Genomic DNA, 113,435 nt, shown 5'->3' with positions numbered 1-113,435 from the left:
CGCCAGCGGGCGCTGGCCGTGCAGCTTCAGCGAGTCGCTGATTTCCTGCGCGGTCTCGTGCGTGTGCAGGTGCACCGGGATGTCGAGCTGGTCGGACAACATGCGCACCCGCTCGAAATTGGCGTCGTTGACCGTGTACGGCGCGTGCGGCGCGAACGCGGTACCGATCAGCGCGTCGCCGCGCCACTGGTCGTGCAGTTCGGTGGCGCGCGCGAAGTACTCGTCGTCGCTCTTCGCCCACGCGCTGGGGAAGTCGATGATCACCGAGCCGACCAGCGCGCGGAAGCCGTGCTTTTTATACACCGCGGCCTGCACGTCGGCGAAGAAGTAGTTCTCGTTGGCGCAGGTGGTGCCGCCGCGCAGCATCTCGGCGATGGCCAGGGTGGTGCCGTCGGCGACGAACTCCGGGCCGATCACCGCCGCTTCCACCGGCCAGATGTGCTCGCGCAGCCAGGTCATCAGCGGCAGGTCGTCGGCGATGCCGCGCAGCAGGGTCATCGGGTTGTGGGTATGGGCGTTGACCAGGCCCGGGATCAGCGCCGACTGCGGACGCGACACCACTTCCCTGGCCTGGAAGCGCGCGCGCGCCTCGGCGCGCGGCAGCACCGCCACGATCTCGCCGCCGCGGATCGCCACCGCATGGTCTTCCAGCACCACCGCGTGCGGCTCGACCGGCACCACGTAGCCGGCTTCGATCAGGAGGTCGCAGGCGGATGCCGCGGTTTGATGGATCGTCATTGCAAAGCTTCCTAGCAGGGCCGGGCTTCCGCCATGCGCTCAACCGCCGCGGGCGAGGATGCGCCGCCTGGCGATGAGGGACAGCGGGAAAATCAGCGCGAATACCAATACCGCCCATTTCCCGGGGACGAACAGGCCCAGCGGGACGGCGGAGGAGAAGACCAGCAGCGGGACCAGCCCGCGCGCCAGCAGCAGCCGGGCCTGGGCCGGGCCGAGCTTCGCCCGCAGGTCCTCCTGCGCCACCACCGCGCGCCGGACCAGCCAGGAGAACAGCGAGATGCCGGTGAGCACCAGCGCGTAGAACACGAAATGTTCCGACACCTGGCGCGTGGCGAACGGCATCAGCACGACGAAGAACAGCTGCAGCAGCGCCAGCCATACCAGCTTGCCGTTGACCCGCCTCACGTGCTTCCAGGTGAGCATGTGGCCCACCCAGAACAGCCCGGTCACGAAAAAGCTGATGAGGTAGGACAGCAGCAGGCCGAGCGTCTCGCCCCAGGCCTGGTCGGCGCCCACCCGTTCGATCAGTTCGCTGCCCGGCAGGCGCAGTTCGATCGCCAGCAGGGTGATGACGATGGCGAACACCGCGTCGCAGAAGTTCACCACCCGCTCATGCGGAAACCGGTCCTCGCGGACCGGTTCCTCGACAGCCTGCTCGACGCGGGCGGGTTCGCGCATGGACTTACTTGACGCGCGCGGAGTATTCGCCGGAGCGGGTATCGACGCGGATCACTTCGTCCTGGCCGACGAACAGCGGCACGCGCACCACCGCGCCGGTTTCCAGGGTGGCCGGCTTGCCGCCGCCGCCGGAGGTATCGCCGCGCACGCCCGGGTCGGTTTCGGTGATCTTCAGCTCGACGAAGTTCGGCGGCTGCACGGCGATCGGCTCGCCGTTCCACAGGGTCACCACGCAGGATTCCTCGCCCTTGAGCCACTTCTCTGCGCCGCCCATGCCGGCCTTGGTCGCCTGCACCTGCTCGAAGGTTTCCGGGTCCATGAAGTGCCAGAACTCGCCGTCGCTGTACATGTAGTTCATGTCGGTATCGACGACGTCGGCCGCATCCAGCGAGTCGGTCGACTTCATGGTGATTTCCTGCGTGCGGCCGTCCTTGATCAGGCGGTACTTCACGCGGGTGAACGCCTGGCCCTTGCCCGGCTTGACGTACTCGGTGTCGATGATGACCGCCGGTTGGTTGTTGACCAGGATCTTCATCCCGTTCTTCACGTCGTTCATGCCGTAGCTGGCCATGCTGGAACTCCTGATAAGTGGCAAAACCGGCGCGCGCGCGGCGGCCGGATTAGAATGGAACGCCCGCCATCGAAGGCGGGCATCTGTTTTTCTGGTCGCCCATGATAACCGCAGCCCTCGCCCCCGCTCCACAGGAAGCTCCCGTCCCCCTGCCCGCCGGCCGCTGGCAGGCGCACTGGCGGCAGGCGATCCGCGACCCGGCCGAGCTGCTGGCCGGGCTGGGGCTGGAGGCCGCCGACCTGGGGATCTCGGCGCAGGCGCTGGCGCAGTTCCCGCTGCGGGTGCCGCGCGGCTTTGCCGCGCGCATGCGCCCGGGCGACCCGGCCGACCCGCTGCTGCGGCAGGTCCTGCCGGTCGACGCCGAGATGCGGGTCGTGGCGGGCTTCAGTTTCGACGCGGTCGGCGACGGCCCGGCGAAGAAGGCCACCGGCGTGATCCAGAAGTACCGCGGCCGCGCCCTGCTGGTGGCCACCGGCAGCTGCGCGATCAACTGCCGCTACTGCTTCCGCCGCCATTTCGACTATGCCGGCGAGAACGCCGCCAAGGGCGGCTGGCAGGACGCGGTGGCGGCCATCGCCGCCGATCCGTCGATCGACGAGGTGATCCTGTCCGGCGGCGATCCGCTGTCGCTGGCGACGCCCAAGCTCGCCGAACTGACCGACGCGCTGGCCGCGATTCCCCACCTCAGGCGCCTGCGCATCCACAGCCGCCTGCCGGTGGTGCTGCCCGAGCGCGTGGACGACGAACTCGTGCGCTGGCTGGCCGGCCTGCCGTGGCCGCTGGCCTTCGTGATCCACGCCAACCACGCCAACGAATTCGACGCCGATATCGATGCCGCCCTCGCCCGCCTGCGCGGCACCGGCGCGCAGCTGCTCAACCAGGCGGTACTGCTGCGCGGCGTCAACGACGACGTCGATGCCCTGGCCGCGCTGAGCGAGCGCAGCTTCGCCGCCGGCGTGCTGCCCTATTACCTGCACCAGCTGGACCGGGTGCAGGGCGTGGCCCACTTCGAGGTCGACGACGCGCGCGCGCTGGAACTGCACGCGGCGCTGGGCGCGCGCCTGTCCGGCTACCTGGTGCCGAAGCTGGTGCGCGAGATCGCCGGCGATACCGGCAAACGGCCGCTGCACGCTTCGTAACGGCGAGGCTCACCCCCGCCCGGGCTTTACCGGTACGTCCCCGTGTGGGGCAAGCCCCACACCTACGTGGGTAAATCGCCGGCAATACGCGCGAAGCCGCCATATACGTCGTAGGGGCGGGGTGTGCCCCGCCCGGAGCTTTATCGGTACCTCCCCGTGTGGCGCGACGGCCGATGTATCAGGCCGCCGGGCTTGGCGCCGCGTCCAGCAGGCGCACCAGGTCGTCCGAATCCAGCGGACGGGCCAGCCAGTAGCCCTGCACCAGGTCGCAGCCGCGCTCGTTGAGCAGGTCGAACTGGGCCTGGTGCTCGATGCCCTCGGCGACCACGGTGATGCCCAGCGCATGCGCCATCGCGATGATCGCGGTGGTCAGGGCCAGGTCGTCCGGGTCGCGCTGCAGGTCGGCGACGAAGCTCCTGTCGATCTTGACCCCGTCCACCGGCACCTGCCGCAGGTGGCTCAGCCCCGAGAAGCCGGTGCCGAAGTCGTCCAGCCACACCTTCACCCCGGTGCGATGCAGTTTTTCCAGCAGCGAGGCGGCCAGCATCTCGTCGCCGATCACCGCGGTTTCGGTCAGTTCCAGGTGCAGGCGCGAGGCGGCCAGCCCGGACGCGTGCAGGCACTGCTCCACGGCGGCGATCAGGTCGCCGCCGCGCAGCTGCCGCGGCGACACGTTGACCGAGACGAACAGCTCCTCGCCGGCGGCGTTGCACGGCCATTGCCGGGCCTGCTGGCAGGCGGTGTGCAGCACCTTGGGCCCCAGCGCCTGGATCAGGCCGCTCTGTTCGGCGATGTCGATGAACATCGAGGGCGGGATGGCGCCCAGCACCGGATGCTGCCAGCGCAGCAGCGCTTCCACGCCGATCAGCATGCGGTCCAGAGTGCGGAAGATCGGCTGGTAGACCAAGTGCAGCTCGCCGCGCTCCCAGGCCCCGCGCAGCTCCTGCTCCAGGTGCAGGCGCCGCTCGACGGCGTGGTCCAGCGCGCGGCTGTAGTAGCGGAAGCAGCTCTTGCCGGCCAGCTTGGCCTGGTACATGGCGATGTCGCCGTTCTTGAGCAGCCCGGTGGCGTCGGTGGCGTCCTCCGGGAACAGGGTGATGCCGATCGAACTGCCGAGGAAGATCTCGCGCCCCTGCACCTGCAGCGGATGGCCCAGGTCGGCCACCAGCCGCTTGGCCAGGGCGGTGGCCATGTTCTCCACCCTGCCCGCGTCGCTGCCGATCAGGATCACGAATTCGTCGCCGCCGAAGCGCGCCAGCAGCGCGTCGTCGCCGCCGTCCTGTTCCACCGCCGCGGCGATGCGCTGGGCGAACTGCAGCAGCGCGTCGTCGCCGGCCTCGTGGCCGAGGGTGTCGTTGACCCGCTTGAACTCGTCGATGTCGATGAACAGCAGCGCCAGCCCCTGGCCCGAGGCACGCGCGCCGAGCAGGCGATGATCCAGCGCTTCGCGGAACGCCAGGCGGTTGGTCAGGCCAGTCAGCGAATCGGTATAGGCCATCTGCCGCACTTCGCGGTCGTGGCGGGCGATGCTCTGCCCCATGCGGCCGAAGCTGCGCAGCAGCTCGCCGATCTCGTCGCCGCGGCGCGTGTCCTGCTGCTCGACCTGGTAGTCGCCGGCCTCGATGCGACGCGCGGCCGCGCCGAGCCAGCGGACCGGCTGAACCAGGGTGCGCTGCACGTACAGCGCCACCAGGCAGGCCAGGCCGACCAGGGCCACCATCATCAGTACCACCCAGGCCAGCTGGCGGCGGTTGGCCAGCCCCATGCGCTGCTCCAGCGCGGCCCGGGCCTCGGCCTCCTGTGCGCGGACCGGCGCCAGGTCCATGCCCAGCCGCAGCCCGCCGATGCGCTGCTCGCCGATGCGCAGCGGCAGATCCACCTCCAGCACCATCGGCGACTCCTGCATCCGCAGCTTGTCCGCGCCGATCGCGCCCTGCGCCAGCGGGTCCTGCATCTGCCTGCCGTAGCCGGCGACCTCGATGGAGCCGTCGTGGATCAGCCGGCCGTCGGCGTCGTGCACGAGCACGTAGCTGACCGATTTCTGGCTGGTGGTGCTGCGCACCAGGGCGCCGATGGCGTCCAGGTCGGAGAAATAAAGCGGATTGACCAGCGCCTCGGCCAGCGAATTGGCCAGCGAGGCGCCCTGCTCGCGCACGCTGCGGTCGAACACCTGGCTGACCACGCCGCTGCTGGCCTGCAGCAGCTCGCGCTGGGCCGCGGCCTGCCGCGCCAGCAGGATCGCGACGATGGCGATCACGACCAGCACCGCGCCGCCGGCCACACACAGGAACCGGGCCTGCAACCCGAACCGCGGCCGTTTCATTCCACCTCCATGCGCACGCGGGCCAGGCCGGCGCGCAGCCGGTCGAGCGCGCGCTGGCTGGACGGATCCAGGCGGTGGAAGGCCGAGGTGCCGAAGAACTTGCGCAGCGCCGGGCCGGCCGCCGGGTCGCTGCTGGCTTCCAGCAGCACCTCCTGCAGGCGCGTCCGCACCGCCGGGTCCAGCCCCGGCCGCACCATCTCCACCGCGCGCGGCACGTCCTCGCTCTCGTACAGCACCCGCATGTCGCGCCGGAACACCGCCGGCACCCGCCGTTCGTCGAGCCAGTCGACGCTGCTGACCACCCCGGCATCGACCACGCGCTTGTGCACGAAGGTGGAGATGTTCAGCTCCGAGCGCGCGAACACGTACCCCACCGTGTCGGCGGTGGGCGTGTCCTGCGGCGTGAGCAGGATTTCCGGGCGCACCCCGTGCGCCAGCAGCTCCATCACCGGCACCAGGTAGGAACTGGTGGACCACGCGCTCTGCATCGCCAGCGTGCGTCCCTTCAGTTCCTCCAGCGTGGTGATCGGGCTGTCGCGGCGGACGAAGAACACACTATGGTAGGCCGCCACGCCGCCCCGTTCGGTCAGCAGCAGCGGTTCGGCGCCGCTGCGCTGGCGCAGCGCCATGGCGGTGCCGGACGTTTCCGTCACCCAGTCCACGCGGCCGCGGCGCAGGTAGCTGGCCATCTGCTGCATGTCCTTGGCCATCAGGATGCGGCCTTCGACGATCCCCACGTCGCGCATCCTTGGAATCACGTAGTCCAGCAGCGGTTTGAGCTGTTCGTAGTGGGACTTCGGATCGTCGCTCAGGCGCCCCAGCACCAGGACCGAACGCTCGGCTGCCGCTCCCACCATCGGCGCCAATCCGGACAACACCAACAAGGCTCCCCAAAGCCATCGTGAAACACGCAAACCGGCGCTCCCCCAAGAGTGTGCGCACAGACTATCCGAAAAAACCCCGGTTGACGGATGTCTCAGTTTTGCCGCTCGCCCGCCAGCCGCGCCATGCGCTGGGCGTCGGACAGTATCCCGCGCAGCAGGCGGACTTCCTGCTCGGACAGGTCGGCCTTCATGAACAGCCGGCGCAGCTTGCGCATCGCCGATTCCGGGGCGCGGCCCTTGTGGAAGTCGATCTGGTCCAGGGTATCGCCGAGCTGCCCGAACAGGCCTTCCAGCTGCGCGTGGCTGGCCGGCGCCTCGCCGTACCCCGGCTCGACCGCCGGCGCGGCCTGGCCCTCCAACTGGGCCATGCGCACTTCGTAGGCCAGCACCTGCACCGCCGCGGCCAGATTCAAGGAGCTGAACTCCGGATCGGACGGGATATGCACGGCGACGTGGCACAGCTGCAGTTCGTCGTTGGTCAGGCCGGTGCGCTCGCGGCCGAACACGAAGGCCACCTCCGCCGGCTCGGCCGCCCTGGCCACGGCGCGCTGGCCGGCGGCTTCCGGCAGCAGTTCCTCCAACTGCACGCGGCGCGAACGCGCCGTGCAGCCCAACACCAGCCGGCAATCGGCCACCGCCTCGGCCAGCGTGGCGAACACCGGGGCGTCGCCCAGCACGTCCTCGGCACCGGCCGAGCGCCGGAAAGCAACGTCGTCCAGCGGCTGCTCGGGCGCCACCAGCACCAGCCTCGACAGCCCCATGGTCTTCATCGCCCGCGCCGCCGCGCCGATGTTGCCGGGGTGCTGGGTACCGACGAGGACGAAACGGATGCGGGCGGAAGCGGACATGGCGAAAAAAGTCAGGAGCGGGACAGCCGCAGATGGTAAACTGCGCGGCCGGCCCGTGCGCCGGGACCGCTCTTTTCCTCCGCCAGTTCGACCCATTCGCCTTCACGGGAGCCCTTCGCCATGCAGAAACCCGCCGTCACCGTCATGGTCAAGGCCGCACGCCTCGCCGGCAACGTCCTGTTGCGCAACATCAACAAGCTCGAAGCGCTGAACGTGGTGCAGAAGGGCCGGATGGACTACGCCAGCGAAGTCGACGGCGACGCCGAGAAGGTCATCGTCAAGGAACTCAAGCGCGCCTACCCGGACTACGGCATCTACGGCGAGGAAGGCGGCCTGCAGGGCAACGGCCGGCAGATGTGGGTGATCGACCCGCTGGACGGCACCAGCAACTACCTGCGCGGCTTCCCGCACTACTGCGTGTCCATCGCCCTGGTCGAGAACGGCGAACCCACCGACGCGGTGATCTTCGACCCGCTGCGCAACGAACTGTTCACCGCCTCCAAGGGCGCCGGCGCCGTGCTCAACGACCGCCGCATCCGCGTGGCCGAGCGCAAGGACCTGGACGGCACCATGATCCACACCGGCTTCGCCCCGCGCGAGCGCGCCCGCGCCGGCAGCCAGCTCAAGACCGTGGACACCCTGCTGGTGCAGGCCGAGGACATCCGCCGCACCGGCTCGGCTGCGCTGGACCTGGCCTACGTGGCCTGCGGCCGCGCCGACGCCTATTTCGAGGCCGGCGTGAAGGCATGGGACATCGCCGCCGGCGTGCTGCTGGTGCGCGAGGCCGGCGGCAAGGTCTGCAACTACCGCGGCGCCACGCTGGCGCGCATGGACGACAAGGGCCCGGAAACCCAGCAGGTGGTGGCCGGCAACCTGAAGGTGTGCGAGTCGCTGCAGAAGGTGATCGTCAACACCGGCCACGCCGCGGAGTTCGACCCGAAGTTCTGATCTGGTCTTTCCCGCGATCCTGGACGGCGCCTGCGAGGGCGCCGTTTCCGGCATGACGTCCGTCGCGGCAGCCGTGAGCCGGCGGCTCGCGCTGCTGCAGCCATGCAATCTCCCCGAATGAGGGCTTCGGCTTCGGCTTTGGCTTTGGCTTTGCTGTTGCTTTTGATGTTCCGGGGCCCCCTTCCGCAGCGACGGAGCCGGCGGGAAAAACCCGAAGGGCGACGCGCATGGACGCGCGTCGTTTTTCGACGAGACATGGATGTCTCGTCGAAAAATCCCGCTGGCGGAGTGGACCCACGGCACGCAGTGCCGTGGGCGCGGAGGCAGGGGCGTGTTTCTCTTGGTTACTTCTCTTTGCACGAGCAAAGAGAAGTAACTCGCTCCTGCGAAGCAGGGGCGAAAGCTCTGCTTTCAAGCTTCCGCTTTCATGCTTGGCCTCTGCCTTTGTCCCTGCGTTGGTCCCTGCCTTAGCCTATGCCGTGGCCCTACCTTGATCTCTGGGCTGGCCCTTTGACTATCCGCTTTGGCACAGGCCTCCAAGGGAAGCCAGAGCAAGGGCGGAAGCAGGATCAAAGGCTTTCGCTCCCCTTCGGGGCGCGAGCTACTTTTCTTTGCTCGTGCAAAGAAAAGATAGCCAAAAGAAACACGCCCCTGCCTACGCGCCCAGCCCGCTGCGCGTGCTGGGTCCACTCCGCCGCCGGGATTTTTCGACACGACATCCATGTCGTGTCGAAAAACGACGTGCGTCCCTGCACGTCGCCCCTTCGGGGTCTTGTCCGTCGGCTCCGTCGCTGCGGAAGGGGATACGAAGTCAAAAGCTCAGGAGCCAAGACACAAGCAAGAACGAAAGCGTTGCTCCAATGAAAAACGCCCGGCATCTGCCGGGCGTCCTTGGGATACTGCGGGTTGTCGAACCGATCACACCACCGTCGAAGACCGCAGGGCCGCGATGCGCTCCTCCAGCGGCGGATGGCTCAGGAACAGCTTCTTCGCCGTCGCCCCGGCGATGCCGAACGCCGCGATCTGCGTCGGCAGCGTGCTCTGGCCGTGGTTGAGCTTAAGCCGCTCCAGCGCGGCGATCATCTTCTGGCGGCCGGCCAGGTTGGCGCCGCCGGCGTCGGCGCGGAACTCGCGGCGACGCGAGAACCACATCGCGATCATCGTCGCGAACAGGCCGAACACCATCTCCAGCACGAACACGATGATGTAGTAGGCGAAGCCGCGGCCGCTGTCGCGGTTGCCCGACAGCGCGCTGTCGATGATGCCGCCGACCACGCGCGCCAGCACGATCACGAAGGTGTTCAGCACGCCCTGCAGCAGCGCCATGGTGATCATGTCGCCGTTGGCCACGTGCGAGATCTCATGGCCCAGCACCGCCTCGGCCTCGTCCTCGCTCATGTTGTGCAGCAGGCCGGTGGACACGGCCACCAGCGCGTTGTTGCGGTTGGCGCCGGTGGCGAAGGCGTTGATCTCCGGGCCGTCGTACACCGCCACCTCCGGCATGCCGATACCGGCGGCCTTGGCCTGGCGCGCCACGGTGTCCAGCAGCCAGCGCTCGGTCTGGTTGCGCGGTTCGGTGATGACCACCGCGCCGGTACCGCGCTTGGCCATGAACTTGGACAGCAGCAGCGAGATGATGGAACCGCCGAAGCCGAAGATCGCGGCCATGACCAGCAGGCCGCTCATCTGCGCCGGATTGACGCCCAGCACGGACATCACGATGCCGGCCAGGATCAGCACGGCAAAGTTGGTCAACAGGAACAGGCCGATACGGGTAAACATGCGGAAGGGTCCGATAGAGGTTGGATGAACGCGCTAAATCTGCGGTGCGGACAGGTTGAATTCAAGCGCGATTCTGACCGACGATTCAGCTTCGCTGCCTTCCACGTCGATGCCTTCCTCCCCCTACCGCGGCCGCTTCGCCCCCTCGCCCACCGGCCCCCTGCACCTGGGGTCGATGCTGGCCGCTTTCGGCAGCTGGCTGCTGGCGCGGCATGCCGGCGGGCAGTGGCTGGTGCGCATCGAGGACGTGGACCCGCCGCGTGAGGTGGCCGGCGCCGCCGCGTCGCAGCTGGCGACGCTGGCCGCGTTCGGCCTGCAGCCGGACGAAGCGGTGCAGTACCAGAGCCGGCGCCATGCGCTCTACCAGGCGGCCATCGAGCGCCTGCTGGCCGGCGGCACGGCCTTCCCCTGCCACTGCAGCCGCACCGACCTGGCCGGCCAGCACGGCGTCCACCGCCACTGCGTTGCCGGCCGCGAGCGGCCGCATCCGGCGATCCGCCTGCGCGTGCCCGACGACAGCCACGTCGCCTTCGACGACGGCCTGCAGGGCCGCTTCGAACAGTGGGTGGACCGCGAGGTCGGCGATGTCGTGCTGCTGCGCGCCGACGGCTGCTGGGCCTACCAGCTGGCGGTGGTGGTGGATGATGCCGACCAGGGCATCACCGATGTCGTGCGCGGCGCCGACCTGATCGATTCCACGCCGCGGCAGATCCTGCTGCAGCGCGCGCTGGGCCTGCCGCAGCCGCGCTACCTGCACCTGCCGCTGCTGCTCGACGCGCAGGGCGCCAAGCTGTCCAAGTCGCTAGCCGCGCGGCCGGTCGATCCCGGCGATCCGTTGCCGACGCTGCGCTGGCTGTGGACCGCGCTCGGCCAGGACGCGGCGGAACTGGAGGGCATCGGCACGCTGCCGGCGCTGCTGGAACGCGCGGCAAGCGCCTTCCGGCCGGACCGCCTGCGCCGCGGTTCGATCGCCGCCGCTCCGCCGTTGCCGTGACGGCGCCCAGTTCACATAGAATCGGACGTTCCCCAGCGCCTGCGCCTGGAGCGCATCCCATGACGACATCCCGTATTGCACTGGTCACCGGCGGCACCGGCGGTATCGGTACCGCGATCTGCCAGCGTCTGGCCGACCAGGGCCATCGTGTCGCCACCAATTTCCGCAACGCCGACAAGGCCGGCCTCTGGCAGCAGCAGATGCGCGCCAAGGGCTACGACATCGCCCTGTTCCCCGGCGACGTATCCACGCCCGATGGCGGCCGCGAGCTGGTGCAGGCGGTGGAAGCCGGCATGGGGCCGGTGGATATCCTGGTCAACAACGCCGGCATCACCCGCGACACCACCTTCCACCGCATGAGCCCGGAGCAGTGGCACGAGGTGATCAACACCAACCTCAACTCCGTGTTCAACGTCACCCGTCCGGTCATCGAGGGCATGCGCCGGCGCGGCTGGGGCCGGGTGATCCAGATCAGCTCGATCAACGGCCTCAAGGGCCAGTACGGCCAGGCCAACTACGCCGCGGCCAAGGCCGGCATGCACGGTTTCACCATCTCCCTGGCACGCGAGAACGCCGGCTTCGGCATCACCGTCAACACCATCTCGCCCGGCTACGTGGCCACCGACATGGTGATGGCGGTGCCGGAGGAAGTGCGCGCCAAGATCATCGCCGACATTCCTACCGGCCGCCTCGGCAAGCCGGAGGAAATCGCCTACGCGGTGGCGTTCCTGGTGGCCGAGGAAGCGGCCTGGATCACCGGCTCCAACCTGGACATCAACGGCGGCCACCACATGGGCTGGTGACGCCCGTCCCGGCCGCGCCCGCGCCACGCGGGCGGCGGCCACGGCCGGATCATGCTGCGCACCATGCATTCATGCTGCACGGCACCGCGGACACCGCCCGCAGCGGCCCGCACCCCGTACTTATGGCGGTTGCAAGGCCTGCTGCACTGCGCCATGCTGCGCGTCTACCGTGAAGGAAGAGTGACTGCTTAATGGCTGCGACCCGCATCATCAAGAAGTATCCCAACCGGCGGCTCTACGACACCGAGATCTCCAGCTACATCACCATCGAGGACGTCCGCCAGCTGATCTTGGACGGCGAGGACTTCGAGGTCCGCGACGCCAAGAGCGGCGAGGACCTGACCCGTTCGGTGCTGCTGCAGATCATCGCCGACAAGGAGCAGGACGGCGAGCCGATGCTGTCCACGCAGCTGCTGAGCCAGTTGATCCGTTTCTATGGCGATTCGCTGCAGGGCTTCATGGGCAATTACCTGGAGCGCAGCATGCAGGTGTTCCTCGACCAGCAGCAGCAGTTCCGCCAGCAGATGGGCAACCTGCTCGGACAGACGCCGTGGGCGATGATGAACCAGCTCACCGAGCGCAACCTGGAGCTGTGGCAGGAATTCCAGCGCAGCATGGGCGCCGGTTTCGGCCGGCCGCCGGCCGCCGGCGGCAAGGCGCCCGAGCCGCCGCCACCGCCGCCACCGCCGCCGGGCGGCAAGACCCGCGGCAACCGCTGAAGACAAGAAGGCCGACGCAAGCGTCGGCCTTCGCATTTGTGCGCCCGGATGGGCGCGCCGTGCGTTCTCAGCTCCGCGCGCGTGCCGCGGGCGCCTTGATCGGGGACGCACGCCGCGCGGCGGCGGGCGCCGGCGCGCAGGCCGAACAGATCCGCTCGACCTTGTAGCCCTTCGCGCGCAGCTTCTCGACCACGCCATCGCTGCCGAGCAGGTGCAGCGCGCCGACCACCACCAGCGTCGTGCCCTGTCCCGCCTGCAGGCGCTGCTGCAGCGGTTCCAGCCAGGCATCGTTGCGCTCGGTGTTGATGCGCCGGTACAGCGCCGGATAGTCGCGTTTCATCTGCGCGGCCATGTCGCGCCACAGGGTCACGTCGTCGCCGCGGCGCCAGGCATCGTGCAGGCGCCGGCTCTGTTCGTCGCCCTTGTCCACCTGCTCCAGCGCCTCGCGCAGCAGCTGGCGCTGTTCGTCGGCGTTCATGCCGTCGAGCATGGCGATCTGCGCGGCGGCGCTCTCCAGCCCCTGCGCCGGCTTGCCGGCGGTGGCGGCGCGCGCCATCAGGTGCCGGTCCAGCCCGGCTTGCGCGTCCAGCCCCTGTCGCGCCATCTGCCCCAGGCTGATGGTCAGCCCGACGAACCAAGGCTTGAGCCCGGCCAGCCGGTCGAGCGGCAGGCCGTTGGCGGCCGCATAGGCCTGCAGCCGGCGCCAGGTGTCCGTATCCAGTTCGTCCTTGAGCAGGCGACCATCGCGGCGCAGCGCGGCCTGCGCCATCTGCGTGGCCAGCACGGGCGAGTTCATTTCCTCCGGCGCCAGTTCGAACAGCAGTCTGTCCGACGCGTCGAAGGCCTTGTCCACGTCCGTCGACAGCGGATAGTCGTCCGCACGCAGCAGGTGGAACGAGCCCAGCAGGTAGAGCTCGGCGCCCTTGGGCCCGCTGGCCTTCCACAGCAGCGGCACTGGCGGCGCATGGGCCGGCCGGGGGGCCGGTTCGGCCTGTCGCGCCGTCACCGTCGCCGGCGCGCCCAACAGCATTGCCGAACCCAGCAGCAGGGCCGCGGCCCGGGTCATCCATTTCATGCCGACTCTCCCTTGTCCGGTTTCACATAGGTTTTTTCGCCCGCCTCGACCGGCAGGTCCAGGCGGTTTTCCGGCGGCGGCAACGGGCAGGTGGCGAACGGGGTGAATGCGCACGGCGGGTTGTAGGCGCGGTTGAAGTCGATCACCACCTGGCTCTTCCCGTCCGGCACCTCCAGGTCGATGTAGCGGCCGGCGGCATAGCTGCCGCGGCCGCTGGTGCGGTCGGCGAAGATCACGAACAGCGGCCGGCCCGGTTCGCCCAGCGCTTCCAGCCGCCAGGTGCGGCCATCGCGCTCGAACTCGATGGCTCCGGCGTTGGCCTGCTCGGTGGTCAGGCCGGTGATGTCCACCACCGGCATCGTCTTGCCGGCGTCGTGCGGCACGAAGCGCGCGGTGATGCGCCAGGACGTATCCGCCGGCCAGTAGTCCAGACGGCCGAAATGGAGGCGCGCCGGCGCGTCGGCATGCTTCACCCGCAGCGCGTGGCGTTGTCCGCGGTGGATCAGGCTCATCGCGCCCTTGCCGTCGTCGAACGTGATGACCGTGGGTGCGGGCGCATCGTCGGCGTGGAACGGGATGCGTCCCTTCACCGGCTGTCCATCGACCTGCACCGCGACGCCGGCTTCGGGCGTGAACCAATACCCGCCGCCGTCGCGCGTCACCAGCCCCAGGCGCGGCGGGCCCATCGCCAGGCGGATGCCGCTGGTGCTGCCGCTGCCGACGTAGTGCGCCTTCAGTTCCAGCCAGTGCAGGCCGACCAGGCTGGTCCAGCCGTCGGGCGCGAGCAGCTCGGCCTGGCGCTGCTCGCGCCAGATGTCGTTGTTCATCAGGAACGTGGGATCGAAGCGCGGCGCGTCCGCATCGGCCGCCGGGCGCTCCCCGCTGTCGCAACCAGCCATCGCCATCGCCATCGCCAGCAGCACCGCCGCGCATCGCCATCGTGTCATCGTCAACGTCCCCGCAGGAACCAGCGGTCGATCTCCGCCAGCGAAAAGCGCGCCCAGGTCGGGCGGCCGTGGTTGCATTGCCCGGAACGCTCGGTGGCTTCCATGTCGCGCAGCAGGGCGTTCATTTCCGGAACCGTCAGGCGCCGGTTGGCGCGCACCGCGCCGTGGCAGGCCATGGTCGAGAGCAGCTCGTCGCGGGCGCTGGCCACGCGCCGGCTCTGGCCGTGTTCGCGCAGGTCGGTGAGCACGTCGCGCAGCAGGCCTTCCGGCTCGGCGCTGGCCAGCAGCGCGGGAATGCTGCGCACATGCAGCGAGCCGGGACCGGAACGGGTCACCTCGAAACCGAGTTCGGACAGCGTCGCCGCTTCGCGCTCGGCGGTGTCTGCGTCGCGCTCGCCCACCGCCAGGGTGATCGGCACCAGCAGCGGCTGCGCGTGCAGGCCGATGCCGTCGTGCGCGGTTTTCAGGCGCTCGTAGCCGATGCGTTCGTGCGCGGCGTGCATGTCCACCACGATCAGGCCGTCGGCGTTCTCGGCCAGGATGTAGATGCCGTGCAACTGGGCGATGGCATAGCCCAGCGGCGGCACGCCACTGTCGGCCGCGGTGGGCGGCAGGCCGGGGCCGCTGTCGGCATGCGATGCGGACATTCCGGCATCGGCAGGCGCCGCGTACAGGGCGGCGTAAGCCGAGGGCGCCTCGGCCACCTGCAGTCCGAGCGGCGACTGCCGCGGCTGCCAGCCACCGCCGGCGCTGCCCGAAGGCCGCGACAGCAGGTAACCGCCGCCCTGCCCGCCGCCGGGCAACGACGATGGCATCGCATCGACCGCCGGTGCCGGCATGCCGCCGGTCGGCTCCATGCCCGCGCGGGTTTCGGCCAGCGCGTCCTTGAGCGTGCGGTAGACGAAATCGTGTATCAGCCGCGCGTCGCGGAAGCGCACCTCGTGCTTGGCCGGGTGCACGTTGACGTCCACGCGCGCCGGGTCCAGCTCCAGGAACAGCACGTAGGCCGGCTGGCGGCCGTGGAAGAGCACGTCGGCGTAGGCCATCTTCACCGCGTGGGCGACGCTGCGGTCGCGCACCGAACGGCCGTTGACGTACAGGTACTGCTGGTCGGCGCTGGCGCGCGAGTACTGCGGCTGCGCGATCCAGCCGTGCAGGCGCAGGCCGGCCGCGCTGTGGTCCACGCGCAGCGACTGCCGCGCGAAATCCTCGCCCAGCGTCTCGCCCAGGCGCGCGTCCGAATACAGGTCGCCGGGCTTGTAGCGGCGCGACGGCTTGCCGTTGTGCGAGACGCGCAGCTCCACGTCCGGGCGCGCCAGCGCCAGCGAGCGCAGCCATTCCTCGATGTGGCCCAGTTCGGTGCGCTCGGCGCGCAGGAACTTGCGCCGCGCCGGCACGTTGTAGAACAGCTCGCGCACTTCCACGGTGGTGCCCGGCGCATGCGCGCGCGGCGCCACCTCGCCGATCTTGCCGCCCTCGATCTGCAGCGCGGCGCCGTGCTCGTCCTGCGGCTGGCGCGAGGCCAGGGTGAAACGGCTGACCGAAGCGATCGACGGCAGCGCCTCGCCGCGGAAACCGAGCGTGGCGACCGACTCCAGGTCGTCGAGCGAGGCGATCTTGCTGGTGGCGTGGCGCGATACCGCCAGCGGCAGCTGCTCGGCGGCGATACCGCCACCGTTGTCGCGGATGCGGATCAGGCGCACGCCGCCTTCCTCCAGATCGATGTCGACGCGGGTGGCGCCGGCGTCGAGCGCGTTCTCGACCAGTTCCTTGACCACCGACGCGGGGCGTTCGACCACCTCGCCGGCGGCGATCTGGTTGATCAGGATCTCGGGCAGCGGACGGATCGCGCTCATGCCGCACCGCCTGCGGCGCGAGGCGGGAAACAGGCGGGGGAACGCAGGGAAATCAGGTGGAAATCTGGCATCGGCAGATGATAGCCGCTGGACGCGCCCTCGCTACGCGCCGTCGCGCCACGGCCGTCGATGCGGAGCGGGCATTGTGCCCCTCGCAACCATCGCTGCGGCTGCGGGCGCCGCGGGCCCGGCCGGCTTTCGCACGCACGTCCAAGGCAGCGCCGGCCACTGGCCGGCTTCCGGAGACGTGAACAACGCGGGGTTCCGGCCAACCGCCGGCGCCGCGCGGCTTTCTTACTTGCTGCCGCCGGCCACGGTACCCGCGGCCGCTTCCATCTCGGCCTGCGCGCGGGCGGCGAACAGCGTGCCCGGCGGCGGCTGCCGGCTGAAATAGGTGTGCACGCCATCGAGCACGGCCCCGGCGATGCGGCGCTGGTAGGCCGGATCGGTCAGGCGGCGCTCTTCGTCCGGATTGGAGATGAAGGCCGTTTCCACCAGCATCGCCGGCATGTCCGAGGTGCGCAGCACCGCGAAGTTGGCGCGTTCCAGGTTCGGCTTGTGGTTGTTGCCGATCCGCTTCAGGCCGCCCAGCACGTGGCTGGCCGCGTCCTCGGAGGCCTTCATGTTGCCGCTCTGGGCCAGGTCCAGCAGCACGTTGGCCAGGGTGCCCTCGGTCTTGCCCAGGCTGACGCCGCCGATCAGGTCGGCCGCGTTTTCCTTGTCCGCCAGCCAGCGCGCGCGCTGCGAGGAGGCGCCCTTGGTGGAGAGCACGTACACCGACGAACCGGTGGCCGCGCGGTTCTCGGCCGCGTCGGCATGGATCGAGATGAAGATGTCGGCCTTGGCCGCGCGTGCGCGCTGGGCGCGCATCGGCAGCGGGATGAACACGTCGGTATCGCGGGTCAGGTAGGCGCGCAGGCCGGGCGTGGCGTTGACCTGCCGCGCCAGTTCGCGCGCCACCGCCAGGGTGACGTCCTTCTCGCGCTTGCCGGTCGGGCCGATGGCGCCGGGATCCTGGCCGCCATGGCCGGCGTCGATCGCCACCACCAGCGGGCGCATGCCCGCCTGCATGCGGATGCGCGCCGCGTCGCTGGGCATCACCGGACGCGGCGTCGGCTGCTCGACGGCCGGAGCCTGCGCGGCCGGCGACGGCGTCGCCGCCACGGCGCTGGCCGGCGGGTTGGCGGGCGCGCCGGCGGAGACCGCCGGGGTCACGCCCTGGCCATTGAGGATGGCGGCGGGCGACGGCGCAGTGCCATTCGCGGCGACGGGAGCCGGCGCCGGGGAAACCGTGGGAGGCGGCGTGGCCGTCGCCTGCTGGACCACGGCCGCGGTCAGCGCCGCCGTGGCGCGGGCCGCCTCCTGCCGCGCCTCGGCGCCGGTGGCCTGGGGCTGCGGAGAAGGCGCGGCCGCCGGGGCAGCCGGCGACGTACCCGCCACCTGCGCCTCGCCCGGCCACTCGATCAGCAGCCGCGATTCGGCGCCCTGCCCCTGCAGTTGCGGCCGGAACGCCGCCACCGACTCGGCCAGGTCGAACACGACGCGGAAGGTACCCGGCGTCGGCGTGCCGGTGCGCACCGCGGTGACGACGCCAGCGGCGGCGGGCAGCTTGAGTCCGCGCACGGCGGTCGAATCGGGGAAATCGACGACCAGGCGGTTCGGCCCGGCCAGCGAGAGGGTCTTGTAGCTGCCACCGCCGGCCAGCTGGATCTCGGCGCGGGTACCGGTGGCGCCGGTCTGCAGGGCGACGCTGCGGATTTCGCCCGCCCACGCCGAAGCGCTGGCCAGACAGAGTCCGGCGACGAGGGCAGACAGGGCGGTCAGGCGGCTTCCCGTGGGCATGGGGCGGATTCAATCACCGGAATTGCGTAATTGCAACACCTTTTCCCTTAATAATCCGCAACCTGCCACACTTTCCTTCCGTCAGGCGGCAGGAAGCCCCTGCAAGTGGCCCGATTGCGCCAGGTGCGCCAGCCACGCCTGGCCGGCCGGAGAGCCCGCCTGCAGGCGCGCGCGGCGCCCCTGCCCCTGCATGTCCAGCGCCACCTGAAGGTCCACCGGCGGCAGCGCACCGCTGCCGCGTTCGGGCCATTCGACCAGCCACAGGTCGGCCGTGGCCTCGTCCAGTCCCAGGAAATCCAGCTCGCCGGCATCGCCGATCCGGTACAGGTCCAGGTGCCAGGCCTCGCCGGCCGGCAACGGATAACGCTCGACCAGGGTGTAGGTGGGGCTGCGGATCGCGCCCTGCACGCCCAGTGCGCGCAGCAGCGCCCGCGCCAGGGTGGATTTGCCGGCGCCCAGGTCGCCCTGCAGGTGGATCATCGCCGGCGTCGGCCGGGTCGCGGCCAGCGCCTGCCCCAGCTGGTCGGTGGCCGCGGCATCGGGAAGGAACAGTTCGATCATGGCGGCCATTATGGATTGGCCCGCGCGCGCAGGTGCGGCAGCAGGTCGCGCGGGAGCAGGCCACGCTGCGCCGCGCCGGCGGCGGCGTCGCCGGCCAGCCCGTGCAGCAGCGCGCCAGTGGCGGCCGCGTCGAACGGCGCCAGCCCCTGCGCCAGAAGCGCGGCGATCACGCCGGTCAGCAGGTCGCCCATGCCGCCCACCGCCATGCCCGGGTTGCCCGCGGCGATCACCCGTGGCGGTTGCGCCGGCGCGGCCACCACCGTACCCGCGCCCTTGAGCACGACCACGGCGGAAAAACGTTCCGCCATCGCCTGCGCCGCGGCGAAACGATCGCGCTGGATCGTGGCGGTATCGACATCGAGCAGGCGCGCCGCTTCGCCCGGATGCGGGGTGAGCACCGCCTGCGCCAGCGGACGCGGCTGCTGCGCCAGCAGGTTCAGCGCATCGGCATCGACCACCAGCGGCCTGCCGCCGTCCAGCGCCGCCGCCCACAAGCGTTCCGCCCAGTCATCCTGGCCCAGCCCCGGTCCCAGTGCGACGACACCGGCGCGTGCCAGCAGCGGCGCCAGGTCGAAGGCGTCTTCGACCCCGTGCGCCATCGCCTCGGGGCAGCGCGCCAGCAGCGGCGCCACATGCGCCGCGCGCGTGGCGACGCTGGCCAGTCCCGCACCGCTGCGCAGCGCCGCCTCGGCGCACAGCATCACCGCGCCGCCGCTGCCGTGGTTGCCGCCCACGCACAGCACATGCCCGGACTCGCCCTTGTGCGTATCGATCCGCCGCGGCGGCAGCTGGGATGGCAGCACCGCCTCGCTCCAGCGCGACGCGGCGGGTCCGATGCCGTCGAAAGCCGCGGCCGGAACATCCAGCCCGGCCAGCAGGCGCTGCCCGGCCCGTTCCAGCGCGGCGCCGGTATGCAGCCCGCGATGCGGCACGATGAACTGCAGCACGCGCGCGGCGTGGATCGCCGCGCCCGGCACCGCACCGCTTGCAGCGTCGACGCCGCTGGGCACGTCCAGCGCCAGCACCGGCGCGCCGGCGGCGTTGACCGCGGCGATCAGTTCCGCGGCGGCGTCGTCCGGCGCGCGGTCCAGGCCGATGCCGAACAGGGCATCGACGACCAAGTCGGCTTCGCGCAGGCAATCGCTGGAGAGTTTCACCTGCCCGCCGATGGCCAGATAGTCGGTGCAGGCGCGCTGCGCCAGCGGCGTGCGCGGCGCATGCTCCGGCAGGTGCAGCACCCATACCTGGCGGCCCGACTGGCGCGCCAGCCGCGCCAGCACATACCCGTCGCCGCCGTTGTTGCCCGGCCCGCAGACCACGACGATGCGCCGCGCCTGCGGCCAGTACTGCAGCGCGCACTGCCAAGCGGCCTGCCCGGCGCGCTGCATCAGCACGTAACCGTCGCCGCCCAGCGCGGCGGTGGCCTGCGCGTCGATGCGGCGCGCGGCGGCGGTATCGAACAATCCGGCAGGCTGGTTCATGGCCGCGATTCTATACTTGCGCCATGCCCGAGGCCGTTTCCACCGCCGACATGGCGCAGCTGTCGCTGCGCATCCGCCAGCTCGCGCGCGAGGCCGGCTTCCAGCGCTGCGGCATCAGCGGCATCGAACTGCGCGACGACGAGGCGCACCTGGCCGACTGGCTGGGCAAGGGCCTGTACGGGACGATGGAGTGGATGGCGCGGCACGGCGCGATGCGCGCGCGGCCACAGGAACTGCTGCCGGGCACGGTACGGGTGATCTCGGTCGGGCTGGACTATGGCCACAAGGACGATGCCGAGGCCTGGGCCACGTTGAACGATGCCGGGCGTGCCTACGTCGCGCGCTACGCGCTGGGCCGCGATTACCACAAACTGATGCGCAACCGCCTGCAGAAACTGGCCGAGCGTGTCGCCGCCGAAGTCGGCCCGTTCGGGCACCGCGTATTCGTCGATTCGGCGCCGGTGCTCGAACGCGCGCTGGCGCGCAACGCCGGCCTGGGCTGGATCGGCAAGCACACCTGCCTGATCGACAAGGAAGGCGGTTCGTGGTTCTTCCTCGGCGAAATCTACGTCGACCTGCCGCTGCCGGTGGACGCGCCGGCCAGCGCGCATTGCGGCACCTGCACGCGCTGCATCGACGTCTGCCCGACCGCGGCGATCATCGCCCCGCACCGGCTGGACGCGCGCCGCTGCATTTCCTACCTGACCATCGAACACGACGGCGCCATCCCGCTGGAGATGCGCCCGCTGATGGGCAACCGCATCTACGGCTGCGACGACTGCCAGCTGGTGTGCCCGTGGAACAAGTTCGCGCGCCGCACCGACGAGCCCGATTTCCGCGCGCGCAACGATCTGGACACGGCCACGCTGCCGGAACTGTTCGCCTGGGAGGAAGACGAGTTCCTGCGCCGCACCGAGGGCAGCCCGATCCGCCGCAGCGGCCACGAGCGCTGGTTGCGCAACATCGCCGTGGCGCTGGGCAACGCGGCGCCCTCGTCCGCCGCGCGGCAGGCGCTGGAAAGCCGTCTCGACCATCCATCCGAACTGGTGCGCGAGCATGTGGCGTGGGCGCTGCGTTGCCACGACGAAAACCACGACCCCGCGTAGGAGCGGCTTCAGCCGCGATGGGGCTTTGTGCACTGGATTTTCCGCGCCAGGCGGCAAAGGAGTACCTGGGAAAGCCCCCTTCGCGGCTGAAACCGCTCCTACGGCGGTCTGTCGCGACCATGGCATTGCCGCCCGCACGCAGGAACAATAGCCTTCCGTTTTCGCTGCGCCGCACATGGACCCCATCCTCACCCCCAGCCAGCTCAATACGCTCGCCCGCGACCTGATCGAGGGCGCGTTCCCGCTGGTGTGGGTGGAAGGCGAACTCGGCAATGTCAGCCGCCCGTCGTCGGGACACCTGTACTTCACCCTGAAGGACGCGCGCGCGCAGGTGCGCGCGGCGATGTTCCGGCCCAAGAGCCAGTGGCTGAAATTCGTTCCGCGCGAGGGCCTGCGCGTGCTGGCGCGCGGCCGCCTCACCCTGTACGAGGCGCGCGGCGAGTACCAGCTGGTGCTGGACCACATGGAGGAAGCCGGCGAAGGCGCGCTGCGCCGCGCCTTCGAGGAACTCAAGGCGCGGCTGCAGGCCGAGGGCCTGTTCGACCCGGAACGCAAGCGGCCGCTGCCGGCCCACGTGCGCCGGCTGGCGGTGATCACCTCGCCCAGCGGCGCGGCGGTGCGCGACGTGCTCAGCGTGCTGGCGCGACGCTTTCCGCTGCTGGAGGTGGAGCTGCTGCCGAGCCTGATGCAGGGCGAAACCGCGGCCGCGCAGATCACCGCGCTGCTGCGCCGCGCCGACGCCAGCGGTCGCTACGACGCCATCCTGCTCACCCGCGGCGGCGGTTCGCTGGAAGACCTGTGGGCGTTCAATGACGAGCAGCTGGCGCGCGCCATCGCCGCCAGCACGACGCCGGTCGTCTCCGCGGTCGGTCACGAGACCGATTTCAGCCTGTCCGATTTCGCCGCCGACCTGCGCGCGCCCACGCCGTCGGTCGCGGCCGAACTGCTGGTGCCGGACCGGCGCGACCTCGAAGCGCGCGTGCGCCGCCTGCAGCAGCGGCTGGCGCAGTTGCAGGCGCACGCATTGGGACAGGCCATGCAGCGCGCCGACCGCGCCGCGCTGCGCCTGCAGGCGCAGGGTCCGCAGGCGCGGCTGGCGCTGCTGCGGCACCGCCAGGAAGCGCTGTCCGCGCGCCTGCATGCGTTCTGGCGACGGCAGCTGGAGCAGCGCCGCGCGCGCTTGGCGCATGGCCACTCGGTGCTGCGCGCGGTGCAGCCGGCACGCCGGCTGGAACTGCTGCGCCGGCGCCTGGAAACGCTGGCACCGCGCGCGCAGGCGGCCATGGCGCGGCAGCTGCAGCGCGATGCCCTGCACCTGCGCGGCATCGCCCGCTCGCTGGAAGCGGTGAGCCCGCTGGCCACCGTCGCGCGTGGTTATACGATCCTCACCCGCGCCGACGACGGCGCGCTGGTGCGCTCCACCACTCAGGTCCAGCCCGGCGATGCGCTGCAGGCGCGGGTGGGCGACGGCGTGGTGGACGTACAGGTCGTTGCCGGAGAGCAGACTCCGTAGCTGCCGGGCCTGCCCCGCATGGGCTTTGCCGATGAAGCCCCGTGCCGGGCAAGCCCGGCACCTACGAGACACGCAGCCGACGCAACCATGGAGATGCCCGCATGAGCGTCGGCGACGGCGCTGTGGACATGCAGGTCGTCGCCGGAGAGCAGACCTCGTAGATGCGGGACTTGCCCCGCATGGGCTTTACCGGTGAAGCCCTGTGCCGGGCAAGCCCGGCACCTACGAGCAGGCAGCCGACGCAACCATGGAGATGCCCGCATGAGCGTCGGCGACGGCGCGGTGGACGTACAGGTCGTCGCCGGAGAGCAGACCTCGTAGCAACTGTGTTCGTCATGCTCCTGCTTGGCGAGGTATCCCTGCATCGCGTGCCCGGGCATTGAGGATCACCAGCATCTTTCGCATGACGGCCACGATGGCCACCTTGGCGGCCTTGCCGCGAGCGCGCAGGCACTGATAGAAGTCGCGCAGGCGCGGTTCGTGCCGCAAGGCCGACAGCGCCGACATATACAGGGCCTGACGGATGTCGGCCCTTCCGCCCCAGATGCGGCGGGTACCGCGCATCGTGCCACTGTCGTGCGCCAGCGGCGCCACACCGACCAGTTTGGCGACCGCCTTGCCATCCAGCTTCCCCAGTTCCGGAAGCTGGCTGGCCAGCACTGCCAGCAAGACCGGTCCGACCCCCTTGAGGGTCTGCAGGGCGTGCAGCTGCGGCTGCTCGCTGACCTGTTGGGCGATCTGCTGGTCCAGGAAGTCTTTGCTCTTGCGCAGTTGAGTGAGGTTGCCCTGCAGCATCCGGCGCAGCGCTCGATCCTTCACCGCCCGCAGCTGTTGTTCCGCCCGGACCAGCAACTGCACCACCTGCCGTCGGCTTTGCACATGCTCGGCCAGGCGCCGCTGCCACGGGGCCGGTGGTTGGTACGCCGGCAGATCCAGGACCTGGGCGATATGGGCCAAGACTGCCGCATCCAGACGGTCGGTCTTGGCCAGTTGCCCCGTGGCCCGGGCAAAGTCCCGGACCTGGCGGGCATTGGCCCGCACTACCGGCAGTCCCGCCGCATGCAGGGTATCGAGCACATCCTGTTCATAGCCTCCGGTAGGCTCCAGCACCACCTGCCGAACCGGCAGGGTCTTCAGCCAGAGAATCAGCTTGCGGTGGCCGGTGGCAGTGTTGGCAAAGGACCGGTGGCCGCCTTGGTGGACCGCCACATCCAGCGTGGCCTTGCTCACATCGATCCCGATCCCGTTCATGGCAGAACTCCGTTAGGCTGGAAGGGTCGAGAGCTCCCCCGCTTGCCCAGTCTTATCACTACGAGCGCCTACTCGAGCAACTGTTCGGGCGGATCAGGGAGATTCCGGCGTGGGCACCTTGCTACGGAACGATCGCTGCGGATCCAGAGCGGGGACGGTGGCCCACGTCGGCTCTCGACACCTAAATTGCCTGATCACGAACAGATAAGATGCGGGGCTTGCCCCGCATGGGCTTTGCCGATGAAGCCCCGTGCCGGGCAAGCCCGGCACCTACGAGCAGGCAGCCGACGCAACCATGGAGATGCCCGCATGAGCGTCGGCGACAGCGCGGTGGACGTGCAGGTCGTCGGCACATAAGCCACACCATGGCAGCAACGTAGGAGCGGCTTCAGCCGCGATGGGGCTTTCCCTGCAATGCCCCGTCGCGGCTGAAGCCGCTCCTGCGAGCGTGCCGGCAATTCCTCAGTTCGCCTTCGCGCTCTCGCAGAACCGCTGCCGGTACTCCATCGCCTTGGGCATCAGCGCCTGCAGGTTCTGGATGCGGGTGCCGGGATTGGGGTGGGTCGAGGCGAACTCCGGCGGCGCCTGCCCACCGCTGGCCGCGCCCATGCGCTCCCACAGCGGCACCGCCTCTTCCGGGTTGAAGCAGGCCGCGGCGGCCAGCATCAGCCCCACTTCGTCGGCCTGGGTCTCGTGGCTGCGCGCATACGGCAGCAGGTAGCCGTAACCGAAGGCCGACATCAGCATCTGTTGCTGCTGCGCGTCCATGCCGCCGGCGGCACCGGCCATCTGCCCGATCTCGGTCAGCTTCTGCTGGGCCATGCGCTGCGCGCCGTGGCGCAGCAGCGCGTGGGCGATCTCGTGGCCCATCACCACCGCCATCGCATCGGCGTTGCGCGCCACCGGCACCAGCCCGGTGTAGACCGCCATCTTGCCGCCCGGCAGGCAGAACGCATTGGCCTGGTCGGACTGCAGCACGTTCACTTCCCAGTCGAAGCCCTGCGAGAAACGGTTGGGCGCCTGCCCGTGCTCGGCCGCCAATGCCGCCTCCACCGGTTCGACCTTGGCGATCAGGCGCTGGGCGATCTCGCGGATCTGCCGCGCAACCGGCGTGTTGGGGTCGACCGGCCGCTCCTGCGCCATGATCTGCTGGTAGGCCTGCAGGCCCAGCGCCTTCTCGCCCTCGGCGTCGAGCGTCTTGTCGATCAGCACCTTCTCGCCGGTATACGGGTCCACCGTGCGGTTGCCGAAGTAGTAGCAACCGCCGTAGATCGCAAAGCCGATCAGGATCAGCCAGCGCAGGCCGCCGCCCACGCCGCGGCGGCGTGGATTGCCTTGGTTGCCGAGAGGGTCCTGTCGCATCGGAAGTCTCCGTTGATGGGGTCTTGCTGCAGCGCGCGGCAGCATCGGCCGGAATGAAGCGGGCCCCTGCGGCCCCGACCCGCCATGCCGCCTGCCGTGCAGCGTTTCATTCGTGATAGAGGCAGACGAACAACTGGGGCGGATACCAGAAACTGGTGACGGCGTCGTGCTTGATGGCGACCACCTTGGCATCCGGGTTGCGCGCCAGCCAGTCCGCCACCGTCAACTCGACTTCATTCGGATCGATTTTCCATGTAAGCGAAAAATACGGCATCGAGAAAGCGAACACTTTGACTTTCATGACCTTCCCTGTGAGGCGCGGCGCACCAAGCCTGCCGACCGCGATGGTAGCGCCGCCTCAGATGCCGCGCACCAGCCGGAAGCCGATGCGTGCGCTGGTCACGTCCGAGTCCTGCGACAGCCGCCAGGCGGCGCGGGTCTGCTCGGGGGCGTTGGCCCAGTTGCCGCCGCGCACCACGCGCTGCCGGCAGCCCGGGTTGTACCAGGCCGCGCCATCGGCGGGCGCGCGCCGGTAGCTGGCATGCCAGCAGTCGGCCACCCATTCGCTGAGGTTGCCGGCCATGTCGTGCAGGCCCCAGCCATTGGCGCGGAAGCTGGCCACCGGCGCGGCGCCCCAGTAGCCGTCGCCGTAGCCGATGAATGCGTTCTTCCAGTGGCGGCCGCTGGGCGAGACGTCCTTGCTGCCGGTGAAATTGCCGCTGCCCTCCGGCGGTACGCCCGCGTTGCCCCAGGGGTAGCGGCCGCTCGTACCGGCGCGCAGCGCGTACTCGAACTCCGCCTCGCTGGGCAGCCGGTAGTAGCGGCCGGTCTGCGCCGACAACCACGCCGCGTAGGCCTCGGCGTCGCGCACGCTCACGTGCATGACCGGATTGTCCGGCGGCGCCTTGGCGCCGTTGTAGCCGGCCCGCCAGTCGGCGCCGTTGCGGCGCACGAAATTGCCGCTGCGCTCGTCGTAGACCACGGAATGCCCGCGCCGGGTCGCGCGCGGACGCGCGTTCGTCGCCGCCACGAAACGGCCGAACTCGGCCACGGTGACCTCGGTGATCGACATGGCGAAGCCACGGTCGAAGCGCACGTAGTGCTGCGGGCGCTCGGCGTCGCCGGCACCCGGCTCGTCGTTGCCGGCGCCCATCTGGAAACCGCCGTGCGGGACGACGACCATCTGCGGCCCGCGCCCGCCATCCTGCAGGGCATCGGTGAACACCTGGCCGGGGCGGAAGCTGCCGTAGTGCGCGACCAGATCGATCCGCTGCCGCAGCACCGCCACCGCGGCGTCGCCGGGCACGGCTATGCGCAGCGCCTGCTCCAGCTTCTCGCGCGCGTCCTTGAGCCCCTTGGGCGAAGTGAGGTCGCGCAGCCCGCCATCGCGCAGCGCGGCCAGCTGCGCCGCGCGCATGGCCTCGATGCGCACCCGCGCATCGGCCACCGTCGGCGCGTCCCCGCGCACGCGCGCGGCGCGGCGCAGGCCCTCCAGCGCCGCGTCGAAATCGGCGTGGCCCGCCGCGCTTTCCGCCTGCCGGATCAGCGCGCTTTCCAGCGCCGCCCGGCCCTGCCGGGCGCGGCTGTTGTCCGCATCCAGTTCCAGCACCTGCGCGAAGGCAGCCGCGGCCCCGTCCAGGTCGCCGCCGCGCAGCGCCTCCTCGCCCGCCAGGTTCAGCGCCAGCAGGCGCCGCGCCGCCTCCACGCGCTGCTGCAGCTCCCGTTCGGCGCGCCCCTCCGGCGCCAGGTGGACGAGCACCGCCACCTGCTCGGCGGCTTCGGCCAGCGCCCGGCGCTGTTCGTCCGGCCGCTCCAGCAGCGCGCGCGCCGATGCCAGCAGGCTTGCCCGCGCCTTCTCCAGCCCGCGCCTGGCCTCGCGCTCCTGCGGACGCAGCGACAGCACGGCCAGGTACAGCGGAACGGCATCGTCCGCGGTGCGGTACAGCCGCCCTTCGTCCAGCGCGGTTGCCGCGCGGCGCAGCGCGGCGCGCACATCGTCCGCATGCAGCTCGACCACCGGCGGCGCCCAGGCCGGCAGCGCCACGACGCCGGTTTCCGGCGTCGCCACCGCCTGCGGCTCCAGCGCGGCGATGGCCGGCACCGCCTCGGCCACGACGGGCTGCGGCGCGGACGCCGGCGGCGCGTCCTGCCGGCAGGCGGCGCACGCCAGCGCGGCGGACAGGGCCACGCAGGCCAGGGGGCCGGTTGTACGCAAACTTCCTCCGTTACAGGCTCGGCGCGCTCGGGTGCGCTGCGACGTTAGGCTATTCTCGCCTGCCTGGGCAAACCCTGCAGTTGATGGAATACACGTGGCTCACTGGATCAAACACCCGGCGGAACTGGAAGAACGCTACCGCCAGCGCCCCGACCGCATCGGGCTGGACACCGAGTTCATCCGCGAACGCACCTACTGGCCGCAGCTGGCGCTGGTGCAGATGGCGGTGGACGATGAAATCCTGCTGATCGACCCGCTGGCGCCAGGCATGACCGACGCCCTGCGCCCATGGCTGGAAGACGCGTCCATCCTCAAGGTCATGCACAGCGCCAGCGAGGACCTGGTCGCGTTCAAGTGCGCCTGCGGCGCGCTGCCGCGCCCGCTGTTCGACACCCAGATCGGGGCCGCGCTGGCGGGCATCGGCGGCGGCATGGGCTACCAGAAGCTGGTCGCGCAGGTCACCGGCGTCGCCCTGCCCAAGGGCGAGACCCGCTCGGACTGGATGCGCCGACCGTTGTCGGACGCGCAGCTCGAATACGCCGCCGACGATGTCGAATACCTGTTCGCGCTGCACGACGCGATCGACGCGCGCCTGCACGAACTCGGCCGCCAGGCATGGCTGCAGGACGACGCGCGGCGCCTGCTGGCGTCGGTGGAGAACGACGAGGCCGAACAATGGCCGCACCTGTCCATGCGCGCGGCGCAGTTCCTGGAGCCGGACGCGCAGCGCCGCCTGCTGCGGCTGCTGCGCTGGCGTGACCAGCAGGCCCGGCACAGCGACCGGCCGCGCAGCTGGATCCTGGACAACGAACTGGCCACGGCGCTGGCGCGCACGCCGCCGTCCGACTACGACGCCCTGCTGCGGCTGTTCGAGCGTTTCCCCAAGGCGCCGCGCAAGCTGGCGCAGGCGGTGTGGCAGACCCTGCAGACGCCGCTGCCCGACGAAGACCAGGCGCCGCAGGCGCTGGCCGCCACCGACGGCAACAAGGCCATGCTCAAGCGCCTGCAGGATGCGGTGGCCCGCCGCACGGCCGAACTCGGCCTGCCCGACGGCCTGCTCGCCTCGCGCCGGCACCTGGAAGCGCTGCTCGACGGCGGCGACTGGCCGGCCGCGCTCGGCGGCTGGCGCCGCGACCAGCTGCAGGCGTTGCTGCTTCCCCTCTTGGCGCCGGCGCCGGCATCGCGTTAGAATTCGCGGGCCATGTGAAACAGTCACACGGCTGGCGGGGTCCCACCCTCGTCCAGCGCACTGTAATCACCGTGAATACGGGGCCATAGCTCAGCTGGGAGAGCGCGTCGTTCGCAATGACGAGGTCGGGAGTTCGATCCTCCCTGGCTCCACCAAATTTCCGTCCTAGACGGTGCGACCAAGGCTGGAAAGACCTGATTTTAAGGACTTTCCGGCCTTTTTCGTATCCAGCGCAGTCCAGCCCAGACCGGCCGAATCCGGCGGTAAGAGGCGGTAGATTTGGCGGTAGCCAGGGCACTCCCTTAGCCTGTTACCGTCAAGGAGCTGCCCGATGCCTCTCACCGATACCGCCATCCGCAAGGCGAAGCCTGCCGACAAGCCGCAGAAGCTGCGCGATGGCAACGGCCTGTACCTACTGCTACGACCGGATGGCGCACGCTGGTGGCGCTACGACTACCGCCGCCCCGTCACGGGCAAGCGCAATACGATTTCATTCGGCACCTACCCGGAAGTGAGCCTTGCGGACGCACGCGAGAGGCTTGCAGAAGCACGCCGCCAGATTGCAGCCAAGATCGACCCGGGCGAACAGAGGAAGGCAGTCAAGGCCGCTGGCGAGGCCGCAGCCGCCAACAGCTTCGAGGTCGTCGCCCGCGAATGGTTCGCCAAGCAGCAGAAAGAATGGAGCACCCAATACGCGGACAAGATCATCCGCCGCTTGGAGAGTGACATCTTCCCATGGATCGGCAGCCGCCCAGTCGGGACCATCACTGCGCCAGAGCTACTGAAGCATCTGGAGAGGATCGAGCAGCGCGGAGCCATCGAGACTGCCCATCGCGCCCTACAGACCTGCGGAGCGATCTTCCGTTACGCCGTGAGGACTGGACGAGCCGACGGCGACCCGACCGGAGCCCTAAAGGGCGCGCTGACGCCGTGGCGCCCGATGCCATTCGCCGCCGCGACGACTCCGGCAGCGGCGACCGCCCTACTTAGGAAGATCGACAGCAGCACCAGCAGACCGATTGTTCGGAGCGCGCTGCGCTTAGCCCCATTGCTGTTCGCCCGCCCCGGCGAACTTGTCCGCATGAGGTGGACCGAGTTGGACTTGGATGCAGGCCAATGGCGCTACTTCGTGACCAAGACCAAACGCACCCACATCGGCGCTCTTTCCTCACAAGCAGTGGAAATCCTGCGCGACCTGCATCCCCTTACCGGGCGCGGCGAGTTCGTTTTCCCTGGCGGACGTGACCCGCGCAAGCACATGTCCGGCAATGCCATCCTTGTAGCGGCACGACGCTGCGGCATCGAGAAGGACGAAAGCACCATTCATGGCTTCCGGCACATGGCTAGCACCATGCTCAATGAGATGGGCGGCTGGAATCCTGATGCAATCGAATCGGCGCTGACCCACAAGATGCCGGGAGTGCGCGGAATCTACAACCAAGCTCAGTACCTGGAGGAGCGCCGAAAGATGATGCAGGCTTGGGCGGATTACCTCGACACGCTGAAAGCTAACGCCGCTAGCAAGGTCGCCCCCTTCAAGCAGAGAGTAGCAAGCAGGTAGATCCTAAAATGAGGGCTGGGTGCACCTCGGATGTCCCGGCCCTCATCCATACGTGGGGCTGACAGCAACTGGACACCACACCAGGGGAATACAGTGCTAATGCTAGCTACTAGGTGACTACTGTCGCTGTCGACCCGAAGCTGTCGTTGAGTGTCTTCGAGAATACTGGCTGGTCCACATCGAGAGTGTGGACACGACCGGCCCGGGCCACAGGGCAGACACCATCTGCTACGGGTGCTTGCGGCAGGAACTGGCGGCAGAGGTGAAGCTGGTGCGGCCACTCTGGTAGCCATACCCGTCAAGCCTTGCTCGGTGGCTGAATCTCTCGTAACTTCTGACGAAAAAGTTCCACGAGGAGTATCGAATGCGTCTGTTTAAGGGGCTGGCTTGGCTGCTTCTTCTCGTCTCAGCGGCATGGGCATTTGTCGATCAGAGTTTCGAGGCAGTAGTTGCCGTCATCGTTGCATTGAGCGGTCTTGTGGCTGCATACCTCAAGGACAAGAAGGCATCCAATGTCACTTCGGGTCAGCATCAGCAGATATCTGGTGGGTCTAGCGGGATTCAAGCAGGACGGAACGTCAACATCCGCACAGGACGTGGCGACGATGACTGAAACGCCTCAAGAGCAGACTGCGGCAGATGGCTCGGTAGCGATGCAGGCTGGTCGTGATGTCATCGTCACGAACACCACTGGCTTGACGCTGATGGAAGCGCGTCAAGTGGCAATCGACGTATTTAATGCCAACTTCATTCGACTGGCTGATGAAGCAGCCAGCATTGCTAGCGCGCGCGCTGATGCGCTAAGAGAGAAGTTCTTTGACCGGCTGAGCCGAGAAAACCCTGAAGGGTTGCAGCAAGCAAAAGATCCAGGCTTCCAGCACGCGTTCTACACAGCGCAAAAAGAGCAGGCAAGGACTGGTGACGCAGATCTCGGCGACATGTTGGTTGACCTGCTCGTAGATCGGACTAAGCACAGCGAGAGGGATATTCGTCAGATCGTTCTCGATGAGTCCTTGAATACCGCTCCGAAGCTAACGAATGGACAGACCGCTGCTCTCTCGTTGATCTTTCTCTTGAGATACACAAGAAACAACAGCCTTCTCAGTCATAATGCGCTTGGGGAATACTTTGACAAGTACGTCAAACCTCTCGCCTCTAAGTTGGCAACCAGCACCGCATCCTTTCAGCACCTTGAGTTCACTGGCTGTGGCGCGGTTGGTGCGTTCCAATTTCTTCCTGAGCAGAGTCTTGAAAATAATTACCGAGGCCTATTCTTAAAAGGATTCGACCCTCAAGAAATCAATGATCGCGACATCTCGATTGGGCTTGACCGCAGGGTTTTTATGCCCTGTCTGAATGATGCTGCGAAGCTGCAAGTCAGCGCATTGAATGAGGAATCTCTCGAAAGCCATCTTGCTTCCCTGTCCATTCCTGGGGAGGACGTTACAAAAATCAAAGGGCTATTCAACGCCACCAAGATGAACCACGAGGAAATCCGAGCGAAATGCGTTGAACTGCGCCCATACATGGAGACTGTGTTCGACGCTTGGTCAAGCTCAAATATGAAGAATTTCACGCTGACGAGTGTGGGCATTGCGATTGGGCATGCGAACATTAAGCGCATAATTGGCGAAGAGTTCGCAGATCTCTCAATCTGGATCAACTAGCTCGTGAATCTAGATCAGTGCGAAGCCATCTTCGATCGCGCACTCGCATCGAGAAATGAGGCTGAGTTTTGTCATCACATCACGCCTCTTTTTGACGTTTATAAGATTCTCTCTTTCGGGCTGGGTCGCGGCAACAACACCTTTTGGCGAGCACGACTCGTAGAATCCGATCCGTGGCTGCGCTTAAAGGACCTGGACTACCCACCCGCAGAAAAATCCCGTGTTGGACGGCTGAATGATGCCGGCTCTCCATGCTTTTATCTCGCTGGCAGAGTGGAAACAGCGTTGCTGGAGGTAGAGGCCAAAGAAGGTCAGCTGATACAGGTCGCAGCATTCAAGATCGACCCAAAAGAGATGGTTCGTCTGATTCTGGTAGGCGAGTACACCTACGTGCACAAGGCAGGATATGTACGGCTCACAGGTGTGGACCCTGCCGGGGTAGTCACAAAGATGCTCAACGAGATGCGGCCTGAAGTTGCCGTGGCGACGATCTACATTGATAGGTTCTTTGCCAGCATCCTCAGCGACCCTCAAGCCAGAGACTCGGGATACATGTTTAGCCGCGCATTGGGCGCGGCATTGCATTCAAGGATCAGTGATGCTGACGGAATAGCGTTCCCGAGCGTGCGCGATCCGGGCGGGTTCAATTACGCGATCCTGCCCGACCCATCGGACCGCGTCTTTCAGAATGTAGCGTGCGTGCTGGCCAAGATCGGTCAAAATCGCCGTTATCAGCTAGTCGATCACACGATCGTCGGCTGTGCGGGCGGCTTGGATGACGATGACAATTTCGTCTGGGCGCGTCCATTCCAACCGAACACGATTGTGATGTACCACATGACCAAGGAAGAGCATGACCGTAAGGCGCGCTGAGGAAGGCCCGCCCTCCGCTCTCACGCACGTCCATGCATCCTGCCCTCGCCGTTAGCCCCGACTCCTTCCCGGTGCCACCGCGCGCGGGTGCCGGAGGAAAGTTCCCGAACCGTTTCCGAAGTCCGAAAAGGAAAGGGCCGCTTTTGGCAGCCCCTCGCTGTAACTCATTGAATCGACTTCACTGGTGGGTGCACACGAGATTCGAACTCCGGCCGCTACTGTGAATGGGTAGAATCAGAATGTGCGTCTTGGATTCAGCCAAGACTCTGGCCGAGAGCAGAAGTTAATTAGAATTAGAGGATGCATAGGGGCAACTTGCACTGATGCTCAACCGAACAGGCTCCCGCGATTCAAGTAAGTGGCTTACTGCTCATTGCTCGATGCAATAAAACGAATGACTCGCGGGCACGCACGAGCCCCAGCCTTATCCCCGTAATGGAGTCCACGGACTTGTCCATGTAGAAGGCCACATCGTCAGGCGATCCAATCATGCCCTCCAACACTTCAAGCTGTGTCCCCGCAATTAGTGGGTTTGCGACTTTGCCATAACTGAGAGAGTCCGCGAGGCTCTTCAGGCAGATTGCAATGAAGTAAGTCTTCTCTGCGGCATCATGTCCAGCACTGGTAGCAACGAAATCCGCTTTCGCCTTCACGGCTGAAGCTAGCGCTTCTACGGCATTGATACTTTGGCGGAACCTCCAGAAGTTCCAGAGGTAACGTGCAAGCCAAAGACCGGCTGCGCAGATCACGACCGCCCCTATGAACTCGAGCATTGAGCCTCCTGCATCAACGGCATCTGTATCGTTTCGGCGACTACTGCTGACCGGGCGAGCCGGTGCACTGGAACTCGACTGTCACGCGCCTTGATCCGCAGTTTCCGAAGCCTCGGCGCGATAGGCACTCGGTACTCTGCGATCCGAACGACTCCGCTCCCTTATAACCCCAGTTTTTGCACTTCTGCTCGGCAAGCTGCACGGCCTGCTGCTCGCTCATGTCGGGGCGCTGAAACTCATTGCGCTCGTACGAAAGCGCTACCACGCCATCCGCGCGACTGGCTTTGGTCACAAGCCAATCTGCATGGGCAGCACACGCACTGAGAAGAAGCGCGGCCCCGGCCACGCTGCAAAGCTTCAACTTCATCGTTGGTCCCCTTGCCCTAGATTTGTTGCGCTGAGCGGGCGCTCCGCGCTCAGATCGAATGATAGCGCCATACCGCCATCAATGTCACTCATAGAGGGTGAACTCATAGGGCGTGGCCCGATAGAGGGGGTATCGGCATCGTTCTCCAATGCTGGAGAAAGCGATGCCCACCGATCCGCGTGTCCTGTTCGGACTGCGACTAGCCGAGGTCAGACGAGCCCGAGGACTCTCCCAGGAGCGCCTCGCACTGGAGAGTGGGATTGCGCGCAGCTATCTGGGCGGGGTTGAACGCGGGCAGCGCAACATTGCGCTACTGAACATTTGCCGCCTCGCCGATGCGCTGGGGGTGCCTCCTGCCTCTCTGCTGGAGCCCCCCTCCGAAGACAAGCCGGCCTGAGAGCTTCCGCCTGACTTCGCTAACCGGCTGATTTATATAGGCGGTGCGTTTCAGTACACATACGAGGGGAGAAACGCTCCTCTTGGCGCGCTTGCCCTAGGCACACTAAGCAAACTCAGCGGCGCGACGCCGTCGAGCCCAAGCCATGCGCGTCTCCCATGACTCAAATTGGAGACCAGCCATGAATTATGACGCCGCGCTTGAGCAATTCAGGCGCAACCCTCAACAGCTTCTACCCACCAACGACGTTCGGCTCGCTGATGCTTTGCAGCCCAGAGTGGCCCGCATCGTTCCGATTCGGGACAAGGGCCGGATCGAGCAAAGCCGGGATCAGCACATTGCCACTCTTCGACTAGCGCTGGAAGCATCGGAACAGACACAACTTGATCCGGTATGGATAGCGAGCATCGAGCATGCCGAGCCAGTAGCCGCTGGCTTGTATCTTGTTGACGGACACCATCGTCTGACTGCCTACAGACTGGCCGGTCGAGACGTGATTCCCGCGAGCATCTTGCCGATGGACTGGCATGCGGCCGTCGCCGTCTCGAAGCTGGTGAACTGTACTGGCAGATCACTCGCCCTCCACAAAGAGCAGTGCCTCGACGCAGCTTGGCAATACCTTGCGATCCTGACACACCGAGGCGCCAACGAGCTTCCAAAAGGTGAGTCCTTACGCTCGGTCGCAGGCCGATTTGGCATCAGCAAGAACACGGTCAGCAGCATGCTGACTTATCTGCCCCGCGTGGTCCCTACGGAGTTCCATTCACTGGCGATTGATCCTGGCAATGGCTGGCCAAGGTGGCGATACGTGAGGGAGGCCAACAGGCCATGGCAGACCAGCTTGCCCACCTCTGACCAGCAGCTAGACCGGGACGCGGAGAGGGTCGCGCGCAATATCGTCAAACTGGTGGATGGCTCATCCCCAGCCGTACGTGCCAGGGCACTTGAGATGCTGGCAAACGACGAGGTGGATGCCACCGACCAACTTGCGTCGGTGGAGCTGCTCGCTCGCTTCAGCCCTGCACCATACCTGCCCTGTCCCAATTGACCCACACGCTGTCCCAGCGCAACTAGCTCATCTGGACACCTGACAGCCCGGACCCGCGCTCGGCCGCTTTGCCGGCGGAAGAGCGAACCAGATTTTGCTGCGCAATTGCGCGGCACCCACTCCAACCACTGAAGGTCCCATCGCCCCCGTGCCCCTCCATCAGAATGAGGCCGCCCGGCGATAGGCGTCACCTACCCAAAGGCTCGCTGCGCACCTGTGCAGCGGGCCTTTCTCATTTCAAGGAAGCCATGACGACTCAAACACAGACGACACTGCCGTATCACTTCATGCGCTTGCCCGAGGTCATCGCTACCGTCGGCGTGAGCAAGTCCACACTCTATGCCTGGGCGGCTGCGGGCAAATTCCCGAAGCCAGTACAATTCCCCGGCGGCAACATCGCTGCCTGGGTGTCCACTGAAGTGGCGGCATGGATGGGCGCAGCGGTCACCGCGCGCGATGCTGGACATAGCCTAGCCGCCTGATGCTGGCGGTAACTATGGCGGTAACAGCCAAAGCGAGAACTCCACAACCCCTTGCATTACAGTGGGTTGCGGGTATTATTTCGGAGACCCTGGCTCCACCAAACAGAAAAAACCCCGGGTATCCCCCGGGGTTTTTTCTTGTGCCGGCCAGGCCCGTCCAGCGCCATCGGCCAACGGCTCAGGCCGCCGGCACGTGGAACTCGACCCGGTTGCGGCCGCCGCGCTTGGCCGCGTAAAGCCGCTCGTCGGCGTTCTTGAAGACGGCGGCGACGTCCTGGCCGCTCTCCGGCCAGCCAGCCACGCCCAGCGAGACGGTCACCTGCCCGACCGGCGGCATGCTGGCCTGCTCGACCTGGCGGCGGAGCCGTTCGGCCACCTGCGCGGCGCTGGCCACCGACGCGCCGGGCAGCAGCAGCAGGAATTCCTCGCCGCCGACGCGGCACGGCACGTCGTCCGCGCGCGAGACGTCCTGCATGTGCATGGCCAGCTGCTTGAGCACCAGGTCGCCGACGTCGTGCCCCCACGTGTCGTTGACCTGCTTGAAGTGGTCGATGTCCAGCGAGACGACCGCGAACGGAGTTGCCTGTTCCTGCAGTTCCTGCAGCCTGGCCTGCAGGTGGCGGCGGTTGCCCAGACCGGTCAGCGGGTCGGTGTTCACGTCCTCGCGCAGTTTGCTGATGCTCTTCTGGAACAGGCCGATGCCGAGCAGCATCGCCTTCTTCAGCTCGCGCGATTCGAAATACCAGGAGTGCACAGAACGCAGGTGCTGCGGGGTGCCGGGCTGGTCCATGGCGCGCGCACCGTCGGCAAGCATGTGCAGCGGGCGGGCGATGACGCGCGCGCACCACCACAGCAGCAGCACCGTGGCCGCGGCCAGCGGCAGCGTCTTGAAGAACACCGTGCGCATCAGCGAGGTCAGCGGCGCCAGGGTGACGTCGCGCGGGCGCTGGGCGATGACGCCCCAGCCGGTCGCGGCGACCGGCGCGTAGCCGGCCAGCATCGGGATGCCCTTGCTGTTGACGACCGCGGCCGTGCCGCTGCCACCGCGCACCACGTCGTCGATCGCGCGGTTGCCGCGTATCACCTTGCCGACGCGCCCGCTGTCGGGGTGGTAGATGACCTGCCCGTCGCGGTCGACCACGAACAGGTAGGAACCGTCGTGGTAGAAGTGCTGGCCGAGCAGCCGGTCGAGGATGTTTTCCTTCTGCAGGTGGATGGCGCCGCCGATCGCGCCGAGGAAACCGCCCTGCGGATCGCGGATCGGGCTGACCATCAGCACGATGAAATTGCCGGTCGCCGAGAGGTAGGGCTTGCTGATCAGCGGCGCACGCGAACGGATGGATTCCTTCACCGCGGCGCTGGCCAGGATCCTGCCCTGCAGCTGCAGGGTTTCCGGCGAGGTCGCCAGCACCTTGCCGGTATCGTCGAAGATGACGATGGAATTGAAGCTCTTGCTCATCAGGCGCAGCCGCGCCGCTTCGGTGCCGAGCCTGTCGGCGTCGTGCATCTGCCCGGACAGGAGCTGCGCGGTGTACTCCAGCTGCAGCTGGGCCGACTGGATGAAATCGTCGGTGCTCTTGGCGAGCTTGGTCGCGTAGGCCAGGTTGCCGTCCAGGGTGCTGTCCATCAGCTGCTGGCGCTGCACCTGGTAGCTGGCGTAGAGCGTGTTGGCGAACGGCAGGAAGGCGCCGAGCAGGGCCAGTGCCAGTATCAGCTTGCGCAGGTCTATCGCCATCGTCGCCCTCCCCGTGCCCGGCCTGCGGACTGGCTGGCGCCGTGGCCACTGTAGCCCAACGGCCCGTCGCCAGATACCGGAGCCATCACACAACCGGCAGCGCCCGTGCAAATGAAAAGGGCCTGCATTTCTGCAGGCCCTTCGGATTCGTGGTGGCCGGGGAGGGAATCGAACCCCCGACACGGGGATTTTCAATCCCCTGCTCTACCAACTGAGCTACCCGGCCACTTTGTTTTCGCGACGTTCCCGCCGGCGAGGACGCGCATGATACGGGTGTCTTCCGGTTTCGGCAAGCGTCATGCGGAAGTTTTTTCGCGGCGACGGCGACGATGCTTCCGGGGCATGCGGCCGCCGCGTTGCCGACGCGCCACGGCGGCGTGCGCGCGCCTGCAACGGCAGGACGCACGAGGCCTGTCGACAGCCGTTGGTCCACGACGCGCTGCGATGGAGGGCGGCGCCTTTGGGACCTCGCGTCGGTGGCCCAGAGGGCCGCCGCGGGACGGCGGCAACAAAACCTTTACTTCGCCTTGCGCCGCTTTGCATAGCCTGCGTCCGACCCCCGGAGGCCAGACCATGCACCCTCGCCTGCTCCTGTCGTTGCCGCTGTCGCTGCTGCTCGCCACCGCCGCGTTGGCGGCATCGCCGGTCGAATCGGTCGAACGCTTCGACCTGGACCGCTACGCCGGCCAGTGGCACGAGATCGCGCACCTGCCGGTGTCGTTCCAGAAGAAGTGCGTGGCGGACATCACCGCCAGCTACCGGCTGCGCGCCGATGGCCGCATCAGCGTGCTCAACCGCTGCCGCACCGCCGGCGGCACGATCCAGGCCGAGGGCATCGCGCGCCCGGTCGCCGGGCATCCGGGGCGCCTGCAGGTCCGCTTCGCGCCGGACTGGCTGTCGTGGCTGCCATGGGTGTGGGCGGACTACTGGGTGATCGCGCTGGACCCGGACTACCAGTGGGCGATGGTCGGCGAGCCGGGGCGCGACTACCTGTGGATCCTGTCGCGCACGCCGTCGATGGACGGCGCGCTGCTCGAACGGCTCAAGCGCCAGGCCACCGATATGGGCTACGACCTGGCGCCGCTGAAGGTGATGGCGCCCCTGCAGTGATGCCGGTCAATGGCCGGCACTACCGGGATGCATGGGAAGGCCCACTGAGCCAGGGGGCGCGCCACTGCGCGAAGCGCGAACGGCGAAGCCGGCCCGAAGGGCGAGCCGCTTGCGGCGGGTCAAGGCGCGGGTCGTAGCGAGCGAAAGAAGGGCCCACGGTCTGCAACGCAAACCGTAAGGCGGCAGCGCGCAGCGATGGCGTGTCTAGTGGCGCCGGTAGTCCAGCGGCGGCGCGTCGCGCTGCAGCAGCGGCACGTAGCGGAATTCCGCGCCGCGCCGCCGCTCGAATTCCTCCTTTGCCCCGCGCACGCTGTCCGGCGACTGGAACAACCGCACCGCGGCCAGCGCCAGCGCCCGGGAAGCGTTCAGCGCGCCCTTGGCGCCGATCGGCGCACCCGAAGCCGCCACCGCCTGCCAGCTGTGCGCCGGCGTGCCCGGCACCCAGGTGGCAGTGCCCAGGCCTACGGTCGGCACGTTCCAGCTGACGTCGCCGACGTCGGTCGATGCGCTGCTGGCGGCATCGGCACGGTACGGCTGCACCTGCATCGCCGTCTCCAGCGGCGGACGCCGCTCCAGGCTCTGCTGCAGCGTCCCGGCGAACGTCCGGTCCTTCGCGTCGTAGCGCACGCCACCCACCTGCTCCAGCGCCGCCTGCATCACCTGCCCCAGCGTGTCGTTGGGCAGCAGCGAGAACACGCCGCCGGTCTGTTCGAACTCGACCGTGGTGCCGGTGCCCATCGCCGCGCCGTCGGCGGCCCTGCGCAGGCGCTCGAACACGTCGCGCACCACCGCCGGATCGACGTGGCGCACGTAGTAGTAGGCCTCGGCGAAATCCGGCACCACGTTGGGCGCGCTGCCGCCATTGCTGATCACATAGTGGATGCGGGTGCCGTCAGGCACGTGTTCGCGCATCAGGTTGGCCATGTGGTTGAACGCTTCCACCGCGTCCAGCGCGGAGCGGCCGCGGTCCGGCGCGATGGCCGCGTGCGCGGCGACGCCGTGGAAACGGAACTTGCCGCTGATGTTGGCCAGGCTGGTGCCCTGCGCGGCCGAGTTCTCCGACGCCGGGTGCCAGTGCAGCACCACGTCCACGTCGTCGAACAGGCCGGCGCGGGTCAGGTAGACCTTGCCCGAACCGCCCTCCTCGGCCGGCGTACCGTACAGCCGCACCTCGCCCGGCGTCCCGCTGGCCTTGAGCCACTGCGCGATGGCGCGCGCGGCCCCCACCGACGCCGCGCCGAACAGGTTGTGGCCGCAGGCCTGGCCCGCGTCCTGCCCGGCGATGGGCATGCGCACCGGTTCGGCCGCCTGCGCCATGCCGGGCAGCGCGTCCATCTCGGCCAGCAGCGCGATCACAGGGCCGCTGCCGCGCGTGCCGTAGGAGGCGACGAACGCGGTCGGCATGCCGGCCACGCCGGCCTCGATGCGGAAGCCGGCCTGGCGCAGTTCCTGCTGCAGCAGGCGCGAGGAACGCTCCTCCAGGTAGCCCAGTTCGGGCTGCTGCCACAGCAGCCGGCCGACCTCGGCCTGGCGGGTGGCGTAGGCATCGAGGTGGGCGAGCACGTCGCCCTCGCCAGCGCGCGCGCCGCCCAGCATCGCCAGCAGCACCGCACCGGCAAGCAGTCCGTGTTTCATCGCCTGTCTCCGCTCCACCTGTTCCATCTCCCGCGATGCCGGGACGGCAACCGCCGTCAATAGAAGCCGACGTTGTCGATCTCGAACCACACCTTGCCGCCGGCCTCGCCGCCGGCGGAAAACACCAGCTGCTGCACGTCGTCGCCCTTCCATTCGGCCACCGGCCCCTTGGCGCGGTACGGCGGCTGTCCCTGCAGCGCGGAGAACGGGATCTCCACCGTGCGCCACTGCGGCGCGGCCTCGACCGGCGCGGTGAAACGCCGGTCGCCCAGCGCCCGCGCCTCCAGCCGCAGCGCCGGCGTGCCGCCGCGCACGTCGAAGCGGATGCCGCGGTAGGCGCGCAGGTCCACCGGCGCGACCGAGCCACGGCTCAACGGCAGGATCGCCGCGGCATAGGCGGTCGGCTTGGTGGACAGGCGGGCCTGCACCGACAGCGCGTTGCCGCCGCTCTCGCGGGCCACGACCTCGCTCACCTGCACGGTGCGGTCGTTGCCGCCGTCGGCCTCGTCGATGCGCAGCGTGTCCAGCGCGGTGCGCCCGTCGGCGCGCTCGAAATCGTCGACCAGCGCCGCCACCGGCTGCGCCGGCAGCGACAGCGCGCGGTTGCCGGCCGGCAGCCGCGTGCCCTTGCCATGCACCTGGCGGCCGGCGACATAGACCCGCTCGGTATTGCGGATGTCGCCGATGCGCTCCCACGGCCGGCCCTTCACCAGCAGCAGGTCGGCACGCTTGCCGACCTCCAGGGTGCCGCGGTCGTCCACGCCCAGCGCGCGGGCGCTGTTGGCGGTGCCGGCAAGCAGCGCCTCGGCCGGGGTCAGCCCGGCATCGACCAGCAGTTCCAGCTCGCGCAGGGTCGATGCGCCGTGCGGCGTGCCGGTCATGCCGGCGTCGGTGCCGACCACCACCGGGATGCCGGCATCGTGCAGCGCCTTGACGTTGTGCAGGGCATTGGCGAAGTTGCGCTCGCGCTGCCGCAGCACCTCCGGGCGCGCGCCGGACCTGCCGCTGCCGTCCACGCGCTCGGGCAGGTAGACCGCCAGCGAAGGCGCGTAGGCGGTGCCGTGCTCGCGCATCAGCCGCACCAGTTCCTCGTCCACCGGCGTGTCCTGCACGCTGTGCGCGATCACGTCCACGCCGGCGCGCGCGGCGACCTTGCCGCGCTTGACCATCACCGTGTGGGTGAACACCTTCAGGCCGTGTTTGTGCGCCTCGTCCACCAGCGCGGCCAGGGTTCCCTCGTCCATGCTGCTGTTGTCGGCGGCATTGGAATAGCGCCAGCCATCGGTGAAGGCCTTGATGAAATCGGGCCGGTAGGCGGCGACGGCACGCACGCCGGCGCGCGCGGCCTCGGGCGAATTCACCCAGCGCGTGGTGTTCTCGTCGCCCCAGTCGGCGCCATGGCCCAGCGGCGTGCTCATGCGCGCGGCGAACTTCACGTCCGGCGCGGCGATGTCGGCCAGCCACGCGCGACGCGGCGCGTAGGCCTCCGGCGGCTCGTGGAAATCGCTGACCGTGGTGACGCCAGCGGCCATGTACAGGTTGGCGATCTGCGGCAGCTCGGCCGGGCGCGCGTTGGGCGTCCAGTGCGTGTGCAGGTCGAACAGGCCGGGCAGCAGCGCCTGCCCGCGGGCGTCCACCACGCGCGCGCCCCTGGGCGCGGCCAGCGTTTCGCCGGCGCCGGCGATGGCGGCGATCCTGCCGTCCTCCACCAGCACGCTGGCCGGATAGGCCGGGCGGCCGGTGCCGTCGAACACCATCGCCCCGCGGATCAGCAGCGCCTTGTCGGCGGACGTGGCGGCCACGCAGGCCTGTCCGCTGGACAGCAGCAGCGCGGTGAGCAGTGCGAGCGCGCGGGCGCGCCGGGAGTTTCTGTTCATGTCTTCAATCCAGAGTCATTGCATGGAATGCGCCGCGTGCGGCGCGCTCACCGGCGTGCGCAGGCGCACCACCTTGCCCTGCTGCTCGACCACCAGCCCCAGGCTCAGGGCGACGCTGCGGGCGAAGCCCAGCGGGTCGCTGGCCGAGTACAGGCCGACGATGCGGCGGCTGCCGACCACCGGATCGTCGATGACGATGCGGGTGTCGCTGTAGCGCAGGAACTGCGCGGCCGCCACCGAGAGCGTGTCGCCGTTGAAGGACAGCATGCCCTCGCGCCAGGCCAGCTGCTGTTCCAGGTCCTCGCTGGGAACGGGCTCGATGCGGATGCCATGGCTGCGGTTGGCCAGCGCGCGGTAATTGGCCAGCAGCCGCGCCGGCGCCACCGCGCCCTGGGTGTCGGCCACGTCCACCACGCCCTCGCGCACCAGCACCTCGACGCCGCCGCTGCGGCGCTCGTTGAGGCTGACCGCGAAGCTGGTGCCCACCGCGGTCACGTCGGTCTCCTCGGCCCGCACCACGAACGGGCGGCCGGGGTTCTTGGCCACGTCGAACAGCGCCTCGCCCTGCAGCAGGGTGATGTTGCGGCGCGTGCCGGTGTAGCGCACGCGCACCTGCGAATCCGAATCCAGGGTGATCGCCGAGCCGTCCTGCAGCGGCACGCGCAGGATCTCGCCCTTGCGCGTGGCGTAGTACTCGGCGTCGTCGTCCTGGCGATGCACGCCGATCGCCAGCAGGCTGAGCACCGCGGCCGCGCCCGCCGCCCAGCGCAGCAGCCGCCGCGAGCGCCCGAAACGCGGCCGCGACGGCGCGACGGCCGCCGCCGGCGCCACGCCGCTGGACAGCGCGCGGGCGCGGGCGGTGCGCGCCAGCACGGCATGGGCCCGCGCATAGGCGCCGAAGTGGCGCACGTCGGCCTGCAGCCAGGCATCGCGCGCGGCCATCTCCCCGGCGCCCAGCGCGGCGCGGTCCTCGCGCGCGACCCAGGCCGCGGCGATATCGTCGATGCTGCGTTCATCGTGTGCGCGCATGTCGCGTTCCTCCAGCTCCGAGCCTGTCCCTGCCCTCTTCCACGTCCTTCCCGTCGCGCTTCATCGAATCCATCAGTACCCGGATTCCCTTGCAGATGTGTTTCTCCACGGTGTTCTCGCTGATCCGCATGCGCTGGGCGATCTCGCGCTGCGAGTAGCCCTCGACCCGGCGCAGGACGAAGGCCTCGCGGCACTTGTCCGGCAGGCTGTCGATCAGCGCGCCGATCCGCGCCAGTTCCTGCCGCGAGGACGCGGTCCGCTCCGGACACGCCTCCTCGCCGCTGGTGGCCACCCGCTCGATCTCGGCCACCGCCTCGATCGACACCACCTGCGCGCGCCGCAGCTGCTGCAGCACCACCGACTGCGCCACCGAGTACACGTAGGCGCGCGGCTGGCGCACGTGGGACACGTCCGCCATCGCCGCCAGGATGGCGTAGGTCTCCTGGATCACGTCATCCACGTCCTGGTGCACCGGCAGGCGCCGCTGCAGCCAGTCGCGCAGCGCCGGCTCGCAGGGCAGCACGTGTTCGGCCAGCCACAGCGCCCGCCCAGCCGCCATCGCCGCGCTCATGCCGCGCCTCCCGCTGCGCCCGGTCGTGGCCGGGCGCTGTCGCATGCGCCGTACCGTTCCATCAGAACGCCTTGGTCACGTTGATGTACCAGTAGCGCGGCGTGGCCGAGTACAGCGTGGACAGGTAGCCGCGCGAATCGGCCGACACCGGCGGGCGGCGGTTGTCGATGTTGTTCACGCCCAGCTTGATCGACGTATCGGACAGCCAGCCGTCGCCGGCGAGGTTGTATTTCACGTGGCCGTTCCAGAAGGTGCTGGAACCGGGCTCCCAGTAGCGGCCGTCCGGGTACTGCAGCGCGGTGTCGTAGAAGTTGCCGACGTAGCGCGCGCTCAGGCCGGCCTGGAAATTGCCCAGGGTCCAGTTCAGCGTGCCGCTCCATTTCCACTTCGGCTTGCCGTCGACCATGATCAGGTCGCCGCCGCCGCCGATCGAGGTGGCGGCGTTGATGATGCCGGCCTCGCGCGCGTCGAGCAGTTCCTGGATGGCCGGCGAGACTTCGCGGTAGTACTCGATCAGGCGGGTGCCGTTGAGCGCCAGGTTGAAGCGGCCGGCGGCCGTTTCGGGCGAAACCCAGTTCAGGCCGAAATCCACGCCGCGCACGGTCTGCGGCAGCAGGTTGACGTACTGGTCGAGCACGTACAGCACCTGGCCGGCCGGCGCCAGGCCGGTGCCCTCGAAGCGGGCGATGTCGTCGGCGTTGGGATCGGCGCGGATCACGTTGGGATTGCTGCCGCCCTGCACCCGCATCACGTAGTCCAGGATCAGCGCGTTGCCCTCGCCGAAGATGCCGATGATGCCTTCCTGCTTGTACTTGTAGTAGTCCAGCGACAGGCGCAGCCGGCCCATCGCCTCGGGCAGGAACTTCGGCTCGAACACGATGCCGGCGCTGGTGTTGTCCGAGGTTTCCGGCTTCAGGTCCGGGTTGCCCGAACGCCGCGCGGCGGTGCTGTAGCTGTGCGCGCAGTCGCTGTACTTGGCGATGGTGCCATTGCGCAGTTCCGCCTCGCACTGGATGTGGTCGCGCCGCGAGTTGGCGCGGGTGATGACGGTGGCGTTGACCTGCTCCAGGTTCGGCGCGCGGAAGCCCTGCGACCAGGAGGCGCGCAGGCTCAGGCCGTCGAGCACTTCCCAGCCCAGCGCGACCTTCGGCTTGGCGACGCTGCCGAAATCGCTGTAATGCTCGGCGCGGCCGGCGATCTGCATGTCCAGGCTGCGCACCAGCGGGATGTCCCAGTCGCGCGACACCAGCGGCACGTACAGTTCGGCGTAGACGCCGCCCACCGAGCGCGAGCCCTGCGTATCGGGCGTCGGGCTGACGCCGTACTGGTCGGTGGGGTATTCCACGCCGGAACGGCTGTGCCAGGTGATCGTGCCGTCCAGGCGCGGGTCGCGGTCGTCCAGCTGCTTCTCGCGGCGCGCTTCCACGCCCATCGCCACGCCCAGCTCGCCGGCCGGCAGTTTCAGCAGGTCCGGGCGCGAGGCCTTGAAGTCCCAGAGCATCAGCGTGCTCTCGCTCTTGCGCACCGATTCGTACATGACCGAGTCGATCGCCGCCTGGCTGTTGCCGGCGCCGAACGGATTGTAGGCGTCGGGCGTGGAACCGGCCATCGAGGCCTCGAACAGCGTGGCGCTGACCGAATTCTGCGAATCGCGCACCTTGGCCTGCGAATACAGCAGCGCGCTTTCCCAGTCGAAACCGTAGTGGAAGCCGCGCAGGCCGCCCAGCACGCGCACCTGGGAGTTGTCGACGGTGACGCGGGTGGGCTCGTCGAAGCGGTAGTTGCGGATGACCACGTCCACGCCCTCGTCGGGAATGTTCAGGCCCGGCAGCCGGTTCGGATTGAGGGAACCGTCGGGCAGGTACTTCGCGCCGAACGGGTTCCAGTAGCCGCTGGCCGCCACCGTCGCCGGCAGCGAGGCGATCGAGTTGACCGGCTGCTGCAGCGAACGCGAGCGCGAGCGGTAATAGCCCAGCTCGCTGAAGAAGCCCACGCCGTTGTCGAAGTCGTACTTGCCGGTGGCGAACAGGTTGACGCGGTCCAGGTCCGGCTGGAACGTCACCGGGATGCTCTTGTTGGCGTCGTACCGCGTGTTGCGGTCGGCGCCGGAGGTCGCCGCCGAGCCGGACTGCATGCAGACCCCGTCGCTGATCGTGACCGCGCAGCCGTCGTTGCCGTCCGGCTGCACGTGGAAGAAACCGGCCGCCGTGGTCAGGGCCTTGCCGTTGGAGCGGATGACGCCCGGATGCTTTGCGGTGAACTGGCCCCAGCGCCCGGTGGTCGTGCGCAGGTCCAGCGCGTTGGAACCATCGAACTCGGTGCCTTCGAAATCGAACCAGCGCAGGTGGGTGTTGGTCCACGACTGGTCCCAGGAATCCAGCCCGGTGCTGTCCTGGTAGTTGTAGGCGACGGTGACGTTGCCGCGCATGTCGGCGAAGTTCCTGCCCCACAGGCCGTTGAGGCTGCGGTCGCGCAGCCCGGTGCCCTCGCCGAAGCCGTACTGCACGCTGACCGAGCCGCCGTCCACGTCGTCGCGCAGCACGTTGTTGACCACGCCGGCCACCGCGTCGGTGCCGTAGATCGCCGACGCGCCGTTGAGCAGCACGTCCACCCGGCGCAGGTTGGCGACCGGGATGGTGTTGGCGTTGTAGGTCAGCACCGGCACCAGCTGCTCGTCGGCCTGGCTGGTGGGGTGGACCACGGTGCGGCGGCCGTTGATCAGCAGCAGCGTGTTGCCCACGCCCAGGCCGCGCAGGTTCATGGAGGCGATGTCGCCGCGCGCGTAGTTACTGCTGTTGGTACCGAAGCCGTTGCGGAAGGTCACGTCGCCCATCTGCGGGATCGAGCGGAACAGCTCGTCGCCGGAGACCGCGCCGGTGGCCTCGATCTGCTCGGCCTGCAGGCCGATCACCGGCAGCAGGGTTTCCGAGGCCGCCACGCCCTTGATCTGGCTGCCGACCACCGAGACCTGGTCCAGCGTATTGACCTTCTGGCTGGCCGGCTCGGCCTGCTTCGGCGCCGGCACCGGTTCCGGCTCGGCGGCCTGCGCCACCGCCAGGCCGCCCAGGCCGCCGAGCGAGGCCAGCATCGGCGCGGCCGCGCGCAGGGTGATGGTGCGGCCGTCGTCCGAGGCGACGGTGAGCCCGGTGCCGTCGAGCAGGCGGTTCAGCGCCTGGCGGGCATCCATCTGCCCCTTCAACCGCCCGACCTGGATGCGCCCTTCATCGCCCATCGCCGCCGGGGCGATGATCTGCAGGCCCGCCTGGCGCGCGAACTCGGGCAGCACGTTCTCGATGCTGCCGCCTTCGATGTCGAACTGCGGCGGCGCGGCGAACGCCGGCATGGCCACGCACAGCGCCACGGCGGCCAGGCCGCCGCGGATCGCGCTTGCCAGCGGCAACAACTTGAATGAACGCATTGATGAACCCCTCTCCGGATAGATGCGAATGCGGCGACTTTGTCGGTCTCCTGACATGCCTAGATGGGCGGGCGGAAAAGTTCCGCCATCCTTCGCCACCGGCGCCCCGCGGCCACGCCCGCCATACGGCGTAGTATCCTTTGGGCGATCCCCTCCGGACCCGAGGACCGAGCAGTATGCGTTTTCGCCCACAGTACGTCCTGACCGCAGTTCTCACCCTTGCGCTCGCCGCCTGCGGCGGCGGCGTGGTGAAACGGGTTTCCGAGCCCGCCGCCGGCATCCAGCAGCTCACCGTCGGCAACGACGGCAGCTGGGACGTGGAGCTGCGCCTGCGCAACTACAGCTCGATGCCGATGCGTTTTGACGACATCGCGCTGGAGATGAAGGTGGGCGACGAAACGGCCGGCACGCTGAAGGCCGCGCCCGGCCTGTCGATCGGCCCGGAGTCGGCCGACGTGGTCAAGGTCCGCCTGCAGCCCAGTTCGCCCGCCCGCATCGTCATGGCCGACGCCCTGGCCGGCGGCCGCTCGCTGTTCTACGAACTGGAAGGCACGGTCAAGGCCACGCCCGAAGAGAAGAAGCAGCGCAGCTTCGAGGTGGACAGCCGCAACAGCCTGAACCAGGCGCCCGGCCTGCCCGGCGTGCTGCGCTGACCCGCTTCCCCTTTCCGTTTTCTCCGAGACCGCACCGATGAGCAACTACAAGGCCCCTGTCACCGACCTCCGCTTCGCCCTGCACGATGTGCTCAAGGCCGAGTCCCTGTTCGCCGCGATGGGCCTGGAAGACGCCAGCGCCGACGTCATCGACGCCGTACTGGAGGAAGCCGGCCGCTTCAGCGCCAGCGTGCTGGCCCCGCTCAACGCCGTCGGCGACGAAGCCGGCTGCACGCTGGACAAGGCCACCGGCGAGGTCACGACCGCGCCCGGCTTCAAGGAGGCCTACGCGCAGTTCGTCGAAGGCGGCTGGACCGGCCTGACCGCGGCGCCGGAATTCGGCGGCCAGGGCATGCCGGGAACGCTGGGCATGGCGCTGAGCGAGATGGTGTCCTCGGCCAACCTGGCCTGGAGCCTGTTCCCGATGCTGTCGCACGGTGCGGTCGAGGCGCTCAAGCACTACGGGCAGGACTGGCAGAAGGAGGCCTTCCTCAAGCCGCTGGTGGCCGGACACTGGACCGGCACCATGTGCCTGACCGAACCGCACGCCGGCACCGACCTGGGCCTGCTCAAGACCCGCGCCGAGCCCAATGCCGACGGCAGCCATTCGATCACCGGCACCAAGATCTTCATCACCGCCGGCGAGCACGACCTGAGCGAGAACATCGTGCACCTGGTGCTGGCCAAGCTGCCCGACGCGCCTCCCGGCCCGAAGGGCATTTCGCTGTTCGTCACGCCCAAGTACAAGGTCGGCCGCGACGGCGCCATGGGCGAACGCAATGCCCTGCGCTGCGGCGCGCTGGAACACAAGATGGGCATCCACGGCTCGTCCACCTGCGTGATGAACTTCGACGGCGCCCAGGGCTGGCTCGTCGGCCAGCCGCACAAGGGCCTGCAGGCGATGTTCGTGATGATGAACTCCGCGCGCCTGGGCGTCGGCATCCAGGGCCTGGCCCAGTCCGAACGCGCCTGGCAGGGCGCGCTGGCCTATGCCCGCGAGCGCCTCCAGTCGCGCGCGCCCCGCGGCGCGCAGCTGCCGGACAAGCCGGCCGACCCGATCATCGCCCAGCCGGACGTGCGCCGCATGCTGCTGTCGATCAAGTCGCTGACCGAAGGCGGCCGCCTGCTCGCCGCGCACGCCTACACTCAGCTCGACGCCGCGCAGAACGCCGCCGACGCGCAGGCGCGCGCCGACGCCGAGACCCTGGTCAGCTTCCTCACGCCCATCGTCAAGGCCTGCCTGACCGAGTGGAGCATCGAGAACACCTACAACGCGCAGCAGTGCTTCGGCGGCCACGGCTACATCGCCGAGCACGGCATGGAACAGCTGGCACGCGATGCCCGCATCACCACCCTGTACGAAGGCACCACCGGCATCCAGGCGCTGGACCTGATCGGGCGCAAGACCGCCGTGTCGCAGGGCGCCGGGCTGAAGCTGTTCCTGGCCGAGATCGAGGCGTTCATCGCGGCAAACGCCGGCAACCCCGCCGTGGCCGAGTTCCTGCCGGTGCTGGGCGCCAAGGCGCAGGAATGGGGCACGCTGACCATGGCCGTGCTGCAGCGCGCCGCCGCCAACCCGGACGAACTGGGCGCGGCCAGCTGGGACTACCTGTTCTACAGCGGCTACGTGGCGCTGGCCTACTGGTGGGCGCGCGCCGTGGCCGCGACGCAGTCCTCGTCCCATACCGACGACTTCAAGCAGGCCAAGCTGGAAACCGCGCGCTTCTACTACGCGCGCATCCTGCCGCGCACCCTGGCCCACGCCGGCAGCATGGAAAGCGGCGCCGAGCCGCTGATGGCCATGGACGCCGCGCGCTTCGGCGAGTGAAACCGACCCGGCCGCCGTCGCCGATGGCGGCCGGGTTTACACAAACTGTCACGCTTCGTGTATAAGCTGTTTTCCCGATGGAGACAGACACTACACCGCGTGGTCTGATCGATACCGGAGTCGCCGCATCCGCTCCGGAAGCGGAGTTTTCGCTCCCGCCCCCCCTGCACCGCCTCGGTTCCGTGCGCCTGCTGTCGCTGGACGCGCATGGCCGCGTGCTCGACTGGATCAACTGGCAGGAAGCCTCCTGCCTCTACGCGCGCGGCGCGGTGGCGTGGACGCTGGGCGACCCCTGCCTGCACGTGCACGGCGCCACCAACCGCGCCAGCGGACTGCGCAGCGGCCTGGACCTGCACCCGATCATCGCCTCGCGCGGCCATGCCCGTTCGCGCGCGATCGACCCGACCCCCAACCTCACCAACACCGCGCTGTTCGCCCGCGACGCGCAGCTGTGCCTGTACTGCGGCCAGCAGTTCAGCCGCCCGCACCTGACCCGCGACCACGTCATGCCCCTGTCCAAGGGCGGCCGCGACATCTGGGAGAACGTGGTCAGCGCCTGCTTCCAGTGCAATTCGCGCAAGAGCAACCGCACCCCGCAGCAGGCCAACATGCCGCTGCTGGCGGTGCCCTACCGGCCGAGCTGGATCGAGCACCTGATCCTGTCCAACCGCAACATCCTGGCCGACCAGATGGCCTTCCTGCAGGCGCAGCTGCCGAAGAAGGCGTTGCGGCGCAGCGCGTGATCCGGGCAATGCCGGCCTTGCCCGGCCCGCACGCCGCAGGGCCATGACTCCCCTGTAGGAGCGACTTCAGTCGCGTCAGGGCCGTACCGGGAAGCCTCCATCGCGACTGAAGTCGCTCCTGCCCGGCCAAGGCACGGCGAGCGTCCCTCCCTGAACCGCGGCCTCCGTTTCCGTCATCGGCTGCTCACGCTGCCGGCGGTTTGCTTGCCCCACCCCGGAATGGGGGCGAAAATACCGGTTCGGCTGAAATGCGAAGAAAATGATCGACTCCGTCCGCTATCCGCGCCTGTCGCGCATCCAGACCCCGCACGACCTGCGCACCTTCGATGAGACGGAGCTGCCCGCGGTCGCCGGCGAGCTGCGCGACTACCTGATCGAATCCGTGGGCAGGAGCGGCGGCCATTTCGCCGCCGGGCTGGGCGTGATCGAGCTGACCGTCGCCCTGCACTACCTCTACGACACCCCGGTCGACCAGCTGGTGTGGGACGTGGGCCACCAGACCTACCCGCACAAGATCCTCACCGGCCGCCGCGACACCATCCACACGGTCAAGCAGAAGGACGGCGTGGCGCCGTTCCCAAAGCGCGAGGAAAGCGAGTACGACACCTTCGGCGTCGGCCATTCCTCCACGTCGATCTCGGCCGCGCTGGGCATGGCCATCGCCCGCCAGCGCCAGGGCGACGAGCGCCGCATGGTGGCGGTGATCGGCGACGGCGCGATGACCGCCGGCATGGCGTTCGAGGCGCTGGCGCATGCCGGCGGCATGGACGAGGAGCCGAACGTGCTGGTCGTCCTCAACGACAACAACATGTCCATCTCCGAGGCGGTGGGCGGGCTGACCAAGATGCTCGGCCGCGCCACCGCCAGCCGCACCCTCAACGCGCTGCGTGAGGGCGGCAAGAAGATCCTCGGCGACAAGCGCCACAGCCCGCCGGCGCGCTTCGTCAAGCGCTGGGAGGAACAGTGGAAGGGCATGTTCGTGCCGTCCACCGCGTTCGAGCAGATGGGCTTCCACTACACCGGCCCGATCGACGGCCACGACCTGCCGCTGCTGCTGTCCACCCTCAAGACCCTCAAGGGCAAGAAGGGGCCGCACCTGCTGCACATCATGACCACCAAGGGCAAGGGCTACGAGCCGGCCGAAGGCGACCAGATCGGCTACCACGCGGTCGGCCCGTTCGACCCGAGCAAGGGCCTGCCGGCCAAGAGCGCGCCGAAGAAACCCACCTACACCGACGTATTTGGCGACTGGCTGTGCGATGCCGCCGCCGCCGAGCCGCAGCTGATGGGCATCACCCCGGCCATGCGCGAAGGCTCGGGCCTGGTGCGTTTCAGCAAGGAATACCCGCAGCGCTATTTCGACGTGGCCATCGCCGAGCAGCACGCGGTGACGCTGGCCGCGGGCATGGCCACGCAGGGCGCCAAGCCGGTGGTGGCGATCTACTCCACCTTCCTGCAGCGCGCCTACGACCAGCTGGTGCATGACGTCGCCATCCAGGACCTGGACGTGCTGTTCGCCATCGACCGCGCCGGCGTGGTCGGCCCGGACGGCGCCACCCATGCCGGCAACCTGGACCTGAGCTTCCTGCGCTGCGTGCCGAACATGGTGGTGATGGCGCCGGCCGACGAGGCCGAGTGCCGGCAGATGCTCAGCACCGGCCTGCAGCACCGCGGACCGGCGGCCGTGCGTTATCCGCGCGGCACCGGCCCGGGTGTCGCGCCCGGCATCGACCTGTCCACCCTGCCGATCGGCAAGGCCCAACTGCGCGCGCAGGGCCACCGCCTGGCCATCCTTGCCTTCGGCTCGACCGTCGCGGCGGCCGAGCAGGCCGGCCGCGAACTCGGCCTGAGCGTGGTCAACATGCGTTTCGTCAAGCCGCTGGACCGCGCCATGGTGCTCGACCTCGCCCGCACGCACGAAGGCTTCGTCACCGTCGAGGACAACGTGGTCGCTGGCGGCGCCGGCTCGGGCGTATCCGAACTGCTCAACGCCGAAGCCATCGTCATGCCGGTGCTGCACCTGGGCCTGCCGGACAGCTTCCAGCACCATGCCAGCCGCGAGGACCTGCTGGCCGAGGCCGGCATCGATGCGGCCGGCATCCGCGATGCGATCCTCCGCCGCTGGCCGGACGTGCGCAACGCCACAACGCCGCTGAGCGCGGCAGGCTGAGGCGCTACGGAACGGCGCCGATCCGGCGCCGCTTCCTCCCATTGCCACTCTTCCGCATTCGGCGGGGCATTTTTCCTGCCGGTGTTCCGTGTGCACACCAATGTGCAGACCCACCGCATGGCCGCGCGTTCGTCGAGACCCGATGCGGAATGCGATTGTGACCGCCGTCTTCCTGGCTGAAACCCAAGAGCCGCATGCTCCGGCCGAGGCCCGGTCATCTTCAGCTCTCCTGCGGCGCCCGCAGAGTGCTTCCACGGCGCTCCGGGTGGTGTTGTGAAGGGCCGGAAACAAATCCAGTGCTGCCGCCGCGCTCAGGCGCTGGGCCAGCGCTGCATAAGTACATGCCGATGCATCACATTTTGATTTTTCGCCGACATCCTCTGAACGATCCGGAAATGAATCGGCGGCTATCTTCACGTGCCCGGGGGAAGCTCTAGCACGGGAGGGCGGCATGGGATACAGCGCGCAGTACCTGACCAGCGAGGAGTGGATGCAGCTCCACGCCGCCTACGTCGCGCACGGCTCCGGGCCGGAATTCTGGCAGGTCTACCAGGAACTGCAGCAGGCGGCCATCGCGCGGCACGGCGAGGCGCGCATCCGCATCGTCAACGAATTCGCCAGGACGGCAGAACGGATGGGGGCGATCCGCAAGGCGATCCTGGTCTAGCTCCAACCCACCAACCAGGAAAAGCCCAGCCATCGCACGATGACTGGGCCGTCGGACACGCCCGCAGGGGCGGCGACGCTCACTCTTCCTCGTCGTTGCCCTGGCCCGGAGCCTTGCGCGGCTGGCCCTGCTCCTGGTTCTGCTGGCCGGGCTGCTGCTTCTGGTTCTGGTTGCCCTGGTTCTGCTGCCCGAAATTCTGCTGCGGGTTCTGGTTCTGCTCGCGCTGATTGGTCATGACGATCTCCTGGTAACCACGGCCCTTTGCCGTGACCGCAAGCATCCCGTTCGCGTCGTTCGCACGTTGTGCGCAGCCGTCAAAACCCGGATCACGACGCTGACTGTTGAGGCACGCCTGTCGCATGTTGGATGCGAGAAATGCGGAAGGGGAAGCACGCGCCTGTCGCGCTCGCAAATGGCCATTGCGGAAGCCGCGTTCTGGTGCGTTCGACAGGTTTTCCGTGGCGTCCAGCCAGCTGCAAAGCCAGCGTCATCACGTTCCTTGGCAGCCGATCATCCATACACCCGCATTACCGGCTGCACGCCAGGCAATATCCGCAGGCCGGTATCGGGAAAAGAAAAAGCCCTGAATCAATCAGGGCTTCAAATGGAGGCCTGGGTCGGAATCGAACCGGCGTACGCGGATTTGCAATCCGCTGCATAACCACTCTGCTACCAGGCCAGAATCTTTGCGATTGTACAGGAGGAAAAACTTCCTCCCGATATGAAAAAACCCCGCTCGCGGGGCTTTTTCGTAATCTGGAGCGGGAAACGAGACTCGAACTCGCGACCTCAACCTTGGCAAGGTTGCGCTCTACCAACTGAGCTATTCCCGCTTGGGAGCCGTGCATTCTACAGACTTCGTAGGGATTGCGCCAGCTTTTTTAACAACTTTCTTCACGCTCCCGGAGGCTTCCGCCATCCGTTGGATTCGCATCCGGCCGCCATGGCCATCACGCTATCCACGAGGTGACTCCCCCGATGATGCTCCTGGCGAACCCGGAACTTTCAACGATCTGGAGCGGGAAACGAGACTCGAACTCGCGACCTCAACCTTGGCAAGGTTGCGCTCTACCAACTGAGCTATTCCCGCTTGGGAGGCGAAATTCTACATGCAATCGCCTGCCTGTCAACAGCTCTCTTTCATCTTTTTTTCGACTGCGAACGCGCGGCGATTTCGTCCTCGCGCAGGCTCGGCCAGGCGGCGCGCAGGTACTGCACGGCCGACACCAGCGTGAGCAACGCGGCGATCGCCAGCGTCCAGTCGCCGATGTGGAAAATCGGGCCGCCCATCCAGATGCTCGCCATCGGCGTGTTCGGCGAAACCGAATACAGCAGGCACAGCAGCGCGACCATCTGCGCGGTGGTCTTGATCTTGCCGATCATCGCCACGCGCACCTTGGCGCGCTGGCCGATCTCCGCCATCCATTCGCGCAGCGCCGACACCGCGATCTCGCGGCCGACGATCACCGCGGCCCAGAACGCCATCCACGCGGTCGGATGCCCCTGCACGATCAGGAACAGCGCCACCGCCACCATCAGTTTGTCCGCCACCGGATCGAGGAAGGCGCCGAACGCCGAGTGCATCTGGTAGCGGCGCGCGACCCAGCCATCGAGCCAATCGGTGATCGCCGCCAGGCCGAACACCGCGGCCGCGGCGAAGTTGGTCCACGTGTAAGGCAGATAGAACACCAGCACCAGCACCGGGATCATCACGATCCGCAGCAGCGTCAGCCAGGTGGGTACGGTCAAGGTCATTACAGCTCTACTCCGCTGCCGGATCCGGGATCGACAGTCCATGAAGGTTAGCGTAGATGCGCGTTGCAAGGGCGGCATTGATGCCTTCCACGCGCGCGATCTCCGCTTCGCCCGCCGCCTTCAAACCGGCCAGTCCGCCGAAATGCTTCAGCAGGCTGGCGCGCCGGCGCGGGCCGATGCCGGGAATATCCTCCAGCTTGCTGGTCATGCGCGCCTTCTGCCGGCGCCCACGGTGGCCGGTGATCGCGAAACGGTGCGCTTCGTCACGCACCTGCTGGATGAACTGCAGCGCGGGCGACGCCGCGCCCGGGCGGATCTCGCGTCCGTCCGGCAGCACCAGCGCCTCATGGCCGGCACGACGCTCCACGCCCTTGGCCACGCCGACCAGCAGCACGCCCTCCACGCCGAGGTCGGCCAGCGCGGCCTGGGCCTGCGCGAGCTGCCCGGCGCCGCCGTCGATCAGCAGCACGTCGGGCAGTACGCCGCCCTCTTCCACCGCCCGGCGGAACCGGCGGTCGATGGCCTGGCGCATGGCCGCGTAGTCGTCGCCGGGTTCGATGCCGCTGATGTTGTAGCGCCGGTACTGCGCGCGCACCGGACCGGCGGCGTCGAACACCACGCACGAGGCCACGGTCGCCTCGCCCATGGTGTGGCTGATGTCGAAGCACTCCACGCGCTTGACCGGCTCGGCCAGGCCCAGCAGCTCGCGCACCGCCTCGCTGCGCGCGTGCTGCGCGCCACGGCTGTCCAGTTCGCTGGCCAGGGTGATCTGCGCGTTGCGGCTGGCGAGTTCCACGTAGCCGGCGCGCTCGCCGCGCACGTTCCATTTCAGCGCGACCCTGCGCTCGGCCGCCGTGCTCAACGCGGCCTCGATCATCTCCGCGTCGGGGATCTCGCGGTCCAGCAGCACTTCCGGCGGCGGCGCGTGCTCGACGTAGTACTGCGACACGAACGCGGCCAGCACTTCCTCGGCGCTGTCCTCGCCGTTGGTGCGCGGGAAGAAGGCGCGCGTGCCGAGGTTGCGGCCATCGCGGAAGGCCAGCAGCAGCACGCAGGCGCTGGCGCCCTGCGTCGCGCAGGCGAGCACGTCCAGGTCGGCGGCGCGGCCGTCGACGTACTGGCGGTTCTGCATGCTACGCAGGGACGCGACGAGGTCGCGCAGGCGCGCGGCGCGTTCGAACTCCAGCGCGTCGCTGGCCTGCTGCATCGCCTGCATCAGCTCGTCGGCGAGCTGGTCGCTCCTGCCCTCCAGGAACAGCGCCGCGCGGCGCACCGATTCGTCGTAGTCGGCCTGCGCCACCAGTTCTACGCAAGGCGCGCTGCAACGGCCGATCTGGTACTGCAGGCAGGGACGGGAGCGGTTGCGGAACACGCTGTCCTCGCAGCTGCGCAGCTTGAACAGCTTGTGCATCAGGTTGAGCGTCTCGCGCACCGCACCCACGCCCGGATACGGGCCGTAATACCGGCCGGGAATCGAACGCGGGCCACGGTGCAGCGCGATGCGCGGCCATTGCTCGCGGGTGAGCAGCACCTGCGGATAGGTCTTGTCGTCGCGCAGGGAGACGTTGTAGCGCGGCGCCAGCGACTTGATCAGCTGGTTCTCCAGCAGCAGCGCCTCGGCCTCGGTGCGGGTGACGGTCACGTCCATCCGCGCCACCTGCGCGAGCATCATCATGATGCGGCGGCTCTTCGGCGAGCCGTTGAAATAGCTGCCCACGCGCTTGCGCAGCGCGCCGGCCTTGCCGACGTACAGCAGCGTGTCGTCGGCCGCGTACATGCGGTAGACGCCCGGGGCCGTGCTCAGCGCCGCCGCATACGCCTTGCCGTCGAAGCCGCTTGTCGCCTTGCCGCTCATTCCTCGATCGGCACGTGGCCCAGTTCGCCGCTGACCGGATCGAACCGCAGGATCGCATGCGCGTCGGTTTCGGCGATCCACACCGCGCCCGCCGCCACCGCCAGCGCGGCCGGGCCGTGCAGGCGCCGCGGCAGGTTGACCGTGGACAGGTCGCCGCCGCCCAGGCGCAGCATGCGCAGGCAGCCATTGCCGGCGTCGGCGATCCACAGCAGCGGCGATTCGCTGCCCATCGCGATCGCTTGCGGGTACTGCAGGTGCGCGCGCACGCGCGGACCGTCGGTCATGCCGAATTCCCACGGCCCCTGCCCGACCAGCGTCTGCACCACGTCGCCGCGCAGCTGCAGCGAACGGATCGCCGAACCCAGCGCGTCGCAGACGTACAGCACCTGCTGCACCGCCACCACGCCGCAGGGCTGGGCGAACGCGGCCAGGTGGCCGCCGCCGTCGCGCACTTCCACGGCGCCGGCGCCCGCGCGCCAGCGCAGCGCGCGGATGCCCAGGTCGTAGCTCCAGATGTGGTTGTCGCCGGCCATGGCGATGTGCAGCTGGTTGTCGACGATGGCGATGTCCAGCGGATGGTTCAGCGGACTGTCCCAGGGCTGGGCCAGCACGCCGGCCACCGGGTCGCCCGCGCGCCCGGTGCCGCACAGGGTGTCCACCTGCCCGCTCGGCAGGTGGATGCGGCGCACGGCGTGGTTGCCGGTATCGGCGACATAGAGCACCTCGCGCTCCAGCGCCAGGCCATGCGGCCGGTTGAAGGCCGCATCTGCGGCCGGGCCGTTGACCAGGTCGGCGCTGCCCACGCCGAACTGGCGCAGCACGCGGCCGCCATGGGTGCATTCCAGGATGCGGTGGTGGCCGGTATCGGCCACGTAGAGCCGGTCGGCGCTTGCGGCCAGCCCGGCCGGGAAACGCAGCGGCAGGCGCGGCTCCACGTTGGTTTCCTGCACCGCGCGCAGATCCTCGTCCAGCGGCCGCGCCAGCCCTTCGCACAACGCGTTGAGGCTGCGCTCCAGGTCGCCGGCCGCGCCCACCAGGCGCTCGCGCTCCTGGCCCTGGGCATCGATCAGCAACAGGGTCGGCCATGCCTCGATGCCGAACCGGCGCCAGGTTTCCCACTGCGCGTCGAGCAGGATCGGCGCGGTGACGCCGTGCCGGCGCAGCAGCTTCAACGCCGGTTGCGGCTCGCGTTCGAAATCGAAGCGCGGGACCTGCACCACCAGAAGCTGCAGGCGCCCGGGATTGCGCGCCTGCCACTGCAGCACCTCGGACAGCCGCTGCACGCACCAGACCGACGCGGCATTGACGAAGGCCAGCACCAGTGGGCGCCCGGCGTGGTCCTGCAGCGTGGACGGGGCCGCATTGAGCCAGGTGCCGGACTTGGGAAGATCCATGGCGGGCTGAGCGTTCATGGGCCGATTATGCCGGAGTCGGGCCGCGCCGACAGGCGCCTTGTCGCCGCCTCGGCGGCGGCCTCGAGCAGCGACCAGCTGTGCTCGAAATCGGCGTCGTCGCCGTAATAGGGATCCGGCACGACGCTGGCGGTGGCGATGCCCGCCCACGGCAGCAGCAGCGCGGCCTTGTCCTGCGTGCCGGGTGGCGCCAGGGCCAGGGCGTCGTCCAGATTGGCCGGGTCCGCGCACAGGATGTGGTCGAAACGGAGGAAGTCGTCGGCCCGCAGCTGGCGCGCGCGCAGCCCGGAGATATCCACGCCATGGCGACGCGCGCATGCCACGGCGCGCGGGTCCGGCGCCTTGCCGTGGTGCCAGCCGGCGGTACCGGCCGAATCCACCTCGATGCGCCCGGCCAGCGGCGAGCGCGCGATGCGCGCACGCAGGGCGCCCTCGCCCATCGGCGAGCGGCAGATGTTGCCCAGGCACACCACCAGCAGCTTCAACGCGCGTCCTCCAACAGAGCGGCCGCGCGCGCGAGGTCTTCCGGGGTGTCGATGCCGGGCGGGAACGGCTCGGGAGAAAGCGCGACGGCGATGCGGAAGCCCGCCTCCAGCACGCGCAGCTGTTCCAGCGATTCGACCTGCTCCAGCGCGCCCGGCGGCATCGCCGCGAACCGCTGCAGGAAGCCGGCGCGGTAGCCGTAGATGCCGATGTGGCGCAGCCATTGCCCCGTCGGCAGCTGCGCCGTGGACCGCGCGAACGCGTCGCGGTGCCAGGGAATGGGCGCGCGGCTGAAATACAGCGCATCGCCCTGCGCGTTGCGCACCAGCTTGACCACGTTGGGGTCGAACAGGGTCGGCGCGTCCTCCACCGGCGTGGCCAGTGTCGCCATGGGCGCGCCGCTGGCGGCCAGGGTCGCGGCCACGGCGCGGATACCGGCTGCCGGGGCGAAGGGCTCGTCGCCCTGCAGGTTGACCACGATGGTGTCCTCGTCCCAGCCGGCCTGGCGCGCGCATTCGGCCAGGCGGTCGGTGCCGGAGGCGTGGTCGGCGCGCGTCATCGCCACGCGGATGCCGTCCAGGCCATCGAGCGCATCGGCGATGCGCCTGTCGTCGGTGGCCACCCATGCCTCGCTGGCGCCGGCAGCCAGCGCGCGCCGCGCCACGTGCACGACCATCGGCTGCCCGGCGAGCAGGGCCAGCGGCTTGCCCGGCAGGCGGGTGGACGCATACCGCGCCGGAATCGCCACCACGAATTCTGGAACCACGATCATCTGCACTCCTTGCCCGCTCCGGGCAGAACTTGATGGCTCCTCTCCGCGCGAGACGCGCGCACGGCCGCGGGAAAGGACCTCGCGGATGAGGATAAGGGTTGCAGCCGGCGCGGCGCACGGGCGCGTGACAAGGCTTCGACCGGGTTCGCATTTGCCCGCCGGGAGCCAGCCGTCGGGCAGGGTTCCGGCAGCCTGTGCCGCAGCCCGCCCGCCGCGCCGCCAACGCGGGCTCACGCCCGCGCCAGCTTGCCCAGCCGGTCCAGCAGCGCCACCCAGAACGCCGCCGGCAACTCAGCCTGCAACGGCACCGCGTAGTGCCAGTCGGTGGCGAACGCCCTGCACTTCACCGCGTCCTTCTCGGTCATCAGCACCGGCAGCTCGCTGCCGAAGGACAGGTCCGCCGGCTGGTAGCGGTGGTGATCGGCGAACGCATGCGGCACCACGCCGATGCCGCGCGCGCGCAGCATCTGGAAGAAGCGCTGCGGATGCGCGATGCCGGCCACGGCATGCACGCGCTGGCCGGCGAAGCCCTGCAGCGGGCGTTCGCGGCCGCCGCGCAGCGGACGTGCGCTGTCGATGCGCAGGCGCATCGTCCATTCGCCGAAACCGCAGGCCGCCGGTGTTTCGCCGGCGTCGCTGGCCTGGCCCAGGTTGACCACGCGGAAATCGCAGTCGCGGGCGCGCGCGGCCGGTTCGCGCAGCGGACCGGCCGGCATCAGCCGGCCGTTGCCGTAGCGCCGCTGCGCGTCGACCACCTCGATCTCGATGTCGCGCGCCAGCCGGTAGTGCTGCAGCCCGTCGTCGCAGATCACCACGTCGCAGCCGGCCGCCAGCAGCGCCCTGGCCGCGGCGACGCGGTCCCTGTCCACGCGTACCGGCACGCCGGTCTTCCAGGCGGTCAGCACCGGCTCGTCGCCGCCCAGCGCCGGCGCCAGGTCCGGCGTGATCCAGCGGGCGCTGCCGGCGTCGTCGCGGCCATAGCCGCGGCTGGCCACGCCCGGCTTCCAGCCGGCATCGCGCAGGCGCTCCACCAGTTCGATGGTCAATGGCGTCTTGCCGGTGCCGCCGGCGGTGATGTTGCCGACCACGATCACCGGCACCGGCACCTGGCGGCGCCGCAGCCAGCCGCGGCGGTACAGCCCGCGGCGCAGGCCGGCGACGGCGCCATACAGCGGCGCCAGCAGGCGGGCCGTCCACGGCACCGGGGCGCCGTCATACCACCATGCCGGCGTCTGCGTTCCCTTGCCCGCCATCAGCCCTGCCTTTCCCGGAACTGCATGCGGTAGAGGTGTTCGTACAGGCCGCCCAGCGCCAGCAGTTCCTGGTGCGTGCCGCGTTCGACGATCCGCCCCTGGTCCATCACCAGCACCTGGTCGGCGTGTTCGATGGTGGACAGGCGGTGCGCGATCACCAGCGTGGTGCGGTCGGGCATCAGCCGCTGCAGCGCATCCTGCACCAGCCGCTCCGATTCGTTGTCCAGCGCGGCGGTGGCCTCGTCCAGGATCAGGATCGGCGCGTCCTTGAGCATGGCGCGCGCGATCGCCAGGCGCTGGCGCTGTCCGCCGGACAGGCGCCCGCCCTTGGCGCCGACCTGCGCGTCCACGCCCTGCGGCAGCTGGTTGACGAACTCGCGTGCATTGGCGCCGACGATGGCCTGTTCCAGCTGTTCGGCGCTGCTGTCCTGCAGTTCACCGTAGGCGATGTTCTGGGCGATGCTGCCGTCGAACAGCACCACCTGCTGCCCGACCAGCGCGATCTGCCGGCGCAGATCGGCCAGCCGGTAGTCCTGCACCGGGTGGCCATCAAGCAGTATCTGCCCGGACTCGGGCTCGTAGAAGCGCGGGATCAGCTTGATCAGGGTGGACTTGCCGCTGCCGGAGCGGCCGACGATGGCCGTCACCGTACCCGGGCGCGCGACGAAGCTGACGCCTTCCATCGCCGGCCGCGTCTGCCCCGGATAACGCGCGGTGACGTCGCGGAACTCCAGCAGCCCCTCTGCCCGCTGCAGCTCGAGGGTGCCGGCATCGGGCTCGTCCTGGGCGTCGAGCACCACGAACAGGCGCTGCGCCGAGGCGATGCCGCGCTGGGTCATGTTCTGCACGTTGGTCAGCTGCTTGAGCGCGGGGATGATCGCCATCATCGCCAGCATCATCGCCACGAAATCGCCGACGGTCAGGCGCCCGGCGGCCGCCTCGTGGCCGGCGATCAGCAGCAGCACGGCCAGGCCGACCGCGCCGATCAGCTGCACCATGGCCGAGGAGATGCTGCGCGTGGCCTCGACCTTCATCGACAGCTTCAGGTTGGTATCGGCCAGCGCGCCATAGCGCTCCAGTTCGCTGCGCTGCGCGCCGTAGATCTTGACTTCCTGATGGCTGGACAGGGTCTGGTCCGCGGCCTGCAGCAGTTCCGCGCCGCTTTCCTGGATGCGGTGGCTGATGCTGCGGTAACGCTTGGCGACCCTGTCCATCACCCACGCCAGCGGCGGCGCCAGCACGAAGATCGCCAGGGTCACCTGCCAGCTGTACCACAGCATCATCACCAGCGAAGCCAGCGCCTGCAGCGACTGCTGCAGCACCACCTTCATCGCGTCGACCGCGGCCTGCGCGACCTGGTCGCTGTCCGAGCCCAGCCGCACCAGCATCGACGGCACCGGCTCGTTGTCGAACTGCAGCCCGGGCAGGCGCAGGTACTTGCCCAGCACGCGCACGCGCAGGTCGCGGGCGATGCTGCGCGCGGCCTTGCCCATGCCGATGTCGGTCAGGTAACCGGCGATGCCGCGCAGCACGAACAGGCCGACGATGGCCAGCGGCATCCACGGATTGATGTCTTCCGGATTCACCAGGTTGTTGGTGATCGGACTCATCAGCGCCAGGAAGCCGCCGCCGGCAGCCGCCTCGATCAGCATGCCGAGCGCGGCCATCAGCAGCAGCCCGCGGTAGGGCCGGGCGAAATCGAGCAGGCGCCGGTAGGTCTGCCAGGGAGTCTCGTGCCGGCTCATCGCTGCGTCTCCGGTGCGGTGGCGATGGCGATGCGGCGGAAGCCGAGCTGTCCCAGCGCGTCCTGCACGGTCACCACGGCCTGGTAGGGCGTGCGCGCGTCGGCGCGCAGCAGCACGGTCTGTTCGCGGTCGTCGCCGGCGACCTGGACGATGGTCCGCTTCACCGACTCCACGTCGGTGCGCAGCACTTCCTGGTCGTTGATGAAGTAGCGGCCGTCGGCATTGACCAGCACGCTGAGCGAACGCGGCGGCTCGGCGTTGCGCTGGTCGCTGGCGGTGGGCAGCTGCACCTGCAGGGTGGAGCGCGCGTCGAAGGTGGTGGTGACCACGAAGAAGATGATCAGCACCAGGATCACGTCGATCAGGGGCACCAGATCGATATGCGGTTCATCCTGGGCCCGGTCGTTGCGGATGCGCATGCGGAGTCAGGCCTTGGCCGTCGCTGCCTGCGGGGCCTGGCGCGCGGCGGCCATCACCGCCGGGCGGCCATCGAGCGTATCCAGCAGCGCGCCGGCCTCGTGTTCCATCTCGATCACGTAGCCGTCCACGCGCGCGCGGAAATAGCGGTGGAACATCAGCGCGGGGATGGCCACGATCATGCCGGTGGCGGTGCACACCAGGGCCTTGCCGATGCCGCCGGCCAGCTGATTCACGTCGCCCACGCCGTGGTCGAGGATGCCCAGGAACATCTGGATCATGCCGATCACCGTACCCAGCAGCCCGAGCAGCGGGCCCGCCGAGGCGATGGTGCCCAACGCGTTGAGGTAACGCCCCATGCGATGCACCAGATGACGGCCGGTATCCTCGATGCGCTCGCGGATCTGGTCGCGCGGACGGTTGCGGGCTTCCAGCGCGGCGGCCAGCAGCGCACCCAGCGGCGAGTTCGCGCGCAGCGACTCGATATGCGAAGCGTCAAGCTTGCCGCGCGCGGCCCAGTTGCGGACTTCCTGCCCCAGTCCGGGCGGAAGCACCTCGTTGCGCCGCAGGCTCCAGAAACGCTCCAGGACGATCGCCAAAGCCAGCACGCCCAGCAACAGCAGCGGCACCATCGGCCAACCGCCGGCCTTGACCAGTTCCCACACGTTTCAACCCTCCGGCGCGACGGCCGTCTTTTCGTCCTCCGATAGGATAACAGCCGCCCGCGCCCGACCAGCGGCATCCCAGAGGCGGCGACGCCACTGGCGGCGCTCGCGCAGTTGCAGGCCCCGCTCTCCCAGCCACACCCTGACCGCGCCGCTGCCCGGCGTCCCCAGCACCTCGGCACCGGCGCGGCGCCAGCGCTCGACCACCTCCAGGCGCGGGTGCCCGAACCGGTTGCCCTGTCCGGCCGACACCAGCACCAGGCGCGCACCGGTCGCGGCCACGAACGACGGCAGCGACGAGCCCCTGCTGCCGTGGTGCGGCGCCAGCACCACGTCGGCCCGCAACACCGCGCGCTGGCGACGCACCAGGCCTTCCTCGACGACCTCGCCGATATCCCCGGTCAGCAGCGCCGTACCATGGCGGGACTGCACCCGGAGCACGCAGCTGGACTCGTTGCGCAGGTACGGGAAACCGGTGTGCGGGTGCAGGTATTCGAACTGCACGCCCTCCCATTGCCAGCGCAGCCCGGCCGCGCAATCGACGGTTTTCCCCGGCGGCTGCAACGGCATGCCGGGCGGTCCATGCCAGGTGCCGACCGGCATGGCGCGGTGGACAGCGCCGGCACCGCCGGCGTGGTCGCTGTCGCCGTGGCTGAGCACCATCATGTCGAGCCGGTTCACGCCCAGCGCACGCAGGGCCGGCACGACCACCCGCTCGCCGGCGTCGAAGCCATCGCGCGCCGCCGGTCCGGCGTCGTAGAGCAGGCGATGGCCATGGGTACGCACCAGCACCGACAGCCCCTGCCCCACGTCGAGCAGCACCAGTTCGACCTCCCCGTGCCGCGGCTGTTCGCGCGCGGGCCAGAGCAACGGCAGCCACAGCAGCGCCGCCAGCCCCTTGCCCGGCACCCCGCGCGGGAGCAGCAGCCACAGCGCGCCGGCGAGCGCGAGCGGCAATGCCAGGCTTTCCGCTTCCGGCAGCCACCACAACGCGAAACGGGTGCTTCCCAGCCACGACAACGGCGACCAGCTCAGGTCGAAACACGCTGCCGACGCGCGCCACGCCCAGGCGCCAGCGCCGGGCAGCAGGGCTTCCAGCCCGGTGCCGAGCAGCGCCAAGGGCACCACCACCAGGCTCCACCACGGGATCGCGACCAGGTTCGCCAGCGGTCCGGCGAGCGAGGCCTGGTCGAACAGGATCACGGTGAACGGCAGCAGCCCCACGGTCGCCACCCGCTGCGCGGAAAGAAAGCCGCGCAACCAGTGCAGGCGTTCGGGCAGGCACCAGGCCAGCCAGGCCACGCCGGCGAAACTCAGCCAGAACCCGGCCATGAGCAACGACAGCGGGTCCCACGCCAGAACCACCAGCGCGGCAAGTGCCAATGCGCCGGCCACGCTGGCGCGGCGGCGGCCCAGCCGCGCCAGCGCCACCGCCGCCACCATCAGCACCGTGCGCACGGTCGGCAACGCGAAACCGGCCACCGCCGCATAGCCGATGGCACCCGCGACGGCGGCGATGGCAGCGGCGTGGGAACGCGGACACCAGCGTCCGGACCAGGGCAGCATCCACCATGTCCCGGCCGCGAGCAGGGCGACGAAGCCGGCGACCATGCCCACGTGGAAGCCGGAGATGGCGATCAGGTGGGTCAGCCCGGTGGTGCGCAGCATCTGCCAGTCGCCATCGTCCAATGCCCGGGTGTCGCCGACCGCCAGGGCGCGCACGTAGCGCGCCGAAGGCGTACCGATGGCAGCGTCGATCCGCCCGGCCATGCGTTCGCGCCATGCATCGATACCTGCAGGCGCCCCCAGCACCTGGTGGCTTCCGTTCACGACCAGCCCCGTAGCGGCGATCCGCTGCGCGAGCGCATGGCGCCCGGCATCGAAGCCGCCCGGATTGGCAAGACCGCGCGGCGCGCGCAGGCGCACGCGGAACTGCCAGCGCGCACCCGCGCGCAGCGCCGTCCGTGGCCCCGCCTGCGTGCTGCCGAAGTCGTCGTACCACGCCAGCTGCAGCAGACGCCCGCGCAGCGGCTCCGGCTGGGCCGGCGCGTCGTCGACACGGAAGCGGAAACGCGTCCGCCGTGGCTCGGCCTCGGGCAATGAAACGACCGTCCCGGCGAGCACCGCCTCGCCACGCTCCAATGCGGGTGGCAGCTGCCCCTGCAGCACCCACCCTGCCTGCAGGGCGGCCCAGCCGGCGCCCGCCAGCAGCGCGCCGGCCCACGGCCGTCGTCCCAGGCTCCATAGCGCCATACCACCCAGCAGCAGCGCCCAGCGCAGCCAGGACGGCGGCAGGCCTGGCGCCCACAGCGCCGCGCCGATGCCGGCCAGGAAACACGCCGCGGCAGCCTTGCCGAGCCGCGGGCGAGCCACCGCGGCGCTCCATCGCCACCACGGCAGACCATGGTTCCCTGCGGCCCATCCCGACATCCTCCGCCCCTCCCCGCACGACCGTCTCCCTGCATGCTGCGGGAACGGCGTCGTGGAGGCTGTCGGCGGGTCATGCATGCCGGCAGCAGGGAAAGCCCCGGCGGAACCGGCTTCAAGGACGAAGGCGCGCACGGAAAACCGCCGTTGCCGCAGCGCTGGCCACGGGGCCGGAGGAACGCCACCGCCCACGGCGCCGGCAAAAGAAAAAGCGGGCCAGAGGCCCGCTTTTCCCGAACTCAAACGAAGTGACGCCCTGGCTTACTCGGCCGGGGTGCCCTCGCCTTCCTCGACGGCCTTCATCGACAGGCGGATGCGGCCCTGCTTGTCCACTTCCAGCACCTTGACCTTGACCACGTCGCCTTCCTTCAGCTTGTCGCCGACCTTCTCCACGCGCTCGCTGGAAATCTGCGAGACGTGCACCAGGCCGTCCTTGCCCGGCAGGATGGTGACGAACGCGCCGAAGTCCATGATCTTGGCGACCTTGCCTTCGTAGATGCGGCCCGGCTCGACGTCCGAGGTGATCTGCTCGATGCGGCGCTTGGCTTCCTGCGCGGCGGCGTTGTTCACCGAGGCGATGGTGATGGTGCCGTCGTCCTGGATGTCGATCTGGGTGCCGGTTTCCTTGGTGATCGCCTGGATCACCGAGCCGCCCTTGCCGATCACTTCGCGGATCTTGTCCGGGTGGATCTTGATGGTCAGCAGGCGCGGGGCGTAATCGCTCAGCTCCTCGCGCGGCGCGGTCAGCGCCTTGGCCATCTCGCCCAGGATGTGCAGGCGGCCGGCCTTGGCCTGCTGCAGCGCCTGCTTCATGATCTCTTCGGTGATGCCTTCGATCTTGATGTCCATCTGCAGCGCGGACACGCCTTCGGAGGTACCGGCGACCTTGAAGTCCATGTCGCCCAGGTGGTCTTCGTCACCCAGGATGTCGCTCAGCACGACGAAACGGTCGTCTTCCTTCACCAGGCCCATGGCGATGCCCGCCACCGGCGCCTTGACCGGCACGCCGGCATCCATCAGCGCCAGCGAGGAACCGCACACCGAGGCCATCGACGAGGAGCCGTTGGATTCGGTGATTTCCGACACCACGCGGATGGTGTACGGGAATTCCTCGATGGTCGGCATCACCGCCAGCACGCCGCGCTTGGCCAGGCGGCCGTGGCCGATCTCGCGGCGCTTCGGCGCGCCGAAACGGCCGCACTCACCCACCGAGTAGGGCGGGAAGTTGTAATGGAACAGGAAGTTTTCCTTGTACTCGCCGGAGACGGCATCGATGATCTGGCCGTCGCGGGCGGTACCCAGCGTGGTGACCACGATGGCCTGGGTCTCGCCACGGGTGAAGAGCGCCGAGCCGTGGGTGCGCGGCAGCACGCCGGCCTTGACGCTGATCGGGCGCACGGTATCCAGGGCGCGGCCGTCGATGCGAACCTTGGTGTCCAGCACCGAGTCGCGCATGGTGCGGTATTCCAGCTCGCCGAATTCCTTCGACAGCTCGGCCGGGTTCCAGCCCTCGGCGGCGACGCGGCCGGCCAGCTGCTCGGTCACATCCTTCTTGATCGCGGCGATGGCGTCGCGGCGCTGCAGCTTGTCGCGCACCTGGAAGGCCTCGGCCAGCTTGCCGCCGATGGCTTCCTTCAGCGCCGAGATCAGCGCCTCGTTCTTGGCCGGGGCGACCCAGTCGCTCGGCTTGGTGCCGGCTTCGACGGTCAGCTCGTTGATCGCGTTGATGACCTTCTGCATCTCGCGGTGACCGAAGGTCACGGCGCCCAGCATCACTTCTTCGGACAGCAGCGCGGCTTCGGATTCAACCATCAGCACGGCGTTGGCGGTGCCGGCCACGACCAGCTCCAGCTGCGATTCCTTCAGCTCCGACACGGTCGGGTTGAGGATGTACTCGCCGTTCTTGTAGCCGACCTTGGCGGCGCCGATCGGGCCCTTGAACGGGGTGCCGGCCAGCGACAGGGCGGCCGAGGCGCCGATCAGGGCGGCGATGTCGCCGTCCACTTCCGGGTTCAGCGACATCACCGTGGCGATGATCTGCACTTCGTTCTTGTAGTCTTCCGGGAACAGCGGGCGGATCGGACGGTCGATCAGGCGCGAGATCAGCGTTTCCTTCTCCGTCGCGCGGCCTTCGCGCTTGAAGAAGCCACCCGGGATGCGGCCACCGGCGTAGAACTTCTCCTGGTAATCAACGGTCAGCGGGAAGAAGTCCTGGCCTTCGCGCGCGCTCTTGGCGGCGACGGCAGTGACCAGCAGCACGGTGTCGTCCATCTTGACGATGACGGCGCCGCTGGCCTGACGGGCGACTTCGCCGGTCTCAAGCGTGACGGTGTGCTTGCCGTACTGGAAGGTTTTGGTGATTTTTGCCACGGAGGGTGTCCTTGGGGATGCTGTCTGCGAATGGACCGTCGGCGACCCTTGTCGCCAGCGGGTGGCCGGTTGTTCCGGCACCGGAAATACGGTTGAACTGCAAAAACAAAACCGCGGCGCATCGCTGCGCCGCGGAGGGGTTGCTGCTTAGCGACGCAGGCCAAGCTTTTCGATCAGGCCCTTGTAGCGCTCGACGTCCTTCTTCTTCAGGTAGTCGAGCAGGCTGCGGCGGCGGTTGACCAGCTGCAGCAGACCGCGGCGGCTGTGGTGATCCTTCTTGTGCAGCTTGAAGTGCTCGGTCAGCTGCTCGATGCGGGCGGTCAGCAGGGCGACCTGGACTTCCGGCGAACCGGTGTCGTTGGCGCCGCGCTTGTTGTCTTCAATAACTTTCTGGGTGTCGATCGACATGATGTTTTCTCTGGATGCGTGGCCGGCAGGAACGTGCTGATGACGCACCGCGCAGCTCGCCGTTTCAAGGAATACGGCCCGCCGACGGCGGACCGGTGCCCGGCAAAGGGCCGCAGAATTGTAACGATCCGCGCCTGCCGCGACAAGGCGCGCACTGCCCCGCCCCCGGCGGAGCGGCCGTTCAGGAATTGAAGCGGCGCTGCGGCGCCAGCCGTCCGGTGTCGTCCACCTGCCCCAGCCCCAGCGCCCTGCCGTCGTCGCCGAACACCGCCACCAGGCCGCGCGGCCAGGATAGCTCGCGCAGGCGCTGGCCCATGCAGAAGCGCTGCGCGCGGCCGGCGTCCAGCTCGACCCGGCCGAAATGGCTCAGCCCGGCCTCCAGCGGCAGCAGCCATTCCAGCAGCGCCGCATCGTCGCCGCCTTCGGCCAGGGCGCGCAGTTCGTCCAGGCCGATCATGCGCGGGGACAGGAACGGGTCCACCCACAGCCGGCGCAGCGCGGTGATGTGCGCGCCGCAGCCCAGCGCCTCGCCCAGGTCGCGGGCGAGGCTGCGGATGTAGGTGCCCGAGCCGCAGGTCACGCGCAGGCGCAGCCGCTCCGGCTGCTGCTCCAGTACCTCGATGGACTGGACGTGCACGTCCCGCTCCGGCGCCTCGATGGTCTCGCCGCGGCGCGCCTTCACGTACAGCGGCTCGCCGCCCTGCTTGAGCGCCGAATAGATCGGCGCGCGCTGGCGGATGTGCCCGGTCAGCGGCTCCAGCGCCTGCCGCAGCGCCTGCGCATCGATGGCCGGCACCGGGCGCTGCAGCAGCACCGCGCCATCGGCGTCGTCGGTATCGGTGGTCGCGCCCAGCGCGATCTCCGCGTCGTAGGCCTTGGCCGAGCCCAGCAGCAGGCCGGCGATCTTGGTCGCCTCGCCGAAGCACAGCGGCAGCAGGCCGGTGGCCAGCGGATCGAGGCTGCCGGTATGCCCGCCCTTCTCCGCCCGGAACAGGCGCCGCGCCACCTGCAGCGCGGTGTTGGAACTCATGCCGGCGGGCTTGTCGAGCAGGACGATGCCGTCCAGGCGGCGGAATTGGATACGGGGACGCATGGGGAATGCTTTGCTCTGCTTTGTTGCTGCGGTTGCAGTTGCGCTTCGGCCTCCTGGAACTCCCTTCCAGAGAAGCAACTCGCCCGTACGCAGCGGAAGCGAAAGCTGTTGCTTCGCTTCGAAACAGGAACGGATGGCTCAGCCGTCACCGCTCCGTCCGACCCTCATCCGCCCTTCGGGCACCCTCTCCCGCAGGGAGAAGGAACAGGCTCGAAAGCTCAGGCCTTCCTGCCTTCCTCATCGCCAGCATCGGACTGCGCCGCCTGCACATCCGGCAGATCGCGCAGCAGATTGTCGATGCGCTCGCCGCGGTCCACCGAATCGTCGTAATGGAAATGCAGTTCGGGCACGTGGCGCAGCTTCATCGCACGGGCCAGGCCCATGCGCAGCTCGCCGGCCAACTCGCGCAGGCCCTTGACCGCCTCGAGCGAACGCTCCGGCATCAGCGCGGTGACGAACACCTTGGCATGGGCCATGTCGCGGGTGACCTCCACGTCCGAGACGCTGACCGACGGCAGCCCGTGCTCGCGCACGGCGGCATGCACCAGCGTGCCCAGATCGCGGCGGATCTGCGCGGAAACTCGGTCGGTACGGTGGAAGGTCTTGGGCACGGAATCTCGCTCGTCTGGTTGCTGCGGGGGAAAGCGCGGCCGGCCCGCGTGATGCGGGCCGGCCGGTACTGCGTTGTTACAGGGTGCGCGGCACTTCGATGCGCTCGAAGCACTCGATCTGGTCGCCGGCCTTGACGTCGTTGTAGGCCTTCACGCCGATACCGCATTCGGTACCGTTGCGGACCTCTTCCACGTTCTCCTTGAAGCGGCGCAGCGATTCCAGTTCGCCTTCGAACACCACCACGCTGTCGCGCAGCACGCGGATCGGCTTGTTCCGCTTGACCACGCCCTCGATGACCATGCAGCCGGCGATGGCGCCCAGCTTCGAGCTGCGGAACACGTCGCGGACCTCGGCGATGCCGATGATCTCTTCGCGGATCTCCACGCCCAGCAGGCCCGAAGCCACCTGCTTCACCTGGTCGATCACGTCATAGATGATCGAGAAGTAACGCAGGTCGATGCCGTTGGATTCGATGATGCGGCGGGCCGAAGCGTCCGCGCGCACATTGAAGCCGATGACCGTGGCCTTGGAGGCGGCCGCCGAATTGGCGTCCGACTCGGTGATGCCGCCCACGCCGGAGTGGATCACGTTGATCCGGATCTCGTCGTTGGACAGGCCCACCAGCGACTGGCTCAGCGCCTGCACCGAGCCCTGGACGTCGGCCTTGATCAGCAGGTTCAGCACCTGCTGGCCTTCGCCCTTGCCCATCTGCGCCATGATGTCTTCCATGCGGCTGCCCGCCGTGGCGACCAGACGCGACTCGCGGCGCTTGGTCTCGCGCTGCTGCGCCACGTCCTTGGCCAGGCGCTCGTCGTCGACGACCACGAAGTCGTCGCCGGCATCCGGCACGCCGGACAGGCCCAGCACCTGCACCGGGATCGACGGGCCGGCCTCGGCAACCTGCCGGCCGGTCTCGTCGAACAGCGCACGCACACGGCCGTACTGGATGCCGCACACCAGGTAGTCGCCCTTCTTGAGCTGGCCCTGCTGCACCAGCACCGTCGCGACCGGGCCGCGGCCCTTGTCCAGCGACGATTCGATCACCACGCCGGCGGCGCGGCCTTCGGCCACGGCCTTCAGCTCCAGCACTTCGGCCTGCAGCGAGATCGCGTCCAGCAGGTCGTCAATGCCCTGGCCGGTCTTGGCCGAGATCTCCACCATCTGCGTGTCGCCGCCGAAATCCTCGGCCACGACCTGCTCGGCGAGCAGTTCGTTCTTGACCCGCATCGGGTCGGCCGAGGACTTGTCGATCTTGTTGATCGCCACCACGATCGGCGCGTTGGCCGCGCGGGCGTGCTGGATGGCTTCCCTGGTCTGCGGCATGACGCCGTCGTCGGCCGCCACCACCACCACCACCACGTCGGTCAGCTGCGCGCCGCGGGCGCGCATCGAGGTGAACGCGGCGTGGCCCGGGGTGTCGAGGAAGCTGATCACGCCCTTCGGCGTTTCCACGTGATAGGCGCCGATGTGCTGGGTGATGCCGCCGGCCTCGCCATTGGCGACCTTGGTGCGGCGGATGTAGTCCAGCAGCGAGGTCTTGCCGTGGTCGACGTGGCCCATGATGGTGACCACCGGCGGACGCGGCACGGCGTCGCCCTGGTCGACATCGGTGATGGCCAGCAGCGCGTCCTCGGCATCGTTGTTGCCGGCACGCACCACCTTGTGGCCGAGCTCCTCGGTCACCAGCGCGGCGGTGTCGTGGTCGATGGACTGGGTGATGGTGGCCATCACGCCCATCTTGAACAGCGCCTTGACCACCTCGCCGCCCTTCAGCGCCAGCTTCTGCGCCAGATCGGCCACGGTGATGGTGTCGCCGATGGCGACCTCGCGCACCACCGGCGCGGTCGGACGCTCGAAGCCGTGGCTGCCGCCACCGCCGCGCGACTGCTCGTTGCCGCGACGCCCCTGCGGCGCACGCGCGCCCGGGCGACCACGCGAATTGCTGTTGTTGCCGCGGCGGGCGCGGTCGGACGGCGACAGGTGCAGCTGACCGCCGAAACGCTTGCCGCCCTCATCCTCCGACTGACCGCCACGGGACTTGTTGCCCGGCTTGGCATGTGCGCCGCCGCGCTCGTCGCGCGCAGGTGCCGGCGCCGGCGTCGCAGGACGCGGCGTGGCCGAGGCGTTGCGCGCAGGACGCGGCGTCAGCGTCTCGATGATCGGCTGCCTGACGGCCGGTGCCGCAGGCGCGGCCTTGGCTGCTTCGGCGGCCTTGGCAGCCTCCTCCGCGGCCTGGCGCTCGGCTTCCGCGCGCTCGCGCTCGGCATCCTCGGCCGCCTTCTGGCGCGCCACCATTTCCTCGTCGCGCGCGCGGTCCTTCTCGGCCAGCATGCGCTGCTCCTCGAGGTTGCGCTGGCGCGACTCCTCGAGCTTGCGCAGGATCTCGGCGCGCTCGGCATCCGCATCCATCGGCGCGCCGGCAGCCGGCTTGACGTAGGTGCGCTTCTGGCGCACCTCGACATTGACCGTGGTCTTGCTGCGGCCGGCATTGACGGTCACTTCCTGCTGCGTGCGACGGCTCAGGGTGATCTTCTTCGGCGCGGCGTCAGCCTCGTCGGCGACCTGCTCGTCCTTGCCGTGGGAACGGCGAAGGAAACCGAGCAGCTTCACTTTCTCGGCGCTGGTCACGACCTGGTCGGGACCGCTGAACTTCATGCCGGCCTGGGCCAGCTGTTCCAGCAGTTTCTCCACCGGCGTGTTGACCAGTTGGGCGAGCTTGCGGATGGTGGTTTGCTGCGACATTCGGATCCTATGATCTTGTTGGCGCCCCCTCGATACGGACGAAGGCAGCGCGGAGTCTACGCCCTGAGCGGCTCAGGGCACTGTTCATCGCTGGCTCATTCGCCGCGCTCCAGACGGGCGATCTCCTCGGCGCGGGCGGCCAGGACCAGCGCCGCGGCGCGCTCCAGATCCATGCCTTCGATGCCGAACTCCAGGATCTCGTCGGCAGCCAGGTCCGACAGATCCTCACTGGTGCGCACGCCGTTGCCGGCGAGCGCGTAGGCCGTGGCCTCGTCCATGCCCGGCAGCGCCAGCAGGTCCTCGGCCGGCACGCCGCCTTCGGCGCCCTCCTCCACCGCGAGCGCCTCGTTGAGCAGCGCGTCGCGGGCGCGGGCGCGCAGTTCCTCGACGATGTCCTCGTCGAAGCCCTCGACGGCCAGCAGCTCGCCGATCGGCACGTAGGCGATTTCCTCGACGGTGCTGAAGCCCTCGCTGACCAGGATGCCGGCGATCTCCTCGTCCACTTCCAGCTTGTCCATGAACAGCTGGCGGGCGACGGTCTGCTCGGCTTCCGACTTGGCGGTGACCTGGTCCTGGGTCATCACGTTGAGCTGCCAGCCGGTCAGGCGGCTGGCCAGGCGCACGTTCTGGCCGCCCTTGCCGATGGCCTGCGCCAGGCGCTCCTCGGCCACGGCCAGGTCCATCGAGTGCTTTTCCTCATCGACGATGATGGACTGCACTTCGGCCGGCGCCATCGCGTTGATGACGAAGTTGGCCGGGTTCTCGTTCCACAGCACGATGTCCACGCGCTCGCCGTTGAGCTCGTTGCTCACGGCCTGCACGCGCGAACCGCGCATGCCGATGCAGGCGCCGATCGGATCGGTGCGGCTGTCGTGGGCGATGACGGCGATCTTGGCGCGGTCGCCCGGGTCGCGGGCGCAGGCCTTGATCTCGACCAGGCCCTGGCCGACTTCCGGCACTTCCAGCTTGAACAGCTCGATCATGAATTCCGGCGCGGCGCGGCTGATGAACAGCTGCGGTCCGCGCGGCTCCGAACGCACCTCGGCCAGGTAGCCGCGCACGCGGTCGCCGGCGCGCAGCACGTCGCGCGGAATGCCCTTGTCCTTCGGGATGAAGGCCTCGGCGTTGCCGCCCAGGTCTACATAGATGTTGCCGCGCTCGGCGCGCTTGACCACGCCGGTCACCAGTTCGCCGACGCGGTCCTTCCATGCGTCCACGACCTGCTGGCGCTCGGCCTCGCGCACGCGCTGCACGATCACCTGCTTGGCGGCCTGCGCGGCGATGCGGCCGAAGTCCGGGTTCTCGATCTGCTCCTCGATGTAGTCGCCGACCTCGACGCCGTCGGCCTCGTCGATCGCGTCCATCAGGCGGATCTGGCGGTCCGGCGATTCCATCACCACGTCGTCGGCCACGACCTCCCAGCGGCGGAAGGTTTCGTAGCTGCCGTCCTTGTGGTCGATCGCCACGCGCGCCAGCACGTCCTGGTCCACGTAGCGCTTCTTCGCCGCCGAGGCGAGCGCGGCCTCGATCGCGTCGAAGATCACTTCGCGCGGCACGCCTTTTTCATTGGCGACCGCGTCGACTACCAGCAGAAGTTCCTTGCTCATCGGCTTACTCCGCGCGCGGCTTGCGGGCCGCGGTTTCGTTATTGGATTTGTTCTTGGCCGCGCCGCCCTGCTTGGGGGCCGGACCGGTCGGTTTGGTCGGAGCCAGGCCAAGCGCGGCCCAGTCCGGAATGATGCGCGCCTTGTCGATGTTGTCGAAGGCGGCCACGAACGGCCTGCCATCGACGACGAAGGTCACGGTGCCGGCGTCGGCGTCCACCGCGGCGATCTCGCCCTGCAGACGGCGGCGGTTCTCCTGCGGCAGCTTCAGGCCCACCTTTGCGGACTGGCCCAGGTGCTGCTCGAAGTGCTCCAGCGTGAACAGCGGGCGGTCCACGCCCGGCGAGGACACTTCCAGCGTGTAGTTGCCGCTGATCGGGTCCTCGACGTCCAGCTGCGCGGACACCTCGCGGCTCACCCGCTCGCAGTCGTCGATGTTGACCATGCGCTCGGGCTGCTCGTCCAGCGGCACGTCGATGTACAGACGCAGCGTCGCGCCGCCCGGCGCCGGCAGATACTCGGCACCCAGCAGATCCAGGCCCAGCGCCTGCACGGTGGGGCCCAGCAGATTCGCGATTTCAGTAGCCTTGTCGCTCACAGCCTGCCTTGATTTCGGTAATGGGGAACGTGGGGGAAACCCAGCCGGACTTTTCGTTTCGCGGAAACAACAAAGGGCCCGACTGGGCCCTTTGTCCGGTATGAATCCGGTGACTGGATTCCGGTTGCAGGAACGGAAGCAATCGTTCCTACGAGCCCAGATTCAGCCTTCCACAACAAGATGTTGAAAAAGGCCGGAACTGGTAGCGGGGGCAGGATTTGAACCTGCGACCTTCGGGTTATGAGCCCGACGAGCTGCCAGACTGCTCCACCCCGCAGCAGAAGCGGAATTATGAAGTAATTGGACCGTTACCGCAAGTCTTTTTTACTTCATTGTTTCAGGAAACCCGGGGATTCCACTGAAACCCGGAACGCTGCCGTTCCGGTCGACCATCTTGCGATGGCCCGGCGACACCGGCTTCCCGGCGACGCCATCAACTCAGGGCGCGCATATTACATGAATCGCGCCGTTTTGTATCGTTTTTCATGAAAGATGTGCAAATGCGTTGCGCATCCACGCCAGCAGCGGCCCCAGGGCCACCGGCAGCACCAGCAGTGCCACGCAGTTCACGCCCAGCACGATGCCCAGGACGCGGTCGTTGTTGCGCGGCAGCGGCTCGCCCACCGGCTCGTCGAAGTACATGACCTTGACCACGCGCAGGTAGTAGAAGCAGCCCACCACCGCGCTGATCACGCCCAGGATCACCAGCCACAGCAACCCGCCGTTGACCGCGGCGCCCAGCACCGCCAGCTTGGCCCAGAAGCCCAGGAACGGCGGGATGCCGGCCAGCGAGAACATGGCGCACAGCATCAGGCCGGCCATCCACGGGTTGCGCGCGTTCAGGCCCTTGAAGTCGTCGATGCTCTCGGCCTCGAAGCCGGCGCGCGACAGGGCGACGATCACGCCGAAGGCGGCGGTGGACATGATCGCGTAGGCCACGGCGTAGAACATCGCCGCCGAGTAGCCCGCCGCGCCGCCGCCGGCCACGCCCATCAGCAGGAAACCGATGTGCGAGACGGTCGAATAGGCCAGCATGCGCTTGAGGTTGACCTGGGCGATGGCCATCAGGTTGCCGACCACCAGCGACAGCGCCGCCAGGCCGGCCAGCACGTACTGCAGCTCGGCCGACAGCGGACCGACGCCGGCTTCGAGCAGGCGGTAGGCCATGCCGAAGGCGGCCAGCTTCGGCGCCGAGCTGATGAACAGCGCGATCGGGGCCGGCGCGCCCTGGTAGACGTCCGGCAGCCACATGTGGAACGGCGCGGCGCCAAGCTTGAAGGCGACGCCGGCGACCATGAACACCGCGCCGGTCAGCAGCAGCATGCGTTCGTCCGAATGCGCGGCCGCGTCATGGATCACGTCCAGGTGCAGCGAACCGGTGGCGCCGTAGACCAGCGACATGCCGTACAGCAGCAGGCCCGAGGCCAGCGAACCGAGCACGATGTACTTCATGCCCGCCTCGGCGGCCAGCTTGTTCTCGCGGTTGCTGGCGACCAGCGCGTAGGAACACAGCGCCAGCAGCTCCAGCCCCAGGTAGACCATCAGCAGGCTGCCGGCCGACACCAGCAGCATCATGCCGGCGGTGGCGAACAGGATCAGCACCGCGATCTCGCCCTGGTACAGGCTGCGCTCGCGCAGGTAGCTCCAGCCGTAGACCAGGGTCAGGCCGCTGACCAGCACCACCACCGTCTTCATGACGTCGGCGGCGTTGTCGCGGATGAACATGCCGTGGAACACCTCGCCCTGCCCGCCCACGCCGCCCAGCAGCAGCACGAAGGCGATGGCGAGGATGGCGACCGACAGGAAGTGGGTCCAGACCTTGTGGCGGTTGCTGATGAACAGGTCGAGGATCAGCAGGGCGAAGGCACCGCCGATCACCACCAATTCGGGCAGCAGCGGCGGGAGGTCGGCGGCGGTCAACGGCAGTAGCGTCGGCGTTGTCATCATCAAATCCTGGAATCAATACTCTCGACGGGGCCGCTTACAGCAGCTTGCTCGATGCGATCTGCATCGCCAGCTTGGCGATGGAGGGCTCCATCAGTTCGGTCAGCGGGCGCGGATACACGCCCAGCGCCAGCGTACCGATGGCGAACACGCCCAGCACCAGCCATTCGCGCCCGTTGATGTCCTTCATCTCGGCCACGTGGGCGTTGCCCACCTCGCCGAAGAACACGCGCTTGTACAGCCACAGCGAGTAGGCCGCGCCGATGATCAGCGTCGTGGCCGCGCCCAGCGCCACCAGCGGCTCCCACTGGAAGCTGGCCAGCACCACCATGAACTCGCCGACGAAACCGCTGGTGCCCGGCAGGCCGGAGTTGGCCATGAAGAACAGCAGCGCGAAGGCGGCGAACCACGGCATCACGTTGACCACGCCGCCGTAGTCGGCGATGCGGCGGGTGTGCAGGCGGTCGTAGAGCACGCCGATGCAGGAGAACATCGCGCCGGACACGAAACCGTGCGAGATCATCTGCACCATCGCGCCCTGCAGGCCCAGGCGCGCGGCGTCGGCGTTGCCGGCCTCGCGCACCAGCCACAGCGCGGTGAAGGTGCCCAGGGTGACGAAGCCCATGTGCGCGACCGAGGAATAGGCCACCAGCTTCTTCATGTCGTCCTGCACCAGCGCCACCAGGCCGACGTAGATCACCGCCACCAGCGACAGCGCGATCACCAGCCAGGCCCATTCGCTGCTGGCGTCCGGCACGATCGGCAGGTTGAAGCGCAGGAAGCCGTAGCCGCCGATCTTCAGCGCGATCGCGGCCAGGATCACCGAACCGGCGGTCGGCGCTTCCACGTGCGCGTCCGGCAGCCAGGTGTGCACCGGGAACATCGGCACCTTGACCGCGAAGGCGATCAGGAAGGCGAAGAAGATCCAAGTCTGCTCGCGGGCGGACAGCTGCAGCTGGTACAGGTCGGCCAGCTGGAAGCTGCCGCCCTTGATGTACAGGTAGATCAGCGCCACCAGCATCAGCACCGAGCCGAGGAAGGTGTACAGGAAGAACTTCAGCGCGGCATAGATGCGACGCGGGCCGCCCCAGACACCGATGATCAGGAACATCGGGATCAGCATCGCTTCGAAGAACACGTAGAACAGCATCGCGTCGGTGGCGGCGAAGATGCCCACCGTCACGCCTTCCAGGATCAGGAAGGCGGCCACGTACTGGTTCACGCGCTTGTCGATCACGCCCCAGGCGCCGATCAGCGCCAGCACGCCCACCAGGGTCGTCAGCAGCACCAGCGCGATGGCGATGCCGTCGACGGCCAGGTTGTAGCCGATGCCATAGGCCGGGATCCACGGGTGCTGCTCGACGAACTGCATCACCTCGGCGGCGGCGCGGTCATAGCCGCTGAGCAGTCCGAGGCTGAGCAGGAAGGTGAGCAGTGCCACCGCCAGGGACGCCCAACGGGCAGCCTGGGCGTTGCGCACGGCAAGAATCAACGCACCGCCGAGGATCGGCAGCCAGATGAGGATACTGAGTAGGGGCCAGTTCGACACGTCTTCTTATTCCGTACAGGTCAACGCCAGAAATGCATCAGCAGGCCCAGCAGGGCGATCAGGCCGATGATCATCACGAAGGCGTAGTGGTAGAGGAAACCGGATTGGGTGCGGCGCAGCAGGTTGGCGGCCAGTTCGACCACGCGGGCCGCACCGTTCACCACCCCATCCACCACGTTGCTGTCCACGACACGGGCGGCCTTGCCGAGCTTGACGCTGCCGCCAGCGAAACCGTCGATCCACAGCTTGTCGAAGCCGTACTTGTTCTCCAGCACCGAAACCACCGGCGCCAGGGTCTTGCGGGACTTGCCTGCCAGTTCCGGCTTCCAGATGTAGAACACCCAGGCCAGGACGAAGCCGGCGACGGTCAGCCAGAACGCGGGAGCGGTCAATCCGTGGATGGCGAACTGCACCGCGCCATGCCAGTGCTCGGCGCCGATCAGGCCGATGACGTCGGCCGGCGGAACGCCGTTGAGCAGTTGCGGGTCGGTCCCCATCGGATGGCGGAAATCGACGATGCCGGTGAAGAAGGACATCACCTGCCCCGGGATGCCGTTGCCGCTGGCGTGGCCGGCCCAGTCGGTGCCGAACAGCATCGGGCCGGCGGTGAAGAAGCCGATGAGGATCGACGGGATCGCCAGCAGGATCAGCGGCAGGGTCACCACCCACGGCGACTCGTGCGGCTCGTGCGCGCCGTGGCCATGATGGTCGTCATGGTGGTGGGCGTCGTGGCCGTGGTCGTCATGCGCGTCGCGGAAGCGTTCCTTGCCGAAGAAGGTCAGGAACAGCAGGCGGAAGCTGTAGAAGCTGGTGACGATCACGCCGCCCAGCACCGCCCAGTAGCCGTAGGTCGCCACCCAGCTGTCGGAAGCGTGGGCATGCAGCTCGGCGGCCTCGATGATGGTGTCCTTCGAGTAGAAGCCGGAGAAGAACGGCGTGCCGACCAGCGCCAGCGTGCCGATCCACATGGTGATGTGGGTGATCGGCATGTACCTGCGCAGGCCGCCCATCTTCATCATGTTCTGTTCGTGGTGCATGCCGATGATGACCGAGCCGGCGCCCAGGAACAGCAGCGCCTTGAAGAAGGCGTGGGTCATCAGGTGGAACACCGCGCCCGAGTAGGCGGACACGCCCAGCGCCACGGTCATGTAGCCCAGCTGCGACAGCGTCGAGTAGGCGACCACGCGCTTGATGTCGTTCTGCACGATGCCGATCAGGCCGGTGAAGAAGGCCGTGGTCGCGCCGATGAACAGGATGAAGTTCAGCGCCGTCTGCGACAGCTCGAACAGCGGCGACATGCGGGTGACCATGAAGATGCCGGCGGTCACCATGGTCGCGGCGTGGATCAGCGCCGAGATCGGGGTCGGGCCTTCCATCGAGTCGGGCAGCCACACGTGCAGCGGCACCTGGGCCGATTTGCCCATCGCGCCGATGAACAGGCAGATGCAGATCAGGGTGGCGATCGACCAGATCACCGGCTCGCCCAGCACCTGCACCGGATGGCCGAACAGGTTGATCGAGCCGGACCACACCTGGATCAGCGCGTTCGGATCGTTCAGCAGCGGCGCGTTGGCGAACACGGTGGCGTAGTCCAGGGTGCCGAACACCCACAGCACGCCGGCGATGCCGAGCAGGAAACCGAAGTCGCCCACGCGGTTGACCAGGAAGGCCTTCATGTTGGCGAAGATCGCGCTCGGCTTCTTGAAGTAGAAGCCGATCAGCAGGTACGACACCAGGCCCACCGCTTCCCAGCCGAAGAACAGCTGCAGGAAGTTGTTGCTCATCACCAGGGTGAGCATGGAGAAGGTGAACAGCGAGATGTAGCTGAAGAAACGCTGGTAGCCATCGTCGTCGGCCATGTAGCCGATCGAGTAGATGTGCACCAGCAGCGACACGAAGGTCACCACCACCATCATCATCGCGGTCAGGCGGTCGACCATGAAGCCGACGTGCGCCGAGTACTGGCCGACCTCGAAGAAGGTGTAGACGTTCTGGTTGAACGGCTGCGCCCCGCCCCACAGCAGCTGGTACAGGGTGTGCATCGACAGCGCGCAGCTGACCGCCACGCCGAGGATGGTGGCGTACTGGGCGCCCTTGCGCCCCACCTGGCGACCGAACAGGCCGGCGATGATGCTGCCGAACAGCGGTGCCAGCACCACTGCGATCAACAGACTCTTGGAGAGAGTGATTTCCATCTGTGGGTCAGCCCTTCAACGAATCGACTTCGCCAACGTTGATGGTGTGGCGGGTACGGAACAGGGTCACCAGGATCGCGAGGCCGATGGCGGCTTCCGCCGCGGCCACGGTCAGGATGAAGAACACGAACAGCTGGCCGGCGGTGTCGCCGAGTTCGCGCGAGAAGGCGACGAAGTTGATGTTCACCGACAGTAGCATCAACTCGATCGACATCAGCAGCACGATGATGTTCTTGCGGTTGAGGAAGATGCCGGCGACGGAGATGCAGAACATCACCGCGCCAAGAGCGAGCATGTGGCCCAGGGAAATCATGGCTTGGCCTCCTCGCCGCCTTCGATGTGCTTGGTGTCGGTCAGCACGACCGGCTTCTCGACCGCCATCTTGACGATGCGCAGGCGGTCGCTGGCGCGGACCCGGGTCTGCTCGGACGGATTCTGCGTCTTCACGCCGGTGCGGCGGCGCAGGGTCAGCATCACCGCGGCGATCACCGCCACGGTCAGGATCACCGCGGCGAACTCGAACGGCAGCAGGTACTCGGTGAACAGGCTGCGCGCCAGCCAGGTGATGTTGGAGCTGTCGGCGGCGACGGCGGCGGCGTTGTCGGCCGGGAACGGCGCGGCCAGGCGGGCCTTGATGCCGATCAGGGTCAGCATCTGCACCAGCATGACCACCGCGACGACCAGCCCGACCGGCAGGTAGCGCACCCAGCCTTCGCGCAGGCTGTCCGTTTCCACGTCCAGCATCATCACCACGAACAGGAACAGCACCATCACCGCGCCCACGTACACCAGCACCAGGGTGACGCCGAGGAACTCGGCGCCGACCAGCAGCCAGACGCAGGCGATGGAGAAGAAGGTCAGGATCAAGCACAGCACGGCATACACCGGGTTGCGTACGCTGATCACCGACAGGGCCGACACGCCCGCGACGATCGAGAAGAACCAGAAAGCGATATTTACCCAATCCATCTTTCGGTCCTCAGCGGAAGGCGGCGTCGGCGGCGCGGCGTTCGGCGATCTCGGCTTCCAGCCGATCACCGATGGCCAGCAGCTGCGGCTTGGTGACGATGTTCTCGCCACGGTTCTCGAAGTGGTACTCGAGGATGTGGGTTTCCACGATCGAGTCCACCGGGCAGCTCTCCTCGCAGAAACCGCAGAAGATGCACTTGAACAGGTCGATCTCGTAGCGCGTGGTGCGTCGGGTGCCGTCCTCGCGCTTGGCCGAGTCGATGGTGATGGCCAGCGCCGGGCACACCGCCTCGCACAGCTTGCAGGCGATGCAGCGTTCCTCGCCGTTCGGGTAGCGGCGCAGCGCATGCAGGCCGCGGAAGCGCGGCGACTGCGGGAACTTCTCCATCGGGTACAGCACGGTGTACTTCGGCTTGAACGCGTACTTCAGCGTCAGCCACATGCCGGAGACGAGCTCCAGCAGCAGCAGGCTCTTGAAATAGTGGGTGATCTTTTTCATGAATCAAACGCCTCTCTGGATCACGCCGTAGAACACGAGCAGTGCGGTCACCGCGATCCACGCGATGGTCAGCGGGATGAACACCTTCCAGCCCAGGCGCATGATCTGGTCGTAGCGGAAGCGCGGGAACGTGGCGCGGAACCAGATGTACGAACTGGCGAAGAAGAAGACCTTGGCCAGCAGCCACGGCCAGCCGCCGTTCCAGATCCAGTTGACCCAGGGCGAGACGTCCGCCGTGACCCAGCCCTGGATCGGGCTCAGCCAGCCGCCCATGAAGAAGATCGAGATCAGGAAGCTGATCAGGATCATGTTGGCGTACTCAGCCAGGAAGAACAGCGCGAACGCACCGCCGGAATATTCGACCATGTGGCCGGCGACGATTTCCGATTCGCCCTCGACCACGTCGAACGGCGCGCGGTTGGTTTCGGCCACGCCGGACACCCAGTACACGACGAACAGCGGCAGCAGCGGCAACAGGAACCAGTCGAACAGGCCCGAGCTGCCCTTCTGCGCCAGCACGATCTCGCTCAGATTCAGGCTGCCGGCGGCGATCATCACGCCGACCAGGGCGAAGCCCATCGCGATTTCGTAGCTGACCATCTGCGCGGCCGAACGCATCGCGCCGAGGAAGGCGTACTTGGAGTTCGACGCCCAGCCGGCCAGGATCACGCCGTAGATGCCCAGCGAGGTCATCGCCAGCAGGTACAGCAGGCCGACGTTGGCGTTGGACAGCACCAGCTTGTAGTCGAACGGCACCACCGACCAGGCCGCGAACGACGGCGCCAGCACGATCAGCGGCGCCAGCACGTAGATCGCCTTGTGCGCGTTGGCCGGGCGCACGATTTCCTTGAACAGCAGCTTGGTGACGTCGGCGAAGGCCTGCAGCAGGCCGCCGAGGCCGACGTACATCGGCCCGTGGCGCACGTGCATCCAGCCGATCAGCTTGCGCTCCCACAGCACGTAGAACGCCACCGATACGATGATCGGCATGGCGATGACCAGGATCTTCAGCACCATCCACAGCACGACGCCGATGTCGCCCAGCGCCAGGAACCACTGGTGCAGCGGATCGACCGCGTTCAACAGCAACTCGTTCATGCAGCCACCACCGTTACACGAGCGGCGCCCAGCGGCGCGGTGGCGCCGTGGCCCGATTCAATCCAGACCGCACCGGCGGCGACGCGCGCGTCGACCACCACCGGCAGGGTCGCCTTGCCGGCGTCGGTGCCGACCTTGGCCATCTGCCCTTCGGCCAGCTGCAGGCGCGCGGCGTCGTCGGCGTTGAGCACGATGCGCGGCGCGTTGTTCAGCGGATGCGCCTGCAGCGCTTCGGCACGGCGCACCACCGCATCGGTGCGGTAGATCGCCGGGGTCGAAGCCACTTCCAGGCCCTCGCCCGCCGCCTGCGGCTGCGACGAGGCGGCCACGTTCACCTGCACCGGCTGCAGGCCGGCACGCAGGCCTGCCAGATCAGTGAAGCCGAAACCGGCCAGCTGCAGGTCGCCGCCGAGGGCGCGCAGCACGCGCCAGCCCTCGCGGGCCTCGCCCGGCAGCTTGCCGCCGGCGCGGGCCTGCTGCTCGCGGCCGTCGAGGTTGGTCAGGGTCGCGTCGATTTCCGGCAGCGCGCCGATCGGCAGGATCAGGTCGGCCACGTCGCGGGTCGAGACGCAGGCGAAGTGGCTGAACGCCACCACCTTGGCGCCGGCCAGCGCCTTGCGCGCGGCGGCGCTGTCGGCGAAGTCCAGGCCCGGCTCGATGCCGTAAAGCACGTAGGCCTTGCGCGGCTGCGCCAGCATCGCGGCGACGTCCTTGCCGGCCGGCAGCACGCCGGCGCGGGACAGGCCGATGGCGTTGGCGCCCTGCGGGATGCGGCACAGCTTCGCGCCGGTGGCGGCGGCGAACTCGCGCGCGGCGGCGCGGATCGCGGCGGCCTGCGGATGGTTCTCGGCGATCGCGCCGACGATGACGAGGGTGTTGCCACCGCTCTTCACCGCCTCGCGCAGCCCGGCGTCGCCCATGGCGTCGGCGAACTTCGACGGCGCGACGATCTGCTTGCCGGCCAGCGCGAAGGCGAAGTCGAAATCGACCGGGTTGACCGCGAAGATCCGCGCGCCGTTCTTGGTCTGCGCCTTGCGCAGGCGGGCGTGCAGCAGCGGCAGCTCGTGGCGGACGTTGCTGCCCAGCAGCACGATGCGGTCGGCATTCTCGATCTCGGCCAGCGAGGCGCCGAACACTTCGGCGGTCGCGGCGTCGGAGAAGTCGCGGTTGTCGATGCGGTGATCGATGTTGTTCGAGCCCAGGCCGGCGGCCAGGCGGGCCAGCAGCGCGCCTTCCTCGTTCGAGGTGGACGGGTGCACCAGCACGCCGAGGTCGTCGCCGCGGTTGCCGTCGAGGATCTCGCGGGCGGCGGCCAGGCCTTCGGCCCAGCTCACTTCCTTCCACTCGCCGTTGACCTTCTGCAGCGGCTTGACCGCGCGGTCGGCGGCGTACAGGCCCTGGTGCGAATAACGGTCGCGGTCCGACAACCAGCACTCGTTGACCAGTTCGTTGTCGCGCGGCACCGCGCGCAGCACTTCGCCGCGGCGCACGTGCAGGAACAGGTTCGAGCCCATGGCGTCGTGGTAGCCCAGCGATTCGCGCGCGGTCAGCTCCCACGGACGGGCGCGGAACTGGAACACCTTGTTGGTCAGCGCGCCGACCGGGCACACGTCGATCACGTTGCCGGACAGCTCGGTGGTCAGCGGCTTGCCGTCGTAGGTGCCGATCTGCAGGTTCTCGCCGCGGTACATGCCACCCAGCTCATAGGTGCCGGCGATCTCCGCGGTGAAGCGCACGCAGCGGGTGCACTGGATGCAGCGGGTCATCTCGGTGGCGACCAGCGGGCCCATGTCCTCGTCGGCCACCACGCGCTTGCGCTCGTTGAAGCGGCTGACCGAACGGCCGTAGCCCAGCGACACGTCCTGCAGCTCGCACTCGCCGCCCTGGTCGCAGATCGGGCAGTCCAGCGGATGGTTGATCAGCAGGAATTCCATGACCGAGCGCTGGTACTTGAGCGCCTTCTCGTTGCGGGTCTGGATCTTCATGCCGTCCATGACCGGCGTGGCGCAGGCCGGCGACGGCTTGGGCGACTTCTCCACGTCGACCAGGCACATGCGGCAGTTGGCGGCGATCGGCAGCTTCTCGTGGTAGCAGAAGCGCGGAATCGGAATGCCGGCCTTGTCGGCGGCCTGGATGATCATCGACCCCTTGGGCGCGAACATCGTCTGCCCATCGATCTCGATGGTGACGTGTCCTTCCGGCGCCACGGGCGCCTCGCTCGGGTTCATGGGTTGCGCGCTCATGCGGCAGCAGCCTCCACTTTCTTGCCGTCAACCATCGAATGACCGTTGACGATGTAGTACTCGAATTCGTCCCAGAACTGGCGCAGGAACCCCTGGATCGGCCAGGCCGCCGCTTCGCCGAAGGCGCAGATGGTGTGGCCTTCGATCTGGCCGGCGACAGTGCGCAGCTGGTGCAGGTCTTCCATCGTGGCCTTGCCGGCGACGATGCGCTCCAGCACGCGGTGCATCCAGCCGGTGCCCTCGCGGCACGGGGTGCACTGGCCGCAGGATTCCTTGTGGAAGAACTGGCTGATGCGGCAGGCGAACTTGACGCAGCACACGCTGTCGTCCAGCACCACGATGGCGCCCGAGCCCAGGCCCGAGCCCAGTGCGCGGATGGTGTCGTAGTCCATCGGCAGCCCCTTGAGCTGCTCGGCGGTCAGCACCGGCATCGACACGCCGCCCGGGATCGCCGCCTTCAGCGCGCGGCCCGGACGCAGGCCGCCGGCCATTTCCAGCAGGTCGTCGAAGGTGGTGCCCAGCGGCACTTCGAAGTTGCCGCCCTTGACCACGCAGCCGGAGACGGAGAAGCACTTCGGGCCGCCGTTGTTGGTCAGGCTCAGGCCCTTGAACCACTCCGGGCCGTTGCGGATGATCGCCGGCACCGAACCGTAGGTCTCGGTGTTGTTGATCGTCGACGGCTTGCCGTACAGGCCGAAGTTGGCCGGGAACGGCGGCTTGTAGCGCGGCTGGCCCTTCTTGCCTTCCAGCGACTCCATCAGCGCGGTCTCTTCGCCGCAGATGTAGGCGCCGGCGCCCAGCGCGGCGTAGATGTCGATGTCCACGCCCGAGCCCAGCACGTTCTTGCCCAGCCAGCCGTGCTTGTAGGCATCGGCCAGTGCCTGCTCGAAGTGCTCGAACGGCTCGTGGTGGAATTCGCCGCGCAGGTAGTTGTAGCCCACGGTCGAACCGGTGGCGTAGCAGGCGATGGCCATGCCCTCCACCACCGAATGCGGGTTGTAGCGCAGGATGTCGCGGTCCTTGCAGGTGCCCGGCTCGGATTCGTCCGAGTTGCACAGGATGTACTTCTGCGGCGCGTCCTTGGGCATGAAGGACCACTTCAGGCCGGTCGGGAAGCCCGCGCCGCCGCGGCCGCGCAGGCCGGACTGCTTGACCATCTCGATCACGTCGGCCGGCGCGATCTTCTCTTCGAGGATCTTGCGCAGCGCGGCGTAACCGCCGGTCTTGAGGTAGTTCTCGTACGACCACGGGGTGTCGTAGTGCAGCGTGGTGTAGACCACGTTGTGCGGAAGCGGCGCCGGACCGACCGGCCCCCTGGATTCGTGGTGTGCCATGCCTTACTCCAGCCCGTCCAGCAGCGCGTCGACCTGGTCCAGCGTCAGGCGCTCGTGGTAGTGACCGTTGATGACCATCATCGGCGCGCCCGCGCAGCCGGCCAGGCATTCTTCCTCGCGCTTGAGGTAGACGCGGCCGTCCGGGGTCGATTCGCCGTGCTTGATGCCCAGCTTCTTCTCGCAGTGGCGCACGATGTCGTCGGCGCCGTTGAGCCAGCAGCTGATGTTGGTGCAGATGGCGACGTTGTTGCGGCCGACCTTCTCGGTCTCGAACATCGAGTAGAAGCTGGCGACCTCGTAGGCCCACACGAACGGCAGGTCGAGGTACTTCGCCACGCCGGCGATCAGCTCGTCGCTGAGCCAGCCCTGGTTCTGCTCCTGGGCGGCGTGCAGGCCCTGCAGCACCGCCGAGCGCTTGCGCTCGGGCGGGAACTTCGTCAGCCAGTGATCGATGTGAGCGCGGGTCTTGTCGCTCAGCACCACCATCGGGTCGACGTCGCGCGCCGCCTCGAAATTACCTGTCGCCTTCATCGGCCGACCTCAACCAATAGCAGATCCTGGGAAACCGATGCCTGCAGCAGCATGGCCGCGCTGGCACCGGGCGTTGTGCGCTTGTCCGGCATTACCGGTCGACCTCGCCGAACACGAGATCGTAGGTGCCGATCATCGCCACCACGTCGGCCAGCATGTGGCCGCGCACGATCGAGTCGATCGAGGACAGGTGGGCGAAACCCGGCGCGCGCAGGTGCACGCGGAACGGCTTGTTGGCGCCGTCGGACACCAGGTAGCAGCCGAACTCGCCCTTCGGCGCCTCGACCGCGGCGTAGGTCTCGCCGGCCGGCACGCAGTAGCCTTCGCTGAACAGCTTGAAGTGGTGGATCAGCGCTTCCATGTCGTCCTTCATCTCCGCACGCGAAGGAGGAGCGACCTTGAAATTGCGGACCATGACCGGGCCCGGGTTGGCCTTCAGCCACTGCACGCACTGCTTGATGATGCGGTTGGACTGGCGCATCTCGGCGACGCGGACCAGGTAGCGGTCGTAGCAGTCGCCGTTGGTGCCCAGCGGGATGTCGAAATCGACCGCGTCGTACCTGGCGTACGGCTGCTTCTTGCGCAGGTCCCAGGCGATGCCCGAGCCGCGCAGCATGGCGCCGGTCATGCCCCAGGCCAGGGCGTGCTCCGGGGTGACCACGCCGATGCCGACGGTGCGCTGCTTCCAGATGCGGTTGTCGGTCAGCAGGGTCTCGTATTCGTCGACGCGCGCTGGGAACTCGTTGGTGAAGTTCTCCAGGAAGTCCAGCAGCGAGCCTTCGCGGGCGGCGTTCAGGCGCTTGAGCGCATTGCCCTTGTGCCAGCGCGACTCCTTGTACTTGGGCATCGCGTCCGGCAGGTCGCGGTACACGCCGCCCGGACGGTAGTAGGCCGCGTGCATGCGCGCGCCCGACACCGCCTCGTAGCAGTCCATCAGCTCCTCGCGCTCGCGGAAGGCGTACAGCATCACCGCCATCGCGCCGAGGTCGAGCCCGTTCGAACCCAGCCACATCAGGTGGTTCAGGATGCGGGTGATCTCGTCGAACATCGTGCGGATGTACTGCGCGCGCTCCGGCACCTCGATGCCCGCCAGGGTCTCGATGGCGCGGACGTAGGCGTGCTCGTTGCACATCATCGAGCAGTAGTCCAAGCGGTCCATGTAGCCGATCGACTGGTTGAACGGCTTGGACTCGGCCAGCTTCTCGGTGGCGCGATGCAGCAGGCCCACGTGCGGGTCGGCGCGCATGATGGTCTCGCCGTCCATCTCCAGGATCAGGCGCAGCACGCCATGCGCGGCCGGGTGCTGCGGGCCGAAGTTCATGGTGTAGTTGCGGATCTCCTGCCGGGCTTCGGCGGAGTTGCTGGCGAAGGCTTCATGCGCCTGCTGGAACTCACTCACTTGCTTGCCTCCCTCTGCGCGCGCTCGCCTTCGGCGGTCTCGAAGCGGGCGTCGTCGCGGATCACGCGCGGCACGCCCACGCGCGGCTCGACCGAAGTCACCGGCTCGTAGACCACGCGCTTCTTCTCTTCGTCGTACCGCACTTCCACGTTGCCGATCAGCGGGAAGTCCTTGCGGAACGGATGGCCGACGAAACCATAGTCGGTCAGGATGCGGCGCAGGTCCGGGTGGCCCTCGAAGATCACCCCGTACAGGTCGAACGCCTCGCGCTCGAACCAGTTCAGGCCCGGCCACACGCCGGTCAGCGACGCCACCACCGGCAGCGCCTCGTCCGGGGCGAAGCAGCGCAGGCGCAGCAGCTGGTTGTGCTGATAGGAACGCAGTTGGACGACGACGGCGAAACGCTGCCTGGGCAGCGCGTCCGGACGCGCGCCGTCGGCGCTCTCGTGGCTGGGGAACTCGCCCCAGGCGAAACGGCCGGCGCCCTTGCCTTCCACGCCGCGGCTGAAGCCCTGCGAGGAGACGTCGGAGGTGTCCCACTCGTCGCTGCCGAAGCCCAGGTAATCGACGCCGCACAGGTCGGTGGCGTGCTCGAAACCGAACTCGTCGCGCAGCGCGACGGCGACGGCATGCCAGTCGGCCGACGGGACCTCCAGCGTCACTTCGCCGCGCGGTTCGACCACGGAGACCTGCGCACCGGCGAAACGCGCGCGAAGCCGGTCGATGAGTGAAGGTGCTTGCTGGGCCATGGGGGCTGGCGTGCTCTTGAACTGGAAAGGGAGGTCAGCGTGCGATGGTCTGGGTGCGCCAGATCTTCTTCTGCAACTGCAAAATGCCGTACACCAGCGCCTCGGCGGTCGGCGGGCAGCCCGGGACGTACACGTCCACCGGCACCACGCGATCGCAGCCGCGCACGACCGCATACGAATAGTGGTAATAGCCGCCGCCGTTGGCGCAGCTGCCCATCGAGATGACCCACTTCGGGTCGGGCATCTGGTCGTAGACCTTGCGCAGCGCCGGGGCCATCTTGTTGACCAGGGTGCCGGCGACGATCATCACGTCGGACTGGCGCGGCGACGGGCGGAACACCACGCCGTAGCGGTCCAGGTCCAGGCGCGAGGCGCCGGCGTGCATCATTTCCACCGCACAGCAGGCCAGGCCGAAGGTCATCGGCCACATCGAGCCGGTGCGCGCCCAGTTCAGCAGGGCGTCGACGCTGGTGGTGACGTAGCCCTTCTCGAGCAGCGGGTTGTCGCCTTCGGGCCGGAGGATGTCGTCAACCCGCCCTTCCGGGATGGGGTTGTTCATCAGGCCATCGAGAGTCTGAATCACTCCCATTCCAGCGCTCCCTTCTTCCACACGTAGATAAAGCCGAGGAACAGCATGCCCACGAACAGGCCCATGGTGACGAGCGAGCGGGCGCCCAGCTCCATGAACACCTGGGTCCAGGGCACGATGAAGATGATTTCCAGGTCGAAGACGATGAACTGGATGGCGATGAGGTAATAGCGCACGTCGAACTTCATGCGCGCGTTCTCGAACGCCTCGAAGCCGCACTCGTACGGCGACAGTTTCTGTTCGTCGGGGCTGCGGGGGCCAAGGAAACGACCGATCAGCATCAGGGCGACGCCGATGCCGGTGGCGACGATCAGAAACAGCAGGGACGGCAAATATTCGGCCAGCACAGCGATTCTCTCTTGCCTCTGCCCGGGCACCTGCAGGCGCCCGCGCATGGGGATTGACGGGACTTGCCACGGCGGGAGCTGCCGCATCCCGCATACCCGCATAACAAACTCATGGTGCCCAAGAGGGGACTCGAACCCCTACGACTTGCGTCGCTACCACCTCAAGGTAGTGCGTCTACCAATTCCGCCACCTGGGCTTACTTACGTCAGCGCACCGGCTTCGCAGTGCGGCGCGTATTGTAACCGTCTTCAGTCTTTATGCGAGCCCTCGGCGGGCTTTTCTTCGCTCTGCGCCGGATTATTCACGGCAGGCGTCGCCTGCGGCACTTCGCCCGCGGCCGCGGCCTGCGGAACGGACTGCAGTTCGCCCGCCGGAGCGGCCGGCGCTTCCACGCGGGACATCACGCCCAGGCCTTCGTCGGCGGGGCGCGAACCATGGCTGGCGTACCAGGCCATGAACAGGCTGATGCCGAAGAACACCACGGCCAGCCACTTGGTGGACTTGGACAGGAAGTTGGACGCGCCGCGCGCGCCGAACACCGTGCCCGACGCACCGGCGCCGAAGCCCGAGCCCGCCGCCGCGCCGGAGCCGCGCTGCATCAGGATCAGCGCGATCATCGCGACCGCCACCAGCACATAGACCACATTGAGGATCAACATCAGCATTTGAAATCCGTCCCGGACAGTTCCACCGTTAGCGACCGGCTGCCGCCCTCGCGATGGCCAGGAAATCTGCCGCCACCAGCGAAGCGCCGCCTACCAGCCCGCCATCGACGTCAGGCTGTGCGAACAGCTCTGCAGCATTGTCGGGCTTGACGCTGCCGCCATACAGGATCGGCAACGAATCGGCGATTCTAGCATCGCGCCCGGCGACTACGCCACGGATGAACGCATGCACCGCCTGCGCCTGCTCCGGGCTGGCGGTACGACCGGTGCCGATGGCCCAGACCGGCTCGTAGGCGACCACCGCCCGGGCGAAGGCCTCGGCCCCGGCCAGGTCCAGTACAGGCGCCAGCTGCGCGGCGATGACCTGCTCGGTCCGGCCGGCCTCGCGCTGCTCCAGGGTCTCGCCGACGCACAGGACCGGGATGAGCCCGGCATTGGCGGCGGCCACGAACTTGCGCGCGACCAGCTCGCTGCTCTCGTGGTGGTACTGGCGGCGCTCGGAATGGCCGACCAGCCCGTAGCCGGCGCCCACGTCCACCAGCATCGCCGCCGACACCTCGCCGGTATAGGCACCCTTTTCGTTGCAGCTGACGTCCTGGGAGCCGAACGCCAGCGCGGTGCCTTCGAAATCCTCGACCAGATCCCCCAGGTAGGGCAGCGGCGGCAGGATCACCAGCTCCACCCCTTCCAGCGGCAGGCCGGCCGCCACCTGCCCCACCAGTTCGGTGGCGAATTGACGGCTGCCATGCAGCTTCCAGTTACCGGCAACGATCTTGCGGCGCATTCAGGAACGACTCCCAATGAAAAGTGGGCGAAGGATAGCCCACTACGGACAGCGGCAGGACAACCGGCAGACAACACGGGACAGCACGGTCTGCCGTGGCGTACCAAGCGGCATCGGCCGTCGCGGCTGCACCCTCGTGGGCGCCCTCGCCGGAGATCGCGGCGATCGCCTGCACGCCGTCGGTCAGCGCCTCCCTGCTTGGTACCGGCAAGAAGACCGCCCGTGACAGAGGTTGCCCCGCCGGGTGCTCCATCGGCAAGGCCCGTGCGGGGCAAGCCCCGCACCTACGCGTGACGCTGCGCCCAGCCCGCGCCCCGCACTACGGCGAAGGCCGCCTCGCGGCGGCCTTCGTCATTACTTCAGCTTGATCTCGCGCAGGCGTTCCTCGAGGAAGCCGTGGGCGGTGATCGGCTCCGGATACCGGCTCGGGTTTTCCGGCGTGATGCACGACGGCAGCACGTCTATCAGGAAGTCCGGGTTCGGATGCAGGAAGAACGGCACCGAGTAGCGCGGCTGGCGGGCCAGTTCGCCCGGAGGGTTGACCACGCGGTGGATGGTCGACGGATACACGTGGTTGGTCAGGCGCTGCAGCATGTCGCCGATGTTGACCACGATGGTGTCCGCGTCGGAGGTGAACGGCACCCACTCGCCCTCGTGCGACTGCACTTCCAGCCCGGCGGCGCTGGCACCGACCAGCAGGGTGATGAAGTTGATGTCGCCGTGGGCGCCGGCGCGCACGTTCGGGATGTCGTCGGTGGTGATCGGCGGGTAGTGGATCGGGCGCAGGATCGAGTTGCCGTTGTTGGTCTTGTCGGCGAAGAACGCCTCCGGCAGGCCGATGTGCAGGGCCAGCGCCGACAGCACGCGCGAACCCAGGTTGTCCAGCGCCTGGTACAGGCCGTAGCCGCGCTCGCGGAAACCCGGCACTTCGCTGGGCCACAGGTTCGGCGGCATCACCTCGCGGTACTTCGAGTCGTCCGGGATCTCCCGGCCGATGTGCCAGAACTCCTTCAGGTCGAAGTGTTTGGAGCCCTTGGCGGTCTCCACGCCAAACGGGGTGTAGCCGCGGGCGCCGCCGCCGCCGGCGACGTGGTACTTGCGCTTGACCTCCTCGGGCAGGGCGAAGAAGGCCTTGAAGGCATCGTAGGCCGCGTCGATGTCGGCCTGCGGGATGCCGTGGTTGCGGATGCCCGCGAACCCCCACTGGCGATAGGCCGCGCCCAGCTCGGCCACGAAGGCCTCGCGGTCGCTGTCGAAGCGGGTGATGTCGAGGGTTGGGATCTTGCTCACAGCGGTTCCTGGCTTGTCATGAGGTAGCGGGCCGGCAGGTCTGTCGCCCGGCTGAACATTGTGACAGATCGCCCCCTTCGCGGCGCCCGACACATTGATACAAAACGATACAATCCAGCTACCCCGGGACTGGCGCAGGACCGGCGAGCCCTCCCCGCCCTACCCGACCACGCATCGCATATGCCTCCCGCATCGCCGGCGGACCGCCCGCTGAAGATCCTGCACACCGAAGCCGCCCGCGGCATGGGCGGCCAGGAGATCTACCTGCTGCGCCACCTGCTGGCCATGCGCGCCCGCGGCCACGACGTCTCGCTGCTGTGCCAGCCGGGCGCGCGCCTGGCCGAGGCGGCGCGCGGCCATGGCTTCGTCGTGCACACGCTGGAGATGGGCGGGCTGCCGCGGCTGCTGCGCGGCATTCCCGCGGTACGCCACCTGGTCCGCACCCACCGCTACGACGTGGTCAACGTCACCAGCCGCCGCGACGCCCTGATCGCCGCGGCCGGCGCGCGCCTGGCCGGCGCGCCGCTGGTGGTGCGCTCGCGCCACCTGATGAGTCCGGTCAGCTCGTTGCTGACCTATACATGGCTGCCGCACCGGGTGCTCACCGTCAGCCGGTTCGTCAAGCGCCTGCTGCAGGAACGCGGCATCGCCGCGGAAAAGATCGGCGTGGTGCCGCCGATGGCGCGGGCGCCCGGCGAGGAGCCGGCCGACGATTCCTGGCAGGAACGGCAGCGGCTGCGCGCCGGGGTCCGCGAGGCGTTCGGCTTCGGCGAGGACGACGTGGTGGTCGGCTGCGTGGCGGTGCTGCGCGAACCCAAGGGCCACCTCGACCTGCTCGAGGCGATCGCGCCGCTGTGCCGCGACAATCCGAAACTGCACCTGCTCATCATCGGCGACGGCGAACCGGTCATGTCGCGGCTGAAGGCGTCGAGCGCGCGGCACGGCATCGAACGACAGGTGCACCTGCCCGGCTACCGCGACGACGCCGCGCGCCTGATGGCCGGCCTGGACGTATTCGCCCTGCCCAGCCACAAGGAAGCGGCCGGAACCGTGTTCCTGGAGGCGGCGCGGGCCGGCGTGCCGATCGTCGCCACGCGCGTCGGCGGCATCCCGGAAATGGTGGTCGAACACGGCAATGCTATCCTCGTCGCCCCCCGCGACCCGGCCGCGCTGACCGCCGCGTTGCGCACGCTGGCGTCCTCCGCCGGGCTCCGCCAGGCGATGGGGCGCGCCGGCTGGGACTGGATCCGCAGCGAGCACCGCTTCACCGCGGCCGGGCACTGCGAAGCCACCGAACATCATTACCACCAGTGGCTCGAGGAATTGGGACATGGCCCACGCCAAGTCGGTACCGGTGCTGATGCACCACCACGTCAGCCCGTCGCCGGGCATGATCACGGTCTCCCCGGAGAACTTTGAAAGCCAGATCGCCTGGCTGGCGGCCGATGGCTGGACCGCGCTGACGATGCAGCAGTACGCCGGCTTCCTGGCCGGCGCGCCGGTGCCGCGCCGGTCCGTCCTCATCACCTTCGACGACGGCTACCTGGACAACTGGGTGCACGCGCACCCGATCCTGCAGAAGTACGGCATGCGCGCGGTGGTGTTCCTGGTCACCGGCTGGATGGGACAGGGCGACGTGCGCCCGCACGCCGGCCAGCAGGGCGCGGCCGTGCCGGCCACGCCGGACCATCGCGGCTGCGAGGAGGCGATCTTCCGCCAGGGCCGCGCCGACGAAGTGATGATGCGCTGGAGCGAAGCGCGCGCGGCCATCGCCGCCGGCACCCTCGAGTTCCACTGCCACACCCATTCGCATACCCGCTGGCTGCGCCAGGACATCGGCCGCGAGCAGAAGTGCGCGGGCATCCGCGACGATCTGGTCCGGGCGCGCGAGGAACTGCACAGGGAACTGGGCGAAGCCTCCGACACGCTGTGCTGGCCCTACGGCGATTTCGACGAGGACTACGTGCGGATCGCGCGCGAACTCGGTTTCCGCTACCTGCACACCACCCATCCGTTCGGCCGCAACCTCGTCGGCGGCGATCCGGAACACATCTACCGCTTCGCCATCCGCAACCGCCCGGCAAAGTGGCTGCGCAAACGCATCGCCAGCAGCTACCACCCGTTGATCGCGCCGTTCTTCAACCGCTTCAAGGCGCGCCGCCGGGGCATGGTGGCCGGGCCCTGACCCGCCGAGGGCCATCGGACCGGCCCACGCCGCCAGGCATCGCCCGCCGATGGCCCGAAGGGTTGCGCCGGCGATTACGGCAACGAAAAGCAGAACGCCCCGGAGTCCGGGGCGTTCCGTCATGCCGCCGCGGCGACCTTGACCGCCTCGGCCAGACGGTCGAGCGTGACCTGCATCAACGCGGCGTCGTCGGCCTCTACCGTCACCCGCACCACCGGCTCGGTGCCGGAAGGGCGCAGGAAGGCACGACCACGCCCCACGATGGCCAGCTGCGCGCCGGCCAGCGCCGTAGCCACCGCGGGGGACTGGACAATCTCTTTGGCGGACATGCCCTGCCCGACCCGGACGTTGACGGTCTGCTGCGGCACACGGCTCAGGCCGGCCAGCGCCTCCTGCAAGGTGATGCCGCGCCGCTTGAGCACTTCCAGCACCTGCAGCGCGCTGATGATGCCGTCGCCGGTCGTGGCCCGGTCCAGGCACAACAGGTGGCCCGACGCTTCGCCGCCGAGCACGCCGTCGTGTTCCAGCAGCGCCTTGTGCACATAGCGGTCGCCGACGTTGGCGCGGCGGAAGTCGATGCCCGCCTGCAACAGCGCCTGTTCGAAACCGTAGTTGGTCATCAGCGTGCCCACCACCGGCCCGTGCAGGCGGCCGCTGGCCTTCCAGTCCATCGCCAGCAGGTACAGCAGGTCGTCGCCGTCGTGCACGGCACCTTCGCTGTCGACGAACAGCAGGCGGTCGCCGTCGCCGTCGAAGGCGATGCCCAGGTGCGCGCCGCTGGCGCGCACCCTGGCCGACAGCGCTTCGGGATGCATCGAGCCGACGCCGTCGTTGATGTTCACGCCGTTGGGCTCGATGCCGATCGCATCCACGCTGGCGCCCAGTTCGCGCAGCACCAGCGGCGCCACCTGGTAGGTCGCGCCGTTGGCGCAGTCCACCGCGATGCGCAGCCCCTCCAGGTCGAAGTCGCGCGGCACCGAATTCTTGCAGGCCTCGACGTAGCGGCCGATCGCATCGCGGGTGCGCACCGCCTTGCCCAGGCACTCGGAGGCCACGGTCGAGAACGGCTGGTCGAGCGCTTCCTCGATCGACAGTTCGGTCGCGTCGTCGAGCTTCTCGCCCTGCGCGGAAAAGAACTTGATGCCGTTGTCGTGGTGCGGGTTGTGCGAGGCGGAGATCACGATGCCGCCATCGGCGCGCAGCGAGCGGGTCAGGTGCGCGACCGCCGGGGTCGGCATCGGCCCCATCAGCTGCACGTGTACGCCGGCGGCGACCAGCCCGGCCTCCAGCGCGGCCTCGAACATGTAGTTGGAGATGCGGGTGTCCTTGCCGATCACCACCAGCGGCTTGCGGCCGCCGCGCGCCTGGGTCGCGCGCACCAGGGCCTGGCCGTAGGCATTGCCCAGGCGCAGCACGAAATCGGCCGAGATCGCGCCCTCGCCGACCCGGCCGCGGATGCCGTCGGTGCCGAAATACCTGCGCGCAGGCATCAGGCGGCGGCCACGTCGTCGGCCGGGCGCTCCTGGCGCATCAGCATGGCCAGCAGGTCGGCCAGGCGTTCGCGCATTTCACGGCGGTCGCAGATCTGGTCGATGGCGCCGTGCTCCAGCAGGAACTCCGAACGCTGGAAGCCTTCGGGCAGCTTCTCGCGCACGGTCTGCTCGATCACGCGCGGGCCGGCGAAGCCGATCAGCGCCTGCGGCTCGGCGATGTTGATGTCGCCCAGCATGGCGAACGAGGCCGACACGCCACCGGTGGTCGGATGGGTCAGCACCGAGATGTACGGCAGGCCGGCCGCGCGCAGCTTGCCCAGCGCGGCCGAGGTCTTGGCCATCTGCATCAGCGAGAACAGGCCTTCCTGCATGCGCGCGCCGCCGCTGGCGGAGAAGCACACGAAGGGCGCGCCGATCTCCAGCGCGGTCTCGGCCGCCAGCGAGAAGCGCTCGCCGACCACCGAGCCCATCGAGCCGCCCATGAAGGCGAAGTCGAACGAGGCGGCGACCAGCGGACGCTCCTTCAGGGTGCCGCGCATGGCCACCAGCGCGTCGTACTCGCCGGTGTTCTTCTGCGAGGCCTTGATGCGCTCGGCGTACTTCTTCTGGTCCTTGAACTTGAGCAGGTCGGTCGGCCCGAGGCGGGCGGCGATCTCGGTGGTGCTGTCGGCGTCGAAGAGGGCGGCCAGGCGCGCGCGCGCGCGGATGGCCATGTGGTGGCCGCACTTGGGGCAGACCTCCAGGTTCTCCTCCAGCTCCGGCCGGTACAGGGCGGCACCGCAACTGCTGCACTTTTCCCACAGCCCCTCGGGGACGCTGCGTTTCTTGTTGGGCGTGTTGTCGGTGCGGATGCCCGAGGGCATCAATTTGCTGAGCCAGCTCATGCGGGATGACGGTTCCGTTCAGGGCGGCCCGGAGGCCGCGACAGGGCCGACAGTCTAGCGCGCGCCGGCAAACCGACGGTAGCGTACAGCCCGCAGGCCCGCGCGCTCCCTGGAAACACGATGACGATCCACTTCCGCCACATCGACAGTCCGCTCGGGCCACTCACGGTGTCCACCCGCGACGAGGGGCTGCTCGCGCTCGAGTTCCCGCGGGACGCCTGGTTCCTGCCGCGGGACGGCTGGCGCGAGGGCGACCATCCGCTGCTGCGGCGGGCGCAGGCGCAGCTGGACGAATATTTCGCCGGCGCCCGGCGCGCCTTCGAGCTGCCGCTGGCCCCGCAGGGCACGCCGTTCCAGCGCCTGGTCTGGTTCGCGCTGGCGGACATTCCCTATGGGCAGACCACCAGCTACGCGCGGCTGGCCGCGCGCCTGGGCCGCCCGACCGCGACCCGCGCGGTGGGCGCGGCCAACGGCCGCAACCCGCTGGGCATCATCCTGCCCTGCCACCGCGTGATCGGCGCCAACGGCGCGCTGACCGGCTTCAGCGGCGGACTGGCGGCCAAGCAGTTCCTGCTGCGGCTCGAAGGCGCCCTGCCCGGCGCGGCACCGGGCGACCTGTTCGGCAACGACGCCGGCGCTACTCGCGGCCGGGGTTGAGCGGGCCCGGTGCCACGGCCAGCCGGCCGCCGGCGTCCATGGCCGACGAGCGCAGCCAACGCCGCCGCATGGCCCGGTCGCAGGGGTCGGAATAGAAACGCGCCAGCAGCGCCCCGAGCGCCCAGCACAACGCCAGCAACGGCAGGTACCACCAGAATCCTGCGCGGACATCGCTGCCGCCGTGCCGGTACAGCGCCACCAGCGCGAACACGACGAACATGTGGGTCAGGTAGATCTCGTAGCTGAGCCGGCCGAAGCTGCGCAGCCAGCCCAGCCCGCGCATCGGCCGGCCGCCGGTGTCGGCCTGCAGCCCGGCGGTCAGCATCGCCGCCGAGCCGGTCAACACCAGCATGTAGCCGTTGCCGAACGAGGCCCACAGCTCGCGCCCATAGAGCGGCACGGCCAGCAGGCCCAGCCCGCCGGCCAGGCGCAGCAGCCGCGCGGTCCGCGGCGGCGCCTGCCAGCGCTGGACCAGCAGCGCGGTCAGCACGCCGGTGGCGATGGCCGCCATGCCTGGCAGGTAGGCCTTTTCCTGCCAGATCTCGTTGCCCGCCAGGGCCGCGCGGGTCAGCGGCAGCGACAGCGCGGACAGCGCCAGCAGCACCACCAGCAGCGCGCGTGCGCGCACCAGCAGGCACAGCAGCGGGAATCCCAGGTAGAACACTTCCTCGATCGACAGCGACCACAGCACGTCCCAGCCGCCGGGCAGCCAGCCGGTGCGGCCCTCGTACCAGTTCAGGTGCAGGCCCAGCGCCGCGAACAGCGCCCCGCCCAGCGACTGCCCTTCCCCATCGATTACATGGAACGGCACGCCGGCCAGGTGCAGCACGGCCAGCACCGCCAGCAGCAGCAACAGGCAGGGCAGGATGCGCGCGGCGCGGCGCACGTAGAAGGCGCGCAGGTCGATGGCCGACAGCGCGCCCCAGCGCCGCAGCGAATGCGAGGTGATCAGGAAACCGGACACGACGAAGAAGACGAAGACCGCCTCATAGCCGTTGTAGCTGAGCGCATTGAGCAGGCGCCGCGGCAGCACGTCGCCCAGCGCGGTGTCGCGCAGGGGGATGCGCAGGGCCAGGTGGTGCAGCACCACCATCAGGATGGAGGCGCCGCGCAGCGCATCGATGCCGGGGTTGCGGCCCCCAGCCTGCGGCAATGGAACGTTCAAGCGTCATCCCGCGAAACGGAGCCGGCCCGCATTATCCCTGCGCGCCGGCTTCGTCGCTCAGGCATCGAGCGCCTGCCGCAACGGCGCCAGGAACGCCCCCGCCGCGCGCACCGCTTCGGCCGCCGAACCGGCTTCGGCCATCGCCGCGACCAGCGCGCTGCCGACCACCACGCCGTCGGCATCGGCCGCCATCGCCGCCGCGCTGGCCGCGTCCTTGATGCCGAATCCCGCCACCACCGGCACCTTCGAGCGGCTGCGCAGCAGGCGCAGGCGCTGTCCGGCGGCGGCGCTGTCCAGGCGTTCGGAGGCGCCGGTGACGCCAGCGAAACTGACGTAGTACAGATAGCCCTGCGCGGCATCGCACAGGCCGTCGAGCCGCGCCTGGCTGCTGGTCGGCGAGGCCAGCAGGATCAGCGCCAGGCCGGCGGCGGTGAACGCGGCGCGGAGGTCGTCCGCTTCCTCCGGCGGCAGGTCGACCAACAGCACGCCGTCGACGCCGGCGGCGACCGCCTCGGCCGCGAACTGCGTGGCACCGCGGATTTCCACCGGGTTGAGGTAGCCCATCAGCACCACCGGGGTGAGCGCGTCCTGCTCGCGGAACCGGGCCACGGTGTCGAGCACGTAGCGGCGGCCGGCGCCGCGCGCCAGCGCGCGCTCGGAGCTGCGCTGGATGGTGGGGCCATCGGCCATCGGGTCGGAGAACGGCACGCCGAGCTCGATCACGTCGGCGCCGGCGGCGACCAGTTCGTGCATCACCGGCACGGTGGCGTCCAGCGCCGGGTCGCCGGCGGTGATGAACGGGATCAGCGCCTTGCGGCCGGAGGCGCGCAGGCGGGCGAAGCATTCGTCGATACGGGTCACGGTCATCTCAAGCGCATCCTTCGATCAGTTCCACCGCATCCGGCTGGCCCCAGTAGATCGAGGTCACCACGCCGTTGAGGGTTTCCAGGCGCAGGGCCAGGTGGGTCCGCATGTTGGTCCAGGTCAGGTAATCGCCGTCGGGCGACACATAGGCGTGCGGGCTGACCACCACGCCGGCCGGCAGGCGCTTCTTCGCCTCGGCCGCGTCCATGCCCACCCACAGGCCGAACGGTACCGCCGGCGCGCCGGCCGGCCGCGCATCGACGCTCACGCCGGGCTCGCCTTCGCCATCCACGTCGAAGCGCGCGATGCGGTCGGCGATCACCATCATCGACATGCCTTCCGGCAGGGTGCCGCGGTCGTAGTACTCGCAGTCGCCCTCCATCGCCTCGCGCATGCCCGCCGACCGGAAGGCGGCATCGCCCGGCGCCTTGCCGAACGGCGCACCGATGCGCAGTTCGCCGACGGCGGCCAGCTGCGCCGCGGCATCCGCTGCCGGTGGCGCCGTGTCGTGTGCCGGAGCGGAGACGGCGGGCGGCGCAGGCGTAGTGACCGGTGCCGGCGTCGCTTCAGGCTCGACGGGCTTGCACGCCGCCAGCGCCAATGCGATGCCGGCCAGCGCGCCCGTGCGCATCATCGCCGCGCTCACAGCGACAGCCCTTCGCGCGCGGCGATGGTATGCACGTCCTTGTCGCCACGCCCGGACAGGTTGCACAGCACCAGCGCGTCCTTCGGCAGTTCGCGCGCCAGCTTGATCGCCTGCGCCACCGCGTGGCTGGATTCCAGCGCCGGCAGGATGCCTTCGGTGCGGGTCAGGCGGTGGAACGCGGCCAGCGCCTCGTCGTCGGTGATGCCCACGTACCGCGCGCGGCCGCTGTCGGCCAGAAAGGCATGCTCCGGGCCGACGCCGGGGTAGTCCAGGCCGGCGGAAATGGAATGGGTTTCGGTGATCTGGCCGTCGTCGTCGCACAGCACGTAGGTGCGGTTGCCGTGCAGTACGCCGGGGCGGCCGGCCGAGATCGAGGCGGCGTGGCGGCCGGTGGCGATGCCGTCGCCGGCGGCCTCGGCGCCGTAGATCTTCACCTCGCGGTCGTTGAGGAAGGCATGGAACAGGCCGATCGCATTGGAACCGCCGCCGACGCAGGCGGTGATCGCATCGGGCAGGCGGCCGTAGTCCTCCAGCATCTGCGCGCGCGCCTCGCGCCCGACGATGGCGTTGAAGTCGCGCACCATGCGCGGATAGGGATCGGGGCCGGCGACGGTGCCGATGATGTAGAAGGTGTCGCGCACGTTGGTCACCCAGTCGCGCATGGCCTCGTTCAGCGCGTCCTTGAGCGTGGCCGAGCCGCTGCTCACCGGCACCACCGTGGCGCCCAGCAGCTTCATGCGGTAGACGTTGATCTTCTGCCGCTCGATGTCGGTGGCGCCCATGTACACCACGCATTCCAGCCCGAGCCGCGCGGCCACGGTGGCGCTGGCCACGCCGTGCTGGCCGGCGCCGGTCTCGGCGATGATGCGGGTCTTGCCCATGCGCGCGGCCAGCAGCGCCTGGCCGATGGTGTTGTTCACCTTGTGCGCGCCGGTGTGGTTGAGGTCCTCGCGCTTGAGCAGGATCTGCGCGCCGCCCACGTCGCGGCTCAGGCGTTCGGCGTGGTAGATCGGGCTGGGCCGGCCGACGTAGTGCTTCAGGTCCTTGTCGTAGGCGGCGATGAAGGCCGGATCGACCCGCGCCTGGTCGTAGGCGGCCGCCAGTTCCTGCAACGGCCCGACCAGGGTCTCGGCGACGAAACTGCCGCCGAAGCGGCCGAAATGCCCGCGGGCATCGGGAAAGGCATGGAAATCGGGGATCGGTGCGGCGGTCATGGCATCACGGTCGGCAGGACAGGCCAGCACCGTAGCGCACATGCGCGGCGATGAAAATCGATATATGGGCTGCCATGTGTTAGAAAAACTCACATGAAAAAACGACAGGGCAGATGTTTTTCGCGGCAGAGCCGCCAGCAGGGTGGCGCACAGCCGGTTATTGCTCCTGCAAAACCGGCATTCCCGCCATCCATGGCGGTCAGGTGTGCGCCATGAAAAAACGGCAGGACAGCCGTTTTTCACGGCGAAGCCGCCCGCAGGGTGGCGCACAGGGACGTGCGCCATGAAAGACGATCACGCCCTGCCCTCGCTCAACGCGCTGCGCGCCTTCGAGGCCGCTGCCCGCCTGCGCAGCGTCAGCCTCGCGGCCGGGGAACTGCACGTGACCCACGGCGCGGTCAGCCGCCAGCTGCGCACGCTGGAGGAGGAGCTGGGCGTGGCGCTGTTCGAACGCGACGGCCGCGGCATCCGCCCGACCGCCGCCGGCCGGCGCCTGCAGGAAGCCGCCTCCGGGGCGTTCTCGCAGCTGCGCGACTGCGTGGCCGCGCTGCGCCGCGGGCAACGCAACGACGCCTTCGTACTCGGCTGCCCGGGCAGCGTGCTGGCGCGCTGGATGATCCCGCGCCTGCAGCAGCTGCAGCGCGATCTTCCCGGCCTGACCCTGCACCTGGCCGCGCAGGACGGCGATTTCGCGCCGCGGCTGGCCGGGCTGGACGCGGCACTGCTGCTCGGCCAGGCGCCGTGGCCGGCGGGCTGGACGGTGCATGGCTTGGGCAGCGAGCGCATCGGCCCGGTGTTCAGCCCGTCCATGCACGGCGCGCACCGGCTCGCCCACCAGCCGCCCGACGCCCTGCTCGGCCATGCCCTGCTGCATACGCGCTCGCGGCCGCAGGCCTGGCCGACCTGGGCGGCGCTCAACGACCTGGACACGACCGCGCTGCGCGAGGGCACCGGTTTCGAGCACCTGTACTACCTGCTCGAAGCCGCGGTCGCCGGCCTCGGCGTCGCCATCGCACCCGAGCCGCTGGTGGCCGACGATCTGGTCAATGGCCGCCTGATCGCGCCGTGGGGCTTCGTCGACACCGAAGGGCAATGGGCGCTGTGCACCGCCGGCGACGACCGGCATCCACAGGTCGAGGCGCTGGCGGACTGGCTGCGGCGGCAACTGGCTGCATAACCCCGTAGGAGCGGCTTCAGCCGCGATGGGCTTTCCCGGCAAGGCCCCATCGCGGCTGAAGCCGCTCCTACCGGGCTAGACAGATGCGTCGTTCATGTCAGCGTGGCGCATTTTCTCGACGAAGCACCTTGGGGCTTCGTCGACACCGAAGGGCAATGGGCGCTGTCACCGCCGGGGACGACCGGCATCCGCAGGTCGAGGTGCTGGCGGACTGGCTGCGGCGGCAGCTGGCGGCATAAACCCGTAGGAGCGGCTTCAGCCGCGATGTGGCTTTCCCGGCAAGGCCCCATCGCGGCTGAAGCCGCTCCTACCGGATTACGCGGATGCGTCGTGCATGTCGGCGCGGCGCACTTCCTCGACGAAGCGGCGCATGCGGTCGCCGTCCTTGATGCCCGGCGCCGATTCGATGCCGCTGGATACGTCCACGCCCCACGGCTGCACGCTGGTGATCGCGTCGAACACGTTGTCCGGGCGGATGCCGCCGGCCAGCAGGAACGGCCGGTGCAGGCCGGAAGGCACCTGCGACCAGTCGAAGGCCACGCCGCTGCCGCCGCTGCCGCCGGGCGCATGGCTGTCCAGCAGGAAGCCGGCGGCATGCGGATGCGCCTGCTGCAGGCCGCGCGCGGTGACCGGCTCGGCTCCGCCCATCGCCACCGCCTTCAGGTACGGCATGTTGAAGGCGCGGCAGAAGGTGTCGTCCTCCTCACCATGGAACTGCAGCAGGCTCGGCCGCACCGTGCGCATCACTTCGCGCACTTCCTCGCGGCTGTTGTCGCGGAACAGCGCGACCACGTCGACCATCGGCGTGATCGCCTGGCACATCGCGCGGGCTTCGGCCGGCGCCACCCGGCGCGCGCTGCCGCGGGCGAACACGAAGCCGATCGCGTCCACGCCCAGCTCGCTGGCCAGGCGGATGTCGCCGGCGCGGGTCATGCCGCAGAACTTGATGCGGGTGCGGAACAGCATGCGGGTCATAGCGTCACCTCGGCCGGCAGTTGCCACTGGTCAGGATACAGCGGGCCGACGAACACCAGCCCCTGCGGCGGCGCGGTCGGCCCGGCCTGGGTGCGGTCGCGCAGCGCCAGCACCTGCCCGATCCACGACTCCGGTTTCTCGCCGGCGCCGACCAGCAGCAGCGAGCCGACGATGTTGCGCACCATGTGGTGCAGGAAGGCGTTGGCCTGCACCTGTACCTCGACCACTTCGCCCTGCCGCGCCACCGAAATCGACTGCAGTTCGCGCCGCGCATGCAGCGCCTGGCACTGCACGCTGCGGAACGAGCTGAAGTCGTTTTCGCCCAGCAGCGCCTGCGCGGCGCGGTGCATCGCATCGGCATCCAGCGGGCGGCGTTCCCAGCTCAGCGTCTGCCGGTACAGCGCCGGGCGCACCTGGCGGTTGAGCAGGCGGTAGCGGTAGCGCCGCGCGCGCGCGGAGAAGCGCGCATGGAAATCGTCGGCCACCGGCACGCACCAGCGCACGCATACCGAGGGCGGCAGCCGCGTGGTCGTGCCCAGCACCCAGCCGCGCGGCTCGCGCGCGACGTCGCTGTCGAAATGCACCACCTGGCATTCGCCATGCACGCCGGCATCGGTGCGGCCGGCGCAGACCACGCTCACCGGCGCGTCGGCCACCGAGGACAAGGCATCCTGCAGCGTGGCCTGCACGCTGGCGCAGCCGCTTTCGCCCAGCTGCTGCCAACCCTTGAAGTCGCTGCCGTCGTATTCCACGCCCAGCGCGTAGCGCATCGTCAAACCTCTCGTTTCGCCGGCGCCTGCCGGAGCTGGCGCCCGCGGCGGGCGCCCGTTCAATCCGCGTCGCGTTCGGACCACACGGCCAGTTCGTTGCCGCCGGGTTCGACGAACTGGAACCGGCGTCCGCCCGGGAAGGTGAATTCAGGCCGGCTCAGCGTGCCGCCCTGCGCCAGCACCGCCGCCTGCAGCGGCGACAACCGCGCCGAATACAGCACCACCAGCGGCGCGCCGGACGCGCTCGTCGCCGGCTCGCCACGGAAGAAACCGCCCTGCAGGCCGCCGTCGTCGAACGCGGTGTAATCCGGGCCGTAATCCTCGAAACGCCAGCCGAACACCTGCTCGAAGAAACGCCGGCTCGCGGCGGGATCGCGCGAGGCGAACTCCACGTAGTCGATGCGCCGTTCGTGCTTTACCGCCGGTTCCTGCGCGCTCATCCCAGCCGCCCCAGCAGTTCGGCCGCTTCGGCGCGCGCCTGCGGATCGCTGCCCGCCGCCACTTCGTTGAGCAGCGTGCGCGCGGTTTCCGCATCGCCCAGGTCCAGGTAGGCGATCGCCAGTTCCAGCCGCTCACGGCCGGCGGGCGCCGGATTGAGCGGCGCCAGGCGGGCCATGTCGCCGGCGAGCCAGCCGCTCTCCTCCTGCACCGTCGGTTCCAACGGGGCGATGTCGTCGGCCGGCGTACGCGAAGCCTCGAACAGCAGCACCGGCTCCTGCCGGCCCGGACGCGGCGGCGCGGTATCGGCGGACGGCCGCGACCAGAACGGCACAGGCTCGACCTCCCCTCCGGACCCGGCCGACGCCGGCTCCTGCGGTGCCGGCGCGACATCGGCGGCGATCTCCTCTTCCACCGCCGGCATCGCCGCGGCAAGCGCGGACAGTTCGCCGTCGGCGGCGCCGTGACCGGCACGCGGCGAAGGCGGCAGCGGCGAAGGCCGGCGACGGCGCGACAGCCACCAGCCCGCCGCGCCCACCAGCAACAGCGCCACCGCCAGCCAGGCCCACGGCGCGGAGCCCGCCGGTTCCCGCCTGGCCGCGTCGGCCAGGCGCTGCTGCGCCGCGGCCAGGTTGTTGTCCTTCATCGCGATCAGCGACTGCTGCTGCGCCTGCAGCTTCTCCAGTTCGGCCACGCGCTCGCGCAGTTCCTGCAGTTCCGCATCGCGCGTGGCGAGGTCTTCCCTGGCCTGCCGCAGTTGTTCGTTCGCCGCCATGTCGCCCTCGCCACCGGCTTCGAGCCCGGTCGTCATTCCTGCCGTCTGTTGCGCGCCGGCCACCGCCGGCGCGATTTCCAGCCGCGCGTCGTTCGCCGCCGGTGCCGCGGCCTCCGTCCTGGCGGCGGCGCCCGCCGTGCCGGCCACCGCCGGCTGCGGGATCGGCGCGCGCGCCTGGCGCCATTGCGCGACATGTTCGCGCACCAGCGCACGCGCCGCAGCCTCGTCGGTGCGCTGCAGTTCGTCGCTGCCGGGGACACGCAGCACCGCGCCCTGCCGGAGCAGGTTCACGTTGTCGCGGATGAACGCCTCGGGATTGGCGCGCAGCAGCGCCACCATCGCCTGGTCCAGGGACACTCCGTTGTCGCGCGCCAGATCGCCGGCGATCCGCGACAGGGTCTGGCCGCGCTGCACGGGCGCCAGCGTGGCGTCGGCCGTGGCCGCAGCGGGTGCGGGTTGTGCGGGCGCGGACGGACGGACCGCCGGCGCCGCGACGGGCGCAGGTGCGGCCACCGCGGCCGACGCATCCGTCGGTTCGGGCGCGGCGGCGGGCGCCGGCTCGGGTTCGCGCACGATCAGGTTGGACGGCGACGCCGCCGGCGCCTCGATCACCGGCTCGGCCACCGCGGTGGCGGTCTCCGGCGCGGCGACCAGCGCCGAATACTCGCGCACCAGCCGGCCCTGGCCCCAGTCGACCTCGATCAGGAAGCTCAGCGCGGGCACCTGCACCGGTGCCGCGCTGGTCACCCGCACCACGGCGCGCCCCTGCGCGTCCTGGGCGAACTGGAACTGCAGCTCGCTGACCAGTCCTTCCGGGCGCGACAGCCCCACCCGCTCGAAGGTCGCCGCCGAGGCCAGCCCCACCGTGGCGCTTTCCAGCTCGCCCGGGTCGCTGGAGATCACCGGTATCTCGGCCACCAGCGGCTGCCCGGGCCTGGACAGCACGCGGATGTTGCCCAGGCCGAGGGCGAGCGCGGCGCTGCTGTACAGCCCCAGCGCGAGGACCAGCACGCCTTGTATCGAGCGCATCGCGCTCCTGCCCCGTGGTTTCATGCCGGCAAATATACCGGCAGAGCCGGATTCCGAATACCGCGGGGGAGAGACGCGCCAGCGCGACACGCCAGCGCTGCGCGCTGGCGCCCCGCGGTCTGCTCCGCAAACCGTGGGCCCCGTCTTTCGCTTGCCACGGACACGCCAGCGCTGCGCGCTGCCGCCCCACGGTCTGCTCTGCAAACCGTGGGCCCCGTCTTTCGCTTGCCCCCCCCGCCTTCGGCGCGCCCCCTGACTCAGGGGGCTCTCCTCCAGATGCGATCCAGGAGTTCGGGTATGGGCGGCTGCCGGCCTACGGTACGGCGAACCCGGGCATCGTGCGGCCCAGTCTCTCAGCCGCCGTTGGCGACCAGCTCGGCGACCTGCACGGCGTTGAGCGCGGCGCCCTTGCGGATGTTGTCGGCCACCACCCACATGTTCAGCCCGCGCGGATGCGAGAAGTCCTCGCGGATGCGGCCGACATAGACCGGGTCGGTGCCCGAAGCATGGGTGACCGGAGTCGGGTAGCCGCCGGCCTTGCGCTCATCCACGACCTTCACGCCGGGCGCGGCGGCCAGCAGCTCGCGCGCCTGCTCCACGCTGATCTTCTTCCTGGTCTCGATGTTCACCGCCTCGGAGTGGCCGTAGAACACCGGCACGCGCACGGCCGTCGGGTTCACCTGGATGCTGTCGTCGCCGAGGATCTTGCGGGTTTCCCACACCAGCTTCATTTCCTCCTTGGTGAAGCCGTTGTCCAGGAACTCGTCGATGTGCGGGATCAGGTTGAAGGCGATCTGCATCGGGAACTTCTTCGGCTCGATCTCCTGGAAGCCCAGCAGCTGCGCGGTCTGCTTGCCCAGCTCCTCCATGCCGCTCTGGCCGGCGCCGGACACGGACTGGTAGGTAGCCACGTTGATGCGCTCGATGCCGTATTCGCGGTGGATCGGCGCCAGCACCGGCATCAGCTGCATGGTCGAGCAGTTCGGGTTGGCGATGATGCCGCGCGGGCGGTTCTTCGCCGCTTCCGGATTGACCTCGGACACCACCAGCGGCACGTCGTCGTCGTAGCGGAACGAGGACGAGTTGTCGATGACGACCGCGCCGGCGGCGGCGAACTTCGGCGCGTATTCCTTCGAGATGCCGCCACCGGCCGAGAACAGCGCGATCTCGACGCCGGCGGGATCGAACGTGGCCAGATCCTGGATGGTGACCTTCTCGCCGTTGAACTCGACCTGCTGGCCGGCCGAGCGCTCGGAGGCGAGCAGGCTCAGCGTGCCGACCGGGAAATCGCGTTCGGCGAGGATGGCCAGCATGGTCTGGCCGACCGCGCCGGTGGCGCCGACGACGGCTACGTGGAAACGACGGGCTTCATTGCTCATGGGGTGTACTCGAAAGAGAGAGATGGGGGGACACACGTCGAGCCAGGTTCGGGGAACCTCCGGCGACAGCCTCGGAGGCTCCCTATCGTTTCTTGATGTCGATTTTGGTGCCGGCATTGCCCGTGCGCGCCATGCCGTCGGCCAGCAGGCCGGCATTGACCGCATTGGCGGGATGGCCGGCATCCGGGCCGATGCCCAGGCCGGCCAGCAGGTTGTCCACGGCCACCTGCACCATCGCCCGGCGCGTGGCCAGCGAGGCGCTGCCGACATGCGGGGTCAGCACGATGTTGCGCAGCGCCCGCAGCTCCGGACGCACGTCCGGCTCGTTCTCGTAGACGTCGAGTGCGGCCGAGGCCAGGCGGCCATGGGCCAGCGCATCGGCCAGCGCCAGTTCGTCGACGATGCCGCCGCGGGCGATGTTCACCAGCGTTGCAGTGGGCTTCATCTTCGCCAGTGCGGCGGCATCGATGATGTGGTGGTTCTGCGCGGTATACGGCAGCACCAGCAACAGATGGTCGACGCTGCCCAGCAGTTCGTCGAAACCGGCGTAACGCGCGCCGACCGCCTGCTCCACGTCCGCGGGCAGGCGCGAACGGTTGTGGTACAGCACCTTCATGCCGAAGCCGTGGTGGCCGCGGCGGGCGATGGCCTGGCCGATGCGGCCCATGCCGAGGATGCCCAGGGTGCTGCCATGCAGGTCGGCGCCGAGCATGGTGGTGAACGACCACTGCCCCCAGTTGCCCTCGCGCAGCCAGCGGTCGGATTCGACGATGCGCCGCGCCGCGGTCATCAGGAGCGCGAAGCCGAGGTCGGCCGTGGTCTCGGTGAGCACGTCCGGGGTATTGGTGGCGACGATGCCCGCCGCGCTCAGCGCCGGAATGTCGAGGTTGTTGTAGCCGACGCCGACGTTGGCGACGACCTTCAGCGCGTGGGCGCCGGCGATCTCGGCCGCCCCGATGCGTTCGTTGAGCGTGACCAGCGCGCCATCGGCACCGGCCAGATGCGCCGCCAGCGCCGCGCTGTCGTGCGCGGTGACGGTCGGCGTGGCCACCACGTCGCAGTACGCGGCCAGCTGCGCGACGGTGTCGTCGAACAGCGGCTGCGATACCCAGACGCGGGGCCGCCGGTCAGCCATCCAGGCTCCCGGGGATGCGCGGCGCCACCGCGCCGACGTCGCCGCACTGCGCGCGGTGGCGCAGCGCCTGGTCCATCAGCACCAGCGCCAGCATCGCCTCGGCGATGGGCGTGGCGCGGATGCCGACGCACGGGTCGTGGCGGCCGGTGGTGACGACCTCGACCGCGTTGCCCTCCACATCCACCGTGGCGCCGGGCAGGCGCAGGCTGGAGGTCGGCTTGAGCACCATCGAGGCGACGATCTGCTGGCCGGTAGCGATGCCGCCGAGGATGCCGCCGGCATGGTTGGACTGGAAACCGTCGGGCGTGATCAGGTCGCGGTGCTCCGTACCCTTCTGCGCGGCGCTGGCGAACCCGTCGCCGATCTCCACGCCCTTGACCGCGTTGATGCTCATCAGCGCCGCGGCGATCTCGCCGTCGAGCTTGCCGTAGATCGGCTCGCCCCAGCCCGGCGGCACGCCGTCGGCGACCACGTTCACGCGCGCGCCGACCGAATCGCCGGACTTGCGCAGCGCGTCCATGTACGCCTCCAGCGCCGGCACCTGTGCAGCGTCGGGCCAGAAGAACGGATTGTCCTCGACCGCGCTCCAGTCGAAGCCGGCCGGGGTGATGTCGCCCAGCTGCGACAGCCAGCCGCGCACGGTCACGCCATAACGTTGCTTGAGCCACTTCTTGGCGATCACGCCGGCGGCCACGCGCATGGTGGTCTCGCGCGCCGAGGAACGGCCGCCGCCGCGCGGGTCGCGGATGCCGTACTTCTGCCAGTAGCTGTAGTCGGCGTGGCCGGGGCGGAACTGCGCGGCGATGGTGCTGTAGTCCTTGCTGCGCTGGTCGGTGTTGCGGATCAGCAGCGCGATCGGCGTGCCGGTGGTGCGGCCCTCGTACACGCCGGACAGGATCTCCACCTCGTCGGCCTCGCGCCGAGCCGAAGTGTGCCGGCTCTTGCCGGTGGCGCGGCGCTGCAGGTCGTGGGCGAATTCCTCCGGCGCGATCTCCAGCCCCGGCGGGCACCCGTCGATCACGCAGCCGATCGCCGGCCCGTGCGATTCGCCGAAGGTGGTGACGGTCAGCAGCTTGCCGAAGGCGTTGGAGCTCATCGCTGCGCCGCCAGCTCGGCGATGCGCGCGTGGTGGGCGCGCAGCTCGGCGGCCTCCACCGCGAAGATGCCCATCTGCCCGACCTTGAACTCGATCCAGGACATGAACACTTCCGGCAGCAGCTTGACCAGGTGCTGTTCGGAATCGCCCACTTCGCAGATCAGCAGGCCGTCCTCGCTCAGATGATCCGGCACGTCGCGCAGGATCTTCAGCACCAAGTCCAGGCCGTCGTCGCCGGCGCGCAGTGCCAGTTCCGGCTCGTGCGCGTATTCGCGCGGCAGCGCGTCGGTCTCGTCGTTGGTGACGTACGGCGGATTGGTGACGATCAGGTCGTAGACGCGGCCCTGCAGGCCGGCGAACAGATCGCTCTTGACCAGCTCGACGTTGTGCGCGAGCAGGCGCTCCTTGTTCTCGGCCGCCAGCGACAGCGCGGCATCGTTGATGTCGCTGCCGTCCACCTGCCAGTTCGGGTAGTAGTGGCCCATGGCGATGGCGATGCAGCCCGAGCCGGTGCACAGGTCCAGCGCGCGGGCGACGTCGCGCCCGGCCAGCCACGGCTCGAAGCCATTGAGGATCAGCTCGGCGATGGGCGAGCGCGGCACCAGCGCGCGCGCGTCGCTCTTGAAGCTCAGCCCCGCGAACCAGGCCTCGCCGGTGAGGTAGGCGGCCGGCACGCGCTCGGCGATGCGGCGCTCGAACAACGCCAGCACCCGCTCCTTCTCGTCGGCCAGCAGGCGCGCCTGGCCATAGGCCGGGCCCAGGTCCGGCGGCAGGTGCAGGCTGTGCAGCACCAGGCTGGTGGCTTCGTCCAGCGCGTTGTCGTAGCTGTGCCCGAAGGTCAGGCCCGCGGCATTGAAACGGCTGGCGCCGTAGCGGATCAGGTCGATGATCGTGTGGAGTTCGGCGGCCGCCTGGGCTGTCATGGCAATACGGGGGACAAGGGTGGTCTGCGATTATAGGCGTGCACCCGGTATATTGAGCGCCCGGTTGCAGCCGAAACCGCGGCGATGTCCCGGCATCGGGCCGCAACGCCCCGGCAAGGGGCCGCCTGCGGGTCCGGCCACCGCCGCCCGCAAGCCCACGTCCCGCCCGGGCGCCGCCATCACCCGTACGGAGAAACGGTCCATGTTCAACCGCAATACCGGCATCGTCCTGGCCATCGCGCTGGCGGCAGGCCTGGGCCTGCTGCTGGCGCAGAAGGTGTTCGGCCCGGCCGGCAACGGCGGCCACCAGGCCGGCTCGATCATTTTCTATCCCACGCCGCGGGAGCTGCCGGATTTCAGCCTCACCCAGTCCGACGGCACCCGCCTGATTCCCGGCGAGCTGCGCGGGCACTGGACGCTGGTGTTCCTGGGCTTCACCTCCTGCCCGGACGTGTGCCCGACCACCCTGTCCGAGCTGGCGCTGGCGCAGAAGCAGTGGGAAAGCATTCCCGAAAGCCTGCGCCCGCGCGTGGTGTTCGTCTCCGTCGATCCCGAGCGCGACACGCCGGCGCGGCTGGGCGAATACGCCCACGCCTTCCACAAGGACACCCTCGCCGCCACCGCCGACGTACCTTCGCTGGAACGCTTCGCCACGCCGCTTGGCCTCGTGTTCCAGAAGGCGCCGGGCAAGAACTTCAAGGCCAATCCGGACGACTACAGCATGGACCACTCGGCCAGCATCGCCGTGCTCGATCCCGAAGGCCGGCTGGCCGGCCTGATGCGCCCGCCGTTCGACCCGAAGCT

At 68.8% G+C, this 113,435-nt stretch carries 99 protein-coding genes, 7 tRNA genes and 1 pseudogene (2 of these 107 running past the window's edge); 27 read left to right on the top strand and 80 right to left on the bottom strand.

Going from position 1 to position 113,435, the window contains the following annotated elements:
• The 3 genes in view from ABTV91_RS09995 to efp are tightly spaced (at most 39 nt apart) and all read right to left on the bottom strand, a layout consistent with a single transcriptional unit that may run on beyond the window.
• Positions 1–738: the 5' portion of a TRZ/ATZ family hydrolase gene (locus tag ABTV91_RS09995; RefSeq protein WP_433851296.1), read on the bottom strand. It extends 606 nt beyond the left edge of the window; the window shows 738 of its 1,344 coding nt (coding positions 1–738); it begins with the start codon at positions 736–738; its stop codon lies beyond the left edge, outside the window.
• 39 nt (positions 739–777) lie between these two features.
• Positions 778–1,416 carry a TMEM175 family protein gene (locus tag ABTV91_RS09990; protein ID WP_433851295.1) on the bottom strand — a complete coding sequence of 213 codons (639 nt, stop codon included), beginning with the start codon at positions 1,414–1,416 and terminating at the stop codon, positions 778–780.
• 4 nt (positions 1,417–1,420) lie between these two features.
• Positions 1,421–1,987 carry an elongation factor P gene (efp, locus tag ABTV91_RS09985; protein ID WP_433851294.1) on the bottom strand — a complete coding sequence of 189 codons (567 nt, stop codon included), beginning with the start codon at positions 1,985–1,987 and terminating at the stop codon, positions 1,421–1,423.
• Between the two features lie 101 nt (positions 1,988–2,088).
• Here efp and epmB point away from each other — a divergent pair, with 101 nt between their 5' ends.
• Complete coding sequence (gene epmB / locus ABTV91_RS09980) at positions 2,089–3,126, top strand: EF-P beta-lysylation protein EpmB (RefSeq protein WP_433851293.1); 1,038 nt, start codon at positions 2,089–2,091, stop codon at positions 3,124–3,126.
• Between the two features lie 178 nt (positions 3,127–3,304).
• Here epmB and ABTV91_RS09975 read toward each other — a convergent pair whose 3' ends face one another.
• The 3 genes from ABTV91_RS09975 to ABTV91_RS09965 all read right to left on the bottom strand — a co-directional run bounded on the left by ABTV91_RS09975 (position 3,305) and on the right by ABTV91_RS09965 (position 7,181).
• Positions 3,305–5,449, bottom strand: a complete 2,145-nt coding sequence (locus ABTV91_RS09975) for a putative bifunctional diguanylate cyclase/phosphodiesterase (RefSeq protein WP_433851292.1) — start codon at positions 5,447–5,449, stop codon at positions 3,305–3,307.
• Complete coding sequence (locus ABTV91_RS09970) at positions 5,446–6,306, bottom strand: phosphate/phosphite/phosphonate ABC transporter substrate-binding protein (RefSeq protein WP_433851291.1); 861 nt, start codon at positions 6,304–6,306, stop codon at positions 5,446–5,448. The genes ABTV91_RS09975 and ABTV91_RS09970 overlap by 4 nt, the downstream gene beginning before the upstream one ends.
• 119 nt (positions 6,307–6,425) lie before the next feature.
• The gene (locus tag ABTV91_RS09965; protein WP_433851290.1) at positions 6,426–7,181 is read right to left on the bottom strand and encodes an RNA methyltransferase; all 756 of its coding nucleotides are present in this window, start codon (positions 7,179–7,181) and stop codon (positions 6,426–6,428) included.
• A 120-nt stretch (positions 7,182–7,301) separates the two neighbouring features.
• On the opposite strand from ABTV91_RS09965, the gene ABTV91_RS09960 reads away from it, so the two are divergent.
• Positions 7,302–8,129, top strand: a complete 828-nt coding sequence (locus tag ABTV91_RS09960) for an inositol monophosphatase family protein (RefSeq protein WP_433851289.1) — start codon at positions 7,302–7,304, stop codon at positions 8,127–8,129.
• Positions 8,130–9,047: 918 nt separating this feature from the next.
• Here ABTV91_RS09960 and htpX read toward each other — a convergent pair.
• Positions 9,048–9,911, bottom strand: coding sequence for a protease HtpX (gene htpX, locus ABTV91_RS09955; RefSeq protein WP_433851288.1), 864 nt, complete (start codon positions 9,909–9,911; stop codon positions 9,048–9,050).
• A gap of 109 nt (positions 9,912–10,020) precedes the next feature.
• On the opposite strand from htpX, the gene gluQRS reads away from it, so the two are divergent.
• From gluQRS to phaR, 3 genes are all read left to right on the top strand, one after another.
• On the top strand, positions 10,021–10,905 hold the full coding sequence (gluQRS, locus tag ABTV91_RS09950; RefSeq protein WP_433851287.1) for a tRNA glutamyl-Q(34) synthetase GluQRS: 885 nt from the start codon (positions 10,021–10,023) through the stop codon (positions 10,903–10,905).
• 59 nt (positions 10,906–10,964) lie between these two features.
• A complete protein-coding gene (locus ABTV91_RS09945) occupies positions 10,965–11,708 on the top strand; it encodes a beta-ketoacyl-ACP reductase (RefSeq protein ID WP_433851286.1) in 744 nt (247 codons plus the stop codon).
• Positions 11,709–11,899: 191 nt separating this feature from the next.
• On the top strand, positions 11,900–12,427 hold the full coding sequence (gene phaR, locus ABTV91_RS09940) for a polyhydroxyalkanoate synthesis repressor PhaR (protein WP_433851285.1): 528 nt from the start codon (positions 11,900–11,902) through the stop codon (positions 12,425–12,427).
• 67 nt (positions 12,428–12,494) lie between these two features.
• Here the strand turns inward: phaR and ABTV91_RS09935 are convergent, their stop codons facing one another.
• The 6 genes from ABTV91_RS09935 to ABTV91_RS09910 all read right to left on the bottom strand — a co-directional run bounded on the left by ABTV91_RS09935 (position 12,495) and on the right by ABTV91_RS09910 (position 20,189).
• A complete protein-coding gene (locus tag ABTV91_RS09935; RefSeq protein WP_433851284.1) occupies positions 12,495–13,502 on the bottom strand; it encodes a TraB/GumN family protein in 1,008 nt (335 codons plus the stop codon).
• A complete protein-coding gene (locus ABTV91_RS09930) occupies positions 13,499–14,449 on the bottom strand; it encodes a DUF1684 domain-containing protein (RefSeq protein WP_433851283.1) in 951 nt (316 codons plus the stop codon). Before ABTV91_RS09930 ends, ABTV91_RS09935 begins: the two co-directional genes overlap by 4 nt.
• 2 nt (positions 14,450–14,451) lie before the next feature.
• Entirely contained in the window at positions 14,452–16,305 is a 1,854-nt protein-coding gene (gene mutL, locus ABTV91_RS09925; protein ID WP_433851282.1) for a DNA mismatch repair endonuclease MutL, read from the bottom strand.
• A 294-nt stretch (positions 16,306–16,599) separates the two neighbouring features.
• On the bottom strand, positions 16,600–18,147 hold the full coding sequence (locus ABTV91_RS09920; RefSeq protein ID WP_433851281.1) for an N-acetylmuramoyl-L-alanine amidase: 1,548 nt from the start codon (positions 18,145–18,147) through the stop codon (positions 16,600–16,602).
• A gap of 81 nt (positions 18,148–18,228) precedes the next feature.
• On the bottom strand, positions 18,229–18,708 hold the full coding sequence (gene tsaE / locus ABTV91_RS09915) for a tRNA (adenosine(37)-N6)-threonylcarbamoyltransferase complex ATPase subunit type 1 TsaE (protein WP_433851280.1): 480 nt from the start codon (positions 18,706–18,708) through the stop codon (positions 18,229–18,231).
• Positions 18,709–18,716: 8 nt separating this feature from the next.
• A complete protein-coding gene (locus tag ABTV91_RS09910) occupies positions 18,717–20,189 on the bottom strand; it encodes an NAD(P)H-hydrate dehydratase (protein WP_433851279.1) in 1,473 nt (490 codons plus the stop codon).
• 23 nt (positions 20,190–20,212) lie between these two features.
• Here ABTV91_RS09910 and queG point away from each other — a divergent pair, with 23 nt between their 5' ends.
• Both queG and xseA read left to right on the top strand, forming a co-directional pair.
• Entirely contained in the window at positions 20,213–21,295 is a 1,083-nt protein-coding gene (gene queG / locus ABTV91_RS09905) for a tRNA epoxyqueuosine(34) reductase QueG (protein WP_433851278.1), read from the top strand.
• 175 nt (positions 21,296–21,470) lie between these two features.
• Entirely contained in the window at positions 21,471–22,808 is a 1,338-nt protein-coding gene (gene xseA, locus ABTV91_RS09900) for an exodeoxyribonuclease VII large subunit (protein WP_433851277.1), read from the top strand.
• Between the two features lie 333 nt (positions 22,809–23,141).
• Here the strand turns inward: xseA and ABTV91_RS09895 are convergent, their stop codons facing one another.
• From ABTV91_RS09895 to ABTV91_RS09880, 4 genes are all read right to left on the bottom strand, one after another.
• On the bottom strand, positions 23,142–24,059 hold the full coding sequence (locus tag ABTV91_RS09895) for an IS110 family transposase (protein WP_433851276.1): 918 nt from the start codon (positions 24,057–24,059) through the stop codon (positions 23,142–23,144).
• Positions 24,060–24,521: 462 nt separating this feature from the next.
• Positions 24,522–25,421 carry a M48 family metallopeptidase gene (locus tag ABTV91_RS09890; protein WP_433851275.1) on the bottom strand — a complete coding sequence of 300 codons (900 nt, stop codon included), beginning with the start codon at positions 25,419–25,421 and terminating at the stop codon, positions 24,522–24,524.
• Between the two features lie 106 nt (positions 25,422–25,527).
• Positions 25,528–25,722: a hypothetical protein gene (locus tag ABTV91_RS09885; protein WP_433851274.1), complete on the bottom strand. Its 195-nt coding sequence runs from the start codon at positions 25,720–25,722 to the stop codon at positions 25,528–25,530.
• A 57-nt stretch (positions 25,723–25,779) separates the two neighbouring features.
• The gene (locus tag ABTV91_RS09880; RefSeq protein ID WP_433851273.1) at positions 25,780–27,636 is read right to left on the bottom strand and encodes a formylglycine-generating enzyme family protein; all 1,857 of its coding nucleotides are present in this window, start codon (positions 27,634–27,636) and stop codon (positions 25,780–25,782) included.
• 94 nt (positions 27,637–27,730) lie between these two features.
• On the opposite strand from ABTV91_RS09880, the gene rnd reads away from it, so the two are divergent.
• The 6 genes from rnd (at position 27,731) to ABTV91_RS09850 (ending at position 32,926) form a co-directional block, all read left to right on the top strand.
• On the top strand, positions 27,731–28,825 hold the full coding sequence (gene rnd, locus ABTV91_RS09875; RefSeq protein ID WP_433851272.1) for a ribonuclease D: 1,095 nt from the start codon (positions 27,731–27,733) through the stop codon (positions 28,823–28,825).
• A gap of 79 nt (positions 28,826–28,904) precedes the next feature.
• Positions 28,905–28,980: transfer RNA gene (locus ABTV91_RS09870), tRNA-Ala, on the top strand.
• 176 nt (positions 28,981–29,156) lie between these two features.
• Positions 29,157–30,386, top strand: a complete 1,230-nt coding sequence (locus ABTV91_RS09865; RefSeq protein ID WP_433851271.1) for a tyrosine-type recombinase/integrase — start codon at positions 29,157–29,159, stop codon at positions 30,384–30,386.
• A gap of 364 nt (positions 30,387–30,750) precedes the next feature.
• Positions 30,751–30,999: a hypothetical protein gene (locus ABTV91_RS09860; RefSeq protein WP_433851270.1), complete on the top strand. Its 249-nt coding sequence runs from the start codon at positions 30,751–30,753 to the stop codon at positions 30,997–30,999.
• Positions 30,992–32,053 carry an LPO_1073/Vpar_1526 family protein gene (locus ABTV91_RS09855; protein ID WP_433851269.1) on the top strand — a complete coding sequence of 354 codons (1,062 nt, stop codon included), beginning with the start codon at positions 30,992–30,994 and terminating at the stop codon, positions 32,051–32,053. The genes ABTV91_RS09860 and ABTV91_RS09855 overlap by 8 nt, the downstream gene beginning before the upstream one ends.
• 3 nt (positions 32,054–32,056) lie before the next feature.
• Positions 32,057–32,926: an RES family NAD+ phosphorylase gene (locus ABTV91_RS09850; protein WP_433851268.1), complete on the top strand. Its 870-nt coding sequence runs from the start codon at positions 32,057–32,059 to the stop codon at positions 32,924–32,926.
• 350 nt (positions 32,927–33,276) lie between these two features.
• Here ABTV91_RS09850 and ABTV91_RS09845 read toward each other — a convergent pair whose 3' ends face one another.
• A complete protein-coding gene (locus tag ABTV91_RS09845; RefSeq protein WP_433851267.1) occupies positions 33,277–33,699 on the bottom strand; it encodes a hypothetical protein in 423 nt (140 codons plus the stop codon).
• Between the two features lie 40 nt (positions 33,700–33,739).
• A complete protein-coding gene (gene yecR, locus ABTV91_RS09840; RefSeq protein WP_433851266.1) occupies positions 33,740–34,066 on the bottom strand; it encodes a YecR family lipoprotein in 327 nt (108 codons plus the stop codon).
• A 148-nt stretch (positions 34,067–34,214) separates the two neighbouring features.
• Between yecR and ABTV91_RS09835 the strand changes: the two genes are divergently transcribed.
• From ABTV91_RS09835 to ABTV91_RS09825, 3 genes are all read left to right on the top strand, one after another.
• Entirely contained in the window at positions 34,215–34,463 is a 249-nt protein-coding gene (locus ABTV91_RS09835) for a helix-turn-helix domain-containing protein (protein ID WP_433851265.1), read from the top strand.
• Positions 34,464–34,644: 181 nt separating this feature from the next.
• A complete protein-coding gene (locus ABTV91_RS09830) occupies positions 34,645–35,511 on the top strand; it encodes a ParB N-terminal domain-containing protein (protein WP_433851264.1) in 867 nt (288 codons plus the stop codon).
• A 248-nt stretch (positions 35,512–35,759) separates the two neighbouring features.
• A complete protein-coding gene (locus ABTV91_RS09825; RefSeq protein WP_433851263.1) occupies positions 35,760–35,993 on the top strand; it encodes a helix-turn-helix transcriptional regulator in 234 nt (77 codons plus the stop codon).
• 178 nt (positions 35,994–36,171) lie between these two features.
• On the opposite strand, the gene ABTV91_RS09820 is transcribed toward ABTV91_RS09825, so the two are convergent.
• Both ABTV91_RS09820 and ABTV91_RS09815 read right to left on the bottom strand, forming a co-directional pair.
• The gene (locus tag ABTV91_RS09820; RefSeq protein WP_433851262.1) at positions 36,172–37,728 is read right to left on the bottom strand and encodes a sensor domain-containing diguanylate cyclase; all 1,557 of its coding nucleotides are present in this window, start codon (positions 37,726–37,728) and stop codon (positions 36,172–36,174) included.
• Positions 37,729–37,878: 150 nt separating this feature from the next.
• A tRNA-Phe gene (locus ABTV91_RS09815) sits at positions 37,879–37,954 on the bottom strand.
• Positions 37,955–38,301: 347 nt separating this feature from the next.
• On the opposite strand from ABTV91_RS09815, the gene ABTV91_RS09810 reads away from it, so the two are divergent.
• A complete protein-coding gene (locus ABTV91_RS09810) occupies positions 38,302–38,838 on the top strand; it encodes a lipocalin family protein (RefSeq protein WP_433851261.1) in 537 nt (178 codons plus the stop codon).
• Between the two features lie 204 nt (positions 38,839–39,042).
• Here ABTV91_RS09810 and ABTV91_RS09805 read toward each other — a convergent pair whose 3' ends face one another.
• The 5 genes from ABTV91_RS09805 to ABTV91_RS09785 all read right to left on the bottom strand — a co-directional run bounded on the left by ABTV91_RS09805 (position 39,043) and on the right by ABTV91_RS09785 (position 47,368).
• Positions 39,043–40,473 carry an amidohydrolase gene (locus ABTV91_RS09805; protein ID WP_433851260.1) on the bottom strand — a complete coding sequence of 477 codons (1,431 nt, stop codon included), beginning with the start codon at positions 40,471–40,473 and terminating at the stop codon, positions 39,043–39,045.
• 56 nt (positions 40,474–40,529) lie between these two features.
• A complete protein-coding gene (locus tag ABTV91_RS09800; protein WP_433851259.1) occupies positions 40,530–42,350 on the bottom strand; it encodes an amidohydrolase family protein in 1,821 nt (606 codons plus the stop codon).
• A gap of 15 nt (positions 42,351–42,365) precedes the next feature.
• Positions 42,366–43,379, bottom strand: a complete 1,014-nt coding sequence (locus tag ABTV91_RS09795; protein ID WP_433851258.1) for a FecR family protein — start codon at positions 43,377–43,379, stop codon at positions 42,366–42,368.
• On the bottom strand, positions 43,363–43,950 hold the full coding sequence (locus ABTV91_RS09790) for an RNA polymerase sigma factor (RefSeq protein WP_433851257.1): 588 nt from the start codon (positions 43,948–43,950) through the stop codon (positions 43,363–43,365). Before ABTV91_RS09790 ends, ABTV91_RS09795 begins: the two co-directional genes overlap by 17 nt.
• Positions 43,951–44,011: 61 nt before the next feature.
• On the bottom strand, positions 44,012–47,368 hold the full coding sequence (locus tag ABTV91_RS09785; protein WP_433851256.1) for a TonB-dependent receptor: 3,357 nt from the start codon (positions 47,366–47,368) through the stop codon (positions 44,012–44,014).
• A gap of 176 nt (positions 47,369–47,544) precedes the next feature.
• Between ABTV91_RS09785 and ABTV91_RS09780 the strand changes: the two genes are divergently transcribed.
• The 5 genes from ABTV91_RS09780 (at position 47,545) to ABTV91_RS09760 (ending at position 53,429) form a co-directional block, all read left to right on the top strand.
• Positions 47,545–48,021 (top strand): LEA type 2 family protein, encoded by a 477-nt coding sequence (locus ABTV91_RS09780; RefSeq protein WP_433851255.1) that lies wholly within the window; start codon positions 47,545–47,547, stop codon positions 48,019–48,021.
• A gap of 37 nt (positions 48,022–48,058) precedes the next feature.
• Positions 48,059–49,849, top strand: a complete 1,791-nt coding sequence (locus ABTV91_RS09775; RefSeq protein WP_433851254.1) for an acyl-CoA dehydrogenase C-terminal domain-containing protein — start codon at positions 48,059–48,061, stop codon at positions 49,847–49,849.
• A 77-nt stretch (positions 49,850–49,926) separates the two neighbouring features.
• Complete coding sequence (locus ABTV91_RS09770; protein WP_433851253.1) at positions 49,927–50,592, top strand: HNH endonuclease; 666 nt, start codon at positions 49,927–49,929, stop codon at positions 50,590–50,592.
• Between the two features lie 259 nt (positions 50,593–50,851).
• The gene (dxs, locus tag ABTV91_RS09765) at positions 50,852–52,762 is read left to right on the top strand and encodes a 1-deoxy-D-xylulose-5-phosphate synthase (protein WP_433851252.1); all 1,911 of its coding nucleotides are present in this window, start codon (positions 50,852–50,854) and stop codon (positions 52,760–52,762) included.
• A gap of 451 nt (positions 52,763–53,213) precedes the next feature.
• Positions 53,214–53,429 carry a hypothetical protein gene (locus tag ABTV91_RS09760; protein WP_433851251.1) on the top strand — a complete coding sequence of 72 codons (216 nt, stop codon included), beginning with the start codon at positions 53,214–53,216 and terminating at the stop codon, positions 53,427–53,429.
• 79 nt (positions 53,430–53,508) lie between these two features.
• On the opposite strand, the gene ABTV91_RS09755 is transcribed toward ABTV91_RS09760, so the two are convergent.
• The 40 genes and pseudogenes from ABTV91_RS09755 to ABTV91_RS09560 form a co-directional block, all read right to left on the bottom strand.
• Positions 53,509–53,664, bottom strand: coding sequence for a hypothetical protein (locus tag ABTV91_RS09755; protein ID WP_433851250.1), 156 nt, complete (start codon positions 53,662–53,664; stop codon positions 53,509–53,511).
• A 370-nt stretch (positions 53,665–54,034) separates the two neighbouring features.
• A tRNA-Cys gene (locus tag ABTV91_RS09750) sits at positions 54,035–54,108 on the bottom strand.
• A gap of 78 nt (positions 54,109–54,186) precedes the next feature.
• Positions 54,187–54,262 (bottom strand) — tRNA-Gly (locus ABTV91_RS09745).
• Between the two features lie 181 nt (positions 54,263–54,443).
• Positions 54,444–54,519: transfer RNA gene (locus tag ABTV91_RS09740), tRNA-Gly, on the bottom strand.
• Positions 54,520–54,569: 50 nt separating this feature from the next.
• A complete protein-coding gene (gene pgsA, locus ABTV91_RS09735) occupies positions 54,570–55,184 on the bottom strand; it encodes a CDP-diacylglycerol--glycerol-3-phosphate 3-phosphatidyltransferase (protein WP_433851249.1) in 615 nt (204 codons plus the stop codon).
• A 7-nt stretch (positions 55,185–55,191) separates the two neighbouring features.
• Positions 55,192–57,039 (bottom strand): excinuclease ABC subunit UvrC, encoded by a 1,848-nt coding sequence (gene uvrC, locus ABTV91_RS09730; protein ID WP_433851248.1) that lies wholly within the window; start codon positions 57,037–57,039, stop codon positions 55,192–55,194.
• Positions 57,036–58,451: a hypothetical protein gene (locus tag ABTV91_RS09725; protein ID WP_433851247.1), complete on the bottom strand. Its 1,416-nt coding sequence runs from the start codon at positions 58,449–58,451 to the stop codon at positions 57,036–57,038. The genes uvrC and ABTV91_RS09725 overlap by 4 nt, the downstream gene beginning before the upstream one ends.
• A complete protein-coding gene (locus ABTV91_RS09720; RefSeq protein WP_433851246.1) occupies positions 58,448–58,936 on the bottom strand; it encodes a low molecular weight protein-tyrosine-phosphatase in 489 nt (162 codons plus the stop codon). The genes ABTV91_RS09725 and ABTV91_RS09720 overlap by 4 nt, the downstream gene beginning before the upstream one ends.
• Complete coding sequence (gene kdsB, locus ABTV91_RS09715) at positions 58,933–59,706, bottom strand: 3-deoxy-manno-octulosonate cytidylyltransferase (protein WP_433851245.1); 774 nt, start codon at positions 59,704–59,706, stop codon at positions 58,933–58,935. Before kdsB ends, ABTV91_RS09720 begins: the two co-directional genes overlap by 4 nt.
• Before the next feature lie 230 nt (positions 59,707–59,936).
• The gene (gene lpxK, locus ABTV91_RS09710) at positions 59,937–60,959 is read right to left on the bottom strand and encodes a tetraacyldisaccharide 4'-kinase (RefSeq protein WP_433851244.1); all 1,023 of its coding nucleotides are present in this window, start codon (positions 60,957–60,959) and stop codon (positions 59,937–59,939) included.
• Entirely contained in the window at positions 60,959–62,704 is a 1,746-nt protein-coding gene (gene msbA, locus ABTV91_RS09705) for a lipid A export permease/ATP-binding protein MsbA (protein WP_433851243.1), read from the bottom strand. The genes lpxK and msbA overlap by 1 nt, the downstream gene beginning before the upstream one ends.
• A complete protein-coding gene (locus ABTV91_RS09700; protein ID WP_433851242.1) occupies positions 62,701–63,123 on the bottom strand; it encodes an ExbD/TolR family protein in 423 nt (140 codons plus the stop codon). The genes msbA and ABTV91_RS09700 overlap by 4 nt, the downstream gene beginning before the upstream one ends.
• A 6-nt stretch (positions 63,124–63,129) precedes the next feature.
• Entirely contained in the window at positions 63,130–63,786 is a 657-nt protein-coding gene (locus ABTV91_RS09695) for a MotA/TolQ/ExbB proton channel family protein (protein ID WP_433851241.1), read from the bottom strand.
• A pseudogene (locus tag ABTV91_RS09690) lies at positions 63,680–66,216 on the bottom strand (DNA internalization-related competence protein ComEC/Rec2); the annotation flags it as partial. The gene ABTV91_RS09695 and the pseudogene ABTV91_RS09690, both read right to left, overlap by 107 nt.
• A 258-nt stretch (positions 66,217–66,474) precedes the next feature.
• Complete coding sequence (gene pnp, locus ABTV91_RS09685; protein ID WP_433851240.1) at positions 66,475–68,583, bottom strand: polyribonucleotide nucleotidyltransferase; 2,109 nt, start codon at positions 68,581–68,583, stop codon at positions 66,475–66,477.
• A gap of 147 nt (positions 68,584–68,730) precedes the next feature.
• On the bottom strand, positions 68,731–68,991 hold the full coding sequence (gene rpsO, locus ABTV91_RS09680) for a 30S ribosomal protein S15 (protein WP_055769748.1): 261 nt from the start codon (positions 68,989–68,991) through the stop codon (positions 68,731–68,733).
• A 181-nt stretch (positions 68,992–69,172) separates the two neighbouring features.
• Positions 69,173–70,084, bottom strand: coding sequence for a tRNA pseudouridine(55) synthase TruB (truB, locus tag ABTV91_RS09675; protein WP_433851239.1), 912 nt, complete (start codon positions 70,082–70,084; stop codon positions 69,173–69,175).
• A 218-nt stretch (positions 70,085–70,302) separates the two neighbouring features.
• The gene (gene rbfA / locus ABTV91_RS09670) at positions 70,303–70,695 is read right to left on the bottom strand and encodes a 30S ribosome-binding factor RbfA (protein WP_433851238.1); all 393 of its coding nucleotides are present in this window, start codon (positions 70,693–70,695) and stop codon (positions 70,303–70,305) included.
• Positions 70,696–70,771: 76 nt separating this feature from the next.
• Positions 70,772–73,438, bottom strand: a complete 2,667-nt coding sequence (gene infB, locus ABTV91_RS09665) for a translation initiation factor IF-2 (RefSeq protein ID WP_433851237.1) — start codon at positions 73,436–73,438, stop codon at positions 70,772–70,774.
• A gap of 95 nt (positions 73,439–73,533) precedes the next feature.
• On the bottom strand, positions 73,534–75,045 hold the full coding sequence (gene nusA, locus ABTV91_RS09660; protein ID WP_433851236.1) for a transcription termination factor NusA: 1,512 nt from the start codon (positions 75,043–75,045) through the stop codon (positions 73,534–73,536).
• Positions 75,046–75,049: 4 nt separating this feature from the next.
• Positions 75,050–75,640 carry a ribosome maturation factor RimP gene (gene rimP / locus ABTV91_RS09655; RefSeq protein ID WP_433851235.1) on the bottom strand — a complete coding sequence of 197 codons (591 nt, stop codon included), beginning with the start codon at positions 75,638–75,640 and terminating at the stop codon, positions 75,050–75,052.
• A 200-nt stretch (positions 75,641–75,840) separates the two neighbouring features.
• Positions 75,841–75,917 (bottom strand) — tRNA-Met (locus tag ABTV91_RS09650).
• A 206-nt stretch (positions 75,918–76,123) separates the two neighbouring features.
• On the bottom strand, positions 76,124–77,584 hold the full coding sequence (gene nuoN / locus ABTV91_RS09645; RefSeq protein ID WP_433851234.1) for an NADH-quinone oxidoreductase subunit NuoN: 1,461 nt from the start codon (positions 77,582–77,584) through the stop codon (positions 76,124–76,126).
• A gap of 37 nt (positions 77,585–77,621) precedes the next feature.
• Positions 77,622–79,133: an NADH-quinone oxidoreductase subunit M gene (locus ABTV91_RS09640; RefSeq protein WP_433851233.1), complete on the bottom strand. Its 1,512-nt coding sequence runs from the start codon at positions 79,131–79,133 to the stop codon at positions 77,622–77,624.
• A gap of 20 nt (positions 79,134–79,153) precedes the next feature.
• Positions 79,154–81,328 (bottom strand): NADH-quinone oxidoreductase subunit L, encoded by a 2,175-nt coding sequence (gene nuoL / locus ABTV91_RS09635; RefSeq protein ID WP_433851232.1) that lies wholly within the window; start codon positions 81,326–81,328, stop codon positions 79,154–79,156.
• A gap of 7 nt (positions 81,329–81,335) precedes the next feature.
• Positions 81,336–81,641, bottom strand: coding sequence for an NADH-quinone oxidoreductase subunit NuoK (nuoK, locus tag ABTV91_RS09630; RefSeq protein WP_057640727.1), 306 nt, complete (start codon positions 81,639–81,641; stop codon positions 81,336–81,338).
• Positions 81,638–82,297 carry an NADH-quinone oxidoreductase subunit J gene (locus tag ABTV91_RS09625; protein WP_433851231.1) on the bottom strand — a complete coding sequence of 220 codons (660 nt, stop codon included), beginning with the start codon at positions 82,295–82,297 and terminating at the stop codon, positions 81,638–81,640. Before ABTV91_RS09625 ends, nuoK begins: the two co-directional genes overlap by 4 nt.
• A gap of 10 nt (positions 82,298–82,307) precedes the next feature.
• Complete coding sequence (gene nuoI / locus ABTV91_RS09620; protein WP_054664867.1) at positions 82,308–82,796, bottom strand: NADH-quinone oxidoreductase subunit NuoI; 489 nt, start codon at positions 82,794–82,796, stop codon at positions 82,308–82,310.
• A 3-nt stretch (positions 82,797–82,799) separates the two neighbouring features.
• Complete coding sequence (gene nuoH, locus ABTV91_RS09615; RefSeq protein ID WP_433851230.1) at positions 82,800–83,894, bottom strand: NADH-quinone oxidoreductase subunit NuoH; 1,095 nt, start codon at positions 83,892–83,894, stop codon at positions 82,800–82,802.
• Entirely contained in the window at positions 83,891–86,137 is a 2,247-nt protein-coding gene (gene nuoG / locus ABTV91_RS09610) for an NADH-quinone oxidoreductase subunit NuoG (RefSeq protein WP_433851229.1), read from the bottom strand. The genes nuoH and nuoG overlap by 4 nt, the downstream gene beginning before the upstream one ends.
• On the bottom strand, positions 86,134–87,471 hold the full coding sequence (nuoF, locus tag ABTV91_RS09605) for an NADH-quinone oxidoreductase subunit NuoF (RefSeq protein WP_433851228.1): 1,338 nt from the start codon (positions 87,469–87,471) through the stop codon (positions 86,134–86,136). The genes nuoG and nuoF overlap by 4 nt, the downstream gene beginning before the upstream one ends.
• Before the next feature lie 3 nt (positions 87,472–87,474).
• Positions 87,475–88,002: an NADH-quinone oxidoreductase subunit NuoE gene (gene nuoE / locus ABTV91_RS09600; protein WP_433851227.1), complete on the bottom strand. Its 528-nt coding sequence runs from the start codon at positions 88,000–88,002 to the stop codon at positions 87,475–87,477.
• Between the two features lie 91 nt (positions 88,003–88,093).
• Complete coding sequence (locus ABTV91_RS09595) at positions 88,094–89,401, bottom strand: NADH-quinone oxidoreductase subunit D (RefSeq protein ID WP_433851226.1); 1,308 nt, start codon at positions 89,399–89,401, stop codon at positions 88,094–88,096.
• Complete coding sequence (locus ABTV91_RS09590) at positions 89,398–90,150, bottom strand: NADH-quinone oxidoreductase subunit C (RefSeq protein WP_433851225.1); 753 nt, start codon at positions 90,148–90,150, stop codon at positions 89,398–89,400. The genes ABTV91_RS09595 and ABTV91_RS09590 overlap by 4 nt, the downstream gene beginning before the upstream one ends.
• Before the next feature lie 34 nt (positions 90,151–90,184).
• Positions 90,185–90,739: a NuoB/complex I 20 kDa subunit family protein gene (locus ABTV91_RS09585; protein ID WP_054664850.1), complete on the bottom strand. Its 555-nt coding sequence runs from the start codon at positions 90,737–90,739 to the stop codon at positions 90,185–90,187.
• Positions 90,730–91,086 (bottom strand): NADH-quinone oxidoreductase subunit A, encoded by a 357-nt coding sequence (locus ABTV91_RS09580; RefSeq protein WP_054664847.1) that lies wholly within the window; start codon positions 91,084–91,086, stop codon positions 90,730–90,732. Before ABTV91_RS09580 ends, ABTV91_RS09585 begins: the two co-directional genes overlap by 10 nt.
• Before the next feature lie 112 nt (positions 91,087–91,198).
• Positions 91,199–91,283 (bottom strand) — tRNA-Leu (locus tag ABTV91_RS09575).
• A 52-nt stretch (positions 91,284–91,335) separates the two neighbouring features.
• Complete coding sequence (gene secG, locus ABTV91_RS09570; protein WP_433851224.1) at positions 91,336–91,752, bottom strand: preprotein translocase subunit SecG; 417 nt, start codon at positions 91,750–91,752, stop codon at positions 91,336–91,338.
• Between the two features lie 28 nt (positions 91,753–91,780).
• On the bottom strand, positions 91,781–92,536 hold the full coding sequence (gene tpiA, locus ABTV91_RS09565; protein ID WP_433851223.1) for a triose-phosphate isomerase: 756 nt from the start codon (positions 92,534–92,536) through the stop codon (positions 91,781–91,783).
• Positions 92,537–92,890: 354 nt separating this feature from the next.
• Entirely contained in the window at positions 92,891–93,826 is a 936-nt protein-coding gene (locus ABTV91_RS09560; protein WP_433851222.1) for an isopenicillin N synthase family dioxygenase, read from the bottom strand.
• A 180-nt stretch (positions 93,827–94,006) separates the two neighbouring features.
• Between ABTV91_RS09560 and ABTV91_RS09555 the strand changes: the two genes are divergently transcribed.
• Entirely contained in the window at positions 94,007–95,245 is a 1,239-nt protein-coding gene (locus ABTV91_RS09555; RefSeq protein WP_433851221.1) for a glycosyltransferase family 4 protein, read from the top strand.
• On the top strand, positions 95,157–96,011 hold the full coding sequence (locus tag ABTV91_RS09550) for a polysaccharide deacetylase family protein (protein ID WP_433851220.1): 855 nt from the start codon (positions 95,157–95,159) through the stop codon (positions 96,009–96,011). Before ABTV91_RS09555 ends, ABTV91_RS09550 begins: the two co-directional genes overlap by 89 nt.
• Before the next feature lie 119 nt (positions 96,012–96,130).
• On the opposite strand, the gene glmM is transcribed toward ABTV91_RS09550, so the two are convergent.
• Together glmM and accD are read right to left on the bottom strand one after the other, a co-directional pair.
• Positions 96,131–97,501: a phosphoglucosamine mutase gene (gene glmM / locus ABTV91_RS09545; protein ID WP_433851219.1), complete on the bottom strand. Its 1,371-nt coding sequence runs from the start codon at positions 97,499–97,501 to the stop codon at positions 96,131–96,133.
• Positions 97,501–98,388 (bottom strand): acetyl-CoA carboxylase, carboxyltransferase subunit beta, encoded by an 888-nt coding sequence (gene accD / locus ABTV91_RS09540; protein WP_433851218.1) that lies wholly within the window; start codon positions 98,386–98,388, stop codon positions 97,501–97,503. Before accD ends, glmM begins: the two co-directional genes overlap by 1 nt.
• A gap of 120 nt (positions 98,389–98,508) precedes the next feature.
• Here accD and ABTV91_RS09535 point away from each other — a divergent pair, with 120 nt between their 5' ends.
• Complete coding sequence (locus ABTV91_RS09535) at positions 98,509–99,045, top strand: methylated-DNA--[protein]-cysteine S-methyltransferase (protein ID WP_433851217.1); 537 nt, start codon at positions 98,509–98,511, stop codon at positions 99,043–99,045.
• Here ABTV91_RS09535 and ABTV91_RS09530 read toward each other — a convergent pair.
• The 4 genes from ABTV91_RS09530 to trpB are packed head-to-tail and all read right to left on the bottom strand — an operon-like array spanning position 99,026 to position 102,934.
• Entirely contained in the window at positions 99,026–100,210 is a 1,185-nt protein-coding gene (locus ABTV91_RS09530) for an acyltransferase family protein (RefSeq protein WP_433851216.1), read from the bottom strand. The two genes, ABTV91_RS09535 and ABTV91_RS09530, sit on opposite strands and share 20 nt — an antisense overlap.
• A gap of 57 nt (positions 100,211–100,267) precedes the next feature.
• Positions 100,268–101,071 carry a tryptophan synthase subunit alpha gene (gene trpA, locus ABTV91_RS09525; protein WP_433854165.1) on the bottom strand — a complete coding sequence of 268 codons (804 nt, stop codon included), beginning with the start codon at positions 101,069–101,071 and terminating at the stop codon, positions 100,268–100,270.
• 7 nt (positions 101,072–101,078) lie between these two features.
• Entirely contained in the window at positions 101,079–101,708 is a 630-nt protein-coding gene (locus ABTV91_RS09520) for a hypothetical protein (RefSeq protein ID WP_433851215.1), read from the bottom strand.
• Positions 101,709–101,716: 8 nt separating this feature from the next.
• Positions 101,717–102,934, bottom strand: a complete 1,218-nt coding sequence (trpB, locus tag ABTV91_RS09515; protein ID WP_433851214.1) for a tryptophan synthase subunit beta — start codon at positions 102,932–102,934, stop codon at positions 101,717–101,719.
• A 283-nt stretch (positions 102,935–103,217) separates the two neighbouring features.
• Here trpB and ABTV91_RS09510 point away from each other — a divergent pair, with 283 nt between their 5' ends.
• A complete protein-coding gene (locus tag ABTV91_RS09510) occupies positions 103,218–104,111 on the top strand; it encodes a LysR family transcriptional regulator (RefSeq protein WP_433851213.1) in 894 nt (297 codons plus the stop codon).
• A gap of 315 nt (positions 104,112–104,426) precedes the next feature.
• Here the strand turns inward: ABTV91_RS09510 and ABTV91_RS09505 are convergent, their stop codons facing one another.
• The 8 genes from ABTV91_RS09505 to prmB all read right to left on the bottom strand — a co-directional run bounded on the left by ABTV91_RS09505 (position 104,427) and on the right by prmB (position 112,631).
• The gene (locus ABTV91_RS09505; protein WP_433851212.1) at positions 104,427–105,086 is read right to left on the bottom strand and encodes a phosphoribosylanthranilate isomerase; all 660 of its coding nucleotides are present in this window, start codon (positions 105,084–105,086) and stop codon (positions 104,427–104,429) included.
• On the bottom strand, positions 105,083–105,856 hold the full coding sequence (gene truA / locus ABTV91_RS09500; RefSeq protein ID WP_433851211.1) for a tRNA pseudouridine(38-40) synthase TruA: 774 nt from the start codon (positions 105,854–105,856) through the stop codon (positions 105,083–105,085). The genes ABTV91_RS09505 and truA overlap by 4 nt, the downstream gene beginning before the upstream one ends.
• Before the next feature lie 59 nt (positions 105,857–105,915).
• Positions 105,916–106,296, bottom strand: coding sequence for a VOC family protein (locus ABTV91_RS09495; protein WP_433851210.1), 381 nt, complete (start codon positions 106,294–106,296; stop codon positions 105,916–105,918).
• Entirely contained in the window at positions 106,293–108,098 is a 1,806-nt protein-coding gene (locus ABTV91_RS09490; protein WP_433851209.1) for a type IV pilus assembly protein FimV, read from the bottom strand. Before ABTV91_RS09490 ends, ABTV91_RS09495 begins: the two co-directional genes overlap by 4 nt.
• A gap of 353 nt (positions 108,099–108,451) precedes the next feature.
• Positions 108,452–109,477, bottom strand: coding sequence for an aspartate-semialdehyde dehydrogenase (locus ABTV91_RS09485; protein WP_433851208.1), 1,026 nt, complete (start codon positions 109,475–109,477; stop codon positions 108,452–108,454).
• 82 nt (positions 109,478–109,559) lie between these two features.
• Complete coding sequence (locus ABTV91_RS09480; RefSeq protein ID WP_433851207.1) at positions 109,560–110,612, bottom strand: 2-hydroxyacid dehydrogenase; 1,053 nt, start codon at positions 110,610–110,612, stop codon at positions 109,560–109,562.
• Positions 110,605–111,708 carry a chorismate synthase gene (gene aroC / locus ABTV91_RS09475; RefSeq protein WP_433851206.1) on the bottom strand — a complete coding sequence of 368 codons (1,104 nt, stop codon included), beginning with the start codon at positions 111,706–111,708 and terminating at the stop codon, positions 110,605–110,607. The genes ABTV91_RS09480 and aroC overlap by 8 nt, the downstream gene beginning before the upstream one ends.
• Complete coding sequence (prmB, locus tag ABTV91_RS09470) at positions 111,705–112,631, bottom strand: 50S ribosomal protein L3 N(5)-glutamine methyltransferase (protein ID WP_433851205.1); 927 nt, start codon at positions 112,629–112,631, stop codon at positions 111,705–111,707. Before prmB ends, aroC begins: the two co-directional genes overlap by 4 nt.
• 202 nt (positions 112,632–112,833) lie before the next feature.
• Between prmB and ABTV91_RS09465 the strand changes: the two genes are divergently transcribed.
• Positions 112,834–113,435, top strand: the 5' portion of a protein-coding gene (locus ABTV91_RS09465; RefSeq protein ID WP_433851204.1) for an SCO family protein. It continues 46 nt past the right edge of the window; only the first 602 of its 648 coding nucleotides appear in the window; its start codon is at positions 112,834–112,836; its stop codon lies beyond the right edge, outside the window.

The organism is Stenotrophomonas nitritireducens (genome assembly GCF_050984405.1).
Lineage (GTDB): Bacteria > Pseudomonadota > Gammaproteobacteria > Xanthomonadales > Xanthomonadaceae > Stenotrophomonas > Stenotrophomonas nitritireducens_B.
Note: the sequence above shows the minus strand (reverse complement) of the source record. Positions and strands in the feature narration are given on the sequence as shown.

Bases quoted from the DNA above. Each gene is read 5' to 3' on its own strand.
- ABTV91_RS09960 (WP_433851289.1), top strand. From the start codon at position 7,302: ATGCAGAAACCCGCCGTCACCGTCATGGTCAAGGCCGCACGCCTCGCC.
- ABTV91_RS09910 (WP_433851279.1), bottom strand. From the start codon at position 20,189: ATGAACCAGCCTGCCGGATTGTTCGATACCGCCGCCGCGCGCCGCATC.
- kdsB (WP_433851245.1), bottom strand. From the start codon at position 59,706: ATGATCGTGGTTCCAGAATTCGTGGTGGCGATTCCGGCGCGGTATGCG.
- ABTV91_RS09975 (WP_433851292.1), bottom strand. From the start codon at position 5,449: ATGAAACGGCCGCGGTTCGGGTTGCAGGCCCGGTTCCTGTGTGTGGCC.
- truB (WP_433851239.1), bottom strand. From the start codon at position 70,084: ATGCGTCCCCGTATCCAATTCCGCCGCCTGGACGGCATCGTCCTGCTC.
- ABTV91_RS09625 (WP_433851231.1), bottom strand. From the start codon at position 82,297: ATGGATTGGGTAAATATCGCTTTCTGGTTCTTCTCGATCGTCGCGGGC.
- ABTV91_RS09990 (WP_433851295.1), bottom strand. From the start codon at position 1,416: ATGCGCGAACCCGCCCGCGTCGAGCAGGCTGTCGAGGAACCGGTCCGC.
- ABTV91_RS09820 (WP_433851262.1), bottom strand. From the start codon at position 37,728: ATGGCGATAGACCTGCGCAAGCTGATACTGGCACTGGCCCTGCTCGGC.
- ABTV91_RS09490 (WP_433851209.1), bottom strand. From the start codon at position 108,098: ATGCGCTCGATACAAGGCGTGCTGGTCCTCGCGCTGGGGCTGTACAGC.
- lpxK (WP_433851244.1), bottom strand. From the start codon at position 60,959: ATGGCGGGCAAGGGAACGCAGACGCCGGCATGGTGGTATGACGGCGCC.
- ABTV91_RS09865 (WP_433851271.1), top strand. From the start codon at position 29,157: ATGCCTCTCACCGATACCGCCATCCGCAAGGCGAAGCCTGCCGACAAG.
- uvrC (WP_433851248.1), bottom strand. From the start codon at position 57,039: ATGAGCGGCAAGGCGACAAGCGGCTTCGACGGCAAGGCGTATGCGGCG.
- accD (WP_433851218.1), bottom strand. From the start codon at position 98,388: ATGAGCTGGCTCAGCAAATTGATGCCCTCGGGCATCCGCACCGACAAC.
- ABTV91_RS09485 (WP_433851208.1), bottom strand. From the start codon at position 109,477: ATGAGCAATGAAGCCCGTCGTTTCCACGTAGCCGTCGTCGGCGCCACC.
- ABTV91_RS09790 (WP_433851257.1), bottom strand. From the start codon at position 43,950: ATGAGCGCGGCGATGGCGGCTGGGCGGGCGCTGTGGCTGGCCGAACAC.
- ABTV91_RS09945 (WP_433851286.1), top strand. From the start codon at position 10,965: ATGACGACATCCCGTATTGCACTGGTCACCGGCGGCACCGGCGGTATC.
- ABTV91_RS09555 (WP_433851221.1), top strand. From the start codon at position 94,007: ATGCCTCCCGCATCGCCGGCGGACCGCCCGCTGAAGATCCTGCACACC.
- ABTV91_RS09895 (WP_433851276.1), bottom strand. From the start codon at position 24,059: ATGAACGGGATCGGGATCGATGTGAGCAAGGCCACGCTGGATGTGGCG.
- xseA (WP_433851277.1), top strand. From the start codon at position 21,471: ATGGACCCCATCCTCACCCCCAGCCAGCTCAATACGCTCGCCCGCGAC.
- ABTV91_RS09830 (WP_433851264.1), top strand. From the start codon at position 34,645: ATGAATTATGACGCCGCGCTTGAGCAATTCAGGCGCAACCCTCAACAG.
- ABTV91_RS09760 (WP_433851251.1), top strand. From the start codon at position 53,214: ATGGGATACAGCGCGCAGTACCTGACCAGCGAGGAGTGGATGCAGCTC.
- nuoE (WP_433851227.1), bottom strand. From the start codon at position 88,002: ATGAAGGCGACAGGTAATTTCGAGGCGGCGCGCGACGTCGACCCGATG.
- ABTV91_RS09800 (WP_433851259.1), bottom strand. From the start codon at position 42,350: ATGAACAGAAACTCCCGGCGCGCCCGCGCGCTCGCACTGCTCACCGCG.
- nuoK (WP_057640727.1), bottom strand. From the start codon at position 81,641: ATGATTTCCCTGGGCCACATGCTCGCTCTTGGCGCGGTGATGTTCTGC.
- ABTV91_RS09780 (WP_433851255.1), top strand. From the start codon at position 47,545: ATGCGTTTTCGCCCACAGTACGTCCTGACCGCAGTTCTCACCCTTGCG.
- ABTV91_RS09775 (WP_433851254.1), top strand. From the start codon at position 48,059: ATGAGCAACTACAAGGCCCCTGTCACCGACCTCCGCTTCGCCCTGCAC.
- ABTV91_RS09890 (WP_433851275.1), bottom strand. From the start codon at position 25,421: ATGCGACAGGACCCTCTCGGCAACCAAGGCAATCCACGCCGCCGCGGC.
- nuoG (WP_433851229.1), bottom strand. From the start codon at position 86,137: ATGAGCGCGCAACCCATGAACCCGAGCGAGGCGCCCGTGGCGCCGGAA.
- rpsO (WP_055769748.1), bottom strand. From the start codon at position 68,991: ATGTCGATCGACACCCAGAAAGTTATTGAAGACAACAAGCGCGGCGCC.
- ABTV91_RS09795 (WP_433851258.1), bottom strand. From the start codon at position 43,379: ATGCGCGCACACGATGAACGCAGCATCGACGATATCGCCGCGGCCTGG.
- dxs (WP_433851252.1), top strand. From the start codon at position 50,852: ATGATCGACTCCGTCCGCTATCCGCGCCTGTCGCGCATCCAGACCCCG.
- ABTV91_RS09725 (WP_433851247.1), bottom strand. From the start codon at position 58,451: ATGAACGCTCAGCCCGCCATGGATCTTCCCAAGTCCGGCACCTGGCTC.
- nuoF (WP_433851228.1), bottom strand. From the start codon at position 87,471: ATGGCACACCACGAATCCAGGGGGCCGGTCGGTCCGGCGCCGCTTCCG.
- ABTV91_RS09970 (WP_433851291.1), bottom strand. From the start codon at position 6,306: ATGGTGGGAGCGGCAGCCGAGCGTTCGGTCCTGGTGCTGGGGCGCCTG.
- phaR (WP_433851285.1), top strand. From the start codon at position 11,900: ATGGCTGCGACCCGCATCATCAAGAAGTATCCCAACCGGCGGCTCTAC.
- prmB (WP_433851205.1), bottom strand. From the start codon at position 112,631: ATGACAGCCCAGGCGGCCGCCGAACTCCACACGATCATCGACCTGATC.
- ABTV91_RS09965 (WP_433851290.1), bottom strand. From the start codon at position 7,181: ATGTCCGCTTCCGCCCGCATCCGTTTCGTCCTCGTCGGTACCCAGCAC.
- htpX (WP_433851288.1), bottom strand. From the start codon at position 9,911: ATGTTTACCCGTATCGGCCTGTTCCTGTTGACCAACTTTGCCGTGCTG.
- ABTV91_RS09510 (WP_433851213.1), top strand. From the start codon at position 103,218: ATGAAAGACGATCACGCCCTGCCCTCGCTCAACGCGCTGCGCGCCTTC.
- nuoL (WP_433851232.1), bottom strand. From the start codon at position 81,328: ATGGAAATCACTCTCTCCAAGAGTCTGTTGATCGCAGTGGTGCTGGCA.
- ABTV91_RS09550 (WP_433851220.1), top strand. From the start codon at position 95,157: ATGGCCCACGCCAAGTCGGTACCGGTGCTGATGCACCACCACGTCAGC.
- tsaE (WP_433851280.1), bottom strand. From the start codon at position 18,708: ATGATCGAACTGTTCCTTCCCGATGCCGCGGCCACCGACCAGCTGGGG.
- ABTV91_RS09860 (WP_433851270.1), top strand. From the start codon at position 30,751: ATGCGTCTGTTTAAGGGGCTGGCTTGGCTGCTTCTTCTCGTCTCAGCG.
- ABTV91_RS09835 (WP_433851265.1), top strand. From the start codon at position 34,215: ATGCTGGAGAAAGCGATGCCCACCGATCCGCGTGTCCTGTTCGGACTG.
- ABTV91_RS09805 (WP_433851260.1), bottom strand. From the start codon at position 40,473: ATGAAACACGGACTGCTTGCCGGTGCGGTGCTGCTGGCGATGCTGGGC.
- ABTV91_RS09495 (WP_433851210.1), bottom strand. From the start codon at position 106,296: ATGAGCGCGCAGGAACCGGCGGTAAAGCACGAACGGCGCATCGACTAC.
- queG (WP_433851278.1), top strand. From the start codon at position 20,213: ATGCCCGAGGCCGTTTCCACCGCCGACATGGCGCAGCTGTCGCTGCGC.
- ABTV91_RS09930 (WP_433851283.1), bottom strand. From the start codon at position 14,449: ATGACACGATGGCGATGCGCGGCGGTGCTGCTGGCGATGGCGATGGCG.
- epmB (WP_433851293.1), top strand. From the start codon at position 2,089: ATGATAACCGCAGCCCTCGCCCCCGCTCCACAGGAAGCTCCCGTCCCC.
- gluQRS (WP_433851287.1), top strand. From the start codon at position 10,021: ATGCCTTCCTCCCCCTACCGCGGCCGCTTCGCCCCCTCGCCCACCGGC.
- aroC (WP_433851206.1), bottom strand. From the start codon at position 111,708: ATGAGCTCCAACGCCTTCGGCAAGCTGCTGACCGTCACCACCTTCGGC.
- yecR (WP_433851266.1), bottom strand. From the start codon at position 34,066: ATGAAGTTGAAGCTTTGCAGCGTGGCCGGGGCCGCGCTTCTTCTCAGT.
- nuoH (WP_433851230.1), bottom strand. From the start codon at position 83,894: ATGAACGAGTTGCTGTTGAACGCGGTCGATCCGCTGCACCAGTGGTTC.
- ABTV91_RS09935 (WP_433851284.1), bottom strand. From the start codon at position 13,502: ATGAAATGGATGACCCGGGCCGCGGCCCTGCTGCTGGGTTCGGCAATG.
- ABTV91_RS09770 (WP_433851253.1), top strand. From the start codon at position 49,927: ATGGAGACAGACACTACACCGCGTGGTCTGATCGATACCGGAGTCGCC.
- msbA (WP_433851243.1), bottom strand. From the start codon at position 62,704: ATGAGCCGGCACGAGACTCCCTGGCAGACCTACCGGCGCCTGCTCGAT.
- ABTV91_RS09920 (WP_433851281.1), bottom strand. From the start codon at position 18,147: ATGCCCACGGGAAGCCGCCTGACCGCCCTGTCTGCCCTCGTCGCCGGA.
- mutL (WP_433851282.1), bottom strand. From the start codon at position 16,305: ATGAGCGCGATCCGTCCGCTGCCCGAGATCCTGATCAACCAGATCGCC.
- ABTV91_RS09480 (WP_433851207.1), bottom strand. From the start codon at position 110,612: ATGGCTGACCGGCGGCCCCGCGTCTGGGTATCGCAGCCGCTGTTCGAC.
- ABTV91_RS09585 (WP_054664850.1), bottom strand. From the start codon at position 90,739: ATGGGAGTGATTCAGACTCTCGATGGCCTGATGAACAACCCCATCCCG.
- ABTV91_RS09785 (WP_433851256.1), bottom strand. From the start codon at position 47,368: ATGCGTTCATTCAAGTTGTTGCCGCTGGCAAGCGCGATCCGCGGCGGC.
- glmM (WP_433851219.1), bottom strand. From the start codon at position 97,501: ATGCCTGCGCGCAGGTATTTCGGCACCGACGGCATCCGCGGCCGGGTC.
- ABTV91_RS09885 (WP_433851274.1), bottom strand. From the start codon at position 25,722: ATGAAAGTCAAAGTGTTCGCTTTCTCGATGCCGTATTTTTCGCTTACA.
- truA (WP_433851211.1), bottom strand. From the start codon at position 105,856: ATGCGCTACGCGCTGGGCGTGGAATACGACGGCAGCGACTTCAAGGGT.
- trpB (WP_433851214.1), bottom strand. From the start codon at position 102,934: ATGACCGCCGCACCGATCCCCGATTTCCATGCCTTTCCCGATGCCCGC.
- pgsA (WP_433851249.1), bottom strand. From the start codon at position 55,184: ATGACCTTGACCGTACCCACCTGGCTGACGCTGCTGCGGATCGTGATG.
- ABTV91_RS09520 (WP_433851215.1), bottom strand. From the start codon at position 101,708: ATGATGCGCACGGGCGCGCTGGCCGGCATCGCATTGGCGCTGGCGGCG.
- efp (WP_433851294.1), bottom strand. From the start codon at position 1,987: ATGGCCAGCTACGGCATGAACGACGTGAAGAACGGGATGAAGATCCTG.
- ABTV91_RS09810 (WP_433851261.1), top strand. From the start codon at position 38,302: ATGCACCCTCGCCTGCTCCTGTCGTTGCCGCTGTCGCTGCTGCTCGCC.
- secG (WP_433851224.1), bottom strand. From the start codon at position 91,752: ATGCTGATGTTGATCCTCAATGTGGTCTATGTGCTGGTGGCGGTCGCG.
- ABTV91_RS09700 (WP_433851242.1), bottom strand. From the start codon at position 63,123: ATGCGCATCCGCAACGACCGGGCCCAGGATGAACCGCATATCGATCTG.
- nuoI (WP_054664867.1), bottom strand. From the start codon at position 82,796: ATGAAAAAGATCACCCACTATTTCAAGAGCCTGCTGCTGCTGGAGCTC.
- ABTV91_RS09505 (WP_433851212.1), bottom strand. From the start codon at position 105,086: ATGACCCGCATGCTGTTCCGCACCCGCATCAAGTTCTGCGGCATGACC.
- ABTV91_RS09590 (WP_433851225.1), bottom strand. From the start codon at position 90,150: ATGGCCCAGCAAGCACCTTCACTCATCGACCGGCTTCGCGCGCGTTTC.
- tpiA (WP_433851223.1), bottom strand. From the start codon at position 92,536: ATGCGCCGCAAGATCGTTGCCGGTAACTGGAAGCTGCATGGCAGCCGT.
- ABTV91_RS09755 (WP_433851250.1), bottom strand. From the start codon at position 53,664: ATGACCAATCAGCGCGAGCAGAACCAGAACCCGCAGCAGAATTTCGGG.
- nuoN (WP_433851234.1), bottom strand. From the start codon at position 77,584: ATGACAACGCCGACGCTACTGCCGTTGACCGCCGCCGACCTCCCGCCG.
- infB (WP_433851237.1), bottom strand. From the start codon at position 73,438: ATGTCGCAGCAAACCACCATCCGCAAGCTCGCCCAACTGGTCAACACG.
- nusA (WP_433851236.1), bottom strand. From the start codon at position 75,045: ATGAGCAAGGAACTTCTGCTGGTAGTCGACGCGGTCGCCAATGAAAAA.
- ABTV91_RS09535 (WP_433851217.1), top strand. From the start codon at position 98,509: ATGACGATCCACTTCCGCCACATCGACAGTCCGCTCGGGCCACTCACG.
- ABTV91_RS09845 (WP_433851267.1), bottom strand. From the start codon at position 33,699: ATGCTCGAGTTCATAGGGGCGGTCGTGATCTGCGCAGCCGGTCTTTGG.
- ABTV91_RS09855 (WP_433851269.1), top strand. From the start codon at position 30,992: ATGACTGAAACGCCTCAAGAGCAGACTGCGGCAGATGGCTCGGTAGCG.
- ABTV91_RS09825 (WP_433851263.1), top strand. From the start codon at position 35,760: ATGACGACTCAAACACAGACGACACTGCCGTATCACTTCATGCGCTTG.